102 protein-coding genes (1 of these 102 only partly in view) are annotated in these 113,613 nt (G+C 61.4%); 57 read left to right on the top strand and 45 right to left on the bottom strand.

Annotated features, from left to right (window positions below):
- Both ACQK2L_RS13520 and ACQK2L_RS13525 read left to right on the top strand, forming a co-directional pair.
- Positions 1-1,924, top strand: partial view of a multiheme c-type cytochrome gene (locus tag ACQK2L_RS13520; protein ID WP_425397547.1) — the 3' portion only. The gene continues 1,034 nt to the left of window position 1, outside the view; only the last 1,924 of its 2,958 coding nucleotides appear in the window; its start codon lies beyond the left edge, outside the window; it ends in the stop codon at positions 1,922-1,924.
- 21 nt (positions 1,925-1,945) lie between these two features.
- A complete protein-coding gene (locus tag ACQK2L_RS13525; protein ID WP_425397548.1) occupies positions 1,946-3,691 on the top strand; it encodes a hypothetical protein in 1,746 nt (581 codons plus the stop codon).
- 39 nt (positions 3,692-3,730) lie between these two features.
- On the opposite strand, the gene recQ is transcribed toward ACQK2L_RS13525, so the two are convergent.
- A complete protein-coding gene (recQ, locus tag ACQK2L_RS13530; protein WP_425397549.1) occupies positions 3,731-5,587 on the bottom strand; it encodes a DNA helicase RecQ in 1,857 nt (618 codons plus the stop codon).
- 458 nt (positions 5,588-6,045) lie between these two features.
- On the opposite strand from recQ, the gene ACQK2L_RS13535 reads away from it, so the two are divergent.
- The 3 genes from ACQK2L_RS13535 to ACQK2L_RS13545 all read left to right on the top strand — a co-directional run bounded on the left by ACQK2L_RS13535 (position 6,046) and on the right by ACQK2L_RS13545 (position 9,096).
- Positions 6,046-6,720, top strand: coding sequence for a zf-TFIIB domain-containing protein (locus tag ACQK2L_RS13535; RefSeq protein WP_425397550.1), 675 nt, complete (start codon positions 6,046-6,048; stop codon positions 6,718-6,720).
- A gap of 64 nt (positions 6,721-6,784) precedes the next feature.
- Positions 6,785-7,612: a hypothetical protein gene (locus ACQK2L_RS13540; RefSeq protein ID WP_425397551.1), complete on the top strand. Its 828-nt coding sequence runs from the start codon at positions 6,785-6,787 to the stop codon at positions 7,610-7,612.
- A gap of 170 nt (positions 7,613-7,782) precedes the next feature.
- Entirely contained in the window at positions 7,783-9,096 is a 1,314-nt protein-coding gene (locus ACQK2L_RS13545; RefSeq protein WP_425397552.1) for a hypothetical protein, read from the top strand.
- Positions 9,097-9,111: 15 nt separating this feature from the next.
- On the opposite strand, the gene ACQK2L_RS13550 is transcribed toward ACQK2L_RS13545, so the two are convergent.
- Complete coding sequence (locus ACQK2L_RS13550; protein ID WP_425397553.1) at positions 9,112-10,134, bottom strand: nucleoside hydrolase; 1,023 nt, start codon at positions 10,132-10,134, stop codon at positions 9,112-9,114.
- Between the two features lie 267 nt (positions 10,135-10,401).
- Here ACQK2L_RS13550 and ACQK2L_RS13555 point away from each other — a divergent pair, with 267 nt between their 5' ends.
- The 5 genes from ACQK2L_RS13555 (at position 10,402) to ACQK2L_RS13575 (ending at position 13,388) form a co-directional block, all read left to right on the top strand.
- Positions 10,402-10,935, top strand: coding sequence for a hypothetical protein (locus ACQK2L_RS13555; RefSeq protein ID WP_425397554.1), 534 nt, complete (start codon positions 10,402-10,404; stop codon positions 10,933-10,935).
- Positions 10,932-11,345, top strand: a complete 414-nt coding sequence (locus ACQK2L_RS13560; RefSeq protein WP_425397555.1) for a hypothetical protein — start codon at positions 10,932-10,934, stop codon at positions 11,343-11,345. The genes ACQK2L_RS13555 and ACQK2L_RS13560 overlap by 4 nt, the downstream gene beginning before the upstream one ends.
- 48 nt (positions 11,346-11,393) lie before the next feature.
- Positions 11,394-11,915 carry a DUF5662 family protein gene (locus ACQK2L_RS13565; RefSeq protein ID WP_425397556.1) on the top strand — a complete coding sequence of 174 codons (522 nt, stop codon included), beginning with the start codon at positions 11,394-11,396 and terminating at the stop codon, positions 11,913-11,915.
- Positions 11,916-12,000: 85 nt separating this feature from the next.
- Positions 12,001-12,930: an alpha/beta hydrolase family protein gene (locus ACQK2L_RS13570; RefSeq protein ID WP_425397557.1), complete on the top strand. Its 930-nt coding sequence runs from the start codon at positions 12,001-12,003 to the stop codon at positions 12,928-12,930.
- Entirely contained in the window at positions 12,927-13,388 is a 462-nt protein-coding gene (locus ACQK2L_RS13575) for a hypothetical protein (protein ID WP_425397558.1), read from the top strand. The genes ACQK2L_RS13570 and ACQK2L_RS13575 overlap by 4 nt, the downstream gene beginning before the upstream one ends.
- Before the next feature lie 365 nt (positions 13,389-13,753).
- On the opposite strand, the gene ACQK2L_RS13580 is transcribed toward ACQK2L_RS13575, so the two are convergent.
- A complete protein-coding gene (locus ACQK2L_RS13580) occupies positions 13,754-14,464 on the bottom strand; it encodes a matrixin family metalloprotease (protein WP_425397559.1) in 711 nt (236 codons plus the stop codon).
- Between the two features lie 436 nt (positions 14,465-14,900).
- Here ACQK2L_RS13580 and alaS point away from each other — a divergent pair, with 436 nt between their 5' ends.
- Positions 14,901-17,744, top strand: a complete 2,844-nt coding sequence (alaS, locus tag ACQK2L_RS13585) for an alanine--tRNA ligase (RefSeq protein WP_425397560.1) — start codon at positions 14,901-14,903, stop codon at positions 17,742-17,744.
- A 306-nt stretch (positions 17,745-18,050) separates the two neighbouring features.
- Positions 18,051-18,500, top strand: a complete 450-nt coding sequence (locus tag ACQK2L_RS13590; RefSeq protein ID WP_425397561.1) for a hypothetical protein — start codon at positions 18,051-18,053, stop codon at positions 18,498-18,500.
- On the opposite strand, the gene ACQK2L_RS13595 is transcribed toward ACQK2L_RS13590, so the two are convergent.
- Entirely contained in the window at positions 18,460-20,151 is a 1,692-nt protein-coding gene (locus ACQK2L_RS13595) for an endo-1,4-beta-xylanase (RefSeq protein ID WP_425397562.1), read from the bottom strand. The genes ACQK2L_RS13590 and ACQK2L_RS13595 overlap by 41 nt on opposite strands.
- Between ACQK2L_RS13595 and ACQK2L_RS13600 the strand changes: the two genes are divergently transcribed.
- From ACQK2L_RS13600 to ACQK2L_RS13610, 3 genes are all read left to right on the top strand, one after another.
- A complete protein-coding gene (locus ACQK2L_RS13600; protein WP_425397563.1) occupies positions 20,150-21,043 on the top strand; it encodes a phosphoribosylaminoimidazolesuccinocarboxamide synthase in 894 nt (297 codons plus the stop codon). The genes ACQK2L_RS13595 and ACQK2L_RS13600 overlap by 2 nt on opposite strands.
- 237 nt (positions 21,044-21,280) lie before the next feature.
- Positions 21,281-22,420, top strand: coding sequence for a chorismate synthase (gene aroC, locus ACQK2L_RS13605; RefSeq protein WP_425397564.1), 1,140 nt, complete (start codon positions 21,281-21,283; stop codon positions 22,418-22,420).
- Between the two features lie 75 nt (positions 22,421-22,495).
- Positions 22,496-23,695, top strand: a complete 1,200-nt coding sequence (locus ACQK2L_RS13610) for a hypothetical protein (protein ID WP_425397565.1) — start codon at positions 22,496-22,498, stop codon at positions 23,693-23,695.
- A gap of 6 nt (positions 23,696-23,701) precedes the next feature.
- Here the strand turns inward: ACQK2L_RS13610 and ACQK2L_RS13615 are convergent, their stop codons facing one another.
- Complete coding sequence (locus tag ACQK2L_RS13615) at positions 23,702-25,426, bottom strand: adenylate/guanylate cyclase domain-containing protein (RefSeq protein WP_425397566.1); 1,725 nt, start codon at positions 25,424-25,426, stop codon at positions 23,702-23,704.
- A 279-nt stretch (positions 25,427-25,705) separates the two neighbouring features.
- On the opposite strand from ACQK2L_RS13615, the gene ACQK2L_RS13620 reads away from it, so the two are divergent.
- Genes ACQK2L_RS13620 through ACQK2L_RS13640 form a run of 5 tightly spaced genes read left to right on the top strand, consistent with a single transcriptional unit; the run spans position 25,706 to position 32,453 of the window.
- On the top strand, positions 25,706-26,917 hold the full coding sequence (locus ACQK2L_RS13620) for a 2Fe-2S iron-sulfur cluster-binding protein (RefSeq protein ID WP_425397567.1): 1,212 nt from the start codon (positions 25,706-25,708) through the stop codon (positions 26,915-26,917).
- An 18-nt stretch (positions 26,918-26,935) separates the two neighbouring features.
- The gene (locus ACQK2L_RS13625) at positions 26,936-27,970 is read left to right on the top strand and encodes a cytochrome c family protein (RefSeq protein ID WP_425397568.1); all 1,035 of its coding nucleotides are present in this window, start codon (positions 26,936-26,938) and stop codon (positions 27,968-27,970) included.
- A 35-nt stretch (positions 27,971-28,005) separates the two neighbouring features.
- Positions 28,006-29,733, top strand: a complete 1,728-nt coding sequence (locus ACQK2L_RS13630) for a cyclic nucleotide-binding domain-containing protein (RefSeq protein WP_425397569.1) — start codon at positions 28,006-28,008, stop codon at positions 29,731-29,733.
- A gap of 24 nt (positions 29,734-29,757) precedes the next feature.
- On the top strand, positions 29,758-30,582 hold the full coding sequence (locus ACQK2L_RS13635) for a hypothetical protein (protein ID WP_425397570.1): 825 nt from the start codon (positions 29,758-29,760) through the stop codon (positions 30,580-30,582).
- Complete coding sequence (locus ACQK2L_RS13640) at positions 30,579-32,453, top strand: hypothetical protein (RefSeq protein WP_425397571.1); 1,875 nt, start codon at positions 30,579-30,581, stop codon at positions 32,451-32,453. The genes ACQK2L_RS13635 and ACQK2L_RS13640 overlap by 4 nt, the downstream gene beginning before the upstream one ends.
- 45 nt (positions 32,454-32,498) lie before the next feature.
- Here ACQK2L_RS13640 and ACQK2L_RS13645 read toward each other — a convergent pair whose 3' ends face one another.
- On the bottom strand, positions 32,499-34,421 hold the full coding sequence (locus ACQK2L_RS13645; RefSeq protein WP_425397572.1) for a mucoidy inhibitor MuiA family protein: 1,923 nt from the start codon (positions 34,419-34,421) through the stop codon (positions 32,499-32,501).
- 176 nt (positions 34,422-34,597) lie between these two features.
- Between ACQK2L_RS13645 and ACQK2L_RS13650 the strand changes: the two genes are divergently transcribed.
- Together ACQK2L_RS13650 and ACQK2L_RS13655 are read left to right on the top strand one after the other, a co-directional pair.
- A complete protein-coding gene (locus ACQK2L_RS13650) occupies positions 34,598-37,312 on the top strand; it encodes a cation-translocating P-type ATPase (RefSeq protein WP_425397573.1) in 2,715 nt (904 codons plus the stop codon).
- 81 nt (positions 37,313-37,393) lie between these two features.
- Positions 37,394-37,810, top strand: coding sequence for a hypothetical protein (locus tag ACQK2L_RS13655; RefSeq protein WP_425397574.1), 417 nt, complete (start codon positions 37,394-37,396; stop codon positions 37,808-37,810).
- A 26-nt stretch (positions 37,811-37,836) separates the two neighbouring features.
- Here ACQK2L_RS13655 and ACQK2L_RS13660 read toward each other — a convergent pair whose 3' ends face one another.
- Both ACQK2L_RS13660 and ACQK2L_RS13665 read right to left on the bottom strand, forming a co-directional pair.
- Positions 37,837-38,787, bottom strand: a complete 951-nt coding sequence (locus tag ACQK2L_RS13660) for a universal stress protein (protein ID WP_425397575.1) — start codon at positions 38,785-38,787, stop codon at positions 37,837-37,839.
- A gap of 128 nt (positions 38,788-38,915) precedes the next feature.
- Positions 38,916-40,664, bottom strand: coding sequence for a hypothetical protein (locus tag ACQK2L_RS13665; RefSeq protein WP_425397576.1), 1,749 nt, complete (start codon positions 40,662-40,664; stop codon positions 38,916-38,918).
- 316 nt (positions 40,665-40,980) lie between these two features.
- On the opposite strand from ACQK2L_RS13665, the gene guaB reads away from it, so the two are divergent.
- The 7 genes from guaB (at position 40,981) to ACQK2L_RS13700 (ending at position 46,218) form a co-directional block, all read left to right on the top strand.
- The gene (guaB, locus tag ACQK2L_RS13670) at positions 40,981-42,480 is read left to right on the top strand and encodes an IMP dehydrogenase (protein ID WP_425397577.1); all 1,500 of its coding nucleotides are present in this window, start codon (positions 40,981-40,983) and stop codon (positions 42,478-42,480) included.
- Positions 42,413-43,690, top strand: coding sequence for a hypothetical protein (locus tag ACQK2L_RS13675; protein WP_425397578.1), 1,278 nt, complete (start codon positions 42,413-42,415; stop codon positions 43,688-43,690). Before guaB ends, ACQK2L_RS13675 begins: the two co-directional genes overlap by 68 nt.
- Before the next feature lie 76 nt (positions 43,691-43,766).
- Positions 43,767-43,985 carry a hypothetical protein gene (locus tag ACQK2L_RS13680; RefSeq protein ID WP_425397579.1) on the top strand — a complete coding sequence of 73 codons (219 nt, stop codon included), beginning with the start codon at positions 43,767-43,769 and terminating at the stop codon, positions 43,983-43,985.
- Positions 43,986-44,319: 334 nt separating this feature from the next.
- On the top strand, positions 44,320-44,889 hold the full coding sequence (locus tag ACQK2L_RS13685; RefSeq protein ID WP_425397580.1) for a hypothetical protein: 570 nt from the start codon (positions 44,320-44,322) through the stop codon (positions 44,887-44,889).
- A gap of 46 nt (positions 44,890-44,935) precedes the next feature.
- Positions 44,936-45,478 carry a hypothetical protein gene (locus ACQK2L_RS13690; RefSeq protein WP_425397581.1) on the top strand — a complete coding sequence of 181 codons (543 nt, stop codon included), beginning with the start codon at positions 44,936-44,938 and terminating at the stop codon, positions 45,476-45,478.
- An 86-nt stretch (positions 45,479-45,564) separates the two neighbouring features.
- Complete coding sequence (locus ACQK2L_RS13695) at positions 45,565-45,819, top strand: ribosomal protein L7/L12 (RefSeq protein WP_425397582.1); 255 nt, start codon at positions 45,565-45,567, stop codon at positions 45,817-45,819.
- Between the two features lie 81 nt (positions 45,820-45,900).
- Positions 45,901-46,218, top strand: coding sequence for a gamma-butyrobetaine hydroxylase-like domain-containing protein (locus ACQK2L_RS13700; protein WP_425397583.1), 318 nt, complete (start codon positions 45,901-45,903; stop codon positions 46,216-46,218).
- 16 nt (positions 46,219-46,234) lie between these two features.
- On the opposite strand, the gene ACQK2L_RS13705 is transcribed toward ACQK2L_RS13700, so the two are convergent.
- A complete protein-coding gene (locus ACQK2L_RS13705) occupies positions 46,235-47,059 on the bottom strand; it encodes an SDR family NAD(P)-dependent oxidoreductase (protein WP_425397584.1) in 825 nt (274 codons plus the stop codon).
- A 295-nt stretch (positions 47,060-47,354) separates the two neighbouring features.
- Here ACQK2L_RS13705 and pyk point away from each other — a divergent pair, with 295 nt between their 5' ends.
- Complete coding sequence (gene pyk, locus ACQK2L_RS13710; protein WP_425397585.1) at positions 47,355-48,836, top strand: pyruvate kinase; 1,482 nt, start codon at positions 47,355-47,357, stop codon at positions 48,834-48,836.
- Between the two features lie 3 nt (positions 48,837-48,839).
- Here the strand turns inward: pyk and ACQK2L_RS13715 are convergent, their stop codons facing one another.
- The 5 genes from ACQK2L_RS13715 to ACQK2L_RS13735 all read right to left on the bottom strand — a co-directional run bounded on the left by ACQK2L_RS13715 (position 48,840) and on the right by ACQK2L_RS13735 (position 54,334).
- A complete protein-coding gene (locus ACQK2L_RS13715) occupies positions 48,840-49,055 on the bottom strand; it encodes a hypothetical protein (RefSeq protein ID WP_425397586.1) in 216 nt (71 codons plus the stop codon).
- Entirely contained in the window at positions 49,052-49,630 is a 579-nt protein-coding gene (locus tag ACQK2L_RS13720) for an AAA family ATPase (protein WP_425397587.1), read from the bottom strand. The genes ACQK2L_RS13715 and ACQK2L_RS13720 overlap by 4 nt, the downstream gene beginning before the upstream one ends.
- A 47-nt stretch (positions 49,631-49,677) precedes the next feature.
- A complete protein-coding gene (locus ACQK2L_RS13725; protein ID WP_425397588.1) occupies positions 49,678-52,365 on the bottom strand; it encodes a glycoside hydrolase family 127 protein in 2,688 nt (895 codons plus the stop codon).
- Positions 52,366-52,557: 192 nt separating this feature from the next.
- Positions 52,558-53,418 carry a hypothetical protein gene (locus ACQK2L_RS13730; RefSeq protein ID WP_425397589.1) on the bottom strand — a complete coding sequence of 287 codons (861 nt, stop codon included), beginning with the start codon at positions 53,416-53,418 and terminating at the stop codon, positions 52,558-52,560.
- Between the two features lie 52 nt (positions 53,419-53,470).
- On the bottom strand, positions 53,471-54,334 hold the full coding sequence (locus ACQK2L_RS13735; RefSeq protein ID WP_425397590.1) for an NAD(+)/NADH kinase: 864 nt from the start codon (positions 54,332-54,334) through the stop codon (positions 53,471-53,473).
- 315 nt (positions 54,335-54,649) lie between these two features.
- On the opposite strand from ACQK2L_RS13735, the gene ACQK2L_RS13740 reads away from it, so the two are divergent.
- The 4 genes from ACQK2L_RS13740 (at position 54,650) to ACQK2L_RS13755 (ending at position 57,521) form a co-directional block, all read left to right on the top strand.
- Positions 54,650-55,564, top strand: coding sequence for an HD-GYP domain-containing protein (locus ACQK2L_RS13740; RefSeq protein WP_425397591.1), 915 nt, complete (start codon positions 54,650-54,652; stop codon positions 55,562-55,564).
- Positions 55,534-55,917, top strand: a complete 384-nt coding sequence (locus ACQK2L_RS13745) for a PilZ domain-containing protein (protein WP_425397592.1) — start codon at positions 55,534-55,536, stop codon at positions 55,915-55,917. Before ACQK2L_RS13740 ends, ACQK2L_RS13745 begins: the two co-directional genes overlap by 31 nt.
- Before the next feature lie 276 nt (positions 55,918-56,193).
- Positions 56,194-57,171 (top strand): HD-GYP domain-containing protein, encoded by a 978-nt coding sequence (locus tag ACQK2L_RS13750; protein WP_425397593.1) that lies wholly within the window; start codon positions 56,194-56,196, stop codon positions 57,169-57,171.
- Positions 57,141-57,521: a PilZ domain-containing protein gene (locus ACQK2L_RS13755; RefSeq protein WP_425397594.1), complete on the top strand. Its 381-nt coding sequence runs from the start codon at positions 57,141-57,143 to the stop codon at positions 57,519-57,521. Before ACQK2L_RS13750 ends, ACQK2L_RS13755 begins: the two co-directional genes overlap by 31 nt.
- Before the next feature lie 28 nt (positions 57,522-57,549).
- Here ACQK2L_RS13755 and ACQK2L_RS13760 read toward each other — a convergent pair whose 3' ends face one another.
- From ACQK2L_RS13760 to tilS, 10 genes are all read right to left on the bottom strand, one after another.
- Positions 57,550-58,233, bottom strand: coding sequence for a hypothetical protein (locus tag ACQK2L_RS13760; RefSeq protein WP_425397595.1), 684 nt, complete (start codon positions 58,231-58,233; stop codon positions 57,550-57,552).
- Between the two features lie 107 nt (positions 58,234-58,340).
- Positions 58,341-60,263, bottom strand: a complete 1,923-nt coding sequence (gene dxs, locus ACQK2L_RS13765; RefSeq protein WP_425397596.1) for a 1-deoxy-D-xylulose-5-phosphate synthase — start codon at positions 60,261-60,263, stop codon at positions 58,341-58,343.
- Between the two features lie 3 nt (positions 60,264-60,266).
- Complete coding sequence (locus tag ACQK2L_RS13770; RefSeq protein WP_425397597.1) at positions 60,267-61,178, bottom strand: polyprenyl synthetase family protein; 912 nt, start codon at positions 61,176-61,178, stop codon at positions 60,267-60,269.
- A 47-nt stretch (positions 61,179-61,225) separates the two neighbouring features.
- A complete protein-coding gene (gene xseB, locus ACQK2L_RS13775) occupies positions 61,226-61,570 on the bottom strand; it encodes an exodeoxyribonuclease VII small subunit (RefSeq protein WP_425397598.1) in 345 nt (114 codons plus the stop codon).
- Positions 61,571-61,636: 66 nt separating this feature from the next.
- Positions 61,637-62,878, bottom strand: coding sequence for an exodeoxyribonuclease VII large subunit (gene xseA, locus ACQK2L_RS13780; RefSeq protein ID WP_425397599.1), 1,242 nt, complete (start codon positions 62,876-62,878; stop codon positions 61,637-61,639).
- A 98-nt stretch (positions 62,879-62,976) separates the two neighbouring features.
- Positions 62,977-63,771, bottom strand: coding sequence for a lysophospholipid acyltransferase family protein (locus tag ACQK2L_RS13785; protein WP_425397600.1), 795 nt, complete (start codon positions 63,769-63,771; stop codon positions 62,977-62,979).
- Positions 63,772-63,855: 84 nt separating this feature from the next.
- A complete protein-coding gene (gene dapF, locus ACQK2L_RS13790; protein ID WP_425397601.1) occupies positions 63,856-64,695 on the bottom strand; it encodes a diaminopimelate epimerase in 840 nt (279 codons plus the stop codon).
- A 112-nt stretch (positions 64,696-64,807) separates the two neighbouring features.
- On the bottom strand, positions 64,808-65,155 hold the full coding sequence (locus tag ACQK2L_RS13795; RefSeq protein WP_425397602.1) for a hypothetical protein: 348 nt from the start codon (positions 65,153-65,155) through the stop codon (positions 64,808-64,810).
- Between the two features lie 84 nt (positions 65,156-65,239).
- Complete coding sequence (locus tag ACQK2L_RS13800) at positions 65,240-68,560, bottom strand: AsmA-like C-terminal region-containing protein (RefSeq protein ID WP_425397603.1); 3,321 nt, start codon at positions 68,558-68,560, stop codon at positions 65,240-65,242.
- 122 nt (positions 68,561-68,682) lie between these two features.
- A complete protein-coding gene (tilS, locus tag ACQK2L_RS13805) occupies positions 68,683-69,672 on the bottom strand; it encodes a tRNA lysidine(34) synthetase TilS (protein WP_425397604.1) in 990 nt (329 codons plus the stop codon).
- Positions 69,673-70,475: 803 nt separating this feature from the next.
- Here tilS and rny point away from each other — a divergent pair.
- The 4 genes from rny to ACQK2L_RS13825 all read left to right on the top strand — a co-directional run bounded on the left by rny (position 70,476) and on the right by ACQK2L_RS13825 (position 74,221).
- Positions 70,476-72,056: a ribonuclease Y gene (gene rny, locus ACQK2L_RS13810; RefSeq protein WP_425397605.1), complete on the top strand. Its 1,581-nt coding sequence runs from the start codon at positions 70,476-70,478 to the stop codon at positions 72,054-72,056.
- 70 nt (positions 72,057-72,126) lie between these two features.
- Positions 72,127-72,933: a TIGR00282 family metallophosphoesterase gene (locus ACQK2L_RS13815; RefSeq protein ID WP_425397606.1), complete on the top strand. Its 807-nt coding sequence runs from the start codon at positions 72,127-72,129 to the stop codon at positions 72,931-72,933.
- An 84-nt stretch (positions 72,934-73,017) separates the two neighbouring features.
- Positions 73,018-73,479 carry a DUF2752 domain-containing protein gene (locus tag ACQK2L_RS13820; protein WP_425397607.1) on the top strand — a complete coding sequence of 154 codons (462 nt, stop codon included), beginning with the start codon at positions 73,018-73,020 and terminating at the stop codon, positions 73,477-73,479.
- A 73-nt stretch (positions 73,480-73,552) separates the two neighbouring features.
- Positions 73,553-74,221 (top strand): hypothetical protein, encoded by a 669-nt coding sequence (locus tag ACQK2L_RS13825; RefSeq protein WP_425397608.1) that lies wholly within the window; start codon positions 73,553-73,555, stop codon positions 74,219-74,221.
- Positions 74,222-74,247: 26 nt separating this feature from the next.
- On the opposite strand, the gene ACQK2L_RS13830 is transcribed toward ACQK2L_RS13825, so the two are convergent.
- The gene (locus ACQK2L_RS13830) at positions 74,248-76,368 is read right to left on the bottom strand and encodes a vWA domain-containing protein (protein ID WP_425397609.1); all 2,121 of its coding nucleotides are present in this window, start codon (positions 76,366-76,368) and stop codon (positions 74,248-74,250) included.
- A 108-nt stretch (positions 76,369-76,476) separates the two neighbouring features.
- On the opposite strand from ACQK2L_RS13830, the gene ACQK2L_RS13835 reads away from it, so the two are divergent.
- The gene (locus tag ACQK2L_RS13835; RefSeq protein WP_425397610.1) at positions 76,477-77,421 is read left to right on the top strand and encodes an alpha/beta hydrolase; all 945 of its coding nucleotides are present in this window, start codon (positions 76,477-76,479) and stop codon (positions 77,419-77,421) included.
- A 135-nt stretch (positions 77,422-77,556) separates the two neighbouring features.
- Here ACQK2L_RS13835 and ACQK2L_RS13840 read toward each other — a convergent pair whose 3' ends face one another.
- The 3 genes from ACQK2L_RS13840 to ACQK2L_RS13850 form a co-directional block, all read right to left on the bottom strand.
- The gene (locus ACQK2L_RS13840; RefSeq protein WP_425397611.1) at positions 77,557-78,525 is read right to left on the bottom strand and encodes a LysM peptidoglycan-binding domain-containing protein; all 969 of its coding nucleotides are present in this window, start codon (positions 78,523-78,525) and stop codon (positions 77,557-77,559) included.
- Between the two features lie 865 nt (positions 78,526-79,390).
- A complete protein-coding gene (locus tag ACQK2L_RS13845) occupies positions 79,391-79,840 on the bottom strand; it encodes a hypothetical protein (RefSeq protein ID WP_425397612.1) in 450 nt (149 codons plus the stop codon).
- Positions 79,841-79,924: 84 nt separating this feature from the next.
- Complete coding sequence (locus ACQK2L_RS13850; RefSeq protein WP_425397613.1) at positions 79,925-81,472, bottom strand: sulfatase family protein; 1,548 nt, start codon at positions 81,470-81,472, stop codon at positions 79,925-79,927.
- Between the two features lie 142 nt (positions 81,473-81,614).
- On the opposite strand from ACQK2L_RS13850, the gene ACQK2L_RS13855 reads away from it, so the two are divergent.
- From ACQK2L_RS13855 to ACQK2L_RS13875, 5 genes are all read left to right on the top strand, one after another.
- Complete coding sequence (locus ACQK2L_RS13855; protein ID WP_425397614.1) at positions 81,615-81,926, top strand: hypothetical protein; 312 nt, start codon at positions 81,615-81,617, stop codon at positions 81,924-81,926.
- 68 nt (positions 81,927-81,994) lie between these two features.
- Positions 81,995-82,546, top strand: coding sequence for a hypothetical protein (locus ACQK2L_RS13860; protein WP_425397615.1), 552 nt, complete (start codon positions 81,995-81,997; stop codon positions 82,544-82,546).
- A 144-nt stretch (positions 82,547-82,690) separates the two neighbouring features.
- Positions 82,691-83,236, top strand: a complete 546-nt coding sequence (locus tag ACQK2L_RS13865) for a hypothetical protein (protein WP_425397616.1) — start codon at positions 82,691-82,693, stop codon at positions 83,234-83,236.
- A 23-nt stretch (positions 83,237-83,259) separates the two neighbouring features.
- Positions 83,260-83,631 carry a hypothetical protein gene (locus ACQK2L_RS13870; protein WP_425397617.1) on the top strand — a complete coding sequence of 124 codons (372 nt, stop codon included), beginning with the start codon at positions 83,260-83,262 and terminating at the stop codon, positions 83,629-83,631.
- A gap of 127 nt (positions 83,632-83,758) precedes the next feature.
- On the top strand, positions 83,759-84,244 hold the full coding sequence (locus tag ACQK2L_RS13875; protein WP_425397618.1) for a hypothetical protein: 486 nt from the start codon (positions 83,759-83,761) through the stop codon (positions 84,242-84,244).
- A gap of 12 nt (positions 84,245-84,256) precedes the next feature.
- Here the strand turns inward: ACQK2L_RS13875 and ACQK2L_RS13880 are convergent, their stop codons facing one another.
- Complete coding sequence (locus tag ACQK2L_RS13880; protein ID WP_425397619.1) at positions 84,257-84,823, bottom strand: hypothetical protein; 567 nt, start codon at positions 84,821-84,823, stop codon at positions 84,257-84,259.
- 163 nt (positions 84,824-84,986) lie between these two features.
- On the opposite strand from ACQK2L_RS13880, the gene ACQK2L_RS13885 reads away from it, so the two are divergent.
- Positions 84,987-85,919: an alpha/beta hydrolase gene (locus ACQK2L_RS13885; RefSeq protein WP_425397620.1), complete on the top strand. Its 933-nt coding sequence runs from the start codon at positions 84,987-84,989 to the stop codon at positions 85,917-85,919.
- Here the strand turns inward: ACQK2L_RS13885 and ACQK2L_RS13890 are convergent.
- Positions 85,914-86,945: a phosphotransferase enzyme family protein gene (locus ACQK2L_RS13890; protein ID WP_425397621.1), complete on the bottom strand. Its 1,032-nt coding sequence runs from the start codon at positions 86,943-86,945 to the stop codon at positions 85,914-85,916. The genes ACQK2L_RS13885 and ACQK2L_RS13890 overlap by 6 nt on opposite strands.
- 218 nt (positions 86,946-87,163) lie before the next feature.
- Between ACQK2L_RS13890 and ACQK2L_RS13895 the strand changes: the two genes are divergently transcribed.
- Complete coding sequence (locus ACQK2L_RS13895) at positions 87,164-87,703, top strand: PEP-CTERM sorting domain-containing protein (RefSeq protein WP_425397622.1); 540 nt, start codon at positions 87,164-87,166, stop codon at positions 87,701-87,703.
- A 919-nt stretch (positions 87,704-88,622) separates the two neighbouring features.
- On the opposite strand, the gene ACQK2L_RS13900 is transcribed toward ACQK2L_RS13895, so the two are convergent.
- The 3 genes from ACQK2L_RS13900 to ACQK2L_RS13910 are packed head-to-tail and all read right to left on the bottom strand — an operon-like array spanning position 88,623 to position 92,451.
- Positions 88,623-89,675, bottom strand: coding sequence for a dihydrodipicolinate synthase family protein (locus tag ACQK2L_RS13900; protein ID WP_425397623.1), 1,053 nt, complete (start codon positions 89,673-89,675; stop codon positions 88,623-88,625).
- A gap of 34 nt (positions 89,676-89,709) precedes the next feature.
- The gene (locus ACQK2L_RS13905; protein WP_425397624.1) at positions 89,710-90,747 is read right to left on the bottom strand and encodes an NAD-dependent epimerase/dehydratase family protein; all 1,038 of its coding nucleotides are present in this window, start codon (positions 90,745-90,747) and stop codon (positions 89,710-89,712) included.
- Positions 90,748-90,780: 33 nt separating this feature from the next.
- Positions 90,781-92,451: a GxGYxYP domain-containing protein gene (locus ACQK2L_RS13910; RefSeq protein WP_425397625.1), complete on the bottom strand. Its 1,671-nt coding sequence runs from the start codon at positions 92,449-92,451 to the stop codon at positions 90,781-90,783.
- 191 nt (positions 92,452-92,642) lie between these two features.
- Between ACQK2L_RS13910 and ACQK2L_RS13915 the strand changes: the two genes are divergently transcribed.
- A complete protein-coding gene (locus ACQK2L_RS13915) occupies positions 92,643-93,176 on the top strand; it encodes a hypothetical protein (RefSeq protein WP_425397626.1) in 534 nt (177 codons plus the stop codon).
- Between the two features lie 23 nt (positions 93,177-93,199).
- Positions 93,200-93,769 (top strand): hypothetical protein, encoded by a 570-nt coding sequence (locus ACQK2L_RS13920; RefSeq protein WP_425397627.1) that lies wholly within the window; start codon positions 93,200-93,202, stop codon positions 93,767-93,769.
- Between the two features lie 30 nt (positions 93,770-93,799).
- On the opposite strand, the gene ACQK2L_RS13925 is transcribed toward ACQK2L_RS13920, so the two are convergent.
- Positions 93,800-94,750: a YHYH protein gene (locus tag ACQK2L_RS13925; RefSeq protein ID WP_425397628.1), complete on the bottom strand. Its 951-nt coding sequence runs from the start codon at positions 94,748-94,750 to the stop codon at positions 93,800-93,802.
- A 137-nt stretch (positions 94,751-94,887) separates the two neighbouring features.
- On the opposite strand from ACQK2L_RS13925, the gene ACQK2L_RS13930 reads away from it, so the two are divergent.
- The gene (locus tag ACQK2L_RS13930; RefSeq protein ID WP_425397629.1) at positions 94,888-95,445 is read left to right on the top strand and encodes a hypothetical protein; all 558 of its coding nucleotides are present in this window, start codon (positions 94,888-94,890) and stop codon (positions 95,443-95,445) included.
- Between the two features lie 4 nt (positions 95,446-95,449).
- Positions 95,450-95,878 carry a hypothetical protein gene (locus ACQK2L_RS13935; RefSeq protein ID WP_425397630.1) on the top strand — a complete coding sequence of 143 codons (429 nt, stop codon included), beginning with the start codon at positions 95,450-95,452 and terminating at the stop codon, positions 95,876-95,878.
- 10 nt (positions 95,879-95,888) lie between these two features.
- Here ACQK2L_RS13935 and ACQK2L_RS13940 read toward each other — a convergent pair whose 3' ends face one another.
- Positions 95,889-96,911, bottom strand: a complete 1,023-nt coding sequence (locus ACQK2L_RS13940; protein WP_425397631.1) for a PIG-L deacetylase family protein — start codon at positions 96,909-96,911, stop codon at positions 95,889-95,891.
- Positions 96,912-97,047: 136 nt separating this feature from the next.
- Between ACQK2L_RS13940 and ACQK2L_RS13945 the strand changes: the two genes are divergently transcribed.
- Positions 97,048-97,482, top strand: coding sequence for a hypothetical protein (locus ACQK2L_RS13945; protein WP_425397632.1), 435 nt, complete (start codon positions 97,048-97,050; stop codon positions 97,480-97,482).
- A gap of 29 nt (positions 97,483-97,511) precedes the next feature.
- Here ACQK2L_RS13945 and larE read toward each other — a convergent pair whose 3' ends face one another.
- From larE to ACQK2L_RS13965, 4 genes are all read right to left on the bottom strand, one after another.
- A complete protein-coding gene (gene larE / locus ACQK2L_RS13950) occupies positions 97,512-98,345 on the bottom strand; it encodes an ATP-dependent sacrificial sulfur transferase LarE (protein ID WP_425397633.1) in 834 nt (277 codons plus the stop codon).
- Positions 98,346-98,488: 143 nt separating this feature from the next.
- Positions 98,489-99,289, bottom strand: coding sequence for a UvrB/UvrC motif-containing protein (locus ACQK2L_RS13955; RefSeq protein WP_425397634.1), 801 nt, complete (start codon positions 99,287-99,289; stop codon positions 98,489-98,491).
- Positions 99,290-99,399: 110 nt separating this feature from the next.
- Complete coding sequence (locus ACQK2L_RS13960; RefSeq protein ID WP_425397635.1) at positions 99,400-100,176, bottom strand: hypothetical protein; 777 nt, start codon at positions 100,174-100,176, stop codon at positions 99,400-99,402.
- A 24-nt stretch (positions 100,177-100,200) separates the two neighbouring features.
- Positions 100,201-101,517, bottom strand: a complete 1,317-nt coding sequence (locus ACQK2L_RS13965) for a family 16 glycoside hydrolase (protein WP_425397636.1) — start codon at positions 101,515-101,517, stop codon at positions 100,201-100,203.
- 270 nt (positions 101,518-101,787) lie between these two features.
- On the opposite strand from ACQK2L_RS13965, the gene recA reads away from it, so the two are divergent.
- Both recA and ACQK2L_RS13975 read left to right on the top strand, forming a co-directional pair.
- Positions 101,788-102,906, top strand: coding sequence for a recombinase RecA (recA, locus tag ACQK2L_RS13970; protein WP_425401095.1), 1,119 nt, complete (start codon positions 101,788-101,790; stop codon positions 102,904-102,906).
- Positions 102,907-102,984: 78 nt separating this feature from the next.
- A complete protein-coding gene (locus ACQK2L_RS13975; protein WP_425397637.1) occupies positions 102,985-104,412 on the top strand; it encodes a trypsin-like peptidase domain-containing protein in 1,428 nt (475 codons plus the stop codon).
- Here the strand turns inward: ACQK2L_RS13975 and ACQK2L_RS13980 are convergent.
- Together ACQK2L_RS13980 and ACQK2L_RS13985 are read right to left on the bottom strand one after the other, a co-directional pair.
- On the bottom strand, positions 104,383-105,150 hold the full coding sequence (locus tag ACQK2L_RS13980; protein ID WP_425397638.1) for a dockerin type I domain-containing protein: 768 nt from the start codon (positions 105,148-105,150) through the stop codon (positions 104,383-104,385). The genes ACQK2L_RS13975 and ACQK2L_RS13980 overlap by 30 nt on opposite strands.
- A 148-nt stretch (positions 105,151-105,298) precedes the next feature.
- Positions 105,299-106,003 (bottom strand): metallophosphoesterase family protein, encoded by a 705-nt coding sequence (locus ACQK2L_RS13985; RefSeq protein WP_425397639.1) that lies wholly within the window; start codon positions 106,001-106,003, stop codon positions 105,299-105,301.
- Positions 106,004-106,211: 208 nt separating this feature from the next.
- Between ACQK2L_RS13985 and thiC the strand changes: the two genes are divergently transcribed.
- Positions 106,212-107,552 carry a phosphomethylpyrimidine synthase ThiC gene (gene thiC / locus ACQK2L_RS13990; protein WP_425401096.1) on the top strand — a complete coding sequence of 447 codons (1,341 nt, stop codon included), beginning with the start codon at positions 106,212-106,214 and terminating at the stop codon, positions 107,550-107,552.
- Positions 107,553-107,626: 74 nt separating this feature from the next.
- Positions 107,627-107,992 (top strand): heavy-metal-associated domain-containing protein, encoded by a 366-nt coding sequence (locus ACQK2L_RS13995; RefSeq protein ID WP_425397640.1) that lies wholly within the window; start codon positions 107,627-107,629, stop codon positions 107,990-107,992.
- 16 nt (positions 107,993-108,008) lie between these two features.
- Here the strand turns inward: ACQK2L_RS13995 and ACQK2L_RS14000 are convergent, their stop codons facing one another.
- From ACQK2L_RS14000 to thrC, 4 genes are read right to left on the bottom strand one after another with little or no spacing between them, the layout of a single operon-like run.
- Entirely contained in the window at positions 108,009-109,379 is a 1,371-nt protein-coding gene (locus ACQK2L_RS14000; RefSeq protein WP_425397641.1) for an MFS transporter, read from the bottom strand.
- 35 nt (positions 109,380-109,414) lie between these two features.
- The gene (locus tag ACQK2L_RS14005; RefSeq protein WP_425397642.1) at positions 109,415-109,792 is read right to left on the bottom strand and encodes a hypothetical protein; all 378 of its coding nucleotides are present in this window, start codon (positions 109,790-109,792) and stop codon (positions 109,415-109,417) included.
- 29 nt (positions 109,793-109,821) lie between these two features.
- Complete coding sequence (gene dapB / locus ACQK2L_RS14010; RefSeq protein WP_425397643.1) at positions 109,822-110,625, bottom strand: 4-hydroxy-tetrahydrodipicolinate reductase; 804 nt, start codon at positions 110,623-110,625, stop codon at positions 109,822-109,824.
- A 9-nt stretch (positions 110,626-110,634) separates the two neighbouring features.
- Positions 110,635-111,999: a threonine synthase gene (gene thrC / locus ACQK2L_RS14015; protein ID WP_425401097.1), complete on the bottom strand. Its 1,365-nt coding sequence runs from the start codon at positions 111,997-111,999 to the stop codon at positions 110,635-110,637.
- 381 nt (positions 112,000-112,380) lie between these two features.
- Here thrC and ACQK2L_RS14020 point away from each other — a divergent pair, with 381 nt between their 5' ends.
- Positions 112,381-112,746: a TraR/DksA family transcriptional regulator gene (locus tag ACQK2L_RS14020; RefSeq protein WP_425397644.1), complete on the top strand. Its 366-nt coding sequence runs from the start codon at positions 112,381-112,383 to the stop codon at positions 112,744-112,746.
- 75 nt (positions 112,747-112,821) lie between these two features.
- Positions 112,822-113,406 carry a signal peptidase II gene (lspA, locus tag ACQK2L_RS14025; RefSeq protein ID WP_425397645.1) on the top strand — a complete coding sequence of 195 codons (585 nt, stop codon included), beginning with the start codon at positions 112,822-112,824 and terminating at the stop codon, positions 113,404-113,406.
- Positions 113,407-113,613 lie beyond the last annotated feature (207 nt).

Consider the following 113,613-nt stretch of genomic DNA (forward strand, 5'->3'; position numbering starts at 1 on the left):
TGCGGGGCCCCGGTCTGCTCCGACTCAGGAGACTTTGCCGGCACCGCCGGTCGAGCCTTCGCCATCTGGGTTTGCTCCGCCGTCGCTTCCTACGCCGAAGGTCCAGCCTATCGCACCGCGGCCCGCTGAAGCGGGCGCGCCGGTGGAGACGATTCCGCAACCGGGGTTTGCTCCGCCGCCGTTGGGGATGCCGAGCTTGCACTCCTCGCCTGCGCACTCGCTCGAAGAAGCGCGCGCCGCGGCCAAAGAGGCTGGCGTGCCGGATGGGGTGGATCCTCACTTGGAGCTGATTGCCGAAGGGTGTTACCCCTCGGCCAAGACCTGTGCGAAGTGTCACGAGAAGATCTACAAGGAGTGGAGCTGCTCGAGCCACGCCTACGCTGCGGTGTCGCCGATGTTCCAGAAGTTCGAGCAGAAGATCACCGAGGTGAGCAAGGGCACGGTTGGCTACTTCTGTTTGCGATGCCACTCGCCGGTGGGAACGAGCTTGAACATCCGCCGCGACGTGCCGCTGTGGGAGCAACCCGAAGTGGCCCGCGAAGGAGTGACTTGCGTGGCGTGCCACCGGGTGAACCAGCGGTACGACAAGTCGAACGGCGAGCGGCATATCGTGCCGGGCAACGAGTTTGCGCCGGTCTATGGCGGCAAAGGTGGTGTCGGCGTCGCCGAGGCGATTGCCAAGAAGGATCACTTCAAGCTCAAGACCTCGCCCGACGAGAAGGGGCCGGGGCAGGCGATCCACGTCGAGGGACGGTACTTCGACCAGATCTCGCGGTCCGAGTACTGCACGTCGTGTCATCAGGTCGCGGTGCATCCTGGCATCAAGCTCGAAGTGGTATGGGATCAGTACCGCGCCTCGCCAGCCTACAAGGCGGGTATCACCTGCCAGGACTGCCACATGGGCAAAGAGCCCGGCCTGGCGAGCGGCTACGAGTGCTGCGCGGTCGCCGAGATCGCTGGCAAGAAGGTGCGCGAGAACGTTAAGCACTCGAACCACATCTTCTACGGCCCTGGCTACTCGATTGCTCACCCGGGTGTGTTTCCGTTCCACCTGAAGGCCGACCGTTGGAAGTTCAACGAGTGGCTGCAGTTCGACTGGCGAGCAGGGTGGGGCACCGATAAATTCGAGGAGCGTGTGGAGGATGGCACGATTCGGGTGCACTTCCCACCGGTGTGGGCCGAGGTGGACGACCGGTACGACGCACGCGAGATCATCGACGACAATCTCGAACTCTTGGCCACCAAGACCGAGGTTCGCAAAAAGGTGATGGAAAACGGATCGCACGTCGACGGTCCGTTCTTCAAGACCACCCCCGCGGTGGGCCGAGAGTTGAAACTCAACTACGTGGTGTCCAACACCAACACGGGGCACAACCTGCCGACCGCTTCGCTGGGGGCTCAGCCGCAGCTGTGGGCGAACGTGGTGTTGATCGGTCCGCAAGGGCAGCGACTGTGGGAGACGGGTTACACCGACCACTACGGCGACGTGTGCGACATCCACTCCCGCGATGTCCGCGCCGGTAAAGTGCCGTTCGACTCGCAGTTGTTCAACTTGCAAACGATGTTCCTCATCACTGGTGCGGTGGGCACCGACCGCGAGTTCTACCTGCCGGTGAACGTGGACTTCGATCAGCTGCCGTTCCTCCGCCCTGGTGCGATTCCGGTCACCGTGACGAATCACCCGCCATTTATTCGGATGGAAAGCCGGTCGCTGGCGCCGCTTGGCAAGAAGGAGGTGAAGTACCGCATCCCCGCCGAGGTGTTCAGTCAGCCGGGGCGATACCGACTCAGCTTCCGCATGCGTAGCCGGACCGAACCGATCTACTTCATGGACTTCTGCGGCGCCACGCCTGAGATGCAGCGGGCGATGAACGAGGGCATGATCGACGTCCATCCGTACTCCGTGGAGTTCGACGTCCGGTAGCGACACGCCTGTACGTACACCATGACTTGCAACCTTTCCAATGCGAAACTCCTGTTGCTCTCCCTGATCGGGATGAGCTGCTCGGTCTGCGCGGTCGTCGCTTCCGCGGAGGAGGGAGCGTCGCTGTTTGCAGCTCCGCAGGTACACGCACCGACTGTCTCCAACCAAGTTCAGTCCGGGCTCGCAAGCGAACAACCGCTCCGTACCGCTTGGGACTGCCGCACCGAGACTGGTTTTCAGCCATCGGTACTGAGATTCGGTGTGATTCCGCCTCCACCGATTCCCAACCCGGTAGTCGATTGTTACTCCTGCGATACGTTTGCTCCTCCTCTGTGCAACGATGCGGAGCACGACGCCCACGTGCTCCATCACCCGCCGGCGACCGACTGCCGTAGCAACCTTTCGATCTACTACCAGAGCGACTTCAGTGGCGACCCGATCTACGACCACATTCCGTGGGATAGTTGCGTCGAGATGAACGTCTACGGTGGGAAGCACCTGGTGCCAACCCAGCATCCGCTGTTGGAGCTTGGGTTTCCCTTCTATCGCAACGGTCCGGTGCCGCCGTACCAGGAGTTGTTCGGGCCGACGAACCTGGTGCTGCAGAAGCTGTACGTCTACGGCGACTATCGCGTGGCGTACGCGCAGAACAACCTGGTTGGCGGCGATCACTCGGTGCTCGCGCATCGGCTGAATCTCGAGTTCGACTACTGGCTGACCGCCACCGAGCGATTTCATATGTTCTCCGGGCCGTTCCAGGAGGGGAACAGCTTTATGCGGATCGACAACGGCGACTTCGTCGAGGTGCTCGACTTCTTCGACGCCAACACCGATACCGCGTTCTTCGAGGGCGACTTGGGACAGATCATTGGTGGTTTCACTTCCTCCTACTCGGCGTTCGACATGCCGATCACCGCCGGCATCATTCCTTTGCTGTTTCAAAATGGCATCTGGATGCAGGACGCGATGGTCGGCGTGGCGGCCACCATTCCTGCTCGCAACAATCCTGCTCTCGACTGGTCCAACTACGACGTCACCATGTTTGCGGCGTTCGACAAAGTGAGCACCGGCGCCGCACCGGGCGACGAGGATGCCGCGCAGTTATTCGGCGCTACCACGTTCATCGAAAGTCGCGGGGGCTACTTCGAACTCGGTTACGCCTACGTGAACGATCGCAAGGACAGCGACCGCAACTACAACAACCTTGGTATCTCCTACACGCGAAGGTATCTCAATCGGGTTTCGAACTCGATGCGGGTGATCGTCAACGCCGGGCAGAACGGGCCGCAGAGCGCTCGCACCGCCGACGGGGTGTTGCTACTCGCCGAAAACACGCTCATTTCACGGATGCCGTACAACCTGATGCCTTACTGTAACTTCTTCGCTGGCTTTGATCGCCCGCAACCAGCTGCGCGGGCGGCCGCGTTTGGCGGCGTGCTGTTCAACACGGGCATCCTGTTCCAAAGCGATGCACTCACCGGCTATCCGACGCTCGACGCGACGGCCAATAACACTTTCGGTGTGGCTACCGGTGTCGACTTACTCGGGCCCAACTACGATCAGCAACTCATCGTCGAGGTTGCCGCGCTGCAGGTAATGGGCTCCGACGTCGGTCGTGCCGCGCCGGGCGACCAACTCGGTGTTGGTTTCCGTTATCAGGTTCCCATCACCAACGCCCACCTGCTTCGCTTCGATGCGATGCACGGTTGGCTCGACAACTCGGAGGATATCAACGGCGCGCGGGCGGAGTTTCGTTGGAAGTTCTAGGTTTCCGACGAGGCGTAGCTCGTCGGCTATTTTGAGTACTCAAAAGCTCTCTTCCACTTCCGTTGCTAGTCCCATTTCGCTCGAGTACGCGACGATCGTTTCGATGAACACGTCGCCATAGTCGCGAAGCTTCGCGGAGCCGACTCCGCGGACCGAAGCGAACGACTCGTGCGACGTGGGCCGGCGGCGGGCCATGTCCCGCAGGGCGTTGTCGCCGAACACAATGTACGCCGGCACGCTGCGCTCAGCGGCCAACTCCGCGCGCAGTTCGCGGAGCTTGTCGAACAGCCCGCGATCCACGCCTTCCCAGTTCGCTTCGCTGCGGGTGCGCGACTCCTTCACGCGCTTTACCGGTGCGAGCAGTTGCGGGGTCGTCTCGCCCCGCAGCACTTCGCGGCCGCTGGTGGTGATCTGCAGCACGCTGTACTCGCCCACTTTCTCCAGGTGCCCTTGCCCCACGAGTTGCTCAATCCAGTCGCGAATCGTGGTGCCATGCTCGTGCTTGAGAATGCCGTAGGTGCTTAGCTCCGTGTGATTGAACCGCGTGACGTTTTGATCTTTCGAACCCGCGAGCACCTTCGCCGTGTGCCCGGCGCCGAAGCGTTGTTCGAGTCGGGCGACGCAGGAGATGATCTTCTGCGCGTTCACCAGCGCGTTGTCGGCAAACGCCAGTTCGCCCAGGCAGAAGTCGCACGCGCCGCAGTTGTCGCGTTCGAACTCCTGCCCGAAGTACTCCACGATCGCTCGGTGCCGGCAACCAACCGATGTGGTGAAGCGCATCATCTCATCCAGCGAACGCAGCGCTCCGTCGCGGGCGGCCGGTTCGCCCTCTTCGATCATCCGCTTCCACAGCACGCCGTCGCTGCCCTTGTACAGCAGCAGACATTCCGATTCCAAACCATCGCGACCGCCGCGGCCGCTCTCTTGCACGTATGCTTCCACCGACTTTGGCATGCCAGCGTGGATCACAAATCGCACGTTCGGCTTGTCGATGCCCATGCCGAACGCCACCGTGGCGACAATCACGTCGATGCGATCGCCAAGGAAACCTTCCTGGTTGCGAGCCCTGGCGATGTCGCTCATGCCCGCGTGGTACGGTGCGGCCCGCACGCCAGCGGCTTTCAGTTCCGCGGCCACACTCTCTACTTCGTTGCGACTTATGCAATATACGATGCCCGACTCGCCAGGATGTCGCTCGATCACCTCTTGAATCTGTTGCAGCTTGCGCGACGCCCGTCGCACGCGGTACACCAGGTTCGGGCGATCGAACGAACCAATCAACAACTCCGGCGACTCGAGCGACAGCCCGCGAATGATGTCCTGCTGCACGCGATCGGCGGCTGTGGCAGTGTAAGCGTGGATCGCCACGCCGGGTAGCGCCTGTTTTAGTTTGCCAAGTTCGGTGTACTCGGGTCGGAAGTCGTGCCCCCACGTGCTCACGCAGTGTGCCTCGTCGATCGCCACGAACGACACGTCGACCGAACGCAGGAACAACAACGTGTGATCGCGGACGATCCGTTCCGGCGCGGCGTACAGCAACTTCACTTCGCCGCTGCGAACTTGCTGGGTGACCGTGCGTTTTTCTTCGGGAGTGAGCGAACTGTTGATAAACGCAGCCGAAGCGCCGTTCGCGCGAAGCGAGTCGACCTGATCCTTCATCAGCGAAATAAGTGGCGACACCACAATCGCCACGCCTGGCATCGCCAGTGCCGGGGCTTGGTAGCAAAGCGACTTGCCACCGCCCGTCGGTAGCACCACCAGCGAGTCGCGACCGCTCATCACGCAGTCCATCGCCTCGGCTTGCAGCGGGCGGAAGCTGTCGTACCCCCAGTACTCCGCCAGCACGTCGCGCAGCTCGTCGGGCGGTGCGGCGGGGTTGTCGGCGGATCCATCCATCACGTAGCCAATCGGCGAGGGCAGGGGGCAAACCGCCCCATTTTCATCGATCGCCCGCGGGACCGCAAAGGGCCGCGCACGAGCGATTCCGGAGCGTTTGTTCCCCGGGCGTTTTGTCCGTTGTTCCCCAATATCGATCCATGGGGGCAAAACTCGGGCCCGACGTCTCCCGTGAATTGTTGTAAGTGATTTATTGGTAGTGGTTTATGGGTTTCATTCAGCGACGTATCCAGAGGGTTTTGCCCCATCGGTTAACCGCAATGGGACAAAACCCCTGAGGTGGGGCAAAACTCCGCCGCGCGGGACAAAACTCATGGCCCCTCAGCCGGCGCATATCTCCGGCGCAGCGGCGGTGACCACGCGTATACTATCATGCCGAGTGTCCAATTTCGACAGCCACGAAGCGAAGTAGTGGACAATACCTCGCAGCGATCCAGTGCCCCAAAAGCCATCCCGCCATGCTCTGTCCAGTCTGTGCATCGTTGCTAAGTGAGGAAGTCTGCGCGGGTGAGCGGATTGACCGCTGCGGCAAATGTGGCGGTATGTGGGTCGACCAGGGTGAATTGGCGACCATCGTGCAAAACGATGATGCGCCGGTTGCCGTAGCGGCAAACGCCAAAAGGCCCGCGCAGTTGGCATGTCCCAGATGCGAGCGGCCGCTCGCACCGCACGAGTACGCGCACGACTCGGGTGTGGTGCTACAGCGATGCCCTGACTGCCGCGGACATTGGATCGAAGCATCGCAAATTGCGCCGCTGGCAGCGTATGTCGCCAGCAATCCGGCAATCGACAAACTGGCCGCAACCATCGAACATCAATTCGCGAGCGATCGCCGGCAACGCTTGTTGTACGCGCTGCTGACCTCCAAGTTGCTCTCCGGCGCAGTCGCCGCAGGTCTGGCGATCGCCGTAGTTCTCGATTCGAAGGACATCAACCGCATCCTATCGGTTGCAATCTATGTGACCCTGCCGCTGGCATGTATCTGGTTTTCGGAAGAAATGGGCCGCCGTACCCGAGGGACGTTTGGCCTCGCTCGCCCTCGCGTGACGCACCCCACGCCCGGCATCGTGGTGGCGGTGGCCGGCTGGCTCTTGCTGCTTCTGCCAGTGTTGCTGTGGATATTGCTGCAGTAGATGCTCTACAATTGGCAATGAAGTTGAGATCGCGTGCTGAATCCCCGGACCAAGGAGTAAGGCGATGCCTCGAAAACGTACCGGAATCAGGTTGCTACTATTGTTGTCTTTTGCCGGAGTTTTACACGCCCAACAGGCGCAGCAGGACACCAAGCAAGTGGTCCAGCAGCGGTTGGCGCCGAAGGCTCCTGACAAGGAGAAGGCCGAAGCAGTTGTAGCCAAAAAACAGGAAGCAGAAATCCGCGCGCTGGTCGACCAACTGGTGTTCGCCGAAGGCGATGCGACGGACCAGCCGACGCTAAGTCCCGGCATCCGGGACAACTCGGATGAGTATCGCGAGCGGTTTGAACGTTGCCAGAAGGCTTTCTCGAAGTTGATGGAGTACAAACAGCTCGCGTTTCCCGTGCTCGTGGAACATTTGGACGACAAACGCCAATCGATCAACTTTCGCAATCACCATATGGGCAACTCGGTCGGCGACGCCTGCTACTGGAACCTCTACTACCAACTGCAAGACCGCCCTGAGGGGTACTCGCGTTATGGATACATGCGCAAAGGTCGCGACGGCGAAAACCACGTGAAGCCGTACTGGGAGGGAACGCCGTTCGACGAGGCGGGCGGAATCGTGAAGTGGCTCAAAGCCAGCGCGAAGCTGAACTACACCGAGAAACAGATCAAGTGCCTCAAGTGGCTGTTGGAGAAAGAAAAGAAAATCGGCGCGGCCGACGCCGAGAGCTACTTCATCAACATCCTGCCACTGGAAATCCAAATCCTCGAGCGCCGCCTGGAAAATGGCGAAGACGTCCAAGCCGAACTCGACCGCCTTAAGAGAGTGAGTGAGAAGAAGCTGGCAAGCGCGATACCAAAGGAATTGCTGCCAGCGCAACGCTAGCCTTCGCTAGCAATAAAGTGTGAACAGGAGGTCGCAGAGAGAAAAGAGGACGGCCGCGACCTTACGCAACCTCTGATAGACTTAGGCCCGGCGTTTACGCCGGGTTCTTGCATTACCAAACGTTCATTAGCGAAGTTCAGCGTTCCAGATAACGAACCAACGAGTACCTCATGGCCAAACGCAAGGCTGCACCTAAGAAGAAGTCGTCGAAGCCCGATTGGCAGACGAAGTGGCCTCGCACGCGCGATTTGAAGGCTTGGTATCGTTGCATGATCAAGAAGTGCGACGCCATCGCGGATCCTGAAAACGCGGCTAGCACCGCGCATTTACCGATCGAGCATCTTGCCGAGATGGGCGAAGTTTCCGAAGCGTTGCGGCATGTCAATCGCTTCCTTCGGCGGTTGCCAGAAGATGAAGTGTTGGAAACGGTCCGTATGGCGGAACTGGGAGCCGAAATTGCGCTGAACGCGGGCGATGAGAAGAAGATGGAGAAGTACCTGGCCAAGGCCGAGGCGATGGAGGCCTACATCACTCGCAAGTGCGACGCGAACTTTGCCATCAACTCGGTCCGCGAGTTCCGCGCGCTCAATGGCATCCTCGATCCTGACGAAGCTGTGGGCGATTGGGAGCGCTCTCAAGCGCAGTTCCGCGGGGCGCAGCGGAGGTTCCGACTTGGCTTGGCGAGTCGCAAGCGAAAGGCCGCCGCCGATGCGGCCAAAGAAATGGAGGCCGCCGCTAAGAGCACCAAGGACCAGTGGGCGCGGCAGTGCTTTCTGCAGGGCGTACTGGAGACCTATGCCAAGTTGAAGGACACCGACGCAGTAAAGAGGTGCATTCGTAGTCTCGATCGCGAAACTCGCGACGAAGTGCTCGATGCCCATACGCTATTGGATCTCGGCATGAAAAAGGAAGCCATCGCCCGTGCGAAACGAACGATCAAGGAAGAACTCGAGGAACTCGCGGAGTCGGACGATCCGAACATCCACTTTCCTGTAAACAGCATCTGCGATTCGTTGGAGCTGCTAGTCGACCAGGGCGAGGCGAACACTGCCAAACGTTGGCTGCAGCGGACCTTTCGCGAGATGCCGGAGTGGTACGTGTACGAGGTGGGATGGACCACCTCGGCCGTCTACACGCAGCTGGCCAAAGTCGCTACGAAAATCGAAGGCCCCAAAGCAGGCCAGCGGCTGGTGGAGAAAGCGATGGAGGACGCAGGTGTTGAGCACCGACGCGACTTTGCCAAAGGGGCGCAAGCGTCGGCCGTGGCCGCGCAAGCCGACATCGCAGGGCTCGACCAAGCCATCGAAACCGCCCGCAAGATTCGCTCGAAGCCCGAGCGTCGCCGACAACTGGGCGCACTGCTCGCTCGCGCCGGCCGGTGGAAGGAAATGGCCGAAGTGCTCAGCGAAGTGGCCTCGCCAGAAGAGGCTGCGAGCGTGTGCTGGTGTATCAAATTTGATTTGCCCGGCGGTAAGCCTAGGTGAATGGAGTTTGTCGCCTCATTCCGTTCCCATGTTCTTTGGCTCCGCCATCATCAACGCTTCGATCTCTGTGGCGACTTCTTTCGGTGGCATCTTCTCGATCAAGTAGCGATGTTCCCCCTCGGGCGACTCGCTCCACTCGTGGCAGCCTTTGGAGTTCTCCGGCAGGTGGCAGGTGCCGGGTGGGGAGAGTGTCCAGTAGTCGCCGGCGCCGCGGGCGGCGTAGAGCACGGCCGTCTGGTCCCAGCTGTTGCGATCGCCGAGGCCGTTGTAGCGCTGGTAGCCGCGGCGGATCGGGTTGTCGGCATCGGCTCGCTCGAGTCCCGCCCCGGTCATCACGCGCTTGCCGATCTCGTACCCAGTGAACACGACCGGCGTGGGCCAATGGTTGATCGCCCGCTCGGTGGCGTCCGGCGTGACGCGGAGGTTGTATTCGCCGATTCCTTTGCCAAACTGCCCCTTGGGAAAAACTCCGCCCATGCAAACCCACAGTTTGACCTTCTTTTCGATGAGCTCCTTGCCAGTTAGCGGACTATGCTCGTCGGCCGTCGAGTCGAGCAATTCGGCCAAGTTGGTGAGAAAGCCAACCGACACAATCGTCACATTATCGTCCGGCTGCTCAGCGAGCACCTGGCGATAAACATCGACTGCGAGTGGCACGCTGTCGTTGTCCGCCAGGTCGTGCGAAAACTCTTTCGCAATCGCTTCTGTGTAGCGAGAACCGGGATTTTGGTCTTTCGCCAGACCGGCCACAAACTTTTCCACTCGCCCGATCGGAATGTCGGGCCGGCCGTACCACGTGTTGATCGCGTCGACGCACGCGGCCGACCAAGGATTGTTCGACGAGATCGTGCAGGCGAGGATCTCCACCTCACCACGATCGGCCAGGGCGTGCAGCATGGCGAGCGAACCCACGTCGTCCACATCGCTGGCGATGTCGGTGTCGAAGATCACCTTCACTGGCCCCTCGGCCTTGGTGATCGACGAGATGAAGAGGAAACAGGCGACCAGCGTCGGGACGAGCGACAGATATCTAGGCATGGTGAGTTCTCGAATGCGGCTGTGGATTGGCGTTATCGATTGAATTCTAACCTGCCTTGTGTCCTAATCACACTCTGGCAGGTGAAGATCGGAGCTACTGCGCAGAAACGACGTTCAAATAGCTATTAAGTCCACTTAAACAGGTCCACTGTGAAACCAGTTGGACAATGGGGTGCCTGGGGACGAGTGCAACGAGCCCCCAGAACCTGGAGTGCTGGGGGCTCGCGGAGCTCGTCCCCAGGCACCCATCACTCAAACAAGATCACGATGCAAAACCTCCTTCGAATCCTCGAATCGTTCGACGGTAAGCACGCCGAGCCGCTCGTGGAACTGGCCGATGGCACTCCGGCGAGCGAAGCGAACATCCAGAAGCTGCTAGCGCTGGCCGAGCACGATCAGGCGTTGGTGCGCGCCGGCGCGACTTGGGTGCTCAAGCGATGGCACGATCGTGGTGTGAATTTCTCTGCCAATGCAGTAGCCACGATGGTCCGCTTGCTGGGCCAGGAGACCGAGTGGGGATCGCAGTTGCACCTGGTTCAGATGCTCACCATACTCGAGATTCCCAAGGCGAGCGCTCGCAAGCTCAAAGCGGAGGCAGCGAAGTTGGCACACAGCGAGAACAAGTTCGTCCGCGCGTGGGCGACTAGTGCGCTGGCGAATCTTGCTGACCAGCACCCGGCGTATCGCCATGCGGCGCTGAAGGTGTTTGCCGAGGTTGAGCAAGATGCGGCCGCGTCGGTGAAGGCCCGCGTGCGGAAGGTTCTTAAGCAGTTCCATTGGGCGCGGAGAGAGAGCGAATGAAACGCCGCCGCATGCATCGCTGGGTGTTCGCCGCCGCCGGCGTGTACAACATTGCGTGGGGATTGTATGCGGCGATTGACCCGCAATGGTTGTTTCGCTTCGCCGACATGCCGCTGGCCGTGCACCCGCAGATTTTCGCCGCGCTGGGCATGGTGATCGGGCTGTACGGCGTGCTGTACCTGGAAGTGGCTCGCCGCCCGGAGCATGGCTGGCTGATCGCCGCAGTGGGGCTCGCGGGAAAAGTGCTCGGGCCGATCGGCCTGGCGGTACTCATCGCCACCGGCGAATGGCCGCTCGCAACGGTCGTGATGTGCGCGACGAACGACTTCATCTGGTGGATCCCGTTCGGGCTGTTCCTGGTGGATGCCTGGCCGAGTTTTCTCGCAACGTGCGGTGACGATGCGTACTAGGCTGAGCGGTTGCTACCCTCATTCCAACACCGAGCCTAGAATCACGGTATGGCCTCTTCTGATCCCACGCCCGACATGATTGAGTTCTACGAGCGGCGGACCCGCGAGCACATTTCGCGGGTGCGGCGGTGCCTGGAGGTGATGGCCCGGGTGACCGACCACGCCGAGGAGCTGCTTCAGCGGGCGAGCCAGCACGATGCCTCGAAGTTCGAGCCCGAGGAGCGAGTGCCATACATCTGGCTAACCGAGCACCATCGCTGCCGCAAGTCGGGCAAGCCGTTTGCCTACCCGCCCGGCGTGGAGGCGCAAGTCGAAGCGGCCATCGCACACCACATGAGCCACAACCGGCACCACGCGGAGTTCCACGACGATCCCAACGACATGACCGAGGTCGACCTGATCGAGATGGTTTGCGACTGGACCGCCATGGCGCAGGAATTCCATCAATGCGGCGGCAGCGCCCGGGGCTGGGCCGACAAAACGATCGGCGTGCGGGTGCACTTCAGCGACGAGAAGCGGCAGTTCGTGTACGCGATGATCGAGCTGTTGGACCGCGAGTTGGCAAGGTAGGCAGCCGATGTTCGGTCGAGGTATACTCTGGCAAGTCCAACACCGTTGTACTGTTCTTCTGCAAATTCGATTCTACGGGGAATTAATGATGCGTTTCTGGTTCCTGTTGCTGTTGGCTGCGGCGATTTCAGGGTGCAATAAGCGTAGCTCGAATCCACTGGATGCGGTCGAATACTCGCCTGGTGGGCAAACTCTCCGCGAAGCTCGCGAGGGGTTTAGCACCAATATCGTTCGCGAAGGCGATTTCTACGGCCCGCCCGAAGAGCCGGATGGAAAGACATTCGAATTGGTGCACTACGAGTCGCCCGTTGGCTCGTTGGCAGCGTACCTCACGCCCGATCCTGGCGACGGCAAGCGTCATCCGGCGATTGTGTGGATTACGGGTGGCGACAACAACACGATCGGCGACGTGTGGTCTCCCAACCCGCGTGAAAACGATCAATCGGCAAGCGGATTCCGCAAGGCAGGCGTGGTGATGATGTTTCCCTCGCAGCGCGGAGGCAACGACAACCCAGGACGCCGCGAGGGATTCCTCGGCGAAGTAGACGACGTGCTGGCCGCCACCGACTACCTGGAAAAACTTCCGTACGTTGATCCCGAGCAGATCTATTTGGGAGGGCACAGCACGGGCGGAACGCTCGCAATGTTGGTGGGCGAATGCTCCGATCGGTACCGCGCGATCTTCTCGTTGGGGCCGGTCGCGTCGCCGATGCAGTATGGTCCAGATTACATGTTCTGCGACACCAACGACGACACGGAAGTTGGACTGCGGTCGCCGCTCTACTGGCTCGATAGTGTGAAGTCGCCCATGTATGTGTTGGAAGGCGAGGATGGAAACTGGGACGGTTCCATCGAACTCATGGTCAATGAGAACTCGAACCCCAACATCAAGTTCTTCAAAATCGAGGGGCACGACCACTTTACTGTGATCGCTCCCTTGGTGGAGGTGCTGGCCGAGCAGGTGGCTGCAGGCAAAGTCGACATCACGCCCGAGACCATGCAATCGCTCAAATGACGCCCGACGAGTTCGCCGCCAAAGTGCTTCCAGCCATCGAGGCCGCCTGCCAGTCGAATTGTCTATGTGCGGAGCCTGGGTTTCGCAAGCTGTTGTCGTTCGACTTCGACGACTATGGCACAGGTCCAGTGGCGCTGGCCGACTCGGAGATAGTAGGCGACGCGATCGTCCTCAGACGATTCAAACTAGTGGGCAAAGTGGAGGATCCACCCATCGGATTCGCACTGCGCCGCTACGAGTGTCCGCAGTGCGGTGCGGTGTGTGTCGCCCAGTTCGACGAGTACAGCATCTCGATGAACCGTACCGTGTTTCGCTTCGAGAGCCCCGGCAAAGCGGCCGAGAGTGGGCTCTATCTGGTCGGCTTCCGAGGCTTCAAAAGAGAGGACTTTGCAAAGGTGACCGACTTCGAACGGACTGAGTCGCAGGAGGAGTTCCTGCGGTCGCTCGGAGTGGTATAGGCGCACTAGTTCGGCGAGCCCCCAGGTGTTTCGCTGTTTGCTGGGTGCTCGTGGCACTCGCCCCCAGGCACCCTAACGCGTCTGATCATCGCCCGTGAGTTTTCCTTGCGTAGCGATCGTGCGATGCGGCGAGATGAAAGTTTGGTGAAGTCTGCAATATTGACGATCCTCTTAGCGAACCCTTCGATACACTGTCGCGTATTGCTTGCCGGGCGCCGTTGAGGTGGCCGCTTACTTTTCTCTCCGCTATGTTGTCCGGGAGGATCCCAATGGGAATGTCGCCTGATTTTTGGGTCTGTTCGCTGGTCTTGTGCTGGCTGGTTTGGGACGCGCGCGGCGGTGTGCGCTGACCTCAGCTGCGACTGCTAACTACGTGATCGCCACGTCAGCACCGCCACCAATGCCACGGCTGCGAGCAGCGCCGTGGAGGGCTCGGGAATCTGTACGATCGGAGTGACGCTGCCCACGCCTGCGCCGTAGATGCTCTGGATACCCGCGATGTCGTCGGGGTGAAGTTCGCCACTGCCGGGCCCGGTGTGGCGTTTGAAGATCCAGTACATGTTGGCGGTCTGGATGTTCGTGTGGGTGAGTCCCAACGCATGACCAACCTCGTGGATAGCCGCGCCCAGTATGTCGGGCTCGCGGGTGGTGCCGATCAATGCCCATGGGTCGCCATGGTCGAAGTCGACATCGCCGGAGAAGCTGCTAGAGCCGGGAAAGCGGGCTTGGGCTTTGGTGGTGGGGTTGCCGGTCGGTGGATCGGGGCCGTTGATGTACACATGGCGAAAGCGAATCGTGCCATGCGCGGTCGACTGGCCGTAGTTCAGCCCGTCGTCGGGCACTTCGGTGAAGTGCAGCGGCGCCACCTCGGCCCACACGCTGAACGCTTCCTCGATGGCGGTACGAATCTGCGACTCCGGTACCGGGTTGCCGTCTGGATCGAGTAGCCCGCCGTCGAACATGTTCTGGTAGCTGTACGTCAGATAAACCGGGTCACCCGGATTGTCCTGTGGCCATCCCGGCCGCGTTGTGCCGTAGTTGGCGACCGGTAGCGAATCGGGATCGTCTGTTCCCATCGCGGGGCAAATGGTGCAGGCCCATTGCCGGCACAGTTCGCAAGCTTCGGTTTCTGGCACCAACCAGCACGCGAGGAGGCCGAGCGACAATGCCCAACAAGCAAGGAAACGGCAATACATGGAAGCTACACCATCAGGAGAGGAAACGGGGACACGACGAGCCGCGAGCTGGGCTGCGTCATCGAATGGAGCCGCGTTTCACTGGCGAGAAATCTGGGTGTAGCTGCAAGGGGAACGTGAACCCCCGGCTCACCGGCCAGGGTCCCTCCCATTATGGGCCGATTCCCGCTGGGCCGCAATCATTTTGCCTGCCCTGCCGAAACGGCCCGAAGTGCGTTATTATTCAGGGTTTATGAAGAATTGGACGGACGTTTCCGACGACGCGTAGGTCGTCGGCTGTCGGCCATCTGAACTCAGAATTCGACTGCAGCCAGCGATGAAAACTGACGAACTCCGCGAAAAGTACTTGTCGTTCTTCGAGTCCAAGGGGCATACCCGCGTGGCCAGCGACGTGCTCGTGCCCACCTGGGACGCCAGCGTGTTGTTCACGCCAGCGGGGATGAACCAGTTCAAGGATCACTTTCTGGGCAAGGTGGCGCTCGAATTTACCCGCGCAACCACCTGCCAGAAGTGCATGCGGACCGGCGACATCGATAACGTGGGCCGTACGCCGCGGCATCATACGTTCTTCGAGATGCTGGGCAACTTCTCGTTCGGCGACTATTTCAAAGCCGAAGCCATCGCGTGGGCGTGGGAGTTCCTGACCGATAAGAAGTGGCTCGGCCTGCCACCCGAGACGCTCAGCGTGACCGTCTACAAGGACGACCAGGAAGCGGCCGACATCTGGCACGAGAAGATCGGCCTGCCGACCAGCCGCATCAGCTACGAAGAAGAAGACGAGAACTTCTGGCCGGCTAGCGCGCCGAGCCAGGGCCCCGACGGTGTTTGCGGGCCATGTAGCGAAATCTACTACACCGCGCCCGGCCGCGAGCCGCTGGAGATCTGGAACCTGGTGTTCACGCAGTTCAACCGCGTCGGCGACCCGCCGGACAACCTCCGCGCGCTGCCCTCGAAGAACATCGACACCGGCATGGGCCTGGAGCGCACTGCAGCGGCGCTGCAGGACGTGGAGACCAACTTCCACATCGACATCCTGATGCCGATCGTCCAAGCGGCGGCCGAAGTGTGCAGCGTGAAGTACGAATACCACAGCGAAAACGGCCGCCGGCTCCGCCGCATCACCGACCACGTGCGGGCGTGCACGTTCGCGGTGCATGAGAACGTGTACCCGGGACCTAAGAAAGAGCGGTATGTCGTCAAACGATTGCTGCGTCGCGCTGTGCTCGACGGACATCAAATAGGAATGCGGGAGCCATTCCTGTGCCAGATTGTGCCGACGGTTGTCGAGATGATGGCCAACCAGTATCCCGAGCTTAAGGTCTCAGCGGAGCGAGTCTCCACTGTAATCAAGCAGGAGGAAGGAACTTTCTTCTCAACCATCGAAACAGGTTTGAATCGTATCGAGACAGTGTTCGATTCGATGCAAACCGAGAATCGCACCACAGTTGACGGGTATGTTGCGTTCGACATCTATCAAACCTATGGTTTCCCACCCGAACTGTTTGAGACCATTGCAGCAGAGAAGAATCTCGCGTTTGACTGGGAAGGCTTCCGGAAGGCGATGGTGGAACACGGCGAACCTGATCCTGACGGGCCGAAGTCACCTGATGGGATCGGGATGGGATCCAAGGGACCAATCGACTCGCTAAAGCAGGTGCATCATAAGACTAACTTCCTCGGCTACGACGCTGCAGAATCGACCGCGACCGTTCTGGGGATTATCGCCGGCAAGGCACCTCATGATCACCTTTGCGACAAGATGGAAGAAGTCGGGCACGCCGACCCTGTGCGCGTAGTGCTCGACAAGACTCCGTTCTATGGCGAGAGCGGTGGCCAAGTGGGCGACGTAGGTAAACTGGTGGGAGGCCATTTTGAGTTTGAGGTGATCGACACGCAGAAGGATGGCGAACTGTTCATCCACTTCGGTCACTTGAAGACTGGCGTGATGAGCGAAGGCGACACGGTCAAAGCCGTGGTCGACACCGACCGCCGCGAGGCGATTCAGCGGGCGCACTCGGCCACGCACTTGCTGCATCACGCATTGCACAAGCACTTGGGCGAGCACGCGCAGCAGCAGGGTTCGAAGGTCGACTCCGACTGGCTGCGGTTCGACTTCACGAACCTCAGCCCGGTGACACCCGAGGAGCTTGCAAGGATTGCCGAGGATGTAACCGCCGACGTCGCTACGGCAGCCGAGGTAAAGTGGGAAACTTTGCCGCTGGCCGAGGCTCGCAAGCAGGGCGCGATGATGCTGTTCGGCGAGAAGTACCCCGACCCCGTGCGGATGGTGTCGATGGGCCCGCTCTCCGCTGGCGCTCACAGCCGTGAGTTGTGTGGCGGCACGCACCTGACGAACACCAACCAGGTTGGCGCGTTCGAGATCATCAGCGAAGAAGGAGTCTCGGCCGGCACTCGCCGTATCGTCGCCCTCACTGGCAAAAGGGCCGAAGAACAAGTGGTGGAAACCACCACATCGCTCGAGAAGACGGCGAAACTGCTAGGCTGCGCTACGAGCCAGGTGCCGGAGGCTGTTGCTGCGCTGTTGGAACAACAGCGTTCGCTGAAAAAACTGCTGTCCACGGGCGGCACCGCCGGCGAGGAATCGGCACCGACGTTTACGGCTGCCAAAGACCAACTGTCCTACCAGCAGGTGAAAATTACGCTCACCGAAGCAGGGCGTTTGCTTTCGGTGGCGCCGCTCACGGTGCCGGAGCGGGTGGAGTCGCTGCTGGCGGAAGTCGATTCGATGAAGCGGCAATTGGCCGAACGCGACGCGGCAGGTCCACTTTCGGCCGATAAATTGCTGGAATCGGCCACCAAGGTTGGGGAAACCACCGTGGTGGTCGCCGAAACGCCGGGCGCGCCGCAAAACCTGATGCGCCAGCTCATCGACCAGCTCCGCGCCAAAGAGGACAGCGTGGCCGTGTTGCTCGCGGCTTGTGAGGGCGGCGAAAAGGTCACGCTGATCGCCGGAATCTCCAAGGACCTGCAATCCTCGGGCGTGAGCGCCGGTAAGTGGATTGGCCCGGTGGCCAAGACACTCGGCGGCGGGGGTGGCGGCCGCCCCGATATGGCCCAAGCGGGTGGTAAGCAACCCGAGAAGCTGTCCGAGGCGCTGGAAGTCGCCATGCAGACCATCAAGGAGATGATCGGCGCTTAATCGGCGTGCGGTCGCGTAGTTCACCCTCTAGAGGGACACAAGGCGCGATCCCCTCGCGCCTGCGCACGGTGCTAGCTGACGCGAAGCGACTTTCGCGCGTTTCTCGCTTGCATAAGTGGCAACGCTCGTCATAAGATGATGGCGCAGGCGGAGTTGATGGACTTCTGAAGACTCGAAACTTCTTGTTTCCGCCTGCTGGTGGCAATCAGTTAGTCGTGACTGATTCGCCGGTGGCTCTAAAAGGTGCTTGTGTCGCCGCTGCTGGCGAGGCCGCCAATCAATCCTAGAACGATGGAGCGTCCGCCTATGATTGGCACAGAGAGTGGTTTTCTAATTGATGTGAGTCGCGGGCCCAATTGGGTGTTGCTGCGACTCAGTCCAGGCGAGTCCGACAACGCTGCGAACGAGCAGCAATTGGCCGACGACTTGTGGAACGCGGTGTCGCGTCATTTGGTGTATCGCGTGGTGCTGGAATTCGGGTCCGAGTTCCAAACGCTTTCGCCGATGATGATCGCGCAGCTCGACGCGTTTCGTACCCGACTCGAAGCACACGATGGTGCCTTGCGAGTGTGTGGCCTCAACAAGAATTCGGCCGACACGCTGGCGTCGTACTGCACGGAGTCGAAGATTCGTTCGCGGCTAACCAGCCATTCGTCTCTCGCCTGCGCCGTATTCGGCACCGAAGACGCGGACACGGCCCAGAAGACCGAAGAAGTCAAGCAAGATACTGCTTACGAAGCCCTGCGAGTGCACTGAGCACCGGCTTGGCGCGGTCCTGGTCGTCGAACAGACCGGCTCCTGGGAACTCTGCGCCTTTGTCGGAGAGTTGGTTCCAGACCACCACCTGTACGCAGTTCTTGGCCAACAGCGGCGGCAAATAACGCTCGACCCATTCCGCGCGCGTGTTCGAGTGGCCGCCGTTCGCTTGTTTGTCTCGACTCCGCCGCGTGTCGATGGTGAGCATCAGGAACAGCGGCAGCTCGAATAGCCCCCACTGATCAACCAGCCGGCTAAACGCCAGGGCAGGGCGGGGGGCCGTGGCCAGTGGCTGGGAGCCAATATTCAGTTCGAGCCCCAGCCCCGACACGCCCAGATCGGCACGAACTAGCGCGTCGGCAAAGTGCATCGGTGCGAGGTCGGTCTGCTGCGTCGACATGTACTCGGCCCACGGTTGATCGAAGCTCACCACGATGGGTGTCCGTTGGTCGAGGTCGCGAATCGCGTGAATGGCCGACGCCACGATCTGCAGCCGATCCTCATCGCCCAGCGATAGCACTCGCGGGCGATTCATCCGCGCCGCGACGTGCCACAGATGGACCTTGCTGCGATACCGCTTCACCGTGTGGCGGACGTGATCGAGCATGAAACTCGAGAGCGTGTCGTAGTCGCCTTCCCACAGGTAGGTCCAGTCGGGCACGCGGCGTTCGTCGAACTCCAGCAGCGGCCCGCCCACGACCTTCAGGCCGTTCTTCTGCGCCCAACGCAACTCGGTATCGGTGTTGTCCCAGTTGCGTTTGCCCTCGCTGGCCTCGATGTCGCGCCACGACATCGGCAGGCTCACCAGGTTGAACGTGTCGGTGATCGACTCGCGCAGGTCTTCTTGCGGCAACTCACCACTCAGGTCGACGCCCAACAGCGTGTGCAGCGGGGCGTTGCGGGTGCGAATGCCGAGCGCCTGCTGGGCGTACACCGCGGCCAGTCGTTCGCCGGCCGCAACGGCCGACTCGATCGCCTGGTTGGCCTCGCTGGCGGCCGTTTCCGGTTCGTGCTGTCGCGACGCCGCGCGGGCGAAGTGGCGCGTCGCGGCCAGCACCTCCTCGTCGAGGTCCGGCGGCACCGTCAGGCCCAACTGACGCCATGCTTCGAGCTGGTTCCGCAACCGATGCACTAAACCGCGGGCAAGTTCCACTTCCAGGAAGTAGGGCTCTTCGCGCTCCATCAACGTCGAGCTGGAGAGCAGCATCTCGCCCCGGTCGCCCACCTTCCAGGGAACGCAGACGGCCCCGGAGTCGCTCTCGGCGCGTTGGATGACAATTTGCTTGTCGGAGATAAAGACGCTCGAAAACCAGGGAAGCTCCTCGAATCCGATCATGTGCACGCGCGTCGGATCGAGACTCTCGAGTCGGCTGCCGTCATGTGCAAACAGTCGCATCAGTCCCATGACGGTGCGGAACCTGTGGTGAGCGTAATCCGCCGCGGCTGGTGCTTGGTCAAGCAGCAGGCCACCAGCGGTGGAGTTGTAGACGCAGTGCCGACCGGCAGGAGGGGCAGCACTCTCCAACACTTCGCGGCGGATATTCCAGTGTAGTTGAGACCTGTGGTGCGAGGCAAGCACTGCGATTTTCGCCCCTGCAACGCTATACTTGGTGCCTGCCGCAAATCCCCGTTGCCCGCTGGAGATGGACATGCCCACCACCCCGCTGCTCGACACCCAATTGGCCGATATTCCCGCGCGCCACGGCAAGGTCCGCGACGTCTACGACCTGGGCGAGCACCTGCTGCTGGTGGCCACCGACCGCATCAGTGCGTTCGACTGGGTGCTGCCAACCGGCATTCCCGACAAAGGCCGCGTGCTCACCGGCGTGAGCGAGTTCTGGTTCGGCCAGCTGGACACTCCGCATCATCTGGTGACTACCGACGTGGACCAAATGCCGCTGCCCGATGGGGTCGACCGCGAGGTGCTCCGCGGCCGCGTGATGCTCACCAAGAAAGCCAAAGTGGTGCCGATGGAGTGCGTGGTGCGCGACTATTTGGCTGGCTCGGGATGGAAGGAGTACCAGCAGTCGGGCACAGTGTGCGGCGTCGAGCTGCCCGCCGGGCTGGTGGAGAGCGACCGGTTACCCGAACCGATCTTCACGCCCGCCACCAAGGCCGAGATGGGAGAGCACGACGAAAATATCTCGTTCGAGCGAATGGCGGGTGAGATTGGAACCGAGCTAGCTGAAGAGCTCAGGGCGCGGAGCGTCGAGCTGTTCAAAAAGGGATCGGCCCACGCCGAGAAGTGTGGCCTGCTATTGGCCGACACGAAGTACGAATTCGGCCACGCCGATGGCGAGCTGATCCTGATCGACGAAGTGATGACACCCGACAGCTCGCGCTACTGGCCGGCCGACCAATACCAACCCGGCGGTCCGCAACCTTCATTCGATAAGCAATTTGTCCGCGACTGGTTGCTCGCCAGCGACTGGGATCGCAACAGCGAGCCTCCCAAACTTCCCGAAGAGATCGTCGCCAAGACGCGCGCGAAGTACATCGAAGCGTTCGAGCGGATTACGGGAGGGGTGTTTGCTTGGAAGTGAGTGGGGCTGATTGGACGTTCGATTCCGACGACCCGTAGGTCCTCGGCTGGGGCAACTCGGATTTGCGAACCACTTAGCGATTCTCCACCCAATAGCCAACGAGCTACGTCTCGTCGGAAAATGCTCACTCATCGACCCTCAAAAGCAGTCGATTGCCCCCAATAGTTCAACCTTTCGCTTCCAACTATACTGGAGGTTTCCCGATCACCGACCTTTGACCCCCTGGTTCCTTCCAAGATGCTTCGTTACTGGACCGCTGGCGAATCTCATGGGCAGACGCTCATTGCCCTGGTGGATGGTTTTCCCGCTGGCGTAGAACTCGACCCCAGCCTGATCGACGTGGAACTCCGCCGCCGACAAGGCGGCTATGGTCGCGGTGGCCGTCAGCGGATCGAGACCGACGAAGTGCAGATCCGCACCGGCATCTGGCATGGCACCACGCTCGGTAGCCCCATCGTGCTGGAGGTGGCCAACCGCGATTACAAGCTCGAGCGGCTCGACGACCTGCCAAGACCACGGCCGGGCCACGCCGATCTGACCGGCTCGATGAAGTACCTCGGCTCGATCCGCGGTATCCTCGAACGCTCCAGCGCACGCGAAACGGCCGTGCGCGTGGCCGCCGGCGCGCTGGCGAAGCAACTGCTCGGTGCTTTTGGTATTACGGCGCTCGGCTACGTTACTGAACTTGGCGGCGAGCGAATCGAACCGATCGACGGCGACTACGAAACACTCAAAGCCACGCGCGACAAGAGCGAGATCTATTCGCTCAATCCGGATCGCGACGCGGACATCAAGCAGTTGATCGACGAGTCGCGCAAGGCGGGCGATACGCTCGGCGGAGTGATGGAAGTGCGCGTCGATGGACTTCCGTTCGGCCTGGGCACGCACGCTCAGTGGGACCGCAAGCTCGACGGCCGATTGGCTCAAGCGGTGATGGCCGTGCAAGCGATCAAGGGCGTGGAGATCGGTATGGGCTTCGAAGCGGCGCGGCTACCGGGCTCGAAGGTGCACGACCCCATTCAGTACGACGAGTCGCAGAAGGAAACGCCCAACATGGGTTACATCCGCCCCAGCAACAATGCGGGCGGGCTCGAGGGCGGCATGACCAACGGCATGCCGCTGGTGGTGCGGGCGGCCAAGAAGCCGATCAGCACGCTGGCCAAGCCGCTGGAGTCGATCAACCTCGACACCAAGGAGCCCGACGCAGCCAGCTACGAGCGGAGCGACGTGTGCGCGGTGCCGGCTGCTAGCGTGATTGTGGAAAACGTGGTTGCATTCGAGATCGCCACGGCGCTGGTCGATAAGTTTGGAGGGGATAGCTTGCCAGAGATGCAAGCTCGCTACGAACTCTTCCAGAAAATGGCCCGGGAGAGGTAGGGGGGAACAACGGCTGCCGCTTGCCGAGCAGCCGCTGCGCGCCCTTTCTACCTGCACGCCCGCGGCTCGCAGGGCATGCATCAATCGACCCAACGCCGAACTTGCCGCGTGGTGTTCCTGGTTGGGTGCATCCTGCCTACGCTAGCAGTGGTGGCGTGGGCCACCTACGAGCGGCTTCCCACCACGGCCGCCGCGCGGCTGGGAGTGGTGGAGCGAATGCTCGGCATACGCGTCGCCGCGGCGTCGGTCGATACGCCGATCCCTGGTGTGGTTCGTTGCCGCGACCTGCAACTGGCCAACGTCGAGACCGGCGAGGTTGTGCTCACCGCCGCGCTGGCTCATTTGCACACAGAGGAACCCACGCCGCGTGTGCAACTCTCGGGTGTCACGGTCGCCGAGAGCCAGCTCACGCATCTTGCCACTTCGCTGCACCGCACGCTGGAAGTCGATTGGCCCGGTAGCGTCTCCATCGAGCTGGCGAACGTCTCCTGGAAGGACGGCGGACGATCGGCAGCTTCGAAGTTGCTCGCCGGGCGCTCGCTGGCGATTACATTGGAGAGCACCGAGCAGAGCGGCGCGATCACTGGTCGGCGTTGCACCATCGATGCCGGCGACAATGGCCCGCGTGTCGAAGTGCTTCGCAACCGCCAGATGACGCCGCCCACCACGCGCGTCGAGTTGGATACGGCTGGGCAACCGGTTCCGGCCGATTGGCTGGTGGAACTTGGTGCGCTGGTGATCGACGGAGGTGAAGTCGCGACGTTCGCGGGTCGAGTCGAGGTGGTCCATGCTGCCGATGGAACCAGCGGCATGCTCGACGGAGAATTCGAGAACGTTGCACTCGCCGAAGCACTGAACGTTCCGCTCAACGCGGTGGCCAGCTTCCAGAATCTAAAACTTCACTGGCAGGCCGGGCGAATGGTTTCGGCCGAAGGCGACGTGGTCGCCGAAGCCGGCTCGATGCCCGGCGGGCTGGCGCAGACGCTGAAGCACTTGTACCAGACTCCGCAGCCGGGTGCTCACGTGGCGAACGAAGCGACCTTGCAGTTCGCCTGGATGGGCGTGACGTTCCGTCTTGCCGACGAGTCGCTAACTCTGTTGCCACTGTCGGGCGCGGAGCAAAACGCGTGCATCCTGGGTAGCAATTTGCAGGTGTTGTTCGGCTGCCCTGATCGTCTGGCGCCGACTCCGTACATTGGCACGGTACTCACGCACTTCGGCGGCGACCGCGGCACGCAAGCCGCCACGCGGCTGCCCAGAACGCTGCAGCGCTAGACACGACTACTTCGGCGAGAGCGGAATCGCGCTGGTGGTGGTCACGTTGCGTTCGTCGCTCGCTCGTCGGCCCAGCCGGCGGTTGTGCTCCCGATCGATCTCGTCGATCAGGAACTGCGTCGGCAGATCGCAATCGGTGCAGATGGTGATCAGCAACTGCTTCGCATGGTCGAGGTTGCCCGCCTCGAACTGAGTGAGCGCTTCCTCGTACCGCGAGATGCAGCCGAGCGAGCTGGCGCTGGAGGTCGCGGTACGGATGACAAAAACGTCGATCGGCTCGTCGATGCCGGCAAGCTCCGCTTGGCAGATGCGGTAGTCGAGCAGTCGCCCGCCGAGTCGTTGCACCACTTCACGGGTCGCCACGACCGGCGCGCCGAGCATCTTGGTCGCCTGTTCGAGCCGGCTCGCCAAGTTGACCGTTGAACCGCGCGGGCCGTACTTTAATCGCTGGCTGCTGCCGATGTTGCCTACCTGCGCGATGCCGGTGTGCAGTCCGACACCCAACTCCAGAGGTTTGTCGAGCAGGTGTTCCCAGCGATCGGAAACCTCCGGTAGCGTCTCCTGCATGCCGAGGGCTGCACCGCAAGCGAGCACCGCGTGGTCCGCCTGATCGACGGGGGCGTTCCACATGGCCGCCAGTCCGTCGCCATAATAATCGATGAGCGTGCCGCCGTGGTCCATGACGGCCGCCGTGAGGGCGTCCATCACGTCATTCAGCAGGTCGTACGTATCGCTGGTGGAGTGCTGCCCGCACAGATTCGTAAAGCCACGCAGGTCGGCAAACAGCACGGTCACTTCGCGTTCGCTACCTCGCAGTGTTTTGGCGTCGAGTTCTACCTGTGCAGCCACATACGGTGCGAACGCTTGCTGGTAGGTCACGCGATCGCGAGCGGCGTGGGCTTCCATTTCGAGGCGCGACATGCCGCAACCGACCGATTGTGCCAAGAGTTCCACCAGTTGGGCTTCGAGATATCGAATGCACCGGCGGCCGTTGGTTTGGTGCGGAGCACGGTAGGCGTACACCATGCCGACCACTTCGCCCGTCAGGTCCTTCAGCGGCGAAAGCACCACGGACTGCTCGTCGCTATGCGCGGAGTGAAACAGCGTGTGCCCCGCGCGGGCGGCCTGTTCGACCAATTGCGGTTGGTAGGCAACGCCGGCCGCAGGATGCGGCAGGCGGCTGGCGACGATGTTCCACTCGCCCGGCCCGGCCGTGCGGAGCAGGATCGCCCCGTCGAGGCCAATCGGATCGACGGCAAACAACGCCGCGTCTTCGTAAAACTCGCAGCGACTGGCGGGCCAGCGATGCAATGTGGCGAGCGCTTCGAGCCAACGAGCGATCGTCGAAGCGGCCGGGCCACCTTGCCCGCTGCTTCGTTCGTGACCGTATTCGGTGGAACTGAGTGGTTCGAGTTCACGATCGTCGCAAGGCGCACGGTCGTTGAGTATCTCGATGTGCGTATCGCCAACCGCGATATGAACTCCGCTGTCGATTGTCAGCCGCGTTCCGCGCGGGAGATTTTCGCCCGACGTGGCATTCGTCGCGTGGTCGCACTCGATCAACAGCGTGTAGCCATTGTCGGTGGGAAGGCACTCGAGGTAATTGCCTTCGCTGGGCGCGTCGGGCGGGTCGACCGTGTGCCAACCGGTCGGCGCAGGTGCGATCGCGACCAAACCTGCGTGACTGGTTTGGTGGTGCTGCTGTGGACCAAAGATGGCGATGTGGAGCATCTGGATGCGAAGCGACAGATTGGCGGTGTAGGCAACTGTTCAAAGGTAGGTCACCCGCGAGCGATTGCATCCCGCCACCACGCCCGCAGTATCGCTACAGCCGTGCTAGCACGACCCCGCGATTGTTCTAGACAGGTGCCAGCAATTGCGGAATAATCGCGCGGTGGCGGGAGCGCTGCGCGCACTGCTGCCACTCGCGCCACTACATGGAAGGACCGGCCGATCAATCCGCTGCTGTACTTTGTTGGACTCGCACTTTGCCTGCTGGCCACCGGCCGGGTGGCGACGCTCGCGCTGGGCGGCTGGGGCCGCATGCGGCATCGCCAGCGGCAGTACGAGTCGGACAAGCGAGCGTTCATCGAACGCGTGGCGGTCACTGCTCGCGCCGCGCGGGCCGACAAGCAAGACTACCTCGGTTGGGAAGGCACGCGCGAACTCCAACTCTCGGCTGTGGTGGACGAAGCGGTCGACGTGAAGTCGTTCTATCTCACCGACCCCGACGGCGCGGCGCTTCCTGCGTTCGAACCAGGGCAATACCTCACCTGCCACCTGCCGAGCGCTCCGGGCGAGAAGCCCTTGGTGCGGTGTTATTCACTTTCCGATCGCCCGCGCGAGGAGTACTACCGACTCACAGTAAAACTCTGCCTCCCACCTGCCGACTTGCCAGAAGCTCCGCCGGGGCGGGGCAGCAGCCGGTTGCACACCATGGTATCGGGCGATCGCCTGCCGGTGAGTGCGCCGCGCGGGGGGTTCTTTCTCGACCCGCGACGGAATCATCCGCTGGTGCTCATCGCCGGCGGTATTGGCGTGACGCCGATGGTCAGCATGCTCGCCACGCTGGCCGAGCAGAACGACGACCGCGAGGTGTACTTCTTCTACGGCGTGCGGAACAGCCGCGAACACGCACTCCGCGACCAGTTGGAAGAGATCGCGGCCGCGCACCCGCACCTGCATCAATTCGTGGCCTATTCGCAGCCGCTCGCCGAGGATCGCGAGCATCACGACTACCAGCTTCATGGCCGCATCACGATCGACACCATTCGCCGCATCGTGCCCACCGGAATGTACGACTACTACCTATGCGGGCCGGGTGGAATGATGGAACAGTTGGTCGAGGGGCTGCTGGCCGCGGGCGTTTCCGAAGAACGCATCCTATACGAGGCATTTGGCCCTGCGAGCGTGCGAAAAATGCACAAGCACGACGAGCCAGCGACCAGCGTGGCGTCGGCAGGTCCGACGCCCACGGTGAAATTCGCCACCAGCCACCAGCAAGTCGACTGGGACAATCATTGCGACTCGCTGCTCGACTTGATCGAAGAGCTGGGCGTTGCGATCGACTCGGGGTGCCGAGCGGGCAACTGCGGAATGTGCGCCGCGCGAGTCCTGGAGGGAGACATCGAAACCGTCAAACAGCCCGGTGCCGCCGCGCCCGATGGCTACTGCCTGGCGTGCATCAGTGTGCCGAAGTCGCCGTTGGTGCTGGAACTGTAAGCCAACTTGCCTGAACGAATGAAGATCGAACGATTCCAACAACGATTCTCACGAGTCGCGACCTGCGTGGTGGTGATGATCGCCGCCAGTATGCTGCTGGCTGCCGGCACGGGCGAGGTGCCGGAGTTCACGCCGCGGCAGTGTGACCCTGCGCGCGTGGTGGGCCCCGACACTTGCATCAAGTGTCACGAGTCGGAGATGAAGCAGTGGATGCAGACGCCGCACTACCGCACGTTCGACGTACTGCACCGCACGCCCGAGGCGAAGGAGATCGCCAAGAAGATGGACCTGCGTTCCATCAAACGTAACGACACCTGCGTAACCTGCCACTACACGCGACAACTGCAGGGAACTCGCGAGCGCGTGGTGGCCGGCGTGAGTTGCGAGTCGTGCCACGGCGGCGCGAAGGACTGGCTCAACCTGCATGCCGACTATGGCGGGCCGAACATCACGCGCGAAATGGAAACCGCGGGCCATCGGGAGAAGCGACTGGCCGAAAGTATCGCAGCCGGCATGAACAACCCGACGAACCTGTACCTGATGGCCCGGCAGTGCCTCAGTTGCCACACCGTGCCCGACGAAAAACTGGTGAACGTCGGCGGCCACAAAGCGGGCACCGACGATTTCGAGCTGGTCGCCTGGTCGCAGGGCAGCGTGCGGCATAACTTCGTGCGCTCCGATGGAGCGGTGAACGCCACGAGCGACCCCGCGCGGCTTCGCGTGATGTACGTCGTCGGCGCGATGGCCGACCTCGAAGCAAGTTTGCGCGCGGTGTCCAAAGCCACCGAGATGTCGACCTACGGCCGCACCAGCGCTGCCCGAGCGGCCAGGACCAAGCAGCGGCTGTGGGATATCCAGCGAAAGATTGATCACCCGTTGGTGGCCAAGGCGCTCGATGCAGTGTCGCAGCTCGAATTAAAACTGGGCAACGAATCGCAAATCCTAGCCGCCGCCGATGCCGTGGGCGCCGCCGCGTACGAGTTTGCCGACGTCGATGGCAACACGATTGCCGAGGTCGACGCCATGCTGCCCGATCCCAGCCAATACAAGTAGCTCCAACTCACTCGCCCCTGGCCCCCGCGTTTTTCATGTCCACCGCCGAAACGACGTTTGCCCGCCCGAAGCGTTGGGATGTCCCCTTCGGCGACGAGATGATGCCCAACCGCGATGCGGATCGGCTACTGGCGATCGAACCGTTTCGCAGCATCGACGCAGGCCGCTTTCCAGCGACGTTACCCCTCAAGGGGATCTTGCGCAACGACGCCCGTATTGTGGAATACCAGTCGGGCGACTTGGTGATTCGCGAGGGCGATTACGGCAACAGTGCGTTCATGCTGCTGCACGGATCGCTCCGCGTGGCGCTCGAAAGCCTCGCGCCCGAGGCGATGGGCCACCCCGCCAAGCCGCGGAAGAGCTGGCTCACGGCGCTGCGGCAGGTGTTCAAGTCACAGCAACTGCCCGAAGTGCGCCGCAAGCTGGCCCGCGCACCCGATTCGGTCGGCCTGCGGGGCGACGGCAGCCACACGCACGTGTTTCTGCAGGACGTACCGCGAGTGCTGGACGAAACACGAACCGCCAAGCTGACCGCGGGTGAGTTCTTTGGCGAGTTGGCCGCGCTCTCGCGCTCGCCGCGCACCGCCAGTGTGTTCGCCGAAACGGCGGCCGTGGTGCTGGAGATTCGCTGGCAAGGCTTGCGCGACATCATGCGGCGCTCACCGGCGCTCAAGGAGCACATCGACAATTTGTATCGCACAAACAGCCTGCGCGTGCATCTGCGGGAGACGCCGCTGTTGGCCGATTTGCCGGCCGAGAAGCTCGACCAAGTGGCCGGCGCGACGCAGTTTACTTCCTACGGCAACTTCGATTGGAACACCGACTTTGCCAAGGGCGAGTCGCTCTCGCCGCTGGAACGCCTGGCCCGCGAGCCGGTGATTTCCGAGGAGCAAACGGCGATCGCCAGCGTGTTATTGGTGCGCTCGGGCTTTGTGCGACTGAGTCAGCGTTTCGGCGCTGGGCATCGGACGCTGGCCTACCTGGGCAAAGGACAAGTGATTGGAGCCAGCGAACTGCTGCACGCCAAAGACGGCAAACCTCCGCTGCACGCCTACTCGCTACGGGCGGTGGGGCATGTCGACTTGTTGGAGATTCCCATCGAGGTGATTCGCGACACCGTGTTGCCGCACCTCTCGGCGACTCGCAAGAAAGAACTCGAGGCGGCCGCCCAGCGCGTGACTCCGCCGCAGCCACTCGACCAATTGGCAGCGGACGACGCGAACGCCACGCCGACGCCGCTAGTGGACTTTTTGGTCGACGAACGTCTGGTAAACGGCCGCCAGGCGATGCTGATTGACTTGGAACGCTGTACTCGCTGCGACGACTGCGTGCGGGCTTGCGCCACGACGCACGATGGCAATCCACGCTTCGTGCGCCAGGGTCCGCAGTTCGGGCGGTATCAGTTCGTTGGCGCTTGCATGCACTGTACCGACCCGGTCTGCATGATCGGTTGCCCCACCGGCGCGATTCATCGCGACACCGAGTCGGGCGTGGTGCGGATCAACGACGGGACGTGCGTTGGCTGCTCGACCTGCGCCAACAGTTGTCCATACAGCAACATTCGCATGGTCGAGGTCCGCGACCTGTTCGGCACGCCGGCCATCGATACCGCGCAGGGATTACCAATCGTGAAAGCCACCAAGTGCGACCTGTGCAGCGACGGCATCACTGGCCCGGCCTGCGTTAACGCGTGCGCCCACGACGCCCTGGTGCGACTCGACATGGCCAACCTCACACAGGTGGCCAACTGGATGGAACGTTAAGACGAACCAGCAACGATCAACACCTTGAAACCCTTCGCTCGCCGACGCTCACGAAACCTGTTGCTCGCCTCCCTGGTGGTGGTGGCGATCTGGTATTGGCTACGGTGGATCGACCTGGGCCTCGGCCGGCCGAGCATCATGTCGGGTTACCTGCTGTATGGCCTGGTGGTGTTTCTCGCCCTGTTCAACTTGCGGAAGAAGCTGCCAACGCTGCCGCTGGGCAACGCGTCGCTGTGGCTGCAGGTTCACATCTACGTCGGCCTCGTGGCGGGGGCGGTGTTTGGACTTCATCTGGCGTTCCGCGTGCCCAATGGCTGGTTCGAGTGCCTGTTGGCGACCAGTTTCATGATGACTTTCATCAGCGGCTTGGTGGGCCTGGTGATTTCTCGGCGCGTACCGCACCTGCTCAATCGAGTTAGCCAACAAGTCGTCTACGAACGCACCCCCAAGCTGCGGCGGATGCTCGCCGAGCGTTCGCGAAGTGCGGTGCTCGAGTCGGTGGCCTCCTCGGGCGCGACAACGCTGGCTGACTTCTACACACATCGGTTATTCGACTTCTTCGCCCGGGCACGCCCTTTTGGCTACTTTATCCGGCCGTCGAGTACTCGACGCAAGCGACTGCTGGCCGACATGCATCAGTTGGATCGTTATCTCTCGCCGCCGGAGAAGTCGGCCTGCGAGCAGCTCTACTCGATGGTTCGCAAGAAGGACGACCTCGACTTTCAGGAAATCCAGCAGCGCCGCGTGAAGGTGTGGCTGTTCGCGCACATCGCACTGACCTACATCCTGCTGGTCATGGCTACGATGCACGGTGTGATGGTCCTGGCGTATCGGGGGGACGTGCTGTGAGAGAGCATCTGCCAGAACCCGATCCGCAGGGCTACGATCGACCCAACCAGCCGTGGATCTGTGGTCGCGCGGCCACCGGCGATCCGTGCGCGTTCGGCCCGGGTCCGCGAGGTGTTTGTCCCTCGCGGGCGGAGTGCCAGCCTGTGGAGATCGATGGCCAGTGGCAATGCGACCGCCCCGCGACGCGCGGCGGAGCGTGCGACGACGGCCCCACGCCCGACGGCAAGTGTTGCCGCGCCCAGCAGTGCCAACCGGTCCGCAGCATGCGAACGGTGCGCGGTGTGCTGGTTCGCTCGGCGATGATCTTCACGGTGGGCGTCGCCTTGATGATGCTTGGCAGCAGTCGCCGCAACGGTTGGCTGGCGCCGGGACCGCTCACGTCGAGCCACTCGCAGGTGCTGCAAGGCGAAGGGTGGAACAACCGCTGCAACAACTGCCACGCGGCCGCCGAACAGTCGGTCGGCACGTGGCTCACCGCGGCCGTCGGTCAGTCGATCGGGCCCACGCAGTCGACCAAGTGCCTGGCGTGTCACGACAAAACCATCGAGCCGACGCTGGCGCTCATGGCGCACAATGTGCCGGCCGACCTGCTGGCCGCGCTCGATGGCGACTCGTTGAACCAAGCCAAACAACACAACTTGGCGTGCTCCGTTTGTCACCAAGAGCACCACGGCGCGGGCCATGACTTGGCCGCCATGAGCGACACCCGCTGCCAGACGTGTCACACACAGCAATACGCCAGTTTTGCGAGCGACCACCCTGACTTCGCGATGTGGCCCTACCAGCGACGCACGCGAATCGCATTCAACCACGCGACGCACAGCGGCAAGCACTTTGCCGAGAAGAACCAGACGTTCACCTGCTCGCGATGCCACGTAGAGGACGAGTCGCGCCATGTGCAATTGACGCTCGGGTATGACGTTTCCTGCGCCGAGTGCCACAACGCCGACATTGCCACGACCACGGCTGGCGGGGTAACGCTGCTGACGATGCCCATGCTCGATACGGACCTGTTGGCCGACGAGGGAGTCGAACTCAAAGGCTGGCCCGAGCGCGCGACCGGCGACTTCGATGGCAAGCTGCCTGCGATGATGAAGCTGCTGCTCGCACAAGATCCCAAGACGCTCGCGACGATGGAGCAACTCGGCGCCGACTTCGACTTCTTCGACGTCGATCCCGACGACCCGCAGCAACTCGAAGCGGCCGGCACCGTGGCCAAGGCCATCGAGAAGCTTCTCGAACAACTCTCCAGCGGCGAACTGGCCAAGTCGCCCACCGTTCAAGGCCTGACGCCGGAGTTGGTGAAGTTGGCTCGCCGCCAATGGACCGAGAGCGACACGCCGGACGAAGACGAGCTGCCGCCGATGCCCGGCAGTTGGCAGAGCGATCCGGTGAGTCTCACGTTACGCTATGAGGTGACCGGCCACGCCGATCCCGTACTGCGGGCGTGGTACGACGCAATCGTTCGTTTGCCGGCTGGCGAATTGCGCGGCTCGCTACTGGCCGATTTCACATCGACCAGCGCCCCAGGGCGATGCGCGACGTGCCACAGCATCGAGTCCACCGCGGACGAGGGGCTGGTGATCAACTGGCACGCGCAAGACCCCCGAGACGAGCCGCGGGGCTTCACGCGGTTCTCGCACGGCCCGCACTTGTTGCCGCTGGAGCTACGCGACTGCACCGCCTGCCACACACTCGACCCGGCGGCCAGCGCCGCGAACACCTACACCGGCCACAACCCGGCGGCGTTCACCACGGAGTTCCTGCCGGTGACCAAAGCCACCTGCGCCGCGTGCCACAACAAGTCGGCTGTGGGCGAGTCCTGCACGCAGTGCCACAATTATCATGTGGATGCAGCCAGCTTGCGGTAAGGTCGGGCATCGTGTCCGAATTCTTGCGAATCCAGCGACTTTCGCTTACTGCTTGACCGGCAGACCGACGATCGAGAGCTGCTTGTCGTACTCGATTTGCATCGTGTATTTCATCACGAAGCGGTCAACGCCGGTCGCGCCGGCGGGGACTTCCACGTCCCAGCGGAGCATGCCTTCTACGAGGCCGCGTTGTTGGTAGTCGCGGTCTTCGCTCACCGGTTGGTCGCTCTTCACCAGCGTGATCTTGATGTCGGCTTCGCCTGCGGTCGGCATGCGATCGAGCAGGCGGACCTTGGCGGGGTCGGAGCCGAAGTTCTCGATGGTCAGCTCGTAAGTAAAGTCGACCACGCGGTTGCCGCCCTGGATCCGTTCGACCTTGTCGACCAATTCGCGCGTAGTGCGGAGCGACGAGTCGATTCCCAGACCGACGCTGAACTGTTCGCCGACGCTCACCGTGGGCACTTCGCCGCGACCGACGAATTCGTCGCCCAGGAACGTCGAAGCTGGGCCGGCCAGCAGCACTTCGTCGCTGGTGTTGGCCACCCGGGCTTCTTCGTAGACGCTGCTGGTGAGGACCGGAATGGCCAGTCGATAGAAGTTGGCCTCCAGCGGATGGGCCGCGATCTGGATGAGCTGCCGATCGCTACGGCTGGGCAGCGTCATGCGGCTGGCCAGGCGGTAGCTGACGCTGACGCCTTCGCCCTGGACCATTTGGCGCTCGTCGGACTTTTTGATCTCGATGCGGGCCGTGTTGTAGTCGAGGATTTGCATCTTCTGCGCAACTTCATTCAGGAACCGATCGGCCGACTCGCGGTCGCGGGCCATCCAGGCGTTGCCCTGCCCCTGCCTTCCGCCGCCACCGAAGCCGCCCTCGTCGGAGGCAGCCGTTTGCGGCTCCGAAGTCGCTGCACCAAATAGGCTATCAACCGGGCCGTTGAAATCGGCTTGGCCGTTTACCGCATTGTCACGCACTTGGGCCAGTTGTTTGCGCTGCTGTTCCAATTCTCGCTTGGCCATCTTGTAGTCCTTCGCGCCAGAGGCGACTTGCGCTGCGACTTCGGACTGCTCGCGGCCGAGCTTCACTACCAGTGGATCGAGCGACGGTGCTTGAGCCACCAGCGACGGAGTGGCGGTCGACAGCGTCATCTCGACGTCGGTCCAATCCTCACCGCTCATCTGCTGGATCGAAGCGTTGTATTCCACCTGCACTTTGTCGCGATCGCTGGTGGCTCGCAGGTTGTACGACGGCGACCACGTGGCGTTGGTGACCAGGTAGCTAAGCTTCATCCCCGCGCCAGCCGCGTTGGCCACGTTCACGAACACCACCGCTTCGCGCAGTGTCTGCGCCGAGCCAGCTGCCACGGTGCTCCGCTTGCGCTGTAAGGTCTCCATTTGCCGCTGCAAGTCCCGCAACGTGCGGGAGGCTTCTAGTTGCTTCTCCGCGATTTCGCTGCGCTGTGAGAAGTTGAATTTGGTCAGTTCCTTGAGCGTCTCGGCGTTCAGCACCCCGTTCTTCAACTCGCGATCGGCCGTGACGGTGGTGAACTGCTCGAGTTTATTGAGGTACTGCTGCTGCTCGTTCAGTAATTGTTGCTCGCGCTGGACGGTCGTCATCTCGTCTTGCACGTCTTGAATCTGCTTATCGAGTTCGCGAACTTCTTGCCGGACGTCGAGTTCCATGGGGCGCACCCGGTAGCGGACCGAGCGAATCTCCACGCCGTCGCGTGGCTCCGCGTACAGGCTGCCGGGCAGGACGTTTTCGGGCAAGTTCGTGACGACCACTTCGGCCAGCCCCGAGACTTCGGCCAGGTCGACCGTGCGAGTCACCAGCGCCTGGCCTTGGTACACCGTCACCGCGGCGACTTTTCCATCGACCACCACGGCCGTTTCGTCTGCATCGTCGGCCCGAACGTTCGGAGCGACGGCCAACGCGAAAGCGATACCAAAAGCGAACAAAGAACGATACATGATAAGCTCCTCACAATTCGAGTAGAAAGTCGGGCTGCGCCACTCCGATTGGACGTAGCCACTTGCTGACAAGTTCCCACACGTTTCGCAGATTGTAACGTTACGGACTTCAAATCTATAATGAGACCTGCTGTTCGTCTCGTACGACTGACCTTCGCATGGCGGCCCACAAGCAAATGACGCCTCGACACGCCTGGCACGCGGCGACAATCGCCGAAGTGCGGGAGGCGTTCGACGTCGCGCGGACGGGGCTCTCCTCGGCCGAAGCCGCTAAGCGACTCGAGCAGTCGGGGCCCAACCGCCTGCCGCAGGCACGCCCCACACCGGTGTGGCGGATCGCCGCCAGGCAATTCGCCAGTCCGCTGATACTTATTCTCTTCGTGGCTGCGGTGGTGTCGCTCGTCATGCATCCCGACGAGCCGACCGACGCGGCGTTCATCGCCATTGTGCTGGTGCTCAACGCATTGATCGGCGGGTTCCAGGAATGGAAGGCCGAACGCAGCAGCCGCGCGCTGCAGCAGTTGCTTCAGATTCGCGCCACGGTGCTTCGCGATGGCGAAATGTGCGAAATCGACGGCCAGGACGTCGTGCCGGGCGACGTGGTGTGGCTGGAGTCCGGCAATCGCGTGCCCGCCGACCTTCGGTTGACGACTTCGCACGGGTTGGAGATCGACGAGTCTTTGCTCACAGGCGAGTCGCTGGCCGTGACGAAGGACGCCGACAGTGTGTGCGAGGCTGCGACGCCAATGGCCGATCGCAACAACATGGCTTTCGCTGGTTCGATGGTGCAGCGAGGCCGTGCCGAAGGAGTGGTGATTGCTACGGGCTCGGCGACCAGCGTAGGGCAGCTTGCGCTCGACGTTACCAGCAGAACGGGCGGGCGGCCGCCACTGTTGGACCGCATGGCCGAGTTCACTCGCGTGGTCGCCTGGTGCATGGTCGTGGCAGTGGTTGTGATCGCGGTGGTGGGCGTGCTGTGGCGTGGCTACGGTGCAACGCACGTGTTCATGTTTGCCGTGGCGTTGGCCGTGTCGGCCATCCCCGAGGGACTGCCCGTGGCGCTAACGGTCGCGCTAGCGGTGGCCACCACCCGCATGGCGAAGCGCGGCGTGATTGTCCGCCGCCTGGCGGCTGTTGAGGGGCTCGGTAGTTGCACTCTGATTGCCAGCGACAAGACCGGCACGCTCACCTGCAACGAACTGACCGCCCGCGTTGTCGAACTCGCGGATGGAACGCAACTGGAAGTGACCGGCGAGGGCTTTGCGCCTGAAGGCGAGGTGCTTTCGGGCGGCGAGCCCGTTCAACCAACCGGTGACTCCGCCTTGCTGGCACTTGCGCGCACGGCCGTGCTGTGCAACGAAGCCGATTTGTACGAGCGAGACGACTCTTGGACATGGCGGGGCGACCCGACGGACATTGCCTTGCTGTCGCTGGCGCACAAACTGGGAGTCGTTCGCGCGGCGACGCTTGCCGAGGCTCCTCAGGTGAACGACATCGCCTTCGAGGCGGAACGCCAATTCGCGGCCAGCTTCAATCGTCTGGGCGAAGAGATCGTCGCCAGTGTGAAAGGCGCGCCGGAGCGAGTGCTCGACATGTGCGATGTCGATTCAAATCAGCGTACCGCCCTTCTGGCGCGAGCCGACGCGCTGGCCGGGCAAGGCTATCGGGTGCTCGCTCTGGCAATCGGTCCGGCAGCCGATGTAAGCGAGTCGGCGGCGCCGGCCGATCCCACCGGGCTGGAGTTCCTGGGCTTTGTCGGCATGATCGATCCCCTGCGGCCGGGCGTTCGCGAAGCGGTGGCCGCCAGCCGCGCCGCGGGCATTGAAGTTTCCATGATCACTGGCGACCACCCAGTTACCGCGCTCGCCATCGCTCGCGATCTCGACTTGGCCGACCAGCCCGACCAGGTTGTCACTGGCAGCCAACTCAACGGATGCACGCCTGACGAGCTGCAAGAACTGGTGCAGCGGGCGCGAGTGTTCGCGCGAACCACGCCGCGACAGAAGCTCGAGCTGGTGGAAGCGGCGCGGGCTGCAGGGCATTACGTCGCCGTGACTGGCGACGGAGTGAACGACGCGCCAGCGCTGCGTCAGGCGAACATCGGCGTTGCGATGGGCCGTAGCGGCACCGACGTGGCGCGCGAAGCGGCCGAACTGGTGGTGACCGACGACAACTTCGCCACGATCGTCGCCGGCGTCGAGGAAGGCCGCATCGCGTACGACAACATTCGCAACGTGATCTATCTACTCATTTCCACGGGCGCCGCCGAGGTGGTGATGCTGGGGTTCGCTATGCTGAGCGGCTGGCCTGCTACGGAAACCGGCGCGGCGATCCTGCCGCTGCTGCCGGCGCAGTTGCTGTGGCTCAATCTGGTGACCAATGGCATTCAGGACGTGGCGCTGGCCTTCGAACCCGGCGAGCCCGGCGTGCTCCGCCGGCGACCTCGCCCGCCGGGCGAATCGATATTCAATCGCTTGATGATCGAGCGTACCATCCTGGCGGCAATCACCATGGCCGTGGTTGGCTTCGCCGCGTTTGCCTACATGATCGAGGTGGCCGGCTGGAGCGAGTTCGACGCCCGCAACGCGCTGTTGCTACTGATGGTATTGTTCGAGATCGTTCACATCGGCAACTGCCGCTCGGAGACGACTTCAGCGCTACGAAAACCACCCTGGTCGAATCCACTGCTGCTGGTTGGCTCCGCCCTGGCGATCGGCCTGCACGTGCTGGCCATGCACTGGGGGCCAACCCAAAACGTGCTGGGCGTCGCACCGGTGACCCTCCAGCAGTGCCTGGTGCTCTTCTCACTGGCGGCCAGTCTGATGGTGGTGATGGAACTGCACAAATGGTGGCGGCGGCGACACCCGCTGGACGCCAGGCCAAAAAGCTGAAATAGCTGGAACTTCTTGGGCGGCTGGCTCGTCCATCTCCTGTCGCCAGTTAGCAGCCAAAACAAAAAGGGAAAACGAATCATGCTACGCACCTGTCTTGCCGTCCTGATGTCCGTTTCGATAGTGGTGGGTTGTGGTCCCCTTGGTAGCACGTCCAGCACAGGAGGCAATTACCCGCCGGTGACGGAGGCGGAACTGATTGGTAAGAAGTGCGCCAATCGCACCGGCCAGGACGACGGGGCCTTCCAGTGGGCGTTCGAGAAAGACCGCTTTGTGCTGGAGGGGACAGACATCCCCCCAGACTTGCTCCTGGTGATGCTCGGCGAGGACGCCAAGTCGGAGAAGATCGAAGGCACCTGGGAAATCGACGATGACGAGAACATTCACTTCTTCGTCGAGACCGACCAACCGGAAGGCAAACCCCGTGAGTCGAAGCTGCGCATCTTCTTCACCGGTGTCATCCGCATCCAGACGGACGACGCGCAGTACGTGTTCTAACCTTCGCGGGATCTTCGATGCTTGGCCTACTCCGCCGGATCGGGCCGCATCGTCAGCAGCGAGCATTCCAGCGTAGGCAAGAGTTTCTGAGCTGTCGAACCGAACAGCATGCTGGACATCCCGCTTTGGGTCACGGTGCCAAGCATCAGCAAGTCGATATCGAGTTCCTTGGACTGCCGGAACACGACATCGCTGGCGACCCCTTCTTCGATGTGCGTGACCAGTTTCGGCGACAGCGCGGCGGCATCGTCACGGGCGGCGATTTCATCGAGCTTCGCCTGCGCCGTGGTGCGTGCGTTGTTGTTCGCGGAATCCACGGCCTCGTCCGACACGGCGCTGAATTGAAGGAAGGATCGTTTGACTGGTTCCAACACGTGCGTGATGTGCAGTTCAGCGTCGAAGAGTCTGGCTAGCCTGATTCCCAAGTCGACCAATCGATTGCACACGGGTGTGAAATTGGTGCCAATCAGAATGCGATCCACCACGGGACTAGGGCGTTGCTTGGCGATGCATACCGGGCAGGGGCTCGAGCCCATCAGCGAGAAGGCCGTACTGCCCACTAACCGGCCTCCAAGCAAGCTATGGCCTCGACTGCCGACGATGACCACATCGGGAAGTTGCTCGGTAGCGTATTTGAGCATCTCGACTCGAGGTCGACCTAGTACAACTTCGCTGTCGGCCATCACGCCTGCGTCGGCGGCTGCGGCCACATGGTGCCGCATGGCCTCTTCAGCTGCGCGGACCACGGTCGACTCGTCGTCATGTGCTTCCGCGATCAGACGCTGCGTTCGTTCGTCGAGGTCGAGCGCGGTGAGGAAGTGAATCTTGGCGGGCTCACCTCCGCGGTTGTTCAGTGCCGCCGCCAACGCAATGGCCCGATCGCAAGCAAATTGAGAAGGAGTTTCCCCACCTGGGGTGGCTCTCCAGTCTCCATGGGACAGATCTACGCCGACTAGGATATTGTACCATTGGGGCATGATGAACTCGCGAGGACGTAAGGAACAGTCGTGGCACTACCTTTAATTTTCCGTAAGGCCAAATTCTTGGCAAGTCCTGCTTGGGAGCGGACGAGCATGGTTTCATGGCCACGGGCAACAGATGCTGACTAGGGACCGCGACGTCCAAAGCTGCCATGGGCTTCATGGTCGAGTTCGATCTGCTCCTCATGCGGTCTGGCGGTGCGCCGGTGACTCTCGCTCTGCATCTCTCGGATGCGGTTGCGCTGCTCCACCTTCATCTCGCCGATCATCTCGTGTTGCTGGTCAATCTGGTCTTGCACTCGGTTGTGATCGTGCAGTTGTTGTTTGTGAAGCTCGTCGACCTGACGCTTGAAGTTGTCCCGCAGGCGGTCGGACTCTTCTCGTGGTTGCCGGAACTGATTGCGATGGTCGGCATTGAACTGGTCGACCTGCTGGCGGTACAGTTCGTGTTGATTTCGCGCTTGATGTCGCAACTCCTCCGCTGCGGAGGAGTTCTTCAGCCGAAAAGCCGATGGCTCGTAGTCGTTGACTACGTAGGAGTAGGCTCCGCGCGGATGGCCGGCATCGTCGAAGTACCGAGTGAGGTGTGCATTGGGATCAAGCCGCTGCTGCGACTCGTACTCGGATCGCGCGCTACGGAACTGTTCCATCTTTCGCGAGCGGTCCACCACGTTGCGCCGCTCGTCGTCGGTCAGTTTGCGGAAGTCGCTATTCCACCGGCCGCGGGGGTCGAAATCTTGGCTCGGCTGCATTTGGACCACCGTACCGACTAGCGCCGGTGACGCGGCTGCGCCGTGTTGCTCGTCGTCGAAGCGGTGCTTCCATTGGTCGCTGTCGCGGCCGTATTGCCACGCATAGAAACCGAAGAACGGACTGTAGTAGCTGCGATGTCCGCTGTCGTACCAGGGGTGATAGCGGTCGCGGTTGGCATAGCCGCGGCCGTAGTAGTAGTGCCCATGATCGTTGTCGATGAACAGCGAACCAAGCAGCGACGAGGTGTTGACCACTCGGCTAGGCGTGTACGCGTCGCCTGTTTTGTAGCCGCTGGTCCAAGCGACTGGCGCGTACAGCCACCCGCGCTGCTGAAGCGGATAGTCCCAGTAGCCGCTCACCAGCACCGCGCCGCTGGGCGTGTAGACGTAGTGGTCGGGCACCCATGTCCAGCCTTGGTGGCCGGGGGACCAGTAGCCGGGCCGCCAGGCATAGCGTTGATCCTCCCATTTCCAACACCCTGGAATCCAGAAGTGGCTATCGCTCGGTGCGGCACTCGAAGGGCCTTGCTCGAGCGACTCCGGAGGGTAGGGCAGGTACTGCACCTGCTGGTCCTCCACATCGCTCCAGAAGCCGCTCACCCACAGGTGGCCGCCATCCACCTCGGTCCAATGTCCGGGCGTCCACGCGCGGCCTGGCGGGATGGCTCGCCACAGCCCGCTGACCCACACAAAGTCGCTACGCTCCGCGAGCCACGCCCAGTAGCCAGGGATCCAATCGATGTTCGCGCGGTCGGGCCGATACTCGGGGGATGTCTCGTCGATTGGTTGCGGCGGCTGCTGGGCGACGACCTCGCCCTGCTGGGCGTTTGCCGAGACCGGCTCGGCAAACGCTTCGTGCACAGGCCCTTCCTCGAGTGCTCGCGCCCCGTCCAACTGGTTGCCCACCAGCTGAGCCGGCACCTTCCGCGAAGTTGGCGCCTGGGCGACGCGGAGGTCGACGGCTGGCTGGTTGAGTCGCTTGATGGAAACCAGCACCGAGGTTTCACCCGGCTGGATGGCAACTTGGGACGATTGGCTAAACGCTAACTGCGCAAGCGCCATCGACACGACGGACACGCCAGCCAGTGGCAGGGACCACCGCAGGGCAGCTGGACAATTCATAGGCGGGGACCTCGATGGGGGGCTCAATCCCGGTTCGGGGGGTATGCAGGGGGACGGTTGTCGACCGAGGTTTCCGCCTCGGCCAGTGACCCGCCTGGCTGCATGGAATCCGTGATGCACCGTCAGTGCCCGAACCAGAACTTGCGGGGAATACACCCCGTTTTGGGCTTTCTCGGCATGTCGCGGACGCTGCTCTACGAATTTTTCGCGGGTGCAAGTCTTCCGGCCTGGGTTGTGTGTGGTCCGCCGGTCACTTGCAAGATTCCCGCAAGACTCGGCAAAATAGCAGATTACCTATCACCCAGCGGAGTGCCCCATGACCAGTGCCGAGAAGATCGCCATTACCGGACTGACGTTTGACGACGTGCTGATCCAGCCTCGTTACAGCGAAGTGGTGCCCAGCGAGGTGGACGTCTCCACGCAGCTTACCAGCCGTATCAAGCTGAATGTGCCGCTGCTCTCCTCGCCGATGGACACGGTTACCGAGCACCAGATGGCGATTGGACTGGCGCAGGTTGGCGGTTTAGGCGTGATTCACAAGAATCTGTCGATCGAACTGCAGACCGAAGAGGTCGACAAGGTGAAGCGCTCGGCCAACGGTATCATCGTCGACCCGGTGACCCTGCCGCCCGATGCTAGCGTTGCCACCGCCCGCGAAACGATGTCGCAATCGAACGTCTCTGGCGTACCCATCACCAAGCCCGATGGCACTTTGGTCGGCATTCTCACTCGCCGCGACATGCGGTTTCTCGAAGGCGACGAACTGCCCATCGCCGACGTAATGACCAAAGAGGCGCTGGTCACAGCCACCGGGACTGTGACGCTTGAGGAAGCTGAGAAGATTTTGATGGCAAAAAAGGTCGAGAAACTTCTGCTGGTTGACGAAGATTACAGACTGACAGGCCTGATTACCATCAAAGACATCGACATGATGCGGCGCTTCCCCCACGCGGTGAAGGACGCTCAGGGTCGGTTGAGGGTGGGGGCGGCCGTGGGCGTGTTCGATTTCGAACGCGTCGAGAGCCTGATCGCCAAGGAAGTCGACTTCCTGGTGGTCGACAGCGCACACGGTCATTCCGGCAACGTCATAGAGACCGTAAAACAGATTAAGAGCCGACATGACATCGACGTAGTGGCAGGCAATGTTGCGACCTACGAGGGTTGTCGCGACCTGATGGAAGCCGGGGCCGACGCCGTGAAAGTTGGCATTGGACCCGGTTCGATTTGCACCACGCGAATCATCTCGGGCATTGGTGTACCGCAGATAACCGCCATCAGTGAGGCGGCGCGGGCCGCCGAAGGTTCCGGCGTGACCATTGTCGCCGATGGGGGAATTCGTTACTCGGGAGATATTTCCAAAGCCATCGCCGCTGGGGCCCACGTTGTGATGATTGGCGGATTGCTCGCCGGTCTGGACGAAAGCCCCGGGCAGCGAGTGCTGTACCAGGGACGCACCTACAAAGCGTATCGCGGCATGGGGTCGCTGGGCGCCATGGTGCATGGTTCGAAAGAACGATACCGCCAAGCCGACGTCGATGACGACGACGGCACCGGCAACGGCAAATTGGTGCCAGAGGGAGTTGAGGGAAGAGTGCCATACAAGGGTCCGCTGGGGCCATTCGTCTACCAATTGGTGGGCGGGTTGCGTGCCGGCATGGGGTACTGTGGCACTAGGACCATCGCGGAATTGCGTAAGGAAACGCAGTTCGTCCGGGTAACACCGGCAAGTGTTAGGGAGAGCCATCCGCATGACATCGCCATCACGCAAGAAGCACCAAACTACACCACCGAATACCAAGGCGGAGAATCGACCTGATCTCGCTCGCCTTGATGTGCTGGTGGGAACGGATGGACCATCGGCCGTGGACGATCATGGACCGTCGTCCCTTGCCTTGCATCGCTCTTCTTACAACGACACCACGTGGCTGCCGGCAGCACTGCTTGCCACGCTGGTGCTGTTGGTAACCGCCCTGCAGTCGTTCGGCGGCGAACCGGCACCACTCCAGTGGCGCGCCGCTGGTACTCCTTCGACCAAGTCCGCACCGTCGGCGACTAATCTTCCCGTGCAACGTCTCTCCGCCGCCAAGCCCGACGCCAACGGCTATGCGGTGATGCAAGTGGCCTACGAGGAGATCGAATCGCCATCGGTCTCGGCCTCCGGCGCGGCTAGCTTACGGAGCGTGGTAGTTCACCCCCGCGATCCGAAGTATGGCGGCCCCGCGATCTCCAACCACGTGGCGCAGAATCCATTCGGCGATGACGACGACGAGATCACTCGTGGCATCGATTTGCCTTTCGGACAAGATCCTCAGCAGCCGGACGACATGCCCGAGATCGATCTGGATGCCGGCCCGTTGCCCGAACCGCCCGAGCCGGGAGCGATCGAGGATATGCCCGAGCCGACGATGCCCATCAATGGCCAGGACGATTTGCCGACTGCACCGACCCGTCCAGATCCAGTGTTCCGCCCCGGGCAGACAACTCCTGAAAGGGATTTTGATTTCTCGAAGATGAGTCCGCAACAGCAGGCCAATTACAATCGAGAACGCGAGCGGTCGCACGAGAATTGCGAAGATGCTCGCAAACGCGTCTTCGACGACGTAATCTCCGAGATCGATCTGAGCATCCGGCAACAAGGCACCGAGGGCGAGCAGTATCCCTTCGAGTGCGTACTGGACAACGGCTTGGTGTACGAGGGTCGCCATTGGGCAGAGGTCACCTACATGTGGAAGGCAGCGGGCAACTGCCACAAGCCGCTGTACTTCGAGCAAGTGCAACTCGAACGCTACGGTCACTCCTGGGGACCGTGCGTGCAGCCCTTGGTTTCGGGTGCTCACTTCTTCACCCGACTGCCAGTACTGCCGTACTGCATGGGCATCACGCCACCCAACGAGTGCATCTACCCATTGGGCCACTATCGTCCGGGCAACTGCGCTCCGTACATGATTCCAGCGGTGCCGTTCACTTGGCGAGCCGCTGCATTCCAGGCTGGGGCCACCGTAGGCACCGCGGCGTTCCTGCCGTAGCGATCCGCTTCGGCGACGCGCACTTGCCACGGTTCTGCTACAATCGGAACTTTTCGTTCCGGTGTAGGGCCGAAGTATGAGCAAGGTGCTGGTGTCGATTGCGGCCTTTGCTGCCATTGCAGCGGCTTGGGGATTTGCGTTCCGAGCACTCACTGTGTTTTTTCGCCGCGAGTCGGTCAGAAGGAACGGCGGCCCTACTCGCGTGCAACTCATCGACTTCCTGGCGCTCTTCGTAGCGCTCGCGCCGGCGTTGGTGTTCCTCTCGGTAGCCGCTCGCACTGGTTGGCCGCCGTGACCAACAGTGCTTGGGCTCGGAGTCCCCCTGTTGCTCGCCTTCCTCACTTTGTGGTGGCAGGCCGTGAGGCTGTTGAGCAATCTGGCAGTCCATGATGCCGTGCGTCGAGCGCTGTTCCTCGGTATTCTCTTCCCAACCATGTTGGGAGCCGCACCCATTGCAGCCGTGTTTCTGTTGGGCTCTCTATCGTTGTTGAGCGCCCAGGATCCTCCGCTGGGAATCTGGTTAGCAGTTGCACTTTCATTGGCTGCCGTGGGAGGCTTGTTGGGACGCGGCATCCGTTACGTGCACTCTGGCGTAAGAGTAGAGAAGTCTGATCCTCAAGCTGAGTTCCATGACTGAGTTCTTGATCCGATTCCTAATGATCCCAGCCGGCGCGGCTGCGCTGTACGGCAGTTGGCGGGCCATCTGCAGCATCGACATCACGCGCGGTATCGCGTGGCCTGAGACGTCGCGGCCGCGTTTTCAGTTGGTCGACTTCATGTCGCTGTTCCTGATGATGCAGATTCCGTTGCTGCTGCTCACGCTGTTTGTGCGCACCGGTACGACTCCGAACCCAGGATTCTGGGTGGTTGGTATCTTATACGCTGCGGTTTATGCGGGTATCTGGTGGTGGGGCGTCGCGGCGCTCTCGGCCATCGAAGTCAACAGCACCGTGCGGCGCGCGGTGTTCCTGGGCTTGTTGCAGCCGCTTGGCATGGGACTAATCCCGGCGGGAGGAGCGGCCTTGCTCATGGCCCTGCCGATGGCATGGAACGCCGAGTTACAGTTAGCCACCCGCGCGTTCGGCGGTATGCTCGTCTACACCGTGGCGGCGGTTGTATATAGCCTGGCTTGCGATTGGGTCCGTGCGGGGAGCGAACGACTGCATCCCAAGCCGCCATCGGAGGACGAAGTCGACTGAACCCTACATCACCATGCGATACCTTGGTTCTTGGTATCATCACAGCATGACTATGATCGCCGTTTCGTTGCTGGTCTTGTTCTTGATGATGGTGGGCTGGATCGCTGCGCTTACCACCGCCTCCAAAATGTACAGGGCTGCGGAAGGCTGGGAGTCGTCGACGCGCCGTTATTCGATGGGCGACTTCCTGGCGTTATTTGTGGCAGTGTTGCCGCCGCTTGCGATTCTTTCCATGGTTTGGAGGCTATTTGAGCTGCCGCGGTCCGGGATGTTGCTGTTCGGAGGAATCTTGGTTCCGGTCTTCGCCCACGCGTGGTGGCGCTCGATCTCACTGCTGTCCGACCTCAATATTGAGGACGCCGCACGCCGCTTTGTCTATCTGGCGGTCGTGGAACCCTTGCTCTTGGTGGGCACGTTCTTTGCCGCGGGCGAGATAATCATGGCCTTCGTAGTATTCGACTCCCAGAACTTTCCTTATGTGCCCTGGATGGTGGTGACGGGTGGTACCGGAGTCGTTGGTGCGCTGTTGCACTTCACCATCCGCTGGATCGTCGCTGGCGCCGCGCGGCAGGACAACAAAGAGTGCTAGCCTCACCTTGACCATCGCTGCGAGCTTCGGCAACAATCCACCAACACTCGCTATGTGTGGTTGCGTCCAACCAGGAGCCGATCGACATGCCGCTTACCGATGAGAAACGCGACCAGATTAACGAAGCCATCTTCGCAGGCCGTAAGATCGAAGCCATCAAGCTCTATCGCGACGCGACCGGCGAGGGGCTTAAGGAAGCCAAGGACTTCATCGAGACACTGACCGACAGCCTGCGTGAGAAGTACCCCGGTCGGCTGCCCGACAAGTCAGCCGGATGCGGCGCCGCGGTGCTGTTGTTTGCGGTAACGCTCGGCGGAGCTGTTTGGTGGTGCGTTGCTTAGCGGAAGAAACAGCGAGTCCAAATTGCGATATCCACGTTCTAACTCCGGTCGCTGACGCTCGCAGCTCGCCATTTGAAGAAGATGACCACTCCCACAAAACTCGAAAAGCCTACTGACGATCAGTTGAGAATCACCTGGTCGGACGACACCGTGCGCGAGTACACGGTCCGCGAACTGCGCGACGCGTGCCCTTGCGCCACGTGTCGCGAGAAACGCAACGCACCGCCACCGCCCGACAACGTACTGCCGGTACTACCGCCGGGAGCGGGCGCGCCGCTCGCGATTGCCGGCATGCGGCCGACGGGCAACTACGCCTACAACATCTCGTTCAGCGACGGCCACAACAGCGGTCTCTACACACTGGACCTGCTGCGCGAGTTGGGCACACAAATCAGCTAACCCCGCCCTAGCGCTCTCACCCACTCATCTTGCGCAGCAGCCAGTCGCCTAGCTTCGGCGAAATTTGGTTCAGCACGAACAATAGTCGTGCGCGGCCCGGCATCACGAGTTCTGCCTTCCGCGCCTCGCATGCCGCAAGAATGCGCTCGCAGAGCTTCTCGGGATCAAGCGCCGAGACCTTCGCTCCGCCGCCCGGCTTGGTGGCTGCGTCGGGTAGGCCTTGCTCGGCGGCCTCATAGCGGTCGCTCGACACCTCGTCGGTGCGGGCGATCGGTCCTGGGCATACTAATAGCGTATGCAGCCCGGCGGGGCCGCGTTCGAGTCGCAGTTGCTGCGCCATGGCGGTGAGCGGGAACTTGCTCTCGGAGTACGCGCCCAGGAAGCGCGGCGACACACGCGAGGCCAGCGAACCAATCAGCACCAGGTGTCCGCGACTGGTGGTGAGTGGCTCGGTGGCCGCTCGAGCGAGTTCGAACGCAGCCAGCGTGTTGACCCGCCACAGGGCCTCGAAGTCCTCGCGACTAGTGCTGGCCAACTCGCCCCGCATCGATCGTCCGGCGGCGTGGCACACGAAGTCGAGCCCCTGCAGCGAGTCGACCGTGTCGGTCACCAGTTGCTGGGCAAAACCCACCTCGGCAATGTCGCCCATCACGCCGGCCGCTTCGCCGCCCAAGTCTTTGAGTTTCGCCACTGCATCGACAAGACGTTCGCGATCGCGGGCGTTGATCACCACTCGGGCGCCGTGCCGGACGAGCGTTTCGGCGAGTACCAGCCCCAGTCCGGCCGATCCCCCGGTCACCAGGCAGGCTTTGTTCTTCCAGTAGTCGTTCGAAGAGGGCATGTCGCTTGCCGAGAGCAGGATCGAGCCAAAGTGCTATTTTAGTCCAGCGTGCGGGCAGTCGCGAGGCCCGTCGTGGCGACTCTCGGCACCCTTATTCCCAGCATCGCCGGTTGCCGTCAGAATAGGGGCCCACGCGAGCCGCTAGGTGGAGACTCAAGAGTAGCTTCCGCAGTTTTTATTGACCCCCTCTCCTAGCCTCTCCCAGCAAGGGGGAGAGGGAAGTTAGGAGGAAGCTATTCTTGAGTTACGCGGAACAGCCCTTTCGATTTTTCGAGTTACAGCACAAAAGGACTCCATGACAGCGCAGCCACAAGATATTCGCCAACGGGCGTACACGAAGATCGTCGCCACCGTTGGTCCAGCCTCCGAGTCCCGCGAGCGGATCACCGAACTCGTCCAGGCCGGCGTCAACGTATTTCGACTGAACATGGCGCACGGAGGTCCGGAAGAAAAGCAGCCCACGGTCGACACGATCCGCCAGGTGAGCGAAGAACTCAACCAGCCGGTGGCCATCCTGGCCGACCTGGCGGGGCCCAAGATTCGTTTGGGCGAAGTGGCCGACGGCTGTATTCACTGCGAACGAGGCGACGAGTACACGTTCGTCGAAGGCGACGAGCCCGGCGGGCCGAACGAGCTCACCAGCACCTACGAGCCGCTCACCTCCGAGCTTTCCAAAGGCGACAACGTCATGTTGGCCGATGGAACCGTGATCATGCGCGTGGTCGACGTCAAACCAGGACGCGTGAAGGCCGTAGTGACGCAACCGGGCGATGTCCGGTCGCGGCAAGGAATCAACCTGCCGGGCGTAAAGCTCAGCGCGCCGGCGATCAGCGTTACCGACCACATGCACGCCATTTGGGCCGCCAAAGCCAAGGTCGACTTTGTGAGCCTGAGCTTCGTCCGCGCGCCGGACGAAGTGAAAGCCTTGAAGGACATCCTCAAGTCGGCGGGCTCGCAGGCCGACGTGGTAGCGAAGATCGAAAAGCGTGAAGCACTCGACCGGCTGGAAGAGATCGTTTCGGTCAGCGACGCGGTGATGGTCGCCCGTGGTGATTTGGGCGTCGAAATCAACGTGGCCGAAATGCCGGTGCAGCAAAAGCGGATCATCCGCGTTTGCCACCGCTACGAAAAACCAGTGATCATCGCGACCCAAATGCTAGAAAGCATGCACGAGTCGACTCGCCCCACCCGCGCCGAAGTGACCGACGTGGCGAACGCCGTGCTCGACGGCGCCGACGCCTGCATGCTGTCGGGCGAGACTGCCATTGGCAAGCACCCAGTGAAAGCCGTGGAGATGATGAACAGCATCGCCCATGCCACCGAAGATGCCATTCCGACCCTGTTGCAGCGCGACGCCGATCGCGACGAGTACGCCACGCAGCATGACGTGACCCGCGCGGTGGTCAGCGGTGCGGGATTGATGGCCACCCAGTTGCAGGCCAAAACCATCGTGGTCGCCAGTCACTCGGGAGGCACCGCGCTCGCGCTCTCCCAGCACCGCAACTTGGTGCCCACGATTGGCGTTAGCACCAAGGAGTCGACGCTGCGAAAGATGAGCCTCTACTGGGGCGTCACCCCGCTGCGCGGTGCACCCGCGTGCGACATGCAGCAACTGATCCGCCACGCCGACGAATGGTCGCGCACCATCTGCGGCGCCAAACGAGGCGACAAGATTGTGATCGTCGGCGGCTCGCATCTGGCAGCCGGCCCCGATGGCGACCAAATGGCCAGCGGTGTGCACGACGTGGTCGTGGTGCACGAAGTCGAAGGGGAATGAACGCTACTCGGCGTTCTTTTGTGATTTCGGATACGGATCTTCGAGCGACAACTCGCCGTTGGGCAACTCGTAGTAGATCCGGCCGTTGATTGAGTAGACGTTGGGAACTCCACGCCGCCGGGACTCTTGTTGTGCCTTGACAACTGCGGTACGTGCAATTCGCATGAAGTCGTCGATCTTGGCGTACGTTTCTGCGCTGAGAACTGAATTACCGTTCATAGATTGCTCAACTGGAGTAGCCGCAAAAACGTCTGGAAATTGTCCTCGTCCCGGACGCTAGTCCCTGCATCCGATCCCGTAGCAACGTCAAGAGGACCTTCAGCACTATTATAGACGACGACCCAATTATCGGCCATATCGCGATAGATATTCCAGAAGTTGTTGATACTGCGATTGAATCGCCGGCGTATATCTATCTCCGGTACGTGATGGCCACCCATCCGTACGCGATGAGCGACTCGCTCGATGCAGGTCTCCGGAGAGTCGACAAACAGATAGAAGATCGAGATCACGAATCCCGCACGCGCGGCTTGCTTGATCTGCTTGCGGAGAGCAACACCTGACAGTGTGGTCTCGATCAATACCGACTCTGTGCCGCGTACGCGCTCACCGAGCAGCGTGACGAATCGCCGCCCTGCCTGGAAGCGAGCGCTGGTTGGGTCGTCCGCCGAAATCTCCGCGGCAATCGAATCAGCGCTTAGGTACTCAGCGCCATGCTGCGTGACGTATTCCAGAGCGAACGTTGTCTTCCCCGTTCCATTGGCACCGCCGACGATCACCAGCTCTTTCGCCATAACCTATTCATGCTTTGTAGTCAGGACTAACAAGGAAAGGGCGCTGCTCACTGGTCGCGAATCCAAACAATCGATCGATTCCTTCCCTGCTGCGGTTGTCGGTTGTTCCGAGCATAGTTGGGCACGGCCAGCAGCGGAGTTCCATCGGCGAATTGGCTTTTGATCACGGTCACACCACCCAGCAGGTCAGGGCGCCATTCGGTGGTAATTTCGGCGTCCGGCGGCAGCAAGCCGTCCAGATTGTTGCCGTCGACGGTCTCGATGCTGTAGACCAGTGGCCCGTAGCGCAAGGCGACGCGTCCGCGGTTGGCCGCGACGCGCAGGTCGCACTTCACGCGCTGCGGCGTCATCGGCAGCGTGAGTTCGATCTCGTCGCCGCGTTGCCAGGTGCGATCGATGACCACATAGCCGCCGCGGGTATCGGCCTCGACCGCTTGGCCGTTGACCTTTACCGCTATCACGCCATCGGCCTGCGGAGTGCTCTGGTACAGTTCGCTGACGCTACGGCTTGGCGAGCGCAGGCGGATCTTCATTGTGGTTGGCTCGCTGGGGTTCACGAGCAGCTTCACGTTACCGCTCCACGGATAGTCGGTCTGCTGCACCAATTCGAGTCCGCCACCAACTCCTTCGATTTGCGTGGTGCCGCCAATGTACAGATTGACGTAGACACCCTCGCCATCGGTTGTATAGGTCCACGTCGGCAGCATCAGCAACGTCCGCGGGATATTGCCCACACAGCAGGGGCAGACGTGCCACGGGTAACGCGGCGAGGCCTCGGTGAGCGGATTCTGGTAGTAGAAATTGCTGCCCGAGAGTTCGAGCGAGCCGAGCAATGCGTTGTAGAACGTCTCCTCGTACAAGTCGACATACTTGGCGTCGTGGTACGACAGGTGCAACTTGTACTGGAAGAAGATCTCGCCGCAACTGGAGCACGACTCGCAGTACCCGCGATTGGGCAGCGAAAAATCCTCGCCGAACCCTTCGGAGGTCTCGCCGCTGCCAATACCGCCGGTGAGGTAGTACTTGCGGTTGACAATGTTGTCCCACAGCGACATCACCGCCGAGCGGTAGTCGAGGTCGCCGGTCTCGGTGGCGACGTCGGCCATGGCGGAGTACGAATAAACCGCCCGCACCGCGTGTCCCACAGCCTCGTACTGCTGTTGCACTGGTCGGTGGCTTTGGTCGTACTCTGCGCCGCCACCACGATTGTCGAGCAGGAACTTGGCCAGCGCGATGTAGTTGTCGCCGGCGCCGTCGCCTTCCATGTCGTTGACAAAGCGGCCGAATCGCACCAGCGCCTGCTCCAACTCCTGGTGCTCGTCGTACCAGGGACGCTTGCCCGGCTCGGGGCCGATGTTCGCCACCCAGCAATCGGCGAGTTTCTTCGCCGCGTTGTACAGCCGCAGGTCGGTGCCGTTGGTGAGCGTGTAGTGGTTGATGGCCGACTCGAGGAAGTAGCCCGCCACGTAGCCCTCGTGACCTGTGCGGTTGCCAGGCGTCCAGCGATGCATGCGGTCGTTCAACGTGAACGCGGTTTGCAGGTAGCCGTCTGGTTCCTGCGCGGCCAGAATCTTGGGGATCCAGTCTTCGAGCGTGACTTCCATCATCTGCTGCGCGGCGATGATCTCTTCGTCGCCCTGCGGGTCGACCATCAGCGCGATGCACATCGATTCCACCGTCTGATGCACCCAGGCGTTGGAGAACACGTAGCCGCGGTGCGCGTGCGCCGGCTCGCCCGCCAGCTTCTTGGCCGCATCGAGGAAGTTGTTGATTCCTCCCTCTTCCAGGTCTGGGCGGTTGATGCGGTCGATGCAGTGCGGGATCCAACGCGTGATGATCGCCTTAGCGCGGTGGTTCCACAGCGGGCTGTCGATCTCATAGCGTTTGGTGTACACGACACCCAGCGGCGGTTCGGTGGGCGGTTGTTCCACTCGCACGGCGACCTCGGCCGTGTTCATGGCATCAGGCTTGCCAGCAGCAAGTTCGAGCACGTACTCGCCCACCTCGGAGAAGGTGGCAGAGGTCGACAAGCTGGCGGCGTCCGCGAACTGCACTTCGCCGGGGCCCGATTTCTTCCGCCAAGCGACAGTGGGCGGATCATCGCTGAGCGTCTTGACCGAACCTTCGAGATAGGTTTTGCCGCCCAGCATCACGATGCGATCGACGTCGCCCGTTACGATCGGCGGAAGCTCCGGAGAGTCGCCAGTGTCAAACACCCGCCACTCGAGGATGCCGGTCGAGTGGCCGCTGTCGTCGGAGTCGAACTCCAACCGCAGACGGTCGGACGACACCTGTTGGAAGTCGGCGCGGTTGTACTGGTCGCGCTGGACGCCGATCTGCTCGGCGCCCCGCACGGGCGCGTATTGCTGGCCGTCCCACGCGAGGAGTCGGCACGCCTTGGGCTCAGCAACTCCTCGGCCGTCTGCCCACCAATAGACTTCCACTCGATTGGTCGAAATGGGCTTCGCCCAGCGATACTCCACCCACTGGGTTCCTCGACGCGGCCAGTTGCCGTAGGCGTTATGGGGCTGCTCGCGCGAGTTGCGCAGTTCGCGTCCATCGTTCAGCGCGGCGAGGGTCGTATCCCCGGAGGTGTACGACGCACTGGACGTGGCCAACTGCGCCAGGTTCTTGCCTTGAGGTGGATCGGTAGTTTGGCCGCTGCACATCGATGCACCGTGCCATCCCGCGAGGGTAAGGACCGTGCAAGAAATCGCCATGATCTTGGCGCGCATGTTGTCTGATTCCGGTTGCTGCAAGAATGGGAGCGAAAGTGGTTCGAGCCCCTGCCCAGGAATTGTGCAGGACTTCACACCTCCGACCGACCGGTGGCCAGTCACTCGTCATTCTAGCTGAAACCGGCAACTTGGTGGCAGAAGGCACGCAGTGCTCTTGCCCAGTGCGGTCGCGGAAAACCCTAAGTCGAACTACGGCTTCGAAGCGATTTCTTCCTTCTTGCCATCCAGCAGGCGTTCGTCCATTTGCATCACGTAGTGCATGCTGCTGGTGGGGCCGGCGAAGCCCAATACGCGCTGGTCGACTTCCATCTCCTGGCTGAGCACGCGGCCCGCATCGATGTCGAACCGCACGGTGCCCTTCATCAGTCGCTGCACCAACTGCGCTTCGATAGTCGGATCGATGGGCGAAAGTACCTGGTAGCTGACCTCAATGGTCGCGACGCCGGACGCGACTTTGATGAGCTCGTAGTGCCGGCGGGTTTGGATCTCGCGCTTGGCGCCGTCGGCCGTTTGTACCGGTACGGTGCGTGGCTCGTTCCACGAGTCTCCCACGGCAACTGGTCGTTCCGGCAGCAGCAGCGTGACTGGCGCTTCGGTGTCGGCGGCCGGTTGCTCGTGTTTCACTTCGCGTTCAACCAGTTCGCCGCGGGGCGACATGCGGATGATGCTCAGCACGGTGCCCACCGCAGCGGCGGCGTCTTCGAATCCGGGGGGCGCCTTCTCGTCCTTCTTGCTGTCGTACACCATCTCCGCCCGGTCGGGCAGTTGGTTGGTCATGCGGACGCTTTCGACGATGTGCTGGAACTCCATCTCTCCGTCCGGCATCACGTCCATCACCTTCCAGACCTTGACCGACTCGCTTCGCGTGATGGCCTTCTGCGAGGTGCCCTCGATGGTGCTACGGACGCTGGCGCGGTGGTCGATGGAGTATCGCAGCGTTTCGCCCATCTTTAGCTTGTAGGCGAGCGTTACCTTTTCGTCGTCCGCGGCGCGTGCCGTGTGGCAAGCGGCGAGCAAGGTAACCAGAGCGAGCGATGTTAGAAATCTCATGGTGGCATCCTTTCCACGCGAGGGGAGTATTGCGACTAGTGCTAGACGGGTGCTAGCTGTGGGGAGGTTCTTCTCTCAACTGTCCGCCCCACCCGAGCTTTTCGCGAAGTGTTCGATAGTAACCTCGGTCAGGGATTCCGAGCAGTTTGAAGGTGGCCTTGCTACGAGCGATACGCACTCGATCGCCCGAGCGAATATTTGCCAACGGGCGGCCGTCGACGATCAGTGTAGTTCCTTCGTTGGGCTCGGGCACGGCCAGTTCGTAGATGCGTTCGGCCGAGTCGACCACGGGACGGTTGGTTAAGGTGTGGGGGCTAATGGGCGAGATCACAAACGCCTGCAGGTCCTTCCGCAGGATCGGCCCGCCGGCTGACAGGCTGTGGGCGGTCGATCCGACCGGCGTACTGACGATCAGGCCGTCGCAACTATAGGTAGTTGCCAATTCAGCGTCAACGTAAAGCTGAACCTCGATCAACGAGAACGGCGGCCCTGCTAGCACCGAGGCCTCGTTGAGTCCCAGTTCCGTCTCCACGACTTTGCCGCCGCGCATCAGCGAGCAATCGAACATCAGATGGTCCACCACGCGGGCTTCGTGATTGCAGATGGTCGGCAGCGCGGTTGCTAGCTGTTCGGGGCGGATGTGCGCCAGGAAGCCGAGCTTGCCTAGATTCACGCCCAGCACGGGAAGTTGCCGCTCGCCCATCAAGTGAGCAGTGCGGAGCATGGTGCCATCGCCGCCGAACACCACCACCAGTTCCGCCTCGTCGGGAATCATCCCATCGGCCAGATCCAGCACGTGGCCCACCACGTCAAGGTGTTGGGCCACCACCGGCTCGAGTCGGGCAAGCTCTCCTGAGAGCCGGGGTCGGGTTCCGTCAGCTACCAGAACGGCGCGATGGCGGTGGTGGGAGGACATGGAAGCTCTGCGGTGTGAAAGGAGGTGCAGGGAGCTGCGGCGTTACGGTTACCAGTGTCCTGGCACCGAGGCGATGGGGCAATACCGTCCTCGGCAGCCAGGTGACACCCCCCGGCGTCGCCGCCCGCACAATCATTGTAACCGGTCCTGGGCTCACGAATGGGACGCAGCTCGAAATGTTTGAGCTAGGATTGTCTGGTCCCTGCGGGGGACCACGATGCTGCGACTCGGTTGGTAGGGGCAGGTATGGCGAGCGGTACGACTTTAAGGCAACGGCGAGCTGCGCCCAAAGGCTACGTCTGGCTCTCTCCAGGCATGCTGCGCCGACTGGCTGCGGCCCCCGTGGCATTTTACCTGGCTAGTGACTCCTCTGCGCCGGTGCTGTTTCGCCAAGCCGATGTGCAAGTCGATCCGGCTACAGTGGACGAGGTAATCGAGTCGAAGGGAGACAGCCTCTGCATTCGCGCGTCCGACTTTCGCGAAGCCTGCTCCGGACTGTTGGAGTCACTCGAAGATGTCGTCGCCGACGAGTCGATGTCGCCGGCCGATCGTTACCAGATGCTGCAAGTGGCGGTGAGTTTCGAGGTCGAACGGACCCTCCGTGTTGTCGATCCGGGGCAGTTCGTCAATCTGAGTGCAAAGTTCGCCGACCATATTTCGACGCTGGTTTCCGGCACTGGGCTAGTGCCGGATGAGCTGTTCGCCATTGCTCGGCACGATTCGCAAACCTTCACGCATGTTACCAACACTTCGGGCTATGCGGTGATGCTGGCCGAGCGGCTAGGTTACTCTGACGACGAAGAATTGAGTGAGATTGCGACAGGGGCCATGCTGCACGACATCGGGAAGCGAGCGATTCCCAAGCACATTCTTTGCAAGTCCGGGCCCCTGAATCCGGAGGAGCGGAAACAGATTCAAACGCACCCACTACGTGGGTACGAAGAGCTGGCTGCACGCAGCGATGTGTCGCACGAACAAAGAATGATGGTCTACCAGCATCACGAACGCATCGATGGTACGGGCTATCCGGTGCGAATCTTGGGTGGAGAGATTCACCCGTGGGCGAAACTGCTCGCGGTGGTGGACGTGTTTGACGCCCTGACGGGCAGCAGGCCCTATCGCAGGCCTATGACCGTGCGCGAGGCCGCGGAGTACGTGGATAGCCACGCGGGAACCCAGTTCGAAAAGGAGATGGCCAAGTGTTGGGTGGCGGCGATCAACTGCAACTGACTGTGCCTGCGTGGGACTCCATCTCTGCCCGGGCGCGACTGCCACAAGGGGTGGAAGAGTACCACGACAAGCAGGGGCCGATGCCGGTGATGCCGGACAGCCGGCGGAACTTTCACCGGATCTATCTTCGTACGCCAGCTGTGTTGCTGTACCACGGCCAGTTCTTGGCGGGGTACCTGTCCGACGTGTCGCGGAGCGGAGTAGGGCTGTACGCGCCGGTGCAACTGTTGCCGGTGTCCGACATCCAGGTCTGGTTGGCGGATGGACAAACTCTGCGACTGCGAACCAAGAACTGCTTGCGCATCGAGGAACGCTGCTACCGCTGTGGCGCGGAATACTGCAAGAGCGAGTGACCTGTGCAAAGGTCGCTGACGTCGCCTTCTCGGCGCTGACGGACTGTGAGGCACTCGCACGCAAGGCGCACGTGCGTGTCGCGAGCCCCCCGACTATCGGTGAAATTCGAACTCACCGGCGCATTTTCCACCGCACAATCCGCAGTACCGGGACACTCGTACCAATCGGGTCGGTTCTCCGGCCTGCAAATAGGGCAATCCGCAGTTCTTGGGCTATGTTTATGTCGTGCCTGAAATCAGCCCCCCTGCCGCAGCTCCAGGTCTATAGGACGAGCGATGTCCACGACTTCCACCAAAATTCGTTGTCCGAAAGGCTATGTGCGGCTGTCGCCAAGCATGCTGCGGAAAGTGAACGATCTTCCCGTCGCGATTTACTACTGCGACGGCGAGTCGGATCGCGCTGTGCTGTTCCGCGAGGCGAACGTCCAAGTGGACGAACACACGCTGGACGAGCTGATCGAGTCGAAGGGGAGCAACCTCTTCCTTCGCACTTCGGACTTCAAGAACACCTGTGCGGAACTGCTCGATTCGCTCGGCGATCTGGTGTCGGACGACACCATGGAGCCGACCGATCGCTTTTCGATGCTTCAAGCAGCGGTGAGCTTCGAAGTCGAACGCACGCTCAAGGCCATCGACCCCAGTCACTATGTGGGGCTGGTGGCGGACGTCTCGCGGCACATCAACGCATTGGTAACCCAGAACGACTTGGTGCCCGAAGAGTTGTTCGCCATCGCACGCCACGATTCGCAGACGTTTACCCACGTGACAAACACAGCCAGCTACGCAACGATGCTGGCGGAAAAGTTGGGAATCACCGACGACGCGGAACTCGACCAAATCGCCATGGGAGCCATGTTGCACGACATGGGCAAACGGTCGATTCCCAGCCACATTCTATCCAAGCCGGGAAGGCTTACCACCGAAGAGCGAGAGCTAATTCAAACGCACCCCCAACGTGGGTACGAAGAGCTGGTAACCCGTATCGACGTATCGCACGAACAAAAGCTGATGGTTTACCAGCACCATGAACACTTCGATGGCAACGGGTATCCAGTTCGTATCCGTGGAAGCGAGATTCATCCTTGGGCACGGCTGCTATCGGTAGTCGACGTGTTCGACGCACTTACGGGAAGCCGGCCCTATCGTAGACCAATGACGATGCACGAGGCGGCCGAGTTCATCGAGAGCCGAGCCGGGACTCAGTTCGACAAGGAGATGGCCCAATGTTGGGTAGCTGCGGTCAAGAGCAACTAACCGTACCGGCGTGGGAGTCCATTGCCGATCGAGCGCGTTTGCCCCTGTTGGCGGACGAGTACCTCGATAAGCAAGGTCCGATGCCTGTGAAGCCGGATAGCCGACGTGGCTACCACAGGATGTACCTCCGCAGCCACGCAGTCATGCTCTACGGCGACCGATTCTATGCAGCCTACCTGTCGGACGTATCACGAACCGGCGCGGGATTCTACTCACCTGTCCAATTGCTGCCAGCCAGTCGTATTCAACTCTGGTTGGCCGATGGAAGACATGTGTGCGTGACGGTCAAGAACTGCGTCCGATTGGAAGATCAGTGCTACCGCTGCGGCGCGGAGTACTTGAAAGACTGACTCGCAAGTTGGTCGTTTCGGCCATCGCCTACTCCAACACCCGGCAAGCCAGGAACATCAAGGTGGCGGGCTGACCCGTCGACGAATCGCCACTGGACGCCATCACCACCACGGCGCCACCGTTGGGGCAGCCAATCGTGGAGTTTTGGGTGAGCGTGCGCATGCGGGCTATATCGGTCTCTTTGCCATCCTTGCCCTCGAAGATGGCCACGTCTGTTGGTTCGAGATAGGAGTCTTCGTAGCGAAGTTGGCTCAAGATAAGCGAGTGAGACTCTACTTTGGCTTTGCCTTCGAAGATCACCCCCACGTTTTCGAACTGAACAGTGGAAGCTCGACCAAACTGGGTCTGTCTTACACCATGAACGCGTGGTTCTCGGCTGCCAAGTTGCAGGATGAACTGATGATTGTCCAATGCCGAAGCCATCATGTACTGCGACTGTGCCACGACCCCCTTTTGCTCCAGGTCCCTGACCCGAGATTGCACGGCTTTGCGGTCCTTGAGCGGTCGGCCGGCTTTATCCAGCACGTCGACGTCGGTATCGGGCGATAGTCGCAGCACCCACAGCTCGAACTGCACGATCTTCGTGCTATTGGCCGAGTCGGGCTGTGTGGCAACTTCGACAGGGGGCGTCGACTCTTCAGCATCCTGAGCGAGTGACGACGTTGCAAAGCAGTACAGCAATGCAATCGATAGCGAGACGGCTTGGCGCATGATGGAGCCCTCCTAAGCGACGAAAGATGGTCCACGAATCGGTGAACCTATCGCTCATTCTAAGGACTTTGCTGGAGCGACTGCAAGTTTTCCTAGGCCAGACAAGCCTACGGAGCAAGCTGCTCGGCCGCCACCCCTTCGCGGCACGCTTTGGTGATACCGGCGGAGTCGAGGCCCAAGTCGGCTAGCAGTTCTTCCCGCTCGCCATGTTCGACGTACAGGTCCGGTATGCCCAAGCGGCGAAGGTGCGTGGTCTCCACGCCGGCCGAGTTGGCCGCTTCGAGTACCGCCGAGCCAAAGCCCGTGGCCAGCGCTGCTTCTTCCACGGTGACTACCAGCGGCGTTTCACGCAGCGCCCGCAGCATGGTATCGGTATCCAGTGGCTTGGCGAAGCGCGCGTTCACAACGCCGAAGTCGAGACCTTCCTCGTCCAGAAGGGCGGCCGCTTCGAGGCATTCGGCGAGCAGTGCGCCGTACGCGATGATGGTGCCATCGCGACCCCATCGCAGGATCTCGCTGGCGCCCAACTCGATCGGTGCGCGCTCCTGGCCATCAGTGCGAGCCACTCGCACCGCTTTGGCTTTGGGATAACGGACGCCGCACGGCGAGTTGTGCGACAGGGCGAAGTCGAGCATCTCGACCAGGTCGTGCTCGTCGCCAGGTGCCATGAGCACCATGTTGGGAAACAGCCGCATGTAGCCGATGTCGAACACGCCGTGGTGCGTGGGACCATCGGGCCCGGAAAGTCCGCCGCGGTCCATCATGAACGTGACCGGCAGGTTCTGCAGCGCGACTTCCTGGAACACGTGATCGAACGCGCGTTGCAGGAAGGTGCTGTAGATGTCGACGATCGGCCGCAACCCGACCTTCGCATGTCCGGCGGCAAACGCCACGGTGTGGGCTTCGCAGATGCCGGTATCGAAGAAACGTTGAGGGAACTCTTCGCGAATCGGCTCGAGCTTGTTGCCCTGGCACATCGCGGCGGTCATCACGGTCACACGTTCGTCGCGCCGCATCGCATCGCCGATCGCGTCCCGCGCCACGTGGGTGTAGCTGCGTGACGAGGAACTCTTCATCTCCACGATCTCGTCGTCGCGGCGGCTAAACTGTGGCGGCGCGTGGAACAGCACCGGGTCCTCGGCCGCTGGCCGGAAGCCGTGACCTTTCTCGGTGACCACATGCAGCAGGATCGGCCCGTCGAGTTGCCGCGCCATCCGCAGGTACTTGCGCAGCAGTGCGATGTTGTGGCCGTCGATGGGGCCAAAGTATCGCATGCCGAGTTCTTCGAACATCATGCCGCCGCTCAGGCCAGCCTTGGCGGCTTCCTTCACTTGCACCAGGAACCGTTCGACCGGATCGCCTAGCACCGGCACGCTGGAAAGCATGCGGGCGATCTCGTCCTTCAGTCCGATGTAGCCACGGTTCATTCGCAGTCGATCGAGGTAGTCGGCCATGCCGCCGACGCGCGGGCAGATCGACATTTCGTTGTCGTTGAGCACCACCATCAGCCGGCGGCCGAGCAGCTTGGCATTGTTAATCGCCTCGTGCACCACGCCCGACGGGAAGGCCCCGTCGCCGATCACCGCCACGCTCCAGCGATTCTCGTCGCACCGCGCCAAGTCGTCGCCGCTCGCCAAGCCCAACGCCGTGGCGACACTCGAGCCAGCGTGGCCGGTGCAAAACAGGTCGTAGTCGCTCTCTTCCGGGTTGGGATAACCCATCAACCCGCCTTTGGTGCGGATGGTGGGAAACTCGTCGTACCTGCCGGTGAGCAGTTTGTGTGGGTAGATCTGGTGGCCCGTATCCCATATCAAGCGGTCGCGCAAAAAGTCGAACGTCTGGTGCAGCGCGATGGCGAGTTCCACCACGCCCAGGTTCGAAGCGAAGTGGGCGCTGCGGGCCGAGACCAGATTGCACAGCACGTCGCGAATCTCGTCGGCCAGGCGTTCCAGCTCTGGCAGCGACATCTTCTCCAATTCGCGAGGCGAAGTGAGAGAGGGCAAAATCGGTTCGGGGGTCTTTTTGGTCATGTTCTATTTGGTTCGATCCACCAGCATTCGGGCCAGTAGCCGCAGCGGTTCTGCAGCATGGCCGAACACTTCAAGTACCGCCTGGGCCTCGGCCACCAGTCGCTCGACCAGTTGCCGGCTCTCTTCGATTCCGACCAGCGTGGCGTAGGTCAGTTTTCCTCGGTCGGCGTCTTTGCCAACCCGTTTGCCTACTTCCTGTTCGTCCCCCCGGGCGTCCAGCAGGTCGTCGGTGATCTGGAAGACCAACCCGAACTTCTCTCCGTACGTGGCCAGGGCGGCCTTTTGTTCGCCAGTGGCCTCGGCCACCAGGGCGCCGAGTTCCAGCGACACGAGAATCATGGCGGCCGTCTTGCGATGGTGAATCGCTTCGAGCCGCGACCGTTCGTCGCCGCCGCCCGCGCCGGCCAGATCGTCCGCCTGCCCGCCCACCAGCAGCGTTGCCCCCGCCGCTCGGCCGAGCGCGGCGCACGCCTCGGCGGCGACCCTCGCCGGTGTGAGTTCGGTGGCCAGCACCTCGAACGCTCGCGCCTGCAGGGCGTCGCCCACCAGGATGGCCGTGGCTTCGTCGAATTTCTTGTGACAGGTAGGCAGTCCGCGGCGCAGGTCGTCGTCGTCCATCGCCGGCAGGTCGTCGTGCACCAGCGAGTAGGCGTGGATGAACTCCACCGCGCAGGCGGCTGGCATGGCTCGCAGGGTATCGTCGCCGCAAGCCCGCGAGGCCAGTAGCGTGAGTAGCGGGCGAAGGCGCTTCCCGGGAGCCAGCACCGCGTACCGCATGGCGTCGGCCAGGCGAGCAGGGCAGCCATCGTCGAATTCTAGACGCTCGGCCAAGGCCGTTTCGACCTGGGCGCGCATCGAGTCCATTTCCGAAAGCAATTCAGCGTCAGGGGCGAGCGAAGGCACAGAGTCGGACAAGGCAGGGGAGGGGGAGGGATTTCGGACCTGTTGGTCAACCTTCTATTCTAAAACAGCGTCGCCCCATCGTCCACGTCGCTCCGGCGACGACTTCGGGCACTTTTCTTGGTTTCCAGCGACTCATCCGCCTCGTCATCCAGTGGCCGGACCACCGGATTTCCGGCTGCATCGAAGCCTGAAAGCAGCTCGATCTTCCGCGTAGCCTGCTGCAACTGGGCGTGGCACTGCTTCAGATGCGCGATGCCAGATTCGTACCGCTCGAGGGCCTCGGACAGGCCTAGCTCGCCGCTCTCCAAGTCGCCAACGATGGTCTCGAGTTCCGCGAGCGCTTGCTCGAACGAAGGCTGATCTTTGGCCGCTTGTTTGCGTTTTACCTTCTTCTTTTTTGCCATGGTGAATTAGCTATGTGGGTCGTGCAGTTAACCGCCGAGGCAGGTGTGCCTTCGGCTAGCGGGTTATTAGTCGATCTTTGTTACTTCGCTTACGGCTTCGCCTTCGGCCAGGCGGGTTCGCAGTTGTTGTCCTACCTTGAGCTTCGCGGAGGAGCGGATCACTTTGCCGGTTCGTGCGTCTTGCGTCACGCTGTACCCGCGACCGAGTACGGCCAGTGGGCTGAGCGACTCGAGCTTGCCGGCCAGCGCCGCCACGCGGTGGCTCCGCTCGCCGAGCAGGTTGCGAATGGCTCGCTGGCTTCGCGCGTCGAGTTCGTCGACGCGGCGGGTGCGGTCTTCGATCGGAGCGTGCGGATGCGCGAGCACGCGCCGCGCCGCGAGTGAGTCGATCCGCTGCGCGGCGAACTGAATCACTCGTCGCATGGTGCCGTGCAACCGATCACCCAGCCGCGTGACGTGCGACGCCAACTCTTCCGAAGCAGGCACCACCCGCTCAGCGGCTTCGCTAGGCGTGAGCGCGCGAACGTCGGCCGCCAGGTCGCTGAGCGACACATCGATCTCGTGGCCTACAGCACTTACCGTGGGGATCGGGCACGCCGCCACAGCGCGGACCACGGGCTCCTCGTTGAACGCCCACAAGTCTTCCAGGCTGCCGCCACCACGGCCTACGACCAGCACGTCGAGCGGCGGTTTAAGGCGTGCGGCGGCTTTGATGCCCGCGGCAATCTCCGCAGCGGCGCCGTCGCCCTGCACGCGGGCTGGAATCACCAGCACATCGACCCCGGCCCAGCGCCGCCGCAGCACTTCCAGGAAGTCGCGAATCGCCGCGCCTGTGGGGCTCGTGACGAAGCCAATGCGGCGGGGGAACTTGGGCAGCGGACGTTTACGTTCGGGTGCGAACAGTCCTTCGCGGGCCAGCTTCTCGCGCAGTTGTCTGAGGGCGAGTTCCAGCGCGCCGACGCCTTGCGGGTGCGCGCGATCGACCACCAGTTGGTAGCTGCCTCGCGGCGCGTAGACGTCCAGCCGCCCGTGACACACCAGCTCCAGCCCGTCGGTCATGTTGAAATCGAGCCGCGAAGCAGAGCCGCGCCACATGACCGCGCGAATCTGCGCTTGATCGTCCTTCAGCGTGAAGTAGCAGTGCCCCGACTGTGGCCGCGAGAAATTCGATACCTCGCCGGCCACCCACACGTTGGGAAAACTCTCTTCGACCAGCACTTTGATGTGGGCCGTGAGTTGGGCGACCGACAGCGGACTCTGGTCCGATGCGCCGGGCTGCGTGGTGGTGTTGCTCGTGGCGGAACTCATCCGTTGGCCAATCCTTCAGCGGGAGAGAAACGGCCATTCTCTCAGGATTCGCCAGCGAAGAAAGCCCCCAACATTGGCAGCGGCAATGGCGAGCGAGGCTAGGCGGCGCGGGACGCGGCCATCGAGGGGGCCAATTCCATCGGCTGTGGCGGCGGGGCGAAGGTCCTCGGCAGGTCTTCTTCGCCTACGCGGCGTTTGCCGCTTTCGGCCCAGGCGTAGGCTTCGTCGGTCAGCTCGGTGAGCAACCGCTCGACGGCCACGCGATAGGGCTCGATGTCGTTGCGCTCCAGCCCGCGCGGAATGGTGACGCGAGGGCCCGTCACCGCACGGGCGCGGCTCATGGGACGTGGGATCGCAAAGCGGTCCCAACTGTTCACACGCCACGGCCGGTCGTAACCGAAGCCTAGCGGAATGATCGGCAGCCCGGTGCGCGAAGCCAGGTAAATCGGCCCGAACGCCAGTCGCCGTCGGGGTCCGCGAGGTCCGTCGGGTGTGATGGTGATGTGCTCGGTGCGGCTTCGTTGCACGAGCTGCTCGAGCGCCTCGCGGCCGCCGTGACCCGTGGAGCCGCGCACCGTGCCAAAGCCACTGAATCGCGCGACCTCGGCCAGGATGTCGGCGTCGCGGTGCCGGCTGAGTAGCATCGACAGGTGGCACCGCCCGCGCAAGTAGAGCGGGAACAGGATGTTCTCGTGCCAGAAGATGTAGATGCCAGGATGCGGCGGACCGTTGATTGGGTCGATCGAGCGATCGTAGTGCAGCACGCGATAGTCGAGCGACGCCATCCAACGGCGAATGCTCTTGGTAAGCAATAGTCCGGCCAGGCCAGTCGTGTATCGATTGGAGAGCTTCATCGGATCGCAAACCGACATGCGAACAGAGTCAAAGGACAAGCAGTAGTAGCCTGCTTCGTACTTTGAAACTCGAAACTTAAACCTATCTCCGGATGCGAGTGGACCGGCGATGCCAGCTGGCTGCTAGCTAATGTTCCACTCGCCGGAAAACACTTCTTCCGCCGGACCTGTCATATACACATGATTGTCGGTTTCGTTCCACTCCAATTCGAGCTCGCCGCCCAGCAGTTCGATGGTCACCTTGCGATTCGTGCGGCCAGTCAACACGCCAGCGACGCACACGGCGCTGGCGCCGGTGCCGCATGCTAGCGTTTCGCCGCTGCCGCGTTCCCAGGTGCGCTGGCGCAAGCGGTCGGGTGCTAGCTGTTCGACGAATTCGACGTTCACGCGATTGGGGAACGCTTCGTGGCGCTCCAGGATCGGTCCGACGCGGAATACCAATTCGTCCGAAGCGTGATCGACGAACAGCACGCAGTGAGGATTGCCCATCGAGACGCTGGTCACGCGGAACAACGTGCCCAACGCGTTCACCGGCACAGCGACCACCGGATCGCCGGGTAGCAGGGTGGGGATGTGGGCGGCGTCGAGCACTGGCTCGCCCATGTCGACGCGGACACGGTCGACTTTGCCCGCAGTGGTCGAGACTTCCAAGGTGAGCACCTTGCCTGCCGACTCGATGGCGAGTTTGTCCTTCTTGGCGATGTCGTGGTCGTAAAGGTACTTGGCCACGCAGCGAATGCCGTTGCCGCACATCTCGCTGTAGGAACCATCGGCGTTGTACATCCGCATTTCAGCGTCGGCCTGCTCGCTGGGGCAGATCAAAATCAGCCCGTCGCCGCCCACGCCCAGGTGCCGATCGGCGACCTGGCGGGCCAGTTGTTCCACGTCGTCTGGAGTTGGTTGGGCGAAGCAATCGACATACACGTAATCGTTGCCCGCCCCGTGCATCTTGGTGAATTGCATTGCGGGGAGTGGATTCAGGAAACAGGGGTCAGGGACGCACCACTACCATTGTACGCCAAAGGGCCGAATCGCCGTAGAGCCAAACCTGGCGGGCCTAACGCCTGCGGCCTCTTTAACCCATCAAGTCCAATTGGTTGCCCGACTGGCCGGTAGGGTCCTTGCTCTTGGGAGGCTCGCTGGAGGGCGGAGGTTCGCCGGCCACTTGTTCGTCGGCGGCTTGCTGCTCGCCTTCGCCATCGTCCTCGTACATCCGGCGACCGTCAGCATCGCGGTCGCTGGTTTCAGAGTCTTCTTCGGTGGTGCCGATGCCCGAAGCCCGTTCGGACTTCTCGGCGGCGTCGGCTTGTCGCTCGGTGGCGGCCGACTGTTGTTGTGCCTTTTCCGCCTCACTGCCGCGAGTCTGCGACAGCGGAGCACCCGCCGCGCTGCCTTGCACGCCACCAAAAGAACCGATGCTCATTGGAGGACCTCGGAGTTACCAGGCGTTGGATTGTGTTGCTGACTCTATCCGCGGCTGGCGCCGTCGGCTCACTGCGATACGTACTTACCGATTCCAAAAGTTTCTTGAAGGCCGAGGGGTGGCGACGCCTTCGCCGCCGAGTTGCTCCATGAACTCGTTCACCGCCGGCAGCGCCTCGCGTTTCACGTCGGCATTTTCTACCGGACCGGTCACTTTGATCAACAGCAGATTGGCGCTCGCCTGGCCGATCATCGACTTCAGCAGCGGCACGTGCAAGTCGTTGCGGCCCACCGTGGAGTAGAACTTCAGGTTCAGTTGCCGGTCGAACGTCACGTCGCCGGCGCCATACAGGCTTACCGCATCGCCCAGCAGGTTGAGTTCATTGAAGTGAATCGTCGACCCGTCGAGCGTGAACTGAGCGTCGACCCCGTTGAACGCGGTTTTGTCAGGCACGCGGTTCCGCAGGACTTTGAGCATGCGGGCCATGACCGGCAATTCGTACATCTGGGCGTTGCGAACCTGGATGCGCCCGCCGCCGCCAAGAAGCTCGAGCGATCGGCCCATTCCGTTGAGTCTGGCTTGTCCGGAGAGCGTGCCGGTCAGGTCGACCGATCCGCCGAAGTAGTCGGTCGACACGCGCGCCAGGTCGCATTTGTCGATCGCCAGTGCTAGCTGGTACTGGGAAACCGTTTCGAGTGGCACCAACGCGTCGAGCGCCAAACGTCCGCCGTACAAGTCGGTCTCGACACTCTTCGAGACGTTCTTGCCGATGGGAATCTGCCGCTTCACGATTTGCTCGTAGGCGCCCTGGCCCAATCGGCATTCCTGCGAGTCAATCCACAACGGGCCGCGGACGTTGGTGAGCTGTACGCCGTTCCAAAACAGGCTGTCGAGTTCCAGTCGCCCAGCCGTGAAGCGAAGGTTGCCGTTATGCTGCCCGGTGAGGTGCACAATGCCGGAGACACTCTTCAGCGGCACGCCCACTTCGAGGTTGTTTTGCTGGCAACCAATCGAGACGATCCAGTCGCTTTGCAGGTTGGTCGAGCCCGCCATGAGTTGCGAGAAGCGGACGGTGCCGTTGTGGATGTCGAACGAACCTTGGGGGTTCAAGTAGCTGATGATGCGCTTGACTTGGGTGGGGGCGGCCTCGTTCAGGTCGAAGTCGGCCTTCAGGCGATCGACGTTCAAGCCGGTGAATTCGAGTTGCCAGCCTCCTTGCGGGTTGGGCACCCAGATGCCGTTGGTTTCGATGTGGGTCTGCCCGTGCTGCGCCTGCATGCCGGTGAAGGTGACTTGGTTGCCGACCACGTCGATTCGACCAGTGAGGTTTTCCAGTCGATAGGGAAACGGGGTGGGCTCGATCGTCACCGGCTCGATCGTTTGCGATCCAGGCAGCGGCACGATCGCCATGCGGACGTTCGGGCGGGTGTCGACGCCGATGTGGTGACCGACCTCGGCGCGGAAATGCACCCGGCCGCTTCGCGGGCGGATTTTCTCCCACGCGGTCCGGTGCACATCGGGTAGCGCCAGCCGCAGGGTGTCGTCCAGTGGCAGGTACTCGCCCACGATCGTCATCTGCAACTGGTGTCCGACGGGCGTTTTCGTGCAAGTGCCACTGGCGCGAACCACGCGCGTTGTGCCGGGGGCGTGGCTCACCACGTTTTTGAACTGCCACTTGCCGTTGCGCTCGGTGGCCGTGCCTTCGATGTGCGACAGGGGATAGGGGAACTTGTCGAATCGCAGTCGGGCGTCGTGGAACGTTAGATCGGTCGACTTTTGAGGTTCGCTGAATGGATCGGTCCGCCGAAACTCCCAGTCGACTGTCACGCGTCCTTTGGCGTCCAGTACGTCGACGATGCGGCGGACCTTGCCCTCTTCCGGTTCGATGGCGTCGACCACCGCATCGGTGATGGGGAGTCGCTCGCCATGGATCTTGAGCCAACCTACCGGTGGCAACGCTTCTCCTCCCAGCCGGCGGCACTCTCCCAGCCCCGGGAGGCCACTGAACTCGCCGTTGATCGTGATGGGGGTGCCTTCGACCTTGCCGGTGAGGTTGTCGATCACAAAGGTCGGACCGCTGCCGTTTTGTGTGACCAGTTTGAGCGTGCCGCCGCCTTGGGTGATTCGGTAGTCGAACTTCTTGCGGTCGGTGAACGAAGCGTCGCGACACGTGATGGTGATATTGGGGATCCACTGCGATCGGTTGAACTGCACCGCAGCCTGCACGTTCACACGCCCCGTGGGCTGAAAGCGCTCCCAGGCCTCGACCGCCTTGGGCGGGAGCATCTCGGCCAGCGTTTCGTCGATCAGCAAATCTTCGGCTCTGGCGCTGAGGGCCAGCGGCGCGTCGGACGTCCAGCCGCGGCGATCGAGCGCGAAGCTGACGCGAGACTTGCCGAACTTGGCGCTGGCTTCGCGGATCAGCAGTTGGCCACCGTTTGCACTGCCAGCAGCGTTGAGCGCCGTGAGTGACCGATGCACGCCCACGTACGTCACGCGACAGTTGGACGCGGTGAAGTCGGCATTCCAGCTCGGCGGTCCTGTCGCGCCGCGGCGGAAGCGAATCTTCGTATCGAGTCGCCCGTCCACTTCGCTCACCGGCGTGCATTGCGGTACTCGGCCCAGTAGTTTGGTCATGGTCGACGAGGAGAGATCGAGCCCGTCGATGGTCACTAGCAGGTCGAATTCGGGGCTTCCGCTTCTCACCGTCCCGCGAAAGCCGAATTTCTCAGCCAATTCGCCACCCACGGAGCCTTCGAGTTGGTAGGTCTTCAGCGGGGGAGCATCTTCGGATGCGGCCGGTTGTTGACCCGTGCACCTGGCCGTCAGGTTCACGTCTCGCAGCGCTAGCGGTTTACTATCGACCGCGCCATCGTCGATCGTCACCATCGCCCCAACCACTTCGACCACAGGTGGTTGGTCGCTGGTCGACGGCGGAGGAAACAGTTGGGCCACGTTCCAACTGCCATCGTGTTGCCGCACTGCGTGCAGGCGAGGGGTGCGCATGCGAATCCGATCGATGATCGGTTTGCCGGACGAGAGCGATTCGACGTCGAACGCACCCAGCAGTTGCATCTCGTCCACTTCGGCCAGCACTTGCAGGCGGCCATCGTTGCCGCGCTGGCTGAGCGTCAGGTTTTGCAGCATTACTCCGCGCCCTGGCTCGAAACGTGCCGCGCCCAGCTTCACGTCCAGTTGCGTGTAGTGGTTCGCCAACACTCCCTGGGCGTAGCGGCGCAACTCGTCGTCCAAGCGCCAGTAGAGGTAGCCGCCAATCACCAGCGCAGCGATCAGCACCGTAGCGATGCTCCACTTGAAAGCAAACCAACACAGGTTGACTAGCCGGCAGAAGATGGTGACCGCGTCCTTGCGGGTGAGGAGGTTGTAGCTTGTGGTTGTCGCCATCCGTGGCGACCCTCGGCGCGAGCGCGCAGCGCTGGCCCGGGATTTAGGCGGCAGGATAGTAGGTGGCCAGAGGGTAGGGGGTCAAGGGAAGTGCAGGCTAGGCGACGCTTCGGCAATCCACGCTAGCACCGCTCGAGCACCAGCATTGCCCCTTGGCGGCTAACGGAGATGCCGCCGGGTAGCTCAAAGGTGCTAGCGTCGTCGTCCAGCACGGCGGCCGCCAGACGCTGCCACTGCTGCATGCCCATCGCTTGCTCGCCCCAGCCAGCTTTGCGCCAGACGGTGCGGGCCACCTGCTGCACAACGATGGCTGGCTCGCTGGCAAGCGTTTGCGTATCGATCTGCATCCGGGGCGCCGGTTCGCCCGCTTCGATCTGCGCGGCTTGCGTGGCGAGCCTGTCTGCAATGGCCTCGATGGCGTCGCGCCACTCGCGAGCCTGTGAAGCGAGTCGCAGCAGCGACGCATCCGGATCGCTGGAAAGTCGGTCGCGTATCAACGGTAGCAAGTCGCGGCGAATCCAGTTGCGAGTGTAGTGGGCCTGGTCGTTCGTGGCGTCGTGGCGGTGGTCCTGCCCCAGTTCATGCAGGTAGGCTTCCACTTCCTGCCGATCGATCGTGAGCATCGGCCGCACCAGCGTCACCGCGGGGCTGAGTGGCCGGAACATGGGAATGCCCGTCAGGCCGTCGATGCCCGAACCGCGCAGCAGCCGCATCAGCACGGTTTCGACCTGATCATTCTGGGTGTGAGCCGTGGCTACGTACCGCGCCCCCTGCTGCTCGGCCACGGAGCGGAGGAACTCCATTCGGGCGCGGCGAGCCTGCTCTTCGGCGGTGAGGCTGCTGGGAGCCCTGGCCTGGTCGACTACGATGTCTAGGTTGAGTTTGCGTGCCAGGTCCGCCACCCAGGTGGCGTCGTTCTCCGAGGCGGTGCCACGCGTGCGATGGTTGAAGTGGGCCACGATCAGCCGGCCTTTGCCACGCGTTTGCTGGTGAATTTCAACCAGTGCCCGCAGCAGGGCCACGCTATCGGCCCCACCCGAAACGGCCACGACCACGTGGCACTTCCGCCAGGAGTCGCTGGGCCACGAACTGCAGATTGCGGAGGAGAACATGATTATTCGGCGCCGGGGCTAGTGTTGGGGGCTTTGTTCCATCCAATCCCGTGTTGCGATTTGACAAGTATTTGTTAGCATACAAGTTACAGCAATCCTGCCCCCCATGTCCTGTGGTGGGCCGAATTGTTGCAAGTAAGGCGAATGACGGAATTCCGTTGCGCTGCGATTGGGCGGTCTTGTACCGCATGGCAATCGCCTTGGCAGGTTACTCCAGTTGATGAATCTGAGCACGATTGTAAACAGTATTGCGACACGTTCGCAGCCGACCTGGTTGCTGCTGTTGCTTGTGGTTGGCTGGCTTTTGGCCCGCACCACCAGCGCTGCGCACTTCCATCGGCGGCGGACTATATCCGCGTGGCAGTCACCGCCCGCTCGGTCGCCACGTCCCGCCCGCCGTGCGGTCCGGGACGAGGGGTGGACGAGCGCGGGGTGGTGGTTGCCCGATGTTTTCGCAGGGCTCCAGGCCCACTGGCTTTATAGCTGGTTGGCTCGAGCTTTCAGCGATTGGCACGCACCCGGCGTTCCGCGTTGGCCAGGCTGCCCTCGGGTGGCATGGGCTGATGCCGGTCCGCCGCGGCCGAGCCAGCGACTAGCTTAGACTCATTGACTGACCTTCGGTTGCCACCCTTGCGATACCTTGGGTGACGCTGCTGGTATCTCTGCCTTCCGACCAGTGCTCTGGTCGATAGCGCCGCGGCTTGGTTCATGCGGCCTTTACCCGTTGTCCCGGTGGGTGTCGTATTTGTACCCCCAGCGGCCGGCGATTAAGCATAGACGTTCAGTTGCAGAAAGGTAATCGAATGGAAGGCAGCATCTTGCTGTTAGGCGCCATTGGAGAAGGCTGGGTCGCGGCCTTTGTCGGATTGGCTGCCCTAGGCGGCTTTCTGGGAGCCAAAGGGCTCGATCGACTTCGCCGGCGCGATGTGGAGAAAGAAGCCCGCCTGATTATCGACGGAGCCGAGAAGGACAAAGCCACCCTGTTGAAGGAAGCCGCCGTCGAAGCCAAGGAAATGGCGCTGCAGGAAAAAGCCAAGATCGAAGACCAGATGTCCGAGGTCCGCAAGGAACTGCACGAGCGCGAACGGACGCTCGACAAGGCCGACGACAATCTGCAGCAGCGCAGCGAGCAACTGCAGAAGCAAGAGAAGATGGTGGAGAGCAACCAACGCAAGCTCGCCGAGAAACTGGAAGACGCCACCCGGCGGCAGTCGGAACTCGACGACCTATTGGACGTGCAGCGGCAGACACTGCATCAATTGAGCGGTTTGAATCGCGACGAGGCCAAAGACCTGCTGCTGAAGAAACTCGACACCGAGTTGTCGCACGAACAGGGACTACTGATCAAGAAACGCGAACAGGCGATTGCCGAGGCCGTTGAGCCGAAGGCGCGCGAGATGCTGATCACGTCGCTGCAGCGGTTTGCAGCCGCCCACACGGCCGAAGCCACGACCAGCACGGTCGACATTCCGAACGACGACATGAAGGGCCGCATCATCGGCCGCGAAGGGCGGAACATTCGCGCGTTTGAGAAAATCACCGGCGTCGACGTCATCATCGACGACACGCCCGGTGTGGTGATCGTCAGCGCGTTCGACCCCGTGCGGCGGGAGATCGCCCGGCTGTCGCTGGCCAAGCTCATCGCCGACGGGCGGATTCATCCCAGTCGCATCGAGGAACTGGTTGCCGAGACCGAAAAAGAAGTCGAAAAGCAGATCGTCAAGTTCGGCGAAGAGGCTGCCCAGGAGGCCGACGTGCACGGGCTGCACGCCAAGGTGATTCACCTGTTGGGCCGGCTCCGCTACCGAACCAGCTACAGCCAGAACGTGCTGCGGCACTCCATCGAGGTGGCGTTCGTCACTGGTATGCTGGCCGAAGAAATGGGCATGGATGGCGACCTCGCGCGACGCGCGGGCCTGCTGCACGACATTGGCAAAGCGGCCGACCACGACACCGAGGGCGGCCACCCCAAGATCGGCGCCGACCTGCTTAAGCGGTACGGCGAGAACGAGGTGGTGGTGCACGCCGCGCTGGGGCACCACGACGACATCCGCCCCGACATGCCCTACACGGTGCTTTGCGCAGCGGCCGACGCCTGCAGCGCTTCGCGACCTGGGGCACGTCGCGAGACGCTCGATCGGTACATTAAGCGGATGCAGGAACTGGAGAGCATCGCCACCGGCTTCGACGGTGTGAGCCAGGCGTTCGCCATCCAGGCGGGCCGCGAAGTGCGGGTGATCGCCAATACCAATCAGACCACCGACGAGTCGGCCGCCAAGGTGTGCCGCGATATCGCTCAGGCGTTCGAGCAGCAACTCACTTACCCAGGCGAAATCAAAGTAACGATGATCCGCGAAAGCCGCTTCACGGAGACGGCCAAGTAGCGCGGTTGGCAGGCGGAACTGTTCATTCACCCATTGATACACCACTTACGCCTTTTGTTACCCTTATCGCATGGTCCGACTTCTGTTCATTGGCGACATCGTTGGTAAGCCGGGACGAGCCATCGTCCGCCAGGTGGTGCGGCCGCTGGTCAAAGCCGAGTCGATCGACTTGGTGATCGCCAACGCCGAGAATTCCGCCGGCGGATCGGGCCTCACGCCGGCCAACTACCGCGAGTTGGTCGACGCGGGCATCGATGCGTTTACGCTGGGCGACCACGTGTACCGCCGCCGCGAAATCTACAAGGTGCTGGAGTCGGAACGAAACATCGTCCGCCCCGCCAACCTGCCGGACGAAGCAGTCGGGCCGCGGTGGGCCATGGTGCACACGGCCGCCGGCGTGCCGGTGGCGTTCGCTTGCTTGTTGGGTCGGTTGTTCATGAATCCGATCGACAGTCCGTGGCGAGCGGCCGATGCACTGCTGGCCGAGATTCCCACCGACATAAAAGTACGCCTGATCGACTTCCACGCCGAAGCGACCAGCGAGATGCAGCAGATGGGGCGGTACCTGGACGGCCGCGCCAGCGCGGTGCTCGGCACCCACACCCACGTCGCCACGGCCGACGAGTGCATCCTGCCGGGCGGCACCGCTTTTCAGTGCGACGTCGGCATGACCGGCCCTCACGAAAGCATCATCGGCCGCCGGATCGACCGCGTGCTGGAGAGCACGCTCACGGCCAAGCCAGTTCCGTTCGACGTGGCCACGGAGGACGTGCGGCTCAACGGAGCGATCGTCGACGTCGACGAAGCAACTGGCCACGCGACCGCCATTCGACGCATATGTGTCGACGAGAAGCGAGCTGCGGAACTCAGCGGTTGATGCACGTTTTCTGCTTGTTTCGCGCGGAGGTCGTTCGCTCGCGCGGTAGAATAGCCGGTGAGATGCCCCGCGCCGGACCTCGCCATGACCAAGCACGATCCGCCATCGAATCCGTTCTCCACCCGCCACCGAATGATCTTGGTGGTGCTGGCCCTGGCGTTGCTGGCATTACTGGTGACCGCCGCAAGGCTTGAGCCCAGTTCGCGAGGCTTCGGCACCCACCAGCAACTTGGGCTGGGCGAGTGCTTCGTGGTGCAGCAGTGGGGCGTACGGTGCCCTTCGTGCGGCATGACCACCGCGTGGACGCGGCTATTACATGGCGACCTGCAAGGTGCGGTGGCTGCGAACACCGGCGGCGTGTTGCTGTGCGTTGCAGCGATGGCCGCTGTGCCGTGGCTGCTAGCATCCGCTGCGGTCGGACGATGGTGCTATTTACGTCCCACCGCCAGTTTGGTACTACCCGCCGTCGCTGTCGTGGCATTGATCGTCGTTTTCGACTGGATGCGCCACACAGGACTTGCGCTGCTATTGGAACGGATTCCATAGCGCGAAACACTTGTCAGCCACGAGCGGACGCAGACTTCGGCTGCTCCGCGACCTCCGACCATTCAGGAAAACGATGGACCGTTCTCCCAGCTTGCGACGCACGTTGCACCGCGCCACCGCTGTACTGGCCCTGTTGTCACTGATTCCCTCTACCGGGTGTCATCAACTGCTGGCCACCGGCATTTATGTGTTCCAGGGTGGCAACGTAGTGCCCGCCCAGTGCGACCAACTTGAAGGACAACGCGTGGTGGTCGTCTGCCGCCCGCCATCGTCCAGCGAGTACAGCCACGCCGGCGCATCGCGGATGCTCGCGCGTAACGTGACGCAGTTGCTTCGCGAAAACGTGCCCAAGGTCGAGATGGTCGAGTCGCGCGAAGTGGACAAGTGGATGGACGAAAGCGATTGGGACAACTTCGAAGAGTTGGGCCGCGCAGTGAAAGCTGAACGGATGCTGGTGATCGATCTGGCGCACTTCGACTTGTTCAAAGGCAAGACGCTCTACCAGGGCAACGCCGACGTGTCGCTAACCCTGTACGACGTTGAAGACAAGAACAAAGTACTCTGGGAACGAGCCTTGGGCGAAGTGCTCTTCCCGCAGAACAGTGCGATCCCCATTCAGGACAAAGCGCCCAAGCAGTTCGAGCGCGAGTACATCGGCATCCTGGCTCGCCGGATCGCGGTCTACTTCTACAAGCACGACCCGAACGCCGACTTCGCCTTGGACGCGTTGGCGAACAGGTAGAGGTGAGTAGTTGAGTCGTCCTCGCCCTACAGCTTGGGCACCGGCCGCTTGGGTTTTTTAGGCGGTACGTTTTCCATGCGGGGGCGTGGGTTGGCGTTGCCGTTGCCTTGGTTTTGGCGGCGGCCCACCACGTTGGTGAACGTCTCGGTCCACTCCCAGCCGAACGGCGTTTCCAACTCCTTGGCGGCCAGATAGGCCCACGGTGTGTCGCCATGTTCTTCGACCACACGTTCCAGGTACAGACGGGCTTTGTCGGCCTCTTTCGAGAGCACGCTGCCGCTGGTCACCTGGTCCGAAGGCCGGAGCACCCAAGTGTCGTTCTTGGGATCTTTGAATTTCATACCTTGCTTGGCCATCGCCAGCATGGTGTTGTAGCCCTCGGTGCGGACCTTGGCGGCCAGCGCCCGGCCCATGGCCAGGTCGTATCCGGCGCGCCAGCGAGGCTCAGTGATCTTGTCGCGATCTCCTTCACCTTGTGACAGCGTGCTGACGAGCCGCAGGAGCTTCGGTTCGAGCTTGGCTGCCTCGCGCTGCGCCATAGACAACGCCCGCGCCAGCTCTGCTTCGTCGGCCACGGGGAATCGCAGCCGGATGTCCTCCATCGACTCGGTCCAACTCTGGCTGGCCGCTTGCACCAGGGCCGCTTTGGCCATGTTGCCCGCTAGCCGAGTGCGATACTCGCTTTCGCTGATGTAGTCCGGCCGGTAGTTCCGCATCACCAGCGGATCGAAGAACCGCGCCAGGTGCGTCGCCATGGCGTCGGTCTGGCGGCGGCCCACGTAACCCGACCGACGGTTGGGGTGCACCGAGAAGAAGATGCCACCGGTCTCGTACGCCAGGCGTGCCAAGCCGAACGCGCCGAAGCCCGACTCCAGTCGCTCGTCGCCGTCGTTGCGTCCCAGGAACCGCAGGCGAATTCGCTCGGGCATGAGCGATTCGGGGCCCGAGTCCACCGGCACGTATTGCGGCGACTGGTCGTAGCGCGGATCGGGGTCAACGTACTTGACCATTGCCTGGCGGCGACCGAACGGAGCCGGCACGCCGACTACGTATACCGGGATCACGCTTCGCTTACACATCTCTACCGCCGCGTCGACGTTCTGGAAGTCGTTGCCCGACTCGTCGGTGAACACCACGAACATCACGTTCCGCTGCGGGGCTCGCGTGCGATACTTGCGAAACTGTTCGGCCATCTGATACACCGCGCCGAACACGTTCTCCTGACCCGAAGCGGAGTCGGGGTTCTGGTAGATCATGGCGGCCTTCTCGTCGATGGCCTGCATCGCGGCTTGGATTTCGTCGATGTCGCCGGTCGGCTTCTTGGTGTGCACGGTGGTGCGTGATTCGAACGAGGCCACCACGGTGAGCAGCGGCTTGTCGTCGTCGTGCTTGAACGCCGGGTTGCCGGCCGCTTCGATCACGCCCAGTTCTTCATACACGCGGTCGAACCGCTTGGCGATCGCTTCCCGCTCGGGTTGCAAACTGCCCGACTCGTCGAACAGCCACACTACCAGCGTGGGACGATGTTCAAGCGACAGCAGGATCTCGTTGGTAATGCGATCGATCGCGCCCACCGCTGCGGTGGTGCCCACGTTGCCGGTGCCTTTGACCAGCATGGTCTGGTTGGGGTTGGGCGCGGTCAGCACTTCGACGTTGGCGTCGAGCGCTGGCATCTCACCGACGATGTTGATCGGCTCGATCTCGGTCAGGATCTCCGAAATGTCCGCCTCGACCGGCGCGGCGGCTTCGGCGTTGGTGACCGACTCGTTGCCCAGCGCGCCGATCTCCACTGGGGTGAGTTCCGAGAAGTGCACCTCTTCGGGCAGCAGCTCCGGCTCCACATCCAGTGGCATCGACGTGATCAGATGGTCGTCGTTGGTGGGAATCAAATACGCCAGCGTGGCCAGTAGAATCAGCACCGCCAGATGCAATGTGAGACTCACCAGCCACGAGGTCACCTCGCGGTCCAGCGGCAGTTCGTCCGAGCCGGTTAGCTCGTACCACCAGATTCGCAGTTTCTCTGTCATAGGCCGGAGAATATCGGTGGGGATGAGGGACGAACTGGTATTATTGTCGGCGATTGCCGGTGAACCGGCAACTGGTTTGTCCGGCCAGGCGGCGGCTTTGCTCCACTGTTGGAGAGTCATCTGCTATAATACACGATGAAACCACCAATTTTCTTCCATACTCGCGTACAAATCTTTCCAAAAGCCACACCACAAAACCCCGTCACCCGCATTTCGGACCGAAAGTCGATGATTTCTCGCCGTTTTGTTGCCATCTGGGCCCTCTCCGCCGTTTCGCTCTTCGTTCTTGCACCCGCTGCACTGGCTCAGGATGTTCCCGAGCCCGAAGTGGTCACCATGAGGACCAAGGACGGGGTGGAACTCACCGGCACCTACTACCAGAGCACCGCCGGCAAAGACGCCACGCCGGTGGTTCTGCTGGCCGACTGGAAGGACTCGCGCGCGGTGTACGCCGAGTTGGCCGAGCGGATGCAGCGCGGCGGTAGCAAGGACGAAGACGGCTTCGACTGGGAATCGTTCGCTGTGCTGACCGTCGACCTCCGCGGGCATGGCGATAGCACCAAGCAGCGCATCGGCAGCAACACTCGCGAACTCGACGCGGCGAAGATCGACCGCAACGACCTGGGCGCGATGGTGCAGTACGACATGAATGCGATCCGAAAATTCCTGGTCGAGAAAAACGATGCGGGCGAACTGAACCTCAATAAGCTGTCGATCGTCGGAGCTGGCCTCAGTTCCTCGGTGGGCGTGAGCTGGTCGCTCATCGACTGGAGCTTCCCACCGCTGGCCATTGGCAAGCAGGGACAGGACGTCAAAGGTCTGGTGCTGGTTTCTCCTCAGTGGTCTTACAAGGGACTGCAAATGACAAAGCCGCTGCGTCATCCTGGCGTGCGCGAGAAGATTGCTTTCTTGATCATGTATGGTGGAGAGGACCGCAAGAGCGCCGCCGACGCCAGACGCATCGAAAAGCAACTCGAACGTTACCACCCTGTGCCCGACGACCTGGAGGAAGGCGAGCCCAACTCACTGGCGCTCATGGGGCCAGCCACCAAGTTGCAAGGCACTCAGCTACTCACGCAAGGCGGCGACAAAGCCGAGCTGGCCATCATCAAGTTCCTCAACTCGCATGTCGCCCAAAGAGACTTCGAGTGGATGAAACGCGGCCGCGACTAGTCTCTCGTCAAGCCGAACTTTTCGGGAGATCACTACCCGCAAAGATCCGTTTGACGATGCGCTAGTATCTCGCCAATCCGAACGAGTAGGTCGGTCCCGGCCAGCTCCAACACCTTCTACCTTTCTGTTTTGTTGTCATTGAGTTGTCTCACTCCCGGCCTGCGGCGAGCCCACTAGTGAAGCACCCACCGGCGCTTGCAGGCGAGCCCGTGGCGGTCGGCGCACCGAGTCTGGCAACTCCGGCAGCGGCACCAATCGGCTTTGCGGGGCAAACTGCTCGGCCGATGCGCCGTGGGAGTCGTACACGCTGATCACACTGGGCCCGGTCTGCCGCTCCGGGATCCGCAGCTCAACGCCAATCGGCAACAGGTCGGGATTCTGCAGTCGGTCCTGGTTCAGCTCATAGATCTCCCGTGCTCGGTACGCATCGCCCAAGTATCGCTCGGCAATCTTGGCCAAGGTATCTCCGTCGCTCACCACGTGCCACACCAACACGTTGTCGTCCACGGTGTCGGAACCAAGCGGTGCAACCGATCGCACCTTGCTCGGACCGCCCCAGTCGTTACTCCAACTGTTCGATGTTTGAAGTTGTGGTGGTAAGGTCGGTGCAGTGGCAGGCGGCTGGCTTTGGATCGATGGCGATGCCGTGTCGGTCGCTTTCTTCGGGAACCTCAAGTTTTGCATCGGCGTGGCATCCGTCGGCGCGTTGAACAGCGGCGGCGCGATCGACGCGGTCCGCTCGCCCGACGGCACCCGGCGAATCTCCGGCGCACCGCTATCGGCTGGGGGGCTGCTCGACTCGCCGCTTGGCCAAATGGGACGCGCGGCCGAATGCTGCACCACAGCAGGCGCACTGTACCCACTAGCGGTCTCCAGCCCGAACTGGTTGCCGCCGGTGTGCGAGGCGGGCGCGACGTTCTCGTCCAACGTGGACGGCGCCTGCGTTAGCACGTCGCTTCCCAATGGTTCCAGTCGCTGTGGAGTCCAATCGCCGGGCGCACCGGTTGTGGAGTCACCTGCTTCTGGAGTACCGAACAGCGAAGCCCCAAAGAATCCGGCCGCCAGCAATCCGGCCGCCGCCAACAACTTCGTAATTTCAGACACGGACAATCCTCGCTCCTGGTCTGATCCGTACCGTGGGTGCGCGCGGCGCGCAGCGGTGAGCGGATAGACCTAGCCTGGTGCAAAATCATCGTCCGTGAAAAGTTAACTGCCATACGGCGCTCCCGCCGCGCAGTGTTCCATCACCGTTAATTCGGATGCGACCGCCGGTTGGTTCAGCGATTTGCTGCTAGCAACGACGAAAAACGCCGCCGCCCGACCGCTGGCAACACGTGGCGAAACGCCAGCACTACCGCAAAGTTTTCCGGTTAGGCAAAGCTCGCTGGGGTTTTGTCCCACCTGGCCCAAAACCCAAATCCCTCCATTTCCATAAGTCGTTATTTTTCAGTGGCTTAGGATTTCGCCCACCTTTGAGTAGTTCCCCGAATTCGATCCGTGGTACCAAAACTCAACCGGCGGCCGACCCTTAGCGCTGCCGCAAGTTGTTTTGCGACAACGAGTTACAAGAACCTGTCTGTAGGGGCGGCCCGCGAGTTTTGTCCCTGGTGTGTTTACGGGAGGAAAAAACCCCAGGCGAAACCAACGCACCGCACGGCCGGAACCCGACCGCGCACGCCGCCCCACCAACCGCTGTTAAGCAGTCTCACCCCATTAGATCAAATCGGAGAGCGGAATCTACGGCGATTTTTTTACATCTATGAGAACACTGCTTGTCAACCGACACTTGCCCAGATTTGGTCGATCCGCTGGCCATTGGAACAAGTTCGTATGGAAGAGGGGCGAGATGGGGAATACGCTCGATTGGCTATCCGCCATTGGTCTTACGTTTCCACGCTCCAATGGATGATGTCACCGATCAATAGAACGCGGCGAACAACTTGAAATTCAAGAATCACACAACCCATCGTTAACGGGCGGTCTGGATGAGCTTTCGGCATTTCCTTGAGAGTTCACCGAAGTCGCCGTAGATTTCAACGGATGCATCATACCAGTCCTGCTTCGCTTCCAAGCGAGAGAGGACATCATCAACCCTAGCTATTAAGTCGTGATTGCCAGCGATTGCCGCGGATTGATCTTCAACGATGGTAAAAAATGAGGACGCGCCATCTGAATCTCCAATGCTGGCATTTGAAAGCAAGTAGTTACAGAAAGCAACAAGGTAGTACTGTAGGCATGCTCCAGGCATCCACATCAGGTCCTCCGCATAGTACAAGGCGTTCTCGGCAAACATCTGCTCAGCTTGTTCAAGGGTCATCCCAAAGAAGTGGTGGAACGCGTGACCCTCGTCCATCATCGGTTTGCCAGATGGAGGTCTACTTTGGCCCCATTTTGACAGGTCTGGTGGAATGTCGTTCATAACTAAAAATGAAAACTAAACCGCATTCACTTCCGTGGGCGTCGCCGTCGACTGCAGCCTTTGGTCATCCCGCCTCGTCCGTTTTCAGCGCCCCAGAATCTGAGCCATCCGCTGACGCAGATCTTCTGCAACGTCGGGATGCTGCTCGATCACGTTCTTGGCTTGCCGTGGGTCGTCTTTCAGGTTGTACAACTGCTGTGCCGGCGCGTCTGGACGGATCTCCCCGCCCTCGATGTCGCTGTTCACCTGGCCGGTGAAGGGCATCGCGGCGGGGCCGCCGAAGCCATGGTCTCCCTCGTTCTTCGACGAGAAACCTCCGCCCGCCTGGCCGGAAATGAACATCCAGTCGCCGCGTCGCAGCGCCAGGTTGCCAGGCTTGGCTGGCGACACTAACAGCTCTTCTCGCACCACCGTGCCCGGCTTGCCGAGCAGCGCGGGTAGAAGGTTTACGCTGTCGGGCGCCTCGTCCTCTTCGAGCTTCTGTTCGCCGATGGCCGCCACCGTGGCGGCGAAGTCGATGCTCGACACCAGCGAGTCCGACACGCTGCCGGGGGAAACCTGGCCCGGCCACCGCACGATCATCGGAACGCGATGTCCGCCCTCCCATGCATCGAACTTGAATCCCAGCAGTTCTCCGTTCATCCGATGACCCTGGCGGTAGGCTTCCTGCCCTCCTCGGTTGAGCATGCCACCGTTGTCGCTAGAAAAGATGACCAGCGTGTTATCGGCCACCTGGGCCTTGTCGAGCGCCGCGATCACCTCGCCGACCATCCAGTCCAACTCGTGGATGAAATCGCCGTAAGGACCCGCCTTGCTGGTGCCTTGAAACCGCTTGGCAGGCGTGAACGGATGGTGGATGTTGGTGGTTGCCAGGTACAGGAAGAATGGCGAGTCGGTCTTGGCTTGCTGCTCAATCCAGTCGGTCGCTCGCTTCGTCAGCACCGTGCCAACGGCCTCATCGTCGTATTGCTCGTGGGCACGCTTGGCGCCGCCGATCTGCGACAGCCCGAACTTCTCGTCGAAGCGGCGCGTCGAAGCACGCTGCCCGTACACAAACGGATCGTCGGCCGTCCAACCGACCGGGCGGTCGTTCTCCACGTACACAAACGGCGGGTGACTGTTCAGCACGGGGACTCCGAAGTACGTATCGAAGCCAAGTTGCTGTGGTCCGGGCACCAGCGGGGCGTTCCAGTCGGTGGGTTGCTTGCTGCCCCAACCGAGATGCCACTTGCCGATGCAAGTCGTGGTGTAGCCAGCCCGTTTGGCAATGTCGGCGATGGTGGTCTGCTCCGTGTCGACGATCAGCGGCGATCGTACGAACACCGGGGCCCAGAAGTCGCGGCGAGCGGGATACTGCCCCGTCACCAACGCGTAGCGAGAGGGAGTGCACACGGCCGAAGCCGCGTGGGCATCGGTGAACTTGCGGCCTTGCAGAGCGAGCTGGTCGATGTTCGGCGTCTCGACGTGCGTTGCACCATAACACCCCACGTCGCCGAAGCCGACGTCGTCGGCGTAAATGATGACGATGTTCGGCAGCGCGTTGTCCTCCGCCCGTGCCAGGGGTGCAGCCACAAGGCAAACCAGAGCGGCGACAATTCGCCCGGAGAACATCCTCTGTTGGAAACGTTGCACACTCATCCTCCCAAAATTGATCGCGATAGCTCTGCGGTTTATAGGTGAGATCGTATTCCAGATGGCCGGAGTTCGCAAATGTATTCTGCCTCCAGGGGACAACTGTGATAGAATGTTGGCCAAACTCACCTTGCGAGTTGTTATGAGCATCTTCATCGACATCGTCTGCTACGACTCCAACGGGCCCGACGGGGGCAACATTCAGCGTCTCACCAAGGGCGACTTGGTGCAATTGGCAGAGCGACAGCCCAAATACAAAGTGCTCGAATCGGACGGCACCACGTCCATTCGCTTGTCGGGCGTCCACGTCCAAGTGGTACTCCAGCCGCGTGGAATGCTTTCTTGCCAGCTGGATCACCAAACCGACACTGCCGCGTTGCTCGACGCGCTACGCGATCTTGCGTCGCACTTACTGGGTGCAGTGGTCCAAGACGAGGAAGGGGAGATCTACTAGCTGGTCGTAACGTCTTTTCAAACTACAAAGCCGGAACGGAGCGGGCATGGACACTAGAAAGGGGCGTGATGTTTGACTTTTTGCTTCGGCGGGGCAATCCCACCAACCATTGGACGCGCGCGGCCAACCTGAAGCTGGCGGCGGAACTGGATGTTCCCTCCCTGAACGGAGTGACTTTGGGATCGCAGATCGACTTGCTGTCGTCGTTGGGGCGAGACGACAGTCGCCAGCTAGGAACACTCTGCTATGCTGATCTGGGAGTTGGAATCGACTACGACGATGTTAAAAACCTCGTGGGATACACCTTGGTGCTGAGTCATGCAGAGCCTCCATTCCAACCCTACTCGGGCGAGATAGTTTGGAACGGGCAGCCGTTGCAGGGTAGTCACCTCACGCACGATGGCATATCCAATCTTCTGGGAGAACATTACTGGCTCGACTCAGACGACGATGAGCGCATTGCCTTCTTTGAGTTTCCCCAATACGAAATACAGGTGGAGTTCGACACGAACGACCAGATAAACGGGATCGTCGTAACCAGCACGCCGCTGATGGCCAACCCCGAACAGCGCGAGGCCTACGGAGTAGACAAACCGTGGCCACCGACAAACGTTAGTTGACGGAGCTGTGTGGTTCAACGCCGCCGCCGCTTGCCATGGGTTATCCAATCTGTACCGCGTGGCCCCAGCCTCGCACGGCGAATAGAATGGAACACGTACCTTCCGCGATTCGCGCGGACCACTGGGTCAACCAGCCAGGCGGCCATGTATCCTCCGCTTCCCACCAAGACGTTCAACATCCAGCTACTAAGGATTCGATTGCTGGACGCGCTGGCTTTGTTGATCATCGCCCTTGTTGTGTCGATGGTTACCTATACCTGGCACTACAACTTGATTGAGGACGGAGCAGCGCAGTGGCGCGACACTTCATCCGCGGCAGCCCAAGCCAGTGGGCAAGTGGCCATTGATCGCTACTTCTTGGTTCTCTGCGCGTTCTACTCCGCCTCGGCGATGGGCATCTACTTGTGCATACGCTACTCCCAGCGGTTGAGCGTGAAGCAAGAGCCCTCCACCGGAATCGTCGCCGCTGCCTTGGGTCTCGCGGTGCCGCTGCTCTCGGCGCCCTTGTTCCCCGTGGTGCCCGCGTGGCTTGTCCCAGGCTACCCGGTATTGATGCTTCCGCTGCTGGTTGTCGTGTACTGCTTCGCCCGCCGCCGTCCCGGGCTGGGGTTCGCCGTGTTCGGGCAGGCATTCGTGTGGTTCGTGCTGGCCAATACCTACCACGACTTCTGGCTCTACATGACTGACTAACCTAAGAGTCGATTGCAAAGCTAATGTCTCTCCGAGCACTCTTAGCCTACGTAGCCGCATTCTCCGTGGCACTCGCCCTCACACAGATCGACTTTGTCGTGGGGTGCTGGGTTCTGATGGGAATCGTCGTGCTGCTGAACTTCGTTCTGTCCGCTTCCACCTGGAGAGCGGTCGCCTACGGAGGGCTTGGCGGAATACTCGTCGCATATGTTGCAATGGAGATGTTCATCGCCGAGTCGGTGGGCACAACAAGAGCAACAAACTACCAGGAAAGCAACGCAATGTTCGACGTGGTGTACGCCTGGCGATCGTACGTGGTTCAGTTGGGAGCGTTCTTTGGGGCGACGGTAGGACTGTTGGTGAGGCGATGGGCGCGCGAGACATCGAGGTGGTAGTAGCACGTCTCTCTATTGGAGGGTCGTTATCAGCCTCACTTCACTTCGCCTTGACAGCCTAGTGCGTTGACCGTAAGTACCGATCTTTGAGTTAGTACGCCAATTTGTTCTCGCAATGGAGTGCGCAATGAGGTCTCATGCTAGCAGTCAGAACGGCGAATCGCGGGTTTCGTGGTTGGCATTGGGGATCGCCGCGCTGAGTTTCTGGCCACTGTTGATGATGGCTGTGAATCCACGAGCTTTCCTAGAGAACGTGAACTTCCGCGAGGGAATGCACTCCATCCTCGGCAAACCTGAGACAACCTACAATCTACTCGCTATCAGTGCGATCTACCTACTTACGTTGGGATCGTTGATGGCAATGCGGGCGTTTACCGCGCCGCGCATTTCCCAGGTATTCCTCGCCGCCTTCGAGTCGTGGTTTTGTGCCGTATTCGTGGTGAATCTGCTAGTTGGAAGATTCGACTTGGGATTACAGTTCCTCGCCATCATGTTCGTCGCCTGCGTTCTTGTCGACGTCCTTATCGAGTTTCGAAAACGGCACAACGCTCGACTGATTGCAAAAGCCTTGGCTGAGATGAACGAGCCGAGTGAAGGAGCATTGGCCGCCTGACACTGCTTGCTTCTAGTCCAAACCCGGGCCGTGCCACAACGAATCCTCGCTCGTCACGCCATCCACCGCGCGGGCGATCTCGGCGGTGCGGCGGAGCGCCTCGTCGAGGGCATCTGCCCAGGGCCCTTCGGTGGCGCGCTGCCAGCCGGCTTGGGCCATCGCGATCGCCGGATCGTCGCCCGCTGCGAGCGGCTCGGCGGGCAACTGGTCGTAGTACGCGCGGAACATGGTGGTCGACGCAAAGAACTGCCGCAGGCCCACCCGATTGGCCAGCGCCGCTTGCAGCCGTAGGCAGGCGTGTTCGTGCACCTTCTTCGCCGGGTTGTTCAGCAGTCCCCAGTCGAGCTGCGTGAGGCACTCCGGCCCTTCGACCAGGGCGTGGCAAGTTTCGTGCAAGATCATCTGCGCCAGGCAGTCGTCCGGGTCGAGCGTCTCGGGCGTGCCAATCGTCAGCACCCCGGCGCCGTCCCACGAAGCATTCACCTCGGCGCTCCGCACCACCCGCATCCCCATCCGCCGCGCGGCATGCAGCCACACGAGATCCAGCGGGTCGGTGTAAGTTCGGGTGATCTTTCGCACGGTCGGTTACATCCTGAGCGTGGAGCGAGGTTGCCTGTAGCGTAGCACAACCCGCGATCAGGCGAGAGGCGGTCTGTTTGGCGCATGTTTCTACGGGCGGCTATACTCTCAGTTGCGATGCCTTGTTTCGTAGCGACCCAACTTAGGCTGAGGGAGTGAAGCGATGAGCGACAAGTCGCCCAAAGTCTGGCAGCAGCCGGGGCCGGCCGCCGCCTACTACGAGAAGGTCCTCCAATCGCCGCTGCTGCGCGACGTGCTGCTCGGCAATCTGCGCGAAGTTCTGGCCAGTCAGCAGCATCCAGGACTCGCGCTGTTTCCCGAAGTCGCGCGGGAGGAGATCACACTACCGGGGCTCGACGGGAACGACGTGCCGGTCACGCGGTTCGTTCCACCTCAGGCTTGCGGTGGTGTGTGGGTGTACCTGCATGGCGGGGCGTGGATTTCGCCCATCTCGGGAAAGCACCTGGCGTGGGCGAAGCGTATGGCGGCGCTCACCAATTGGACCGTGCTGGCGGTGAACTATCGCTTGGGGCCGGAAGATCCCTACCCGGCCGCGCTTCACGATGTGGCTGGCATCGTGCAGCACTGCCAAGAGCACGAAAATGGTCCCGTGGTGGTGGGTGGCGACTCGGCCGGAGGCAATCTGGGCCCTGCCGCGGCGCTGTACGCGGCCGATCACGACATGCAATTGCCCGATGGGGTGCTCGCGCTTTGTCCGGCGACCAACATGGTGTACGAAGAGGTGCCGGGCTTTGTCGACGACGCCTGGGGCCACCCGATTCAAGACTTGACGATTTTTGCTCTCGGACGCGCGTGTTACACGCCCCGCATCGAAGATTGGCGGCATCCGTACGTCAGCCCGATGTTTGGCGACCTTTCGCGATTGCCGCCGACGCTGGTGGTAATCGGCGAGCAAGACGCCATGCGCGAAGACAACTTGGAATTCGTTCGTCGCGCCCGAGCGGCTGGAGCCGAGGTCGAAGACCACCTTTACCCTGGCATGCCGCACAGCTTTTTCATGCAAGACGAGTTGATTCCTAGCGAGTCGGCCGCCGCCGATGCGGTCATCGCAGCGTTCCTCGCTAAGCGGCTATAGTTGGCCAAGGTCGACCCGCATCCGGTCGCCGTCGAGCCACAATTGAGCGATCCACGCCAGGCTGTCGGTCACCGTCGGCGTGGGATTGCCCATCGCCACCTGCCAATGCTCGACCGCCGGCTTGGTGACCAGATAGTTGAGCACCGTGTGCAGCATCAGCATGTCTTCGATGGTCTCCAACTCCGCGCGCTCCAGCGCGTATTCCTCGCGGTAGCCGCTTACCATCGTCGCCAGTACCTGCCCGGCGGTCTCGGGCGAGGCGTCCGGAAGTCGGAAGCTAGGGTAGAAGTAGTGGCTGAACAGCAGCACCGCAAAGTCCATCGTCCGCCAACCGTAGCAGCCCAGATCGAAGTCGATCAACTCGATCCGCCCGTCTTCCACCAGGAAGTTGCCCGCGTGCAAATCACGATGCACCAGCCCGTACTCCCGCGGCGAGGTGGGGCGACTCCGCAATCCGTCGAGGAACTTTGCTATCGGTTCGATGACGTGCGAATCGAAACAGTCGGGCAGCGGATCGGGAATCTGCATCTCCTGGTCCTCCCACCACGACAAACGGTCCTCATTCGGTGGAAGGGTGAGCTCGTCCGACGCGCGGTGCACTCGGGCGATCTCGCGGCCCAGATTCGCGAGTAGTTCCTCGTTCCACTCCGGATCAGTCGCGGGATTGATTTGCCTGCCCGCAAAACGCTTGAAGCAGCTGACGTGCATCTCGCCAATGTCCAGCTCGATCGTTTCCAGCAGTTCCCCACCGCGCGAAGCAATCGGCGTGGTGACCGTGCAGCCATGGCGAATCAAATGATCGAGCCACAGCATCTCGCCCAACAGTTCGCTCCGCTCCCGAACCGCTCCGTCGCTAATGCGAATAATCACCGGCTGCCCCTCGGTGCTCACAGTGCCAAACACATGATTCACGCCGTCGCGTATGAGCTCCGTTTGCTCCAGCTCGAGCGCCCAGTGATCGATGCACTGGGAGAGCGCGTCGTGATAGGGCGAACTGTCGACTACCGAGCGATGATTGGGATCCACTATCGGAGCTCCTTGAAGAAGTTGTGCGGATAGGCCGCGAGTATACACGATGCGTGCCCCTCGATTGGGTGTTTGGCAGAACTATCTAGCCAAAGGTATACTCCCCTGCGGGCAATGTGGGTAATACGAACTAGCCAACCATCGGAGGCCACGCCATGCTACCGCACATCTCTCCTCTTCAGTATTTCGCGACTTTCCTGGCCGTTGCAGTTGCCAACATGTCCAACACCGCAACCGCCGCAGTGACGGTCTACGCGTACGAGTCTGGAGGCGATGTCATCGTCTCAGGCGGTGGCCGGTTTGACCTGACCAACCTCACTGTCGACGGCAATGGGCACACTGGATCGTCCCTGAATCCTAGTCTGGCGACTTTTCAGGTGGGCGACGGCTTTGGCGAAAGCTACAGAGTCCTGAGCGGCCCGGCAGAATTCGGCCCAGGTATCCTGTTGTTAGCCGATAGTAGCAGCGGCGATCTGTTTGGCGTGCTGCGAAATGGAGCCACTGAGCCCGTACTGGTCGTACCTCGCTTGTACTCATCGGGCGAGCTTCTGCAGGCCACCGCCACGTACAGCGGCCAGAGCTTCCACTCCCTCGCCCTCACGCCTGGCGACTACGTTTGGAGCTGGGGCTCCGGCGACCACGCCGACTCACTGACGTTGAAGATCGGCGAGCAGGTTCCCGAGCCGTCTACGGCGATGTTGACTGGAATGCTAACGCTGTTTGGTGTTTCAGTGGTACGGCGACGGGCGAAGGGCTGAAGCGATCTCACGCAAAGGCGCAAAGACGCAAAGTGGCGGTAGAGATACAATTCTCTACTGCCAGTTGAATACTCTAACCACGGGGAGTTCCCGACGTGCACTTTATAGATCGCGTGACAAAAAAGAGCTATGACATTCCCAATTCGGACGTGCTACTTCCGATGGGAAAACCACAGCGTCCCGACTGGCGGATGAATTGTGAGTTGCTGGTCTTCCTTGTCCGTCGCGAGAGGCGCGTATTCGTGGCCGGTGGCGAGTACGGATTCGACGGGTTGGCGCGCGAGGCCGACCAGTTAGAGGTTTCTGCGCTTGCCGAACGGTTCAACTCTGAACCGCTACGCGACATGGCGAGCCGTATGGAACGAAAGGAAGCTCGAACAGAACGAGTGAGTGCGAAGAAACCTCGGTGGCGGTTTTGGTGATGTCCGAGAGTGGTCCAAGCATGTCGTTTGAAGTTCCCTGTGATTCTTGTGGCCAGCTCATCACGATCAACTCGGTTTCCGAGTACCGTAGTTGTGGCAAACTGAGCGGATACTCGTACGCGTACAATTGTAGTTGCGGCTGCTCTTGTTGCCATGACGGCGTTGATGGCGATGCAATACCTGATTCGATGAAGCGCGCGGCGGCCCTACGTCGTCAAGCCTTCTCGATTCGGCACAAAGTTGATTTTGAACGTCGAGAACTCGCAGGCTCCATCTCCAAGACTCTCCTCAGAGAGTCTCGGGTTGCAACTCCTCAGCAACTTAGCGACTCGACTTGGCTGGTATACGCTTTGCCCAACGATGTGCAGGTGACCTATGAACCTGGCACAAAACGATACCAGCTGCGACAGGTCGACGACTCGATGGAATTCGCCACGGTGCGCCAGCTTGCTGCGCACCTCGAATCATCGATCAACAAGAGCTAGCTGCCCGCTCTCTCAACCCCGCAGCCACTCATCCCGGTGCTGATCAACAAACGCATCGTCCCGCAAATGCGGGTAGGCCGCCCAGATGCGGTCGAGTTGTTCCATTTGCCCGGGGCTCAGGCACTCTTCGGCCGATAGACAGCAAGTTTGTTCCATGAGGCCATGCCGGCGGAGGACTTCGTGGATGCCGGAAATGCATCCGTGGAAGCGGTTGTGGACGTCGAAGATAGCGCCGTTGGCGTCGGTCAGCTCGGCGGCCAGTTTGAGCCACTGCGGTTCGAGTGACCTGGCGTTCACCGCATCGTGACATTGCTGCAACAGCTCGACTGCGCGATGGGTCCACACGGCCCATTGGCCCAACAGGCCTCCGACGAATCGCACTTGCTTCCGCTCGCCCGCTACGTCGAACTCGTAGGGCGTGAGCAGGTCGAGGAGGATGTTGTCGTCGTTGCCGGTGTAGAGCGCCATGTCGCTACGGCCGCTCTCGGCCACTGCTCGCAGCACGTCGAGCGTGCGGTAGCGATCAAAAGCGGCCACTTTGATTGCCTTGGCGTTTTCGATCTCGCAGAAGCCCCGCCAGAACTCCACGGGTAGTTCGATGCCGCCCACGCTTGGCTGCAGGTAGAACCCAAACACCGGCAGGATCTCCGCCACCGCGCGGCAATGGGCAAGTAGACCTGCGACGGATTTATCTTCGACCGCCGCCAGCGACACGAGCCCCAGATCGTAGCGCAAGTCGCGCGCCGTGCTCGCTTCGCGCGTTGCCTGGGGGGTGTCGCCGCAGATTCCGGCCACGCGCACCAGCCGCTTGCCGCCGGTTTGTTCCGCGCGATCCATCTCTTCGGCGGCCAGCATGAGCACCGGCTCGAGCAGCCCGACTTGGGGATCGTGAATTTCAAACTGCGTGGTGTGCACGCCCACTGCCAGCCCACCGGCGCCGGACGCCAGATAGTAGCGGCTGAGGCCGCGTTGTCGCCGCTCGTCGAGTTGCCGCGTCGCCGTGAGCGCCAGCGGATGGGCGGGGATCACCAGGCCGTTTTGTAACGCCTCGAAAACGTCAGACACTTGAGAGTCACCTGCCAACGTGGATTGGAAGCGATCAAAACTTGCCGTCGCGCACCTGGAAGTGAGTCGGTTTGCCCCAGGTTGGCATGCCGCGAGAAACCCATTGGGCGGTCGCCGCGAGCATCTCGTCTACGGTCGTTGGCGGAGTGCCGAGCAACTCGTGCGACTTGCGCGAATCGTTCAGCAGCGCCGACGGTGCCTCTTCGCCGGTGAACGCAACGGGGCGATCGAGCAACTCGCCGAATCGCGTCGCTACTTCGCGGACCGAGAGTATCTCGGTGCCAGTCATGTTTAGGATGCACGGGGGGCACGACGCGTGGACCAGGCTGGCGAGTGTCATCGCGCAGGCGTCGGGTTGCCAGATGGCATTGAAGTAGCCCATCGCCAGATCGACCGGCTCGCCCTGCATCACCTTGGTGGCGATGTCGACCAGCACTCCGTAGCGAAACTCCGAGGCGTAGTTCAGGCGGATGATCACGCAGGGCGTATCGTTCTGCTGGCTGAAGTACTCGAACATCCGCTCGCGGCCCACGCAACTATTGGCGTACTCGCCCACCGGATCTAGCGGGCTGGTCTCGGTCGACCCGCGGCCCGACTGATGGTCGACCAAGCCGTAGATGTTGCCGGTGGAGAAGCACAACTGGCGGCTATCGCGAAACCGCTCGCTCACCACACCCGGCAGGAACACGTTGGCGGCCCAAGTCGCCGCAGCGTTGCCCGAGGTGCCAAACTTCATGCCCGCCAGAAACAGCACATTCCGGCAATCAGGGAGGCTATTCAGAAAACTCCTGTCGAACAGGTCGCCAGCGATGGTCTGGACGCCGCACTGTTCGAGCGCGGCGCGCGCCTGAGGGTTGGAGAACCGACTCGCAGCGATCACTTGCTGCTTTGCGCCCAACTGATCGATACTCCGCTGCGCCATGACCGCCAGCGTCGGGCCGAGTTTGCCTCCGGCGCCGAGGATCAACAAGTCGCCATCGAGCTGTTCGATCGCGCTCAGCGATCGATCGGTAGGTCGGCTGGTGATTTCGTCGACCTCATCGGCCACTTGCGGTACGGTGATCGTGGACATGCCTCGCGCCTTGGGTGGGAATGTTTCGACACGCTACTTCGCTCGCGCGGCCGATTGCAACTGAAAGTAGTGGTCCGCCCGCACAAATTCGAGTTGCGGGTGTTCCTGTTTCAACTCGTCCGCGATTTTCACCAGCTCCTCGGGCTGCAACTCGCCCCAGATGTTGGCCTGGTACGAGACGAACTTGGGCTCGTTGCCATCATGGCGCTCGAGCTGCCGCGTGAGCGAGCGGCGGAACTCTCGTTGCGAGCCGCAGTAGCAGATAGCCAGGCGCTCGAACTTCAAGCGATCGTTCTCGACGCTAGACTGCACAAACGGATTGTCGCGAAAGTTCTGCACCGTCACGCCCAGCAGCGTCGGGCAGTGCTGTTCGTACGCGCGGCGTTGCATCTCCGTGGCGTTGTCCCAGATGGTCACCACCCGCAGGCCCGACCGCTCGAGGTAACGCGACGTGAGCTTCGCGTAGGCGTTCATCCTGGGCTCGGAGGTGAGGATTGTGCCCAGCGGCGCGCCGCGTTCGGTGAGCGTATTGACCGGCATCAAGTACCCCATGCCCGACGGGCCGCAGACCAGGCAATCGTTCTCGGTGGCCGTGTTGCGATAGTAACGCAGCATGTCCGGCGCGATGTCTACCAGCCCTGGCGAGATGGTCCAGTTCAGTGGCATCCGCCCGCGGACACTTTGCGTGCGATCCCAGATCCGCCGCATGGCGTGCTGCACGTACTGGATGTTGTCGCCGTCGCTGTAGAACATCGAGACGTACAACTTGTTCTCGAGTTCCGGAGTCGGCGGCAGCTCAGGCACCGGTACGTTGTGATCGCCGCCAGCGAACACCGTAGCGTTCATGAAGTGATCGGCCGGCATGGTGCCGATGCCGTACTTGGTGGCCGTGGTCACGCCCGAGCGTTCGGTGGTGTACCAGCCGAGCACGACCGCGTCGCCCGTCGGCATGTCGGCGAGAAACTTCTTCATCAGCTTGCGCTCGTCCGGCTGGCGGCAATCGAGCCACACCGCCGCCGCGCCGCACGCGGCCGCCAAATCGCGGGCGTGATGATAGTCGCCGCCGCGTCCTTCGGGTCGCGCGCTCAGCAGGAATCGTTGCTCACACTCTGGCCAGTAATGTTCGTGCAGGTGCTCGTATACCTCGATGGCGTTCGATAGCTCGAGCTTGGTTAGATCTTCCACCACAGGCAAATCGATACCCTGCTCGCGCAATCGCTCCAGCGTGCCGGGCGTGACTGGCAGCGCCCTGCGAAGTCCCGCCACGGTGGCGGCCAGGTTTCGCAGGTGGGCGTTCTCGCTCGGGTCGTACAGCACCAACCCTTCGACCTCGCCGGAGTACAGAGCCAACAGGTCGAACTTGTCGCGGTAGTTGAATGTCTTGCCGAGCTTCCAGCCACACGTTTCTAGCCAGGTCTTCCAGCCTTCCTCGCTGCGCCGCTGGACGAGCCAGATCCGTGGCCGCGTGCGATTCACCTGCCCCGCGAGCGCGACGAACGTCAGCTGCTCGTCCGGGGTGAGTGACTGTACCGCGATCGCATGAAGCTCCTCGGCCGGCTTCGCAAAGTGCGGTAGCAGCTGCCCCTCGGGCCATGTGATTCCCTCGTTCGACTCAGCCCACAGTGGTCCTGCCAAAGTGAAACACAAGCAGACCAGCAGCGGCAGAAGACTCCAGCGGCAAATGGTGATCGACGAACGGCTCATACAGTTCTCATTCGGGAGGCACTTCGCACCGCAGGCGAGCGGGGCAGGGGGGATAGTCTATTAGAACGACCCGCGGCGGCGGTTTCCAGTCGGAAGGCGACTGAATGGTGTGGCATGCGGGGAGTAGGTATACTGCACGGGTCGCCGCCAGACAGGGTGGTGAGACGACGGAACCCACAAGCAGCATTTCAATGGACCTACTGCAATCCAAGCTGTTAGCGTGGCTCGTGGCAGCCGTTGTAGCCGCCTTGGTGGGCTATGTCGCGTGCGGCGTTTGGGTCGTCCGTGATGCAAAACGATACGGACAAGGTGGCGGCTCCATCGCCGTGCTCATCTACCTGCTCGGTCCCTTGGCAGCGATCATGTGGTGGTTTGCGCGACCGAAACAGGACGATCAAGGTCGAAATGCCGGCACTCCAACCGGCGCGAACGACGCAGCGCGGGCGCGTCGAGTTCTATTTGGTTTGGTGTTCAGCGCATCACTGGCGATCATCGGTGGGATGCTATGTATTTGGTTTGCACTCAATCTCTACATCATCGATGCACGGACTAGCTCCCTTGGTGTCGAACCCACGGCACTGGAAGAATGGAGGCAAGACTTGTATTGGAACTTGCTCAAGCTATCCCTGCTCGCCTTCATTGGGGGCCTGATACACACCACAATTTCCATTGTGTTGCTCAGGCAGATCGAGCGCAGGGTTTCACCAAGGAAAGGTAATGTCTGAAGAAGCCGAAAGGCATTAGTCTCATGGAACTACTATTCATTCTTGTCGGGGGCGTCTTGCTGATAGCCAGTATTGTCGGCTATGTCTGGTCTGGCGTGTGGGTGGTTCGCGATGCGAAGCGGGTGGGAAAAATCAGCTTCCCGATGGCAGCGCTAGTTTTCTTGTTCGGTCCCATCGCCGCGTTGGGCTGGTGGCTTACTCGACCGAAAGAACTCAAGAAGCCGTCCGCGTACGCCGATGCCCAGGACGCCAGCCGTGCCCGCGAACTACTGGGCATGCTGGCGTTGAGCAGCCTGCTTGCGATAGCCGGAGTCGTTGGTAGCGTGGTGATCGCTCACCATTGCGAGCGCATCGATCGAGAGAGCGCGGCAAGCCGATCCTTCTACGGAAGTGGTGGCTATTCGAATACGGAGAAAGACACCTTGGTGGAGCCGTACTTGGCGTTTAGATGGACCGTCTACTTTGTTATCTTCGTTGGCTTGTTGGGCATGGTGATCACCGGCAATGCGTTATGGCAGCACAGGTCGCGGGGCATGAGGTCTGGGCCAACCGCCCCGGCTATTCCGCTGCCAATGAACCGCCGCCGCCGATGAACTTGGGCGCCTGCAGGAGGAGTCCTGGCACTACCGCGGCGGCCGACGCCGGCGACCCTCCGGGCCGCGGCGCTCGAAGTCTTTAGAGGGAGTGCCGCGGAACGCGCGGGGGATCACTGGCCAGTCTTCGGTCAAGAAGTACGCGTAGGTGCCCTCGGGGAATTCGGGCGTGACGCAGTGCCGACCGTTGCACTCGTCGAGGTTGCCGGTGCCGGGCACGTGCTCGTAGTCGGCCACGAACGTGCCATCGTAGGTGCCGCCCGGTTGATCGATGCCGCCGGGGCGCCGGCCCTGCTTCAAGCGATAGCTCGACTTGACCGCGACAATCGACGACTCCGCATCGCTCTGCTTTTCGAATCCGTACACGGCATAGATCGGAAAGCCATCGGCCGCCCAACCTACCAGCGGCGAGTGCTTCTTGTCGGAAAGCTCCACCTGGTCCAAGAGCCCAGTCGGCAGTCCGTGGTAGTGGTACGCACCGCTAGGCTGCACGTGGGCGTGGCTCATGTCGATACCCAAACGGATCGCGCCGGACAGTGGTTCGTACTGCCAAGGGCCGTCGCGCTTGCCAAGGTAGAACTCCGCGGCCCCGGGATCGAACGGCACCCCGTTCACAGCAATGCCGAGCGGCTGACGCACCAGCGGCGTTATCTCCTCGGCCTCTTTTGGCTCGGCGGGGATGCGAAACTCGTACCGCTGCGCGCGAATGGGGTTAGGGTTGCCACCGTTGGGAAACCGGCCCGTCTTGTGGTCGGGAATACCGTTAGCGCGGATGACGCGATACTCGCCCTCGACCTTGATTTCGACGTCCGGTTTTTCTTTGGGCCGCGAGCGACTCGGCACCAGGGGAAGCTTGCCGCGGGACTGAGTCACCGAGTGCCGCCGCATCGGTGGTCCCTGCGGCGGTTGCGCAATGGCCATGGTGACCGCGCCCAGTGTCAGAAGTCCAGCGGTGCAAATGGTGCGTCGCGTGAGTTTCATCCTGTTCCTCGCGAGTTTGGTTGTGTTGCTAGTATACCAACCCTCGCGGAGCTAGGAGGTTTCGCGTGTGTACTAGGATGGTGGGGGGCCTATACTGTTTGGGAGGATGCAGTTTGCCGTCGGTGTGAGACCAGCCAATGAACAACCAAGACAGCGCATCACCGGCGAGAACCGTTCTGCTGCTGATGCTCTGCATCGCCGCCTGGCCCATCGCGTTTCTATCGGTGCTGCTTATTTGGCGAGCGGTCGATCGATTCGAGGGCCAGCGCGAGGTCTTGGAGTTCGTCGAGGCGCATCAGGCCATCGTTGCCGAGCGGCTCAAAGACCCCCGAGTGTACTCCTTCCGAATTGCTCCCGATCCGGAAGACGACTCGCGGCTGCTTATCGAGTGGGAGGTGGCCGACAGGGACACTTACCTGATGCTCGACAAGGACGTCGGCGACTGGGTTCAACTATCGCAACCGCCAACGATGCGCTGCAACCTTCGATCGAACGAAGGGTTGCCGAACGACTTTGGCGCGATGGCCTACGGGATCGGTCAACTGGGGGAGACCATGTTTCGAGTGAAAATGGCGGTAGCGATCGCCACGCTGGTAGTGCTAATCTCGTTGGCAGGATATGGAGCTACGAACTGGCTGCGCAAAAATCAACCTCACAACACAGCAGCGGAGCATTTCCCTGTCGACGAAGCGTGACAAAATGGACGACAACAACCCCTACCAATCGTCGAACGCAGAGCCCAAGCCACTGGAACGCTCGAAGCCGTTCTTGCTAAAGTTGTTGCTCGTGGTGTTGAGCACTTCGATCGGTTGCGGGCTGGCGGCGACTATTGGGTATTGGGGCGAGACACGCATTGGTTCCGCTGTGCCCGCGGTGCTGGCGATGGCCATACTGCCTGCAGTTGGGGCCTGGTTTGCCGGAATTCGCGATCCGGATCAGTTGCTGAAGATCGCTGCGTACGGAGTAGGTGTTTTTCTCTTGTGCTACGCGTTGCGGCCGCGGGTGGCAGGCAGATTTCCTCCAGGGAAACCGAACCCCAACGATCGGGTTTCAGCGTACATGTTCGTTCCGTCGTCCCTGCTGGCGGTGATCGGCGCAGGCTTCGCTTGCCGGCGGGAAGAGCAGTAACAGCTCCTCGTCACGGCACGTTGATCCGGTGGCTTCGCTTGTCGATCACTTCGTGGTTCGACATTCGCGAGTGCTTCAGGTCTTCGGGCGAGATGGGCAGGTAATAGTGCCGGGTGCTGTAGAGGCTGATGAACCCTTCGGCGTAGGCCATGCCGATCTGGCGGCCGAAGGCCCCGTCGCACGTTTCGATGCGCTTGCGGGCGTATGGGCCGTTGTATCCTTGCGACTCAAGGGCGTCGAAGCAGGCAACTTTCTTCTCCGCCATGTCGGTGATGTCGACAAACACGTCGTTGTAGAAGCCGCCCTCGGAACTCGAAAGATGCGTCCGCTCGGCCGCCGAGCCTTGGCCGAAGAAGAACACCTGTGTCACCTTGTGTGGCGGATTGGTGTCGCCGGGATCGACGCCGCCGGCAAACGACTTGGCGTACATCACGATCTGTCCGGTCGTGGCGTGGGCGGAGCCGTATCCACCGTTCTCGTTCGGTAGATGCGTCAACAGAATGTCGGGACGCAGCGTGCGAATCAGTCGCGCGATCTTGCGGATCATCGGTTCATTCACCAGCAGCACCGCGTCGTCCGCGCCCAGGAAGAACACATCCGACTCGCGAATGCCCAAGATGCCACACGCTTTGACCACTTCGGCCTGCTTGACCTTCGAGCGTTCTTCCATCATCGCGTTGAGCTTTTCCGCCTCAGGCACCGATACAGCGTGTTCCATATCGTCGGAGATCACCTTGTCGTGCACCCGCACGCCGGTGGTCATTACGGCGCAGTACACCCGGTCGCCCCGCGCGACATGATGCGCCATGGTGCCGCCACACTGATCGAACACGTCGGCCGGGTGCGCACCGACGACCAGAATGGTGAGACCTTCGGCAGACTTTTCGCCAACGCTTGGTGTCGCGGGCTGGTCCACGGACGCCGTGGTGGCGGATTCGTCCTGGGCACCTGCCAGAAAGCCGATACTTAGCAGGGCAACCAAAGTGAGCAGCAGAGCACGGTTGGCTTGGAATCGAGAGAGCAGCGACTTCATGGCAGGGGGCCCCTGGGGTTGTATGCAGTCGTATACACTTCGCTGCGGCTCATTCTGGCGATACCAGCTCAGAAAGTCCAGCCGTTTCCCCGGTATTCTGTTAGAGTGCCCGCTCAACCAACACGGAGGTGCCACGGTGCGCTACTCGATGCGGCGACTACTGATAGCGATGACGCTGGCCTCGATCTACGCGGGAGTGGCCTTCGGCTCGCCACCGCGTCTGGCATTAGTGCTGCTTGGGCTGTTGAGCTTTGTGATGCCCGCCATCTATGTCGGAGGCGTGGTCTACTCGCGCCGTAATTGGCGAGCATTTTGGATTGGCACCGCGGTTTGTGGGTTCATTCCTGCGTTGTATGTCGACTGGATCGTGGTCGTCTTCAGTCTGGATTTCGATGAAGACTTTTGGTTTCAGCTATTCTCTCGTTCCGAGAGTTCGGATTTTGTGATAGGGGTCGTGATGCTGGTGGTCGCCCAGACGCTGCCCTGTCTTGGAGGGCTGGCGTGCGTCGTGATGCGGCGACTCTTCAAATCGCAGCGCATGATCATGCCCACCGCCAGCGCGGAATCTTAAGCGGCAGTAAGAATTGCAGCGAGGTCGCTTTACTGCACGACCGGCAGTACTGCGTTCAGGCTTCCAGAACGGAAGCCGGCTAGATCGATCGTGATGTAGCGGAAGCCCAAGTGCTCGAATTCTTCTTGAAGCCAGTCGCGAATTGCCGGCTCGGTGAACGCGGAAATCGAGTCGAGCGGCACTTCGATGCGAGCGAGATTGTCGTCGTGCAGACGCACGCGGCACTCACAGATTCCCAGGCTGTGCAGTCGTTGCTCAGCCTGTTCGATCATCCGCAGTCGCTGCGGCGTGACCTGCTGGCCGTAAGCCAAGCGGCTTGCCAGGCAGGGCGATGGGGGTTTGTCCCACACTTCGAGGTCCCAGTGGCGAGCGAGCAGGCGTACTGCCTCTTTGTCGAGTTCGCAATCGGCCAACGGTGTGCGGACGCCCGCCTTGCCAGCAGCCGCCAAGCCGGGACGGTAGTCGGTCAGATCCTCGGCAATGGTTCCATTGGCGATCGTGGCAAAACCGTACTCGTCGGCATAACCGCGGAGCACGCCGTACAGTTCTTGTTTGCAATGGAAGCAGCGGTCGGGCGGGTTGGCCACGTACTCGGAGTTCTCCATCTCCGCGGTCGGAATCTCCACGTGCCGAATGCCGATGCTCTCGGCCACTCGACGAGCGACCAGCAACTCGCTTTTGGGAACCGCGGGCCCCACCCCGGTAATCGCCACCGCACAGTCGCCCAGCGCCAAGTGTGCCGCTTTGGCCACCACAGCGCTGTCGACACCTCCAGAGAATGCTACCACACAGCTTTCGTAGCTGCGGAGTTGCGCAATAAGTTGATCAGCCTGCACGTCGATGGTCATGGTGGGCTTATACATGGCCTCGGTCCCGAAAGCATACGTCTTGTCGCAGTGTAGGAACCCCAACAGCGAACGACCAATTTACCATTCGTGGATATCCGCAGCCACAGGAACTGGAACAGATTTCGGATAAATTGATCTATATTTGCTAGGTAGTGAGTTCAGGGTAGTTGCGGTGGCTGGGGATCTTCCAGGCGGCGCAATTGGTCGCGCAGCTCCGCCGCTTCCTCGTATCGCTCCTCAGCAATGGCCTGTTCGAGTTCGTCGCGGAGCTGCTCGACGGGGTCGACAGCCGCATCGTCGTCCTCATCGCTAGCACCGCTTTTGCCCACCACCTCTTTCCGCCAGCGGCGGAGAAACTGCAGTTCGCCCAGCCGATCGGCCTGATCTTCCTGCCCGTAATCGGCCAGGAACTCCTCCAATCGACGAATGCCAGCATCGATTACATTGGTGGCGGCCTCCCACTCTTCCAGCTCCACCAGCGGAGTCGCAACCGCGCGTGCATGCATCATCGTCACGTACGGACGCCATTGGTCGAATTGCAGCTTGTCGCGATCGTTGCGGGCGTGATTCCGCACGAAGCGGAATAGTTCCAGATTTCGAGAAGTATCTCGGGCGCAAAGTTCATAGCGACCAAGGTGCCAGAAACTCAGGTAGCGGTGGTAGTACTGCACCCCTTCGCGCAACAGCTCCACACAGTCTTCGGGCTCAAGCAAATAGCGCGCCGCGTCGGGATTCGCTTGGTCGTGTTCTTGTTGCTGCTGTCGATGGTACTCGAGCCACGACTCGCAGTCGTTGATCCGCTGTCCGTCCGGCCGCCCGTCCACATGCATTTGCAGGACACCTAGATCGAGCCGCAGTTGAATCCGCTCGACGTCGTCGTCGGTTTTGATGCTCCGCACGGTAACTTCATCCGGTTGGAAGGCCCACTCTCGGAGAATCGGATCAATATCAGGCGACACGGCAAACCCACTACAGCAAAAGTTGGATCAATCTGTTGCACACGACGAGGTTGCCGCGATACTTTGATTATAGCCCGCAACTGCCAAATGTGACAAAGGGCAGAAATGCGCTACTGTGCGAGCCACACGGCCACAATCGCCGGAGCACACGCGAGCACAGCGGCCACGGCAAACAGCGCCCACAGAGGCAGCATGGCGAACAGCCGCAGGCGTGTGCCGACACGTTCTACCACTTGCGAAGCGCTCGTGGTGAACGTCTCGACCGCGTCGGAGTATCCCGAGAGTTGCCCAAGGGTCGAGTGCGTCATCTGTTCGATGCGCTCATGTTGCGCAGCAACGTCGGGACTGCGCGATGCGCGCTTGATCACCAGCGACACCGCCGACCCAATCGTGCGGCGGTAGACCCACAAGAGCGGCGATGCAAGAAAGCCGAACACGCGGCTCACAGCCCGCTCGACCGCTGGCATCAACACGCGCGAGTGGACCTGCTCGAACAACTCCTCGCCGGTGGGAAGTTCCAGCTCACCGGCGCCGAGTTGTTGATAGTCGCTGGCCGCCCGGCGCGTGATCTCTAAGCCCTGACCAAGTAGCGATTGAATGTTGCCTAGCGCCGTGCGCACCACTCGCAGCACGCCCAGCAGCACGCCGAGTGCCACGCTCGCCGCGAGCGAGTAGGCGCTCACCACTAGCCATGGCAGTGTCGATAATTCGCTGTAGCTGCGAATGAGCCCACAAGCAACCGCCGTCAGCAAACCGGCCACCGCCGCGGTCGCTACGACCTTGCGAATCGCGCCCGGCACGCTGATCAGTTCCACCAAGTGGTCGACCAACGCGTCGGTGCGGTATTTGGAGAGGTCGAGTTGGTTGGCGGGAGGAGACGTTTCCATACGGACTCCGAATGATGGCGATGCTTACAGCTCTCGCACAGTAATGTCGCGGAACTGCACTTCGCTTCCGACATGGTTCTCGAGTTTGAACTTACCCCGCTGCGGTTGGCCAAAGTAAGGGTGCAATCGAGAGAACTTGCTGTCCTTCACGCGGGCGTGCCAATCGTCGGTCAAGAAGTCATACTCGAGAATCAATTCGCCGTTGAGCCAGTGTTCGACGTGGTTGTCGTGGACCACGATGCGGGTGTGGTTCCACTCGCCGTGTGGGCGGACTGGTTTGCCGGCGTCGGGGCCGTACAGGTCGATGTTTGAGCCTGTGGAATTATCGGCCGACGGTTTATAGCCTCGCGTCAGGTCGTCGGCCAGTTGGTACTCGGGGCCGAGCCAGATGTAGCGATAGTCGGCTACGCGATAGAAAATGCCACCGTTGCCTTTGGGAGGCAAACGCCACTCGGCCTCGAACTCGAAGTCGCCTACTTCCTTGGTGGTAAACGCGTCCTCGCCCCAGCCGGTCACCGCCAGCGTGCCATCGACCACAGCCCAACCCTTGGGCGGCGTGTCGCCATCTTCGTTGGTCCAGCCGTCGAGCGTCTTGCCATCGAACAATGTGGTCTTCGCCGGAACCTCTTCGTCCATCAATTCGGCCACCTTCGACTCGATAGCATCCGCCCAGCGCTGGTAGCCCTCCTTCGACAGATGCAAGAAGTCGGGCATGATCTCCTTGCTGAGCGTGTCATCGTCTTCCAGGAACACGGGACCGATGTCCAAATAGTGAATGGTCTCCCAGTCGGCCAATTCGCTGATGCTCTGATTCACCTCTTCGATTTTGGCGCGAAACGGATCGTCGGCCGCCTGGCCTCGTGGGAATACACCGAGCAGAAGGATCTTGGTATCGGGAGTCGCCTTGCGAACCGAATCGACCACCGCCTGGATACCTTCGATGGTGTCGGCGGGCCCAAAACGATTGCGACCCAGGTTGTTCGTGCCGATCATGATCACCGCCAGCTTGGGCGACTGACCGGCCAGGTTGCCGTTCTCGATGCGATACACCACGTGCTGGGTCTGGTCGCCGCCGATGCCCAGGTTGCCGACGTTTCGCTTTTCGTAGAACTGTTGCCAAACGGCCTTGCCGCCGCCATCCCAGCCATCGGTGATCGAGTCTCCGATAAACACCAGGTCCCACTTGCTCTGCTTCGCCTTCTCGTTGATTGCTTCATGCCGCTTGAGCCAGCGAGCATCGCGGGGCGATGGCTGAGTCGTGGCATCCGACGCTTGGCTGCTGCCAGGCAAGCACAGGCTGGCGAGAACCAACGTGAGAGCGTGTGCGTATCGGGATCGCATGTTGGTGGTCTCCAGAGAGAAAGTTTTCCGCCAAAGGTTACCTAGTTTACCACTCCGTTGGTCCCCGGGCGACCAGCCTTTCGGGGCATTTTGGGTGAGAAAACTTGTAAAAAATCCTCTTGCATGGATGGGTGAACATCGATATAGTATTCGTGCGTACAGTATATCGAAACCAGCTCCTCCCCCGGCCGCCCGCTTGCGTGCCACCTAACCTGTGATAAATAAAGAGGGAATTGAAACATGGTCGCCACCGCAACCCAGAACAACCGTATGGCCAAGAAATCGCAGAGTAAGAAGTCCTCCAAAGAGTCGAACAAGGCGAAAAGCCCCAAATTGGCCATGCTGGAGAACAGTCCCGACTTGAAGAACACCGTGGCTGCCATCGAAAAGCAGTTCGGCGACGGGGCCATTATGCCCCTGGGAAGCGACGCCGATCGTCGTATCGAAGGCATTCTGACCGGCAGTTTATCGCTCGACATGGCCCTGGGCGGGCAGGGGGTTCCCCGAGGCCGCATCATCGAGGTGTTCGGCCCCGAGTCCAGCGGTAAGACCACCCTGGCCCTGCACGTCGTGGCCAGCGCCCAGAAGGCTGGCGGCATCGCCGCGTTTATCGACGCCGAGCACGCCCTCGACCCGAGCTGGGCTCGGAAATTGGGGGTTGACCTCGAAACCCTGCTGGTCAGTCAGCCAGGCCACGGCGAAGAGGCGATGCACATCACCGAGATGTTGATTAAGAGTAACGCGGTCGACGTGATCGTGGTCGACTCGGTTGCCGCTCTGGTGCCCAAGAAGGAACTCGATGGCGAAATTGGCGATTCCCACGTCGGCCTGCAAGCTCGTCTGATGAGCCAGTCGATGCGCAAGCTGACCGCAGCGATCGCCAAGGCCAAGACCACCGTGATCTTCATCAACCAGATTCGTGAGAAGATCGGTGTCATGTTCGGCAGCCCCGAAACCACGCCGGGCGGACGGGCGCTGAAATTTTACTCTTCTTGCCGTATCGACGTCCGCAAGATTGGGCAGCTTAAAGACGGCGAAGAAGTGGTTGGCCAGCGAGTGCGGACGCGCGTGGTGAAAAACAAGGTCGCTCCGCCGTTCCGCGTTGCGGAATTCGACATGATGCACAAAGATGGTATCAGCTACGAAGGTGACATCATCGATTTGGGGTTGGAGCAAAAAGTGGTCGCCCGCACTGGTGCGTGGTTCCGCTACGGCGACATGCAACTGGGCCAAGGCAAAGAAAAAGCCCGGTTGTTCTTGAAGGAGAATCCCAAGATCGCCGAGGAAATCAAAGATAAGATCCTTGCCGCTGGTGGCTTCGACGACCTGTTGTCAGCCAGTCCCAATGGACAAGCGGATGAGGACCCAGAGGGCGAAGAAGGGCTCTAGGCCAGGCACAATTGAGGGCGCATCGTTTTGAAGCGGCAACGAGAAACTTGGTGGCCGACATTACTCGGCGTGTGCTTCATGGCTCTCGGTGCGCCGATAGCCAGCGGGCAAGCGACCGGCAGCTTGCCGCCCGCGCTCGAGCAACTGGGTGAGTTGCAGGATTCATTGGCCGAGATGATTGCTCGTGTCGAGCCTTCGGTCGTAGCGGTGAGCCGCGCACCAGCGGCCCAGGCTGCCAATCGACGCGACCCGCTGTTTGATTTCGACAGCCGGTTTGGCGGGGTGCTTGGCGCTTCGCGCGATCCGTTCGAACCCAGCGGTGCTGGGGTGATCATCGCTGCCGACGGGTTGATCCTCACTCAGTATCTGAATGTCCGGCGGGGCGATGAGCATCTGGTCACGCTCGGCGATGGCCGCAAGCTGCCCGCCACCATCAAAGCAGCCGATCCGCGTAGCGGATTGGCCGTGCTGGAGGTGAGCGCGTCGGGTTTGCCGGCTCTCGAGTTTGGCGACGCCGACTCACTGGCCAAAGGACACTTCGTGCTCACGGTAGGCAATCCCCAGTCGATCATCACGAGCGGCCAGGCCACGGCCAGTTGGGGCATGGTTACCAACATCGCCCAACGAGCCACACCCACTACCAATCTCAATAATACGCGGGACGAAGAAGGGCTCAGCTACTCCACCACGCTGCACCACTTGGGAACGTTGATTCAAGTCGACGCGAAGCTCAACTGGAATTCAGGCGGCGGCGCGGTGGTCGACATGTCGGGCCGTCTGGTGGGCATCACGACGATCGCCGGCACGCTGCCTGGCCATGAGATGCCAGCTGGCTACGCGATTCCGATGAACAGAATCTTCCGTCGCATCGTCGACGACCTGAAAGCAGGCCGCGAGGTGGAATACGGCCTGCTGGGCCTTTCGCTTCAACCGCCGCAAGGTCAGGGCGCCTCCGGCGCCGTGGTAGGCCGAGTGGTACCCGGCAGCGCCGCTGCGCGGGCGGGCATACAGCCGGAGGATCGACTGATTGAGGTCAATGGCGAGGCGATCGAGACGGTCTCCGACCTGCAGCTTCACGTCAGCAGCCTGCCACCGAGCAAGCCAGTCTCCGTGCGGTTGGTGCGCAGCGGGCGAGAAGTCGATTTGCCGGTGACGCTTTCCAAGTACTACGTTCGCGGCGACAAGGTTTTCACCAGCGGAGTTCGCAGTTGGCGAGGGTTGAAGGTCGATTACTCCACGGCCTTTCCGACGATGGAAATTGAACAGGCCGCCCTGCAGTCGTTGGTCGATCCCGAGGGATGCGTGGTCATTACCGAAGTCGAACCAGGAAGCGCCGCCGATGCGTCCGGCATCAAACGCGGTATGTTCGTCAGTCATGTAGGCGATCAGCGCATCAGCACGCCGGACGAGTTCTACGCTGCCGTGGAGGGAGCGGATGAAACCGTGAATCTCCGCTTCACGGGTCCGCGCGCCAGCTCAGACGCGAAAGAGATTCCGGCGGAGTGAGCAACCGACAAACGCTGCCAGCCCAATCGCCAGCAGCGCCGCGCCGGGTTCGGGAATCGATACCGCTGTGGCCACAGGTAAAAAGGTAACATCTGGTGGCAGGGAGGTGGCGCCCAGGTTGTTGCGCCACAGGGAGTAGTCGACCAGGTTGACCTGCCCATCGGCATTGCCATCAGCTAGCAAACCGAGGCCCGACAGACCAAACGACTGTTTCCAAAGCTCATAGTCGCTGCCGTCGACCAAACCGTCTTCGTTGTAATCCCCGGTTGGGACGTAATTCACATTGACCGATTCAAAGGGTCCCAATTCATCGGACACGAGTGCCTCGATGTTACGCAGCGTGGTATTGTCCCAAATGGCGCCAAGGTAGAGGTACCCGCCAGGCGCCAACACGCCGCCTGTTCCTGTGAGTGCTCCTTCGCTCAACTCGGACGAGGTTGCCGGCAAAACCACGGTATCGGGCTCGATGATCAGCCAGGTTCCGGTGTTGTCTACGGAACCATCTCCCGCCGCGTCTCGCAGGTTGGCGACATGCAACCACTGTTGTGCCAGTAGTTCAGGATCTTCCTGGCTGATGGAATAGGCGACCAGAGTGTAGTCGCTCTCGCCCGAGTTGGTGAAGCGAAACTCGCCCGTGCCCATCCTCACCGTGGCCGATATATCCGCACGCCCCGGCATGGCCAGCGCGCAGGAGCAGACCATGAGCAAGGCAGTGGTGAAGAGGTTGGTCAAACGCATGGAAAAGGCGTGCGCGCTTCCGGTTCCGAGTGGGGTGTGTTCGTGGTGCGAGGCCCACCCCGCGATATCTCCCAGTATATCGAGCCCAGGGCGGGATTGCGAAGCTTTTGCGTGGCCGCGGCTACCCGTCGCCGGCCGTTTGTGCGGATTATTTGGAGGGATTCTCGCGATTTGGCACCGGCACCGGCGTTTCTCGGCCGTCGCGAGGCTGGCCTTGGGCGTCCACCTGCCACAACAACTCGTTGGACACATCCACGGCGGTGAGCCATTTTCCACCGCAGCAATAGGTGTCGATGCACAGCAGGTAATCCGCATCGAGCACTTCGCCATCCTTCTGCGATGTGTGCCCGACCACGGCCGTCTTCCCGTTTCGGTGTGCTTTGGGCATCCGGTCTCGCAGCGACTGCCAACGCTCGTACCCCCATTCCTGTCGATCGAGCGGCACTCGTGCGTTGTAACTTCCATGTGCAAAAAAGTGCGTATCGATTTCGTAGTAGTCCTTCCAAGTGCGGATGTAGAGCAAGTGCTCGCGCGGCAGCTCCTGGGCCGAGGCGACACCGTAGGAAACCAGCGTATCGGTCCCTCCACACGAGAGCCAACTGATCGCCGTGCCCGGCCGATCCACGGCTGCTAGCAGCATCTCCTCATGGTTGCCGAACAACGGCACCAGGTTGCATCGATCGTCCGCATCCAGCATCAACTCGATAACGCGACGACTGCCGGGGCCGCGGTCGATGCAGTCGCCCAGGACCACCAGAGTGTCGTCTTGGGTCGGCTCGATGAGCTTGAGGATGGCAGCGAAGGCGTCGGCACAACCGTGGATGTCGCCGATCGCGATGACACGTTCGGGCATAGGCCTCGGCACTCCCGTCAGCAGTCTGCGAAACGGTGCATTGTTCCCGAAGCGGCCTTCCAGAGCAACAGGCCCGCGGGCCGCGCCCCATCTTTGACATCAAGTGCCACGGCGGTAGGATGATACAAACTCCATTCCTCCCTGTGGTTACGACGCGGCGCCGTCGAGCCATGGTTCCATTAGCAACTCGATCATCATGTCTCAACCCATTACACAGCTCGAACAGGCCCGCGCGGGAACCATTACTCCGGAAATGCAATTCGTTGCCGAGCGTGAAAAGCTCGAGCCGGAGTCGATTCGCAGCGAGGTGGCTGCCGGGCGGATGGTGATTCCGGCCAACACGGTCCACTTGGCGGGGCGACTGGAGCCGATGGCCATTGGCATCGCCGCCAAATGCAAGGTGAACGCCAACATTGGCAACTCGGCGGTTACCAGCAACATCGAAGGCGAACTCGAGAAACTACACCTGGCGGTCCACTTTGGCGCCGACACGGTGATGGACCTGTCGACCGGCAAGGACATCGACAACATTCGCAAAGCGATCATCGGGGCCTCGCCGGTGCCGATCGGTACGGTGCCGATCTATCAGATGCTTGAAGAGTTGGGCGGTGAAATCGAAGAGATGAAGCCGCAAAACTTCCTCGACATGGTCGAACACCAGGCCAAGCAGGGTGTCGACTACATGACCGTGCACTGCGGCGTGTTGATCGAGCACCTTACTCACACGATGAACCGCGTGACTGGCATCGTGAGCCGTGGTGGTTCTTTGATTGCCAAGTGGATGATGGCTCATCGCAAACAGAACCCGTTGTACGACTCGTTCGATGATCTATGCGACATCATGCGACAGTATGACGTCACTTGGAGCCTCGGCGACGGCCTGCGGCCTGGAAGTCTGGCCGACGCCAGCGACCACGCGCAGTTCGCGGAGCTCGACGTGCTGGGTGAACTCACCAAGCGAGGTCGCGAACGCGGTACGCAAGTCATGGTCGAAGGTCCTGGTCACGTGCCGATGGATCAGATCAAGATGAACGTCGATCGTCAGATCGAAGTGTGCGACGGCGCTCCGTTCTATGTGCTCGGCCCTTTGGTCACCGACGTTGCGCCGGGTTACGACCACATTACCAGCGGTATCGGCGCGGCATTGGCTGGTTGGGCCGGCGCGGCGATGCTGTGCTATGTGACACCCAAGGAGCACCTGGGCCTGCCCGAGCCCGAGGACGTGAAGCAGGGCATGGTGGCCTACAAGATTGCCGCCCACGCGGCGGATGTGGCGCGGCACCGCCCCGGCGCTCGCGATTGGGACGACGCCCTCTCGAAGGCACGGTTCGAGTTCGACTGGAACGAGCAGTTCCGCTTAGCGCTCGATCCCGAGACGGCCCGGGCGTACCACGATCAGACGCTGCCGCAGGACACGTTCAAAAGTGCCCAATTCTGCAGTATGTGCGGACCGAAGTACTGCTCGATGAAGATTACGCAGGATATCCGCAACATGTCGAGCGAACTTCCCAGCGGTGATGAACTGGTCGAGATCGCCACCGAGTCGTAAAATACCAGCCAACCACGCCCTCGGCCGCCAGCTGTCCGCGGCGGTCCATTCTCCTGAGAAGAGGAACCCTCCCCATGCGTATTCTGCTCGCCATTGCCTTGATGACGATTGTTACTTCGACTGGTTGCTCCGACTTGATGCAAACAGAGACCGTTGCAGTCGATGCCATTCCCGCCGCTCAACCGGTGGTCGTCGCATTCAACGAAGATGACAACCCAACGATCGAATTCAACGTTCCTGGACTGCACTGCGAACACTGCGCAGCGAGCGCTTGCGAATTGGTGAAGGCCATCGATGGAGTTGTCGACGTCCAGGCAAACGCAGAGACCAAGTTGGTCACCGTTGCCGTGAAGGACAAGGACTTCGACAGCGACAAAGCTCGCAAGGTGCTGGAAGAGCAATTCGGCGAAGCGACTTTGGTCGAGAGCGAAGAAGCTTAGGCGGCGCGGTTGCCGACTATTCGTCGACCAGGGTTCGTTCTTCAGGACGGTAGAGCAACGCGATTGGCAACATGACCAAGGCGGTGACGCCGAACACTAGGTTGTCGCGCCATCCGTTTGCCGCCAGTCCCCAGGCGACCACTCCGTAGAGAATGCCGCCCAGGACGATGCCAGCGAAGTTGAACTGGTTCATGGTGGCGATCATTCGCCCTTTGTCATCGGGCGGCGGCAGCGCCTGCAGTAGCACCTGAATCGGCACTACGAACATGCCGGTGAAGAAGCCGAGCGCGATAAGCACGGGGATCGATCCGTAGAAGCCCAGTAGGTGGTTCTTCGGCCCGCCGGGTAGCGCGAGCAATACCAGGCAGACGAACATCCCGTAGGCGCCGGCACTCACAATGCGGGCGTTGATTCGCCCTTTGGAGAGGTAACCGCCGAGCACGCATCCTGCCGGGATGCCGACGGCCATCATGGCGGCCAGCAAGCTGGTCATGGCGTCGCCCACTCCAAGTTGCTTCTTGCCCAGAAGATTCACGCCGGCTTGCACCACCGCGCCGAGCATCCAAAAAGTGCTGCTGACCAACAGCGCCAGCAGAATCTGACGATTGCTGCGAATCAGCCGGATCATCTCGCCTGGGATGAACAAGTCTTGTTGCCGCAGCGGCGCGCCGGGCATCGCGGGAGGCACGCGCCATACTGTCAACGAGGTGAGCGTGCCAAGCACCGCAATGAATACGCAGACGCCAGAGACCATCCAAATTCGGTCATGCCCGAGTTCCTGCTTCAATACACCCGCCAACGCCACGCCGAAAATGATAGCGATGAACGTGAACATCAAGAAGATGCCGTTGGCCCGCGGTAGATCGGACTCGCGAATGGCTTCCGGCAGTATTCCGTACTTGGGTGGCCCAAAGAACGCGCTCTGCAGTCCCATGAAGAACAACACGACGAGCATGCCGTCGAAGCCGATTACCTCGTAATAGTAGAAGCCGACCATGCCGGCAGCCATCACGACGATTTCGGCTACTTTCGAACCAATGATCAACGTCCGTTTACTGGTGCGATCGGCGAGCCAGCCGGCGACACCGGAAAACAGCAGGAACGCAGCGGCGAAGACAACCGTCGCGATATCTTGCTTGCCCTTCGCCGCGGCGGCTGCTGCGCCGACCGGGATAGCCAAGAGCAGGATGAGTTGCTTGAACAGATTGTCGTTAAACGCCCCGAGAAATTGTGTGATTGCCATTCCCCAGAAGCAGCGATCGGCCAGCAGCTTCGGTTGGTCTGCATGCGACTCGGGTGCTGGCTCTGCTTGCGCAGGGGCATCGGTGGGCGTTGGCGGCTCGTAGGGGTTGGCGTCGTGTTGCATGCGGGAGATTATGGTCCGCATGGTTCACCGACCGCAAGGTCAAGCCGCCCGCCGGCCTATTCTTCGTACCCCGATCGGCGGCGGATCTTATGGGTCACTTCAGGCAGCGGGTACTCGATGATCGGCAGGTCCATGTGCACCAATTCTCGCAATCGGTGCCAACCGCGCGTGACCAGTTGTTCGCGTTGGTGGACAAATTGCGGATCGAGCGCTCGCTTATCGAAGTCGCCGTCGGCGACAACAGGCTCGAACTTCTCGTCGACGATGAATTGCGCCAGTGTGGGGTTACAGCGGATGTGCCGCTCCTGTTGCGTGTGGAGCACTTCGGGGTCGAGCATGCCGATCACGTATCGCAGGTACAGATCGCTCTCCACCAGCGATGCCACATCCTGGCCGCAAACTTCGCACAAGTAGCCTTCGTCGCACTTGGCCATGGAGAAACTCGGTTTGCAGGGCAGGGGGGCTAGAGGCTGTTGAGGCCTAGCACGTCTTGCATGTTGTAGAGGCCCGCCGGCTTGCCTTGCAGCCACTCGGCTGCGGCGAAGGCGCCGTGGGCGTAGCAGTCGCGGTTGGTGGCCGCGACGCGAAGCTCGATCGTCTCGCCCAGCAAGCCGAAGATGATGGTGTGCTCGCCAGGATTGTCGCCGGTGCGAATTGCGTGGTAGCCGATCTCGTCGTGTGGCCGCGCGCCCGAGTGACCGGAGCGGCCGTGTTGCGCGGCAGTCTGTCCCATGGCGTCGGTCACGATCTTGCCGAACGCCAGGGCGGTGCCGCTGGGAGCATCTTCCTTGAAGCGATGATGCCGCTCGATGATCTCGACATCCGCGCCCGACGGGTGGTCGCTTAGCGCGCGGCCGGCGATCTCGGTGAGCTTCATGGTCAGGTTGACCGCCATGCTCATGCTGGCCGCTTTGACGATGGGAATGTGCTGGCTGGCGTTCTTAATCGCCTCTTCCTGCGCATCGCTCAAACCGGTGGTGGCGAACACCAGCGGGATTCTTCGTTGCACGCAGTTGGACAACAGCGCATCTGTGGCCGCTGGCAGCGAAAAGTCGATCACCGCATCCGCGCGATCGGGCCACTCGGGGCCAAGCGGTACGCCAATCTCGCCAACGCCTGCGAGCACGCCCGCGTCGGTGCGGACTTTGGGACTCATGGCCGACTCGATGGCGGCGACGATCTTGATGTTCTGGGCTGCCGTGCCGAGCGCGATGAGTCGCTGCCCCATGCGTCCGCCCGCTCCGTGGATGGCTACTTCGATTGGCATGTTGTGATGCTAGCTGTTGAGTTGAATCGCTTGAACGATCGCGTCCAAGTCGTTGTCCACCTGCACTGCACGATTGGCAAACGCGGCCCGACTGACGCCGCGGCTGCCGAGCACGCGGTCGAATTCCTTTTGATCGCTGGTGTGATAGGCGACCGTGGCCGTGGGGTCTTTGAGCTGGTGGCCCGTAAGGATGCAGACGACGCGCTCGCCGGGGTCGATGACACCTTCTTCGCGCAGCAGCTTCGCCCCGGCCACACTGGCGGCGCTGGCGGGTTCGCAGCCCAGGCCGCTGGCGCCAACTTGTGCCTTGGCGTCGAGAATCTGCTGGTCGGTCACTTCGCGTACCACGCCGTCCATGCACTCCAGACCGCGGATGCACTTAAACAGATTGACCGGTCGGTTGATCTCAATGGCGCTGGCGATGGTATCGGCCCGCAGGTGCGCGGCGTCGAGTTCCGCGTAATAGGTGTCCATCACATCGCTATTGGGTGCGCCGCTGTTCCATCGCAAGCCGCGCTTCTCATAGAGTTCGTACAACGTATCGGCGCCCTGGGCGTTGATGATCGCCAGGCGGGGGATGCGATCGATGAGGCCCAGTTCCTTCAGTTCGTGAAATGCCTTGGCGAACGCGCTGCTGTTTCCGAGGTTGCCGCCCGGCACGACGATCCAGTCGGGCACTTCCCAATCGAGGCTCTCGATCACCCGCAGCATGATGGTCTTCTGACCTTCGAGCCGGAACGGATTGACGCTGTTTACCAGGTAGATGCCCATGCGGCTGCTGACTTCGCGCACCCGCTGCATGGCGTCGTCGAAGTCGCCGGCGATCTGGATGGTGAGCGCGCCGTAGTCCAATGCTTGCGAGAGCTTGCCGTAGCTGATCTTGCCCGAACCAATGAAGATCACCGCCTGCATGAGCTTGCTGACGCAGCAGTAAAGCGCGAGCGATGCGCTGGTGTTGCCGGTCGACGCGCACGCGGCCCGCTTCGCACCGATGGTGTGTGCGTGAGTAAACGCGGCGGTCATGCCGTTGTCCTTGAAGCTGCCCGAGGGATTCATGCCCTCATACTCCAGCAGCAACTGTCCCGGCTTCATGCCAACGTAACTGGCGACTCCGTCGCTGGACATCAGCGGAGTTTGCCCTTCGCCGATGGTGACCACCTTGTCGGGCGTAGCGAATGGCAGCAGTTCGTGGAATCGCCACACGCCGCTGCGGCACAATGGATCGTTGCGTCGTGTCCACTTGGCTTCGAATTCGCGCAGCGACTTGGGGACCGCGACCTGGTCCCATTGGTAGACGATATCGAGCAAGGAGCCGCAGGCGTCGCAGCTGGTGCGGACCTCGCCGACATCGTACGTCGCCCCACAGCCAGGCATGATGCACTGCTGGAAGGCGATGTCTTTGGTGGTGGCAACGGGTGGCGACACGGCGCGGACTCCGGCTACGACGAAGGGCTGAGATGAGGGGTACGGCCGCTTGAGGGGCATTCCCTCCCACACGGATGAAGGTGTGGAAATGAACGCCGCCAGGAGCCGTAACCCGCCATCGGCAAACGAGTTACTGAAGTTTAATTCACGCCCGCCAGCACCGCAACTCGCCCCTCGCAGCACTCGAATGCAGAGCCGATTCGTAGACCGGACAAACGAGTCAGGTTATAATGGCGAGTCTCCCCCTATAGCGGGAAGCTAACCCTGATTCATGCTCCTTTGTTGCCGCTGGTGATTTTGCCTCGCGGCCCCCGAATCTGGAGACCCTAGATGAAGAAGAGCGACACGCAGGCCTACAAGAACCAACTCCTCCTCCTCCGCGCTCGCCTCCGCGGAGATGTCAATGCCATGGCCGACGCCGCGCTGCGAAATTCTGGTTTGGAAGGCGACTCATCCAGCATGCCGATCCACATGGCGGAACTAGGTAGCGAGAACTTCGAGCAAGAGTTTACTTTGAGTCTGGTCGCCACCGAAGAAGATACGCTGGCCCAGATCGACGCTGCCCTGGCTAGAGTGGAGGAAGGCAAGTTTGGCAAGTGTGTCGAGTGCGATGGCGTCATACCGAAGACTCGGCTCAACGCGATTCCGTACACGCCGGTTTGCATCAAGTGCGCTGAGAAGCTAGAAAACAACTGACAAACAGGCCCGGGCGTGTACTGCCCGGTGTGTTGCGAAACCCGGTTGCCACGAGGACCATGGGAGGGACAGCGGATGTCCAAGCAAGCGGCCAAAGCTGCCAACCCTTACGCCAGTGGAAAGGCAGAGTCCGCTGAGGCTTCCTCTCTGAGCTATCCCCGCAGTCGCATCGCGCTGTTTGTCCTGCCCGCAGTGTTGGGGCTGGCAGCCGACCTGGTGAGCAAGTGGTGGATGTTCTCGCAGCCGGGACTGCGCTTCGGCGAGATCTGGTGGGTGATCAACGACTACGCGGGCTTTCAGTTAAGCCTGAACCAGGGCGCGCTATTCGGTATGGGGCAGGGGCTCGTCTGGTTGTTTGCGACTTTTGGAATCGCAGCCGCGGTGGCGCTGCCGATCTGGTTGTTCCGCTTCGGCGCGGCAACGGATGCCTTGCTCACCTTCGCTTTGGGTTGCGTGATGGCTGGCATCTTGGGGAATCTGTACGATCGCCTGGGCCTTCACGGCGAAGAGATCAAAGCGGTGCGAGATTTTATTCTCCTGCAGTGGGGTGCGGATTACCGTTGGCCCAATTTCAACATCGCCGACATGCTGTTGGTTATCGGCGCGGCGATCGTTTTCTATCGCTCACTCTTTCAGCCGGACAAGAAAGCGGAGAGTTAAGCCACTGCGCAACAAGTGACTGGTCCATTTGCAGGATAGGGATCGTTGCATGCGTATCTTGACCTGCTGGAAACGCTTGCACTTTCAAGTGTGTTACATCAACGGACGCACACAACTCGCGCAATGGAGATTTGCCGGTAAGCATGTGGAGATTTCCACATTCTCGCCCGCGGCGAAATATTCCTCTAGGGGATGCGCTTTCTATGT

The sequence above is a fragment of the Aeoliella sp. genome, assembly GCF_965227375.1.
Taxonomy (GTDB): Bacteria; Planctomycetota; Planctomycetia; order Pirellulales; family Lacipirellulaceae; genus Aeoliella.

Excerpts from the sequence above, each read along its gene's own strand:
- ACQK2L_RS13525 (WP_425397548.1), top strand. The coding sequence starts at position 1,946 with ATGACTTGCAACCTTTCCAATGCGAAACTCCTGTTGCTCTCCCTGATC.
- recQ (WP_425397549.1), bottom strand. The coding sequence starts at position 5,587 with ATGGATGGATCCGCCGACAACCCCGCCGCACCGCCCGACGAGCTGCGC.
- ACQK2L_RS13535 (WP_425397550.1), top strand. The coding sequence starts at position 6,046 with ATGCTCTGTCCAGTCTGTGCATCGTTGCTAAGTGAGGAAGTCTGCGCG.
- ACQK2L_RS13540 (WP_425397551.1), top strand. The coding sequence starts at position 6,785 with ATGCCTCGAAAACGTACCGGAATCAGGTTGCTACTATTGTTGTCTTTT.
- ACQK2L_RS13545 (WP_425397552.1), top strand. The coding sequence starts at position 7,783 with ATGGCCAAACGCAAGGCTGCACCTAAGAAGAAGTCGTCGAAGCCCGAT.
- ACQK2L_RS13550 (WP_425397553.1), bottom strand. The coding sequence starts at position 10,134 with ATGCCTAGATATCTGTCGCTCGTCCCGACGCTGGTCGCCTGTTTCCTC.
- ACQK2L_RS13555 (WP_425397554.1), top strand. The coding sequence starts at position 10,402 with ATGCAAAACCTCCTTCGAATCCTCGAATCGTTCGACGGTAAGCACGCC.
- ACQK2L_RS13560 (WP_425397555.1), top strand. The coding sequence starts at position 10,932 with ATGAAACGCCGCCGCATGCATCGCTGGGTGTTCGCCGCCGCCGGCGTG.
- ACQK2L_RS13565 (WP_425397556.1), top strand. The coding sequence starts at position 11,394 with ATGGCCTCTTCTGATCCCACGCCCGACATGATTGAGTTCTACGAGCGG.
- ACQK2L_RS13570 (WP_425397557.1), top strand. The coding sequence starts at position 12,001 with ATGATGCGTTTCTGGTTCCTGTTGCTGTTGGCTGCGGCGATTTCAGGG.
- ACQK2L_RS13575 (WP_425397558.1), top strand. The coding sequence starts at position 12,927 with ATGACGCCCGACGAGTTCGCCGCCAAAGTGCTTCCAGCCATCGAGGCC.
- ACQK2L_RS13580 (WP_425397559.1), bottom strand. The coding sequence starts at position 14,464 with ATGGGAACAGACGATCCCGATTCGCTACCGGTCGCCAACTACGGCACA.
- alaS (WP_425397560.1), top strand. The coding sequence starts at position 14,901 with ATGAAAACTGACGAACTCCGCGAAAAGTACTTGTCGTTCTTCGAGTCC.
- ACQK2L_RS13590 (WP_425397561.1), top strand. The coding sequence starts at position 18,051 with ATGATTGGCACAGAGAGTGGTTTTCTAATTGATGTGAGTCGCGGGCCC.
- ACQK2L_RS13600 (WP_425397563.1), top strand. The coding sequence starts at position 20,150 with ATGCCCACCACCCCGCTGCTCGACACCCAATTGGCCGATATTCCCGCG.
- ACQK2L_RS13595 (WP_425397562.1), bottom strand. The coding sequence starts at position 20,151 with ATGTCCATCTCCAGCGGGCAACGGGGATTTGCGGCAGGCACCAAGTAT.
- aroC (WP_425397564.1), top strand. The coding sequence starts at position 21,281 with ATGCTTCGTTACTGGACCGCTGGCGAATCTCATGGGCAGACGCTCATT.
- ACQK2L_RS13610 (WP_425397565.1), top strand. The coding sequence starts at position 22,496 with ATGCATCAATCGACCCAACGCCGAACTTGCCGCGTGGTGTTCCTGGTT.
- ACQK2L_RS13615 (WP_425397566.1), bottom strand. The coding sequence starts at position 25,426 with ATGCTCCACATCGCCATCTTTGGTCCACAGCAGCACCACCAAACCAGT.
- ACQK2L_RS13625 (WP_425397568.1), top strand. The coding sequence starts at position 26,936 with ATGAAGATCGAACGATTCCAACAACGATTCTCACGAGTCGCGACCTGC.
- ACQK2L_RS13630 (WP_425397569.1), top strand. The coding sequence starts at position 28,006 with ATGTCCACCGCCGAAACGACGTTTGCCCGCCCGAAGCGTTGGGATGTC.
- ACQK2L_RS13645 (WP_425397572.1), bottom strand. The coding sequence starts at position 34,421 with ATGTATCGTTCTTTGTTCGCTTTTGGTATCGCTTTCGCGTTGGCCGTC.
- ACQK2L_RS13650 (WP_425397573.1), top strand. The coding sequence starts at position 34,598 with ATGACGCCTCGACACGCCTGGCACGCGGCGACAATCGCCGAAGTGCGG.
- ACQK2L_RS13655 (WP_425397574.1), top strand. The coding sequence starts at position 37,394 with ATGCTACGCACCTGTCTTGCCGTCCTGATGTCCGTTTCGATAGTGGTG.
- ACQK2L_RS13660 (WP_425397575.1), bottom strand. The coding sequence starts at position 38,787 with ATGCCCCAATGGTACAATATCCTAGTCGGCGTAGATCTGTCCCATGGA.
- ACQK2L_RS13665 (WP_425397576.1), bottom strand. The coding sequence starts at position 40,664 with ATGAATTGTCCAGCTGCCCTGCGGTGGTCCCTGCCACTGGCTGGCGTG.
- guaB (WP_425397577.1), top strand. The coding sequence starts at position 40,981 with ATGACCAGTGCCGAGAAGATCGCCATTACCGGACTGACGTTTGACGAC.
- ACQK2L_RS13675 (WP_425397578.1), top strand. The coding sequence starts at position 42,413 with ATGACATCGCCATCACGCAAGAAGCACCAAACTACACCACCGAATACC.
- ACQK2L_RS13680 (WP_425397579.1), top strand. The coding sequence starts at position 43,767 with ATGAGCAAGGTGCTGGTGTCGATTGCGGCCTTTGCTGCCATTGCAGCG.
- ACQK2L_RS13685 (WP_425397580.1), top strand. The coding sequence starts at position 44,320 with ATGACTGAGTTCTTGATCCGATTCCTAATGATCCCAGCCGGCGCGGCT.
- ACQK2L_RS13690 (WP_425397581.1), top strand. The coding sequence starts at position 44,936 with ATGACTATGATCGCCGTTTCGTTGCTGGTCTTGTTCTTGATGATGGTG.
- ACQK2L_RS13695 (WP_425397582.1), top strand. The coding sequence starts at position 45,565 with ATGCCGCTTACCGATGAGAAACGCGACCAGATTAACGAAGCCATCTTC.
- ACQK2L_RS13700 (WP_425397583.1), top strand. The coding sequence starts at position 45,901 with ATGACCACTCCCACAAAACTCGAAAAGCCTACTGACGATCAGTTGAGA.
- ACQK2L_RS13705 (WP_425397584.1), bottom strand. The coding sequence starts at position 47,059 with ATGCCCTCTTCGAACGACTACTGGAAGAACAAAGCCTGCCTGGTGACC.
- pyk (WP_425397585.1), top strand. The coding sequence starts at position 47,355 with ATGACAGCGCAGCCACAAGATATTCGCCAACGGGCGTACACGAAGATC.
- ACQK2L_RS13715 (WP_425397586.1), bottom strand. The coding sequence starts at position 49,055 with ATGAACGGTAATTCAGTTCTCAGCGCAGAAACGTACGCCAAGATCGAC.
- ACQK2L_RS13720 (WP_425397587.1), bottom strand. The coding sequence starts at position 49,630 with ATGGCGAAAGAGCTGGTGATCGTCGGCGGTGCCAATGGAACGGGGAAG.
- ACQK2L_RS13725 (WP_425397588.1), bottom strand. The coding sequence starts at position 52,365 with ATGCGCGCCAAGATCATGGCGATTTCTTGCACGGTCCTTACCCTCGCG.
- ACQK2L_RS13730 (WP_425397589.1), bottom strand. The coding sequence starts at position 53,418 with ATGAGATTTCTAACATCGCTCGCTCTGGTTACCTTGCTCGCCGCTTGC.
- ACQK2L_RS13735 (WP_425397590.1), bottom strand. The coding sequence starts at position 54,334 with ATGTCCTCCCACCACCGCCATCGCGCCGTTCTGGTAGCTGACGGAACC.
- ACQK2L_RS13740 (WP_425397591.1), top strand. The coding sequence starts at position 54,650 with ATGCTGCGCCGACTGGCTGCGGCCCCCGTGGCATTTTACCTGGCTAGT.
- ACQK2L_RS13750 (WP_425397593.1), top strand. The coding sequence starts at position 56,194 with ATGTCCACGACTTCCACCAAAATTCGTTGTCCGAAAGGCTATGTGCGG.
- ACQK2L_RS13755 (WP_425397594.1), top strand. The coding sequence starts at position 57,141 with ATGTTGGGTAGCTGCGGTCAAGAGCAACTAACCGTACCGGCGTGGGAG.
- ACQK2L_RS13760 (WP_425397595.1), bottom strand. The coding sequence starts at position 58,233 with ATGCGCCAAGCCGTCTCGCTATCGATTGCATTGCTGTACTGCTTTGCA.
- dxs (WP_425397596.1), bottom strand. The coding sequence starts at position 60,263 with ATGACCAAAAAGACCCCCGAACCGATTTTGCCCTCTCTCACTTCGCCT.
- xseB (WP_425397598.1), bottom strand. The coding sequence starts at position 61,570 with ATGGCAAAAAAGAAGAAGGTAAAACGCAAACAAGCGGCCAAAGATCAG.
- xseA (WP_425397599.1), bottom strand. The coding sequence starts at position 62,878 with ATGAGTTCCGCCACGAGCAACACCACCACGCAGCCCGGCGCATCGGAC.
- dapF (WP_425397601.1), bottom strand. The coding sequence starts at position 64,695 with ATGCAATTCACCAAGATGCACGGGGCGGGCAACGATTACGTGTATGTC.
- ACQK2L_RS13795 (WP_425397602.1), bottom strand. The coding sequence starts at position 65,155 with ATGAGCATCGGTTCTTTTGGTGGCGTGCAAGGCAGCGCGGCGGGTGCT.
- ACQK2L_RS13800 (WP_425397603.1), bottom strand. The coding sequence starts at position 68,560 with ATGGCGACAACCACAAGCTACAACCTCCTCACCCGCAAGGACGCGGTC.
- tilS (WP_425397604.1), bottom strand. The coding sequence starts at position 69,672 with ATGTTCTCCTCCGCAATCTGCAGTTCGTGGCCCAGCGACTCCTGGCGG.
- rny (WP_425397605.1), top strand. The coding sequence starts at position 70,476 with ATGGAAGGCAGCATCTTGCTGTTAGGCGCCATTGGAGAAGGCTGGGTC.
- ACQK2L_RS13815 (WP_425397606.1), top strand. The coding sequence starts at position 72,127 with ATGGTCCGACTTCTGTTCATTGGCGACATCGTTGGTAAGCCGGGACGA.
- ACQK2L_RS13820 (WP_425397607.1), top strand. The coding sequence starts at position 73,018 with ATGACCAAGCACGATCCGCCATCGAATCCGTTCTCCACCCGCCACCGA.
- ACQK2L_RS13825 (WP_425397608.1), top strand. The coding sequence starts at position 73,553 with ATGGACCGTTCTCCCAGCTTGCGACGCACGTTGCACCGCGCCACCGCT.
- ACQK2L_RS13830 (WP_425397609.1), bottom strand. The coding sequence starts at position 76,368 with ATGACTCTCCAACAGTGGAGCAAAGCCGCCGCCTGGCCGGACAAACCA.
- ACQK2L_RS13835 (WP_425397610.1), top strand. The coding sequence starts at position 76,477 with ATGATTTCTCGCCGTTTTGTTGCCATCTGGGCCCTCTCCGCCGTTTCG.
- ACQK2L_RS13845 (WP_425397612.1), bottom strand. The coding sequence starts at position 79,840 with ATGAACGACATTCCACCAGACCTGTCAAAATGGGGCCAAAGTAGACCT.
- ACQK2L_RS13855 (WP_425397614.1), top strand. The coding sequence starts at position 81,615 with ATGAGCATCTTCATCGACATCGTCTGCTACGACTCCAACGGGCCCGAC.
- ACQK2L_RS13860 (WP_425397615.1), top strand. The coding sequence starts at position 81,995 with ATGTTTGACTTTTTGCTTCGGCGGGGCAATCCCACCAACCATTGGACG.
- ACQK2L_RS13865 (WP_425397616.1), top strand. The coding sequence starts at position 82,691 with ATGTATCCTCCGCTTCCCACCAAGACGTTCAACATCCAGCTACTAAGG.
- ACQK2L_RS13870 (WP_425397617.1), top strand. The coding sequence starts at position 83,260 with ATGTCTCTCCGAGCACTCTTAGCCTACGTAGCCGCATTCTCCGTGGCA.
- ACQK2L_RS13875 (WP_425397618.1), top strand. The coding sequence starts at position 83,759 with ATGAGGTCTCATGCTAGCAGTCAGAACGGCGAATCGCGGGTTTCGTGG.
- ACQK2L_RS13885 (WP_425397620.1), top strand. The coding sequence starts at position 84,987 with ATGAGCGACAAGTCGCCCAAAGTCTGGCAGCAGCCGGGGCCGGCCGCC.
- ACQK2L_RS13895 (WP_425397622.1), top strand. The coding sequence starts at position 87,164 with ATGTCCAACACCGCAACCGCCGCAGTGACGGTCTACGCGTACGAGTCT.
- ACQK2L_RS13905 (WP_425397624.1), bottom strand. The coding sequence starts at position 90,747 with ATGTCCACGATCACCGTACCGCAAGTGGCCGATGAGGTCGACGAAATC.
- ACQK2L_RS13910 (WP_425397625.1), bottom strand. The coding sequence starts at position 92,451 with ATGAGCCGTTCGTCGATCACCATTTGCCGCTGGAGTCTTCTGCCGCTG.
- ACQK2L_RS13915 (WP_425397626.1), top strand. The coding sequence starts at position 92,643 with ATGGACCTACTGCAATCCAAGCTGTTAGCGTGGCTCGTGGCAGCCGTT.
- ACQK2L_RS13920 (WP_425397627.1), top strand. The coding sequence starts at position 93,200 with ATGGAACTACTATTCATTCTTGTCGGGGGCGTCTTGCTGATAGCCAGT.
- ACQK2L_RS13925 (WP_425397628.1), bottom strand. The coding sequence starts at position 94,750 with ATGAAACTCACGCGACGCACCATTTGCACCGCTGGACTTCTGACACTG.
- ACQK2L_RS13930 (WP_425397629.1), top strand. The coding sequence starts at position 94,888 with ATGAACAACCAAGACAGCGCATCACCGGCGAGAACCGTTCTGCTGCTG.
- ACQK2L_RS13935 (WP_425397630.1), top strand. The coding sequence starts at position 95,450 with ATGGACGACAACAACCCCTACCAATCGTCGAACGCAGAGCCCAAGCCA.
- ACQK2L_RS13940 (WP_425397631.1), bottom strand. The coding sequence starts at position 96,911 with ATGAAGTCGCTGCTCTCTCGATTCCAAGCCAACCGTGCTCTGCTGCTC.
- larE (WP_425397633.1), bottom strand. The coding sequence starts at position 98,345 with ATGTATAAGCCCACCATGACCATCGACGTGCAGGCTGATCAACTTATT.
- ACQK2L_RS13960 (WP_425397635.1), bottom strand. The coding sequence starts at position 100,176 with ATGGAAACGTCTCCTCCCGCCAACCAACTCGACCTCTCCAAATACCGC.
- ACQK2L_RS13965 (WP_425397636.1), bottom strand. The coding sequence starts at position 101,517 with ATGCGATCCCGATACGCACACGCTCTCACGTTGGTTCTCGCCAGCCTG.
- recA (WP_425401095.1), top strand. The coding sequence starts at position 101,788 with ATGGCCAAGAAATCGCAGAGTAAGAAGTCCTCCAAAGAGTCGAACAAG.
- ACQK2L_RS13975 (WP_425397637.1), top strand. The coding sequence starts at position 102,985 with ATGGCTCTCGGTGCGCCGATAGCCAGCGGGCAAGCGACCGGCAGCTTG.
- ACQK2L_RS13980 (WP_425397638.1), bottom strand. The coding sequence starts at position 105,150 with ATGCGTTTGACCAACCTCTTCACCACTGCCTTGCTCATGGTCTGCTCC.
- ACQK2L_RS13985 (WP_425397639.1), bottom strand. The coding sequence starts at position 106,003 with ATGCCCGAACGTGTCATCGCGATCGGCGACATCCACGGTTGTGCCGAC.
- ACQK2L_RS13995 (WP_425397640.1), top strand. The coding sequence starts at position 107,627 with ATGCGTATTCTGCTCGCCATTGCCTTGATGACGATTGTTACTTCGACT.
- ACQK2L_RS14000 (WP_425397641.1), bottom strand. The coding sequence starts at position 109,379 with ATGCGGACCATAATCTCCCGCATGCAACACGACGCCAACCCCTACGAG.
- ACQK2L_RS14005 (WP_425397642.1), bottom strand. The coding sequence starts at position 109,792 with ATGGCCAAGTGCGACGAAGGCTACTTGTGCGAAGTTTGCGGCCAGGAT.
- dapB (WP_425397643.1), bottom strand. The coding sequence starts at position 110,625 with ATGCCAATCGAAGTAGCCATCCACGGAGCGGGCGGACGCATGGGGCAG.
- thrC (WP_425401097.1), bottom strand. The coding sequence starts at position 111,999 with ATGCCTGGCTGTGGGGCGACGTACGATGTCGGCGAGGTCCGCACCAGC.
- ACQK2L_RS14020 (WP_425397644.1), top strand. The coding sequence starts at position 112,381 with ATGAAGAAGAGCGACACGCAGGCCTACAAGAACCAACTCCTCCTCCTC.
- lspA (WP_425397645.1), top strand. The coding sequence starts at position 112,822 with ATGTCCAAGCAAGCGGCCAAAGCTGCCAACCCTTACGCCAGTGGAAAG.